The 115,343-nt window shown below is 67.8% G+C and carries 64 protein-coding genes (2 of these 64 running past the window's edge); 17 read left to right on the top strand and 47 right to left on the bottom strand.

All coding sequences use genetic code 11. The features are described 5' to 3' along the window. On the top strand, positions 1-1,114 hold the 3' portion of the coding sequence (locus tag AB0L82_RS25195) for a glycosyltransferase family 4 protein (RefSeq protein WP_364641040.1). It extends 149 nt beyond the left edge of the window; 1,114 of the gene's 1,263 nt are visible here — the last part of the coding sequence; the start codon falls outside the window, past its left edge; the stop codon is at positions 1,112-1,114. Then, a complete protein-coding gene (locus AB0L82_RS25200) occupies positions 1,077-3,203 on the top strand; it encodes a glycogen debranching N-terminal domain-containing protein (RefSeq protein ID WP_364641043.1) in 2,127 nt (708 codons plus the stop codon). The genes AB0L82_RS25195 and AB0L82_RS25200 overlap by 38 nt, the downstream gene beginning before the upstream one ends. Positions 3,204-3,222: 19 nt before the next feature. Here the strand turns inward: AB0L82_RS25200 and AB0L82_RS25205 are convergent, their stop codons facing one another. From AB0L82_RS25205 to AB0L82_RS25270, 14 genes are all read right to left on the bottom strand, one after another. Continuing rightward, positions 3,223-4,032 carry an ABC transporter permease gene (locus AB0L82_RS25205; RefSeq protein WP_364641046.1) on the bottom strand — a complete coding sequence of 270 codons (810 nt, stop codon included), beginning with the start codon at positions 4,030-4,032 and terminating at the stop codon, positions 3,223-3,225. Then, a complete protein-coding gene (locus AB0L82_RS25210) occupies positions 4,029-4,799 on the bottom strand; it encodes an ABC transporter permease (RefSeq protein ID WP_364641049.1) in 771 nt (256 codons plus the stop codon). Before AB0L82_RS25210 ends, AB0L82_RS25205 begins: the two co-directional genes overlap by 4 nt. After that, positions 4,796-5,752 carry an ATP-binding cassette domain-containing protein gene (locus tag AB0L82_RS25215; protein ID WP_364641769.1) on the bottom strand — a complete coding sequence of 319 codons (957 nt, stop codon included), beginning with the start codon at positions 5,750-5,752 and terminating at the stop codon, positions 4,796-4,798. Before AB0L82_RS25215 ends, AB0L82_RS25210 begins: the two co-directional genes overlap by 4 nt. Positions 5,753-5,815: 63 nt before the next feature. Continuing rightward, positions 5,816-9,178, bottom strand: coding sequence for an SDR family NAD(P)-dependent oxidoreductase (locus AB0L82_RS25220; RefSeq protein WP_364641052.1), 3,363 nt, complete (start codon positions 9,176-9,178; stop codon positions 5,816-5,818). Beyond that, positions 9,171-10,496 carry a polyketide synthase gene (locus AB0L82_RS25225; RefSeq protein WP_364641772.1) on the bottom strand — a complete coding sequence of 442 codons (1,326 nt, stop codon included), beginning with the start codon at positions 10,494-10,496 and terminating at the stop codon, positions 9,171-9,173. Before AB0L82_RS25225 ends, AB0L82_RS25220 begins: the two co-directional genes overlap by 8 nt. A 65-nt stretch (positions 10,497-10,561) precedes the next feature. Beyond that, positions 10,562-11,326 carry an alpha/beta fold hydrolase gene (locus AB0L82_RS25230; protein WP_364641055.1) on the bottom strand — a complete coding sequence of 255 codons (765 nt, stop codon included), beginning with the start codon at positions 11,324-11,326 and terminating at the stop codon, positions 10,562-10,564. Positions 11,327-11,366: 40 nt separating this feature from the next. Continuing rightward, positions 11,367-17,648, bottom strand: a complete 6,282-nt coding sequence (locus AB0L82_RS25235; protein WP_364641058.1) for an amino acid adenylation domain-containing protein — start codon at positions 17,646-17,648, stop codon at positions 11,367-11,369. Positions 17,649-17,741: 93 nt separating this feature from the next. Next, positions 17,742-21,335 carry an amino acid adenylation domain-containing protein gene (locus AB0L82_RS25240; protein ID WP_364641062.1) on the bottom strand — a complete coding sequence of 1,198 codons (3,594 nt, stop codon included), beginning with the start codon at positions 21,333-21,335 and terminating at the stop codon, positions 17,742-17,744. Between the two features lie 227 nt (positions 21,336-21,562). Beyond that, on the bottom strand, positions 21,563-26,038 hold the full coding sequence (locus tag AB0L82_RS25245; protein ID WP_364641065.1) for an AMP-binding protein: 4,476 nt from the start codon (positions 26,036-26,038) through the stop codon (positions 21,563-21,565). Continuing rightward, the gene (locus tag AB0L82_RS25250; protein ID WP_364641068.1) at positions 26,035-27,696 is read right to left on the bottom strand and encodes a condensation domain-containing protein; all 1,662 of its coding nucleotides are present in this window, start codon (positions 27,694-27,696) and stop codon (positions 26,035-26,037) included. The genes AB0L82_RS25245 and AB0L82_RS25250 overlap by 4 nt, the downstream gene beginning before the upstream one ends. A gap of 30 nt (positions 27,697-27,726) precedes the next feature. After that, on the bottom strand, positions 27,727-28,692 hold the full coding sequence (locus AB0L82_RS25255) for an ABC transporter substrate-binding protein (protein ID WP_364641071.1): 966 nt from the start codon (positions 28,690-28,692) through the stop codon (positions 27,727-27,729). Beyond that, the gene (locus AB0L82_RS25260) at positions 28,689-32,114 is read right to left on the bottom strand and encodes an amino acid adenylation domain-containing protein (protein WP_364641074.1); all 3,426 of its coding nucleotides are present in this window, start codon (positions 32,112-32,114) and stop codon (positions 28,689-28,691) included. Before AB0L82_RS25260 ends, AB0L82_RS25255 begins: the two co-directional genes overlap by 4 nt. Positions 32,115-32,125: 11 nt before the next feature. Beyond that, positions 32,126-33,067, bottom strand: a complete 942-nt coding sequence (locus AB0L82_RS25265; protein ID WP_364641077.1) for a methionyl-tRNA formyltransferase — start codon at positions 33,065-33,067, stop codon at positions 32,126-32,128. A 41-nt stretch (positions 33,068-33,108) separates the two neighbouring features. After that, a complete protein-coding gene (locus AB0L82_RS25270) occupies positions 33,109-34,410 on the bottom strand; it encodes a SidA/IucD/PvdA family monooxygenase (RefSeq protein WP_364641080.1) in 1,302 nt (433 codons plus the stop codon). A gap of 151 nt (positions 34,411-34,561) precedes the next feature. Here AB0L82_RS25270 and AB0L82_RS25275 point away from each other — a divergent pair, with 151 nt between their 5' ends. Further along, positions 34,562-35,035, top strand: a complete 474-nt coding sequence (locus AB0L82_RS25275; RefSeq protein ID WP_364641082.1) for a hypothetical protein — start codon at positions 34,562-34,564, stop codon at positions 35,033-35,035. Between the two features lie 86 nt (positions 35,036-35,121). Here AB0L82_RS25275 and AB0L82_RS25280 read toward each other — a convergent pair whose 3' ends face one another. Together AB0L82_RS25280 and AB0L82_RS25285 are read right to left on the bottom strand one after the other, a co-directional pair. Next, the gene (locus AB0L82_RS25280; protein ID WP_364641085.1) at positions 35,122-36,852 is read right to left on the bottom strand and encodes an ABC transporter ATP-binding protein; all 1,731 of its coding nucleotides are present in this window, start codon (positions 36,850-36,852) and stop codon (positions 35,122-35,124) included. Further along, complete coding sequence (locus AB0L82_RS25285) at positions 36,849-38,678, bottom strand: ABC transporter ATP-binding protein (RefSeq protein ID WP_364641088.1); 1,830 nt, start codon at positions 38,676-38,678, stop codon at positions 36,849-36,851. Before AB0L82_RS25285 ends, AB0L82_RS25280 begins: the two co-directional genes overlap by 4 nt. A gap of 137 nt (positions 38,679-38,815) precedes the next feature. Here AB0L82_RS25285 and AB0L82_RS25290 point away from each other — a divergent pair, with 137 nt between their 5' ends. The 4 genes from AB0L82_RS25290 (at position 38,816) to tnpB (ending at position 42,487) form a co-directional block, all read left to right on the top strand. Beyond that, positions 38,816-39,244, top strand: coding sequence for a TIGR03667 family PPOX class F420-dependent oxidoreductase (locus AB0L82_RS25290; protein WP_364641091.1), 429 nt, complete (start codon positions 38,816-38,818; stop codon positions 39,242-39,244). A gap of 75 nt (positions 39,245-39,319) precedes the next feature. Further along, positions 39,320-40,276, top strand: coding sequence for an RluA family pseudouridine synthase (locus AB0L82_RS25295; RefSeq protein WP_364641094.1), 957 nt, complete (start codon positions 39,320-39,322; stop codon positions 40,274-40,276). Positions 40,277-40,322: 46 nt separating this feature from the next. Continuing rightward, positions 40,323-41,087: a CPBP family intramembrane glutamic endopeptidase gene (locus AB0L82_RS25300; RefSeq protein WP_364641097.1), complete on the top strand. Its 765-nt coding sequence runs from the start codon at positions 40,323-40,325 to the stop codon at positions 41,085-41,087. Positions 41,088-41,230: 143 nt separating this feature from the next. Continuing rightward, the gene (gene tnpB, locus AB0L82_RS25305) at positions 41,231-42,487 is read left to right on the top strand and encodes an IS607 family element RNA-guided endonuclease TnpB (protein ID WP_364641100.1); all 1,257 of its coding nucleotides are present in this window, start codon (positions 41,231-41,233) and stop codon (positions 42,485-42,487) included. Positions 42,488-42,717: 230 nt separating this feature from the next. Here the strand turns inward: tnpB and AB0L82_RS25310 are convergent, their stop codons facing one another. The 4 genes from AB0L82_RS25310 to AB0L82_RS25325 form a co-directional block, all read right to left on the bottom strand. Continuing rightward, complete coding sequence (locus tag AB0L82_RS25310) at positions 42,718-43,128, bottom strand: hypothetical protein (protein WP_364641103.1); 411 nt, start codon at positions 43,126-43,128, stop codon at positions 42,718-42,720. 191 nt (positions 43,129-43,319) lie between these two features. Then, the gene (locus tag AB0L82_RS25315; RefSeq protein WP_364641105.1) at positions 43,320-45,476 is read right to left on the bottom strand and encodes an MMPL family transporter; all 2,157 of its coding nucleotides are present in this window, start codon (positions 45,474-45,476) and stop codon (positions 43,320-43,322) included. Positions 45,477-45,511: 35 nt separating this feature from the next. Further along, positions 45,512-46,039: an EXLDI protein gene (locus AB0L82_RS25320; RefSeq protein ID WP_364641108.1), complete on the bottom strand. Its 528-nt coding sequence runs from the start codon at positions 46,037-46,039 to the stop codon at positions 45,512-45,514. Between the two features lie 262 nt (positions 46,040-46,301). Continuing rightward, positions 46,302-47,252, bottom strand: a complete 951-nt coding sequence (locus AB0L82_RS25325; protein ID WP_364641111.1) for a LysR family transcriptional regulator — start codon at positions 47,250-47,252, stop codon at positions 46,302-46,304. Between the two features lie 81 nt (positions 47,253-47,333). Here AB0L82_RS25325 and AB0L82_RS25330 point away from each other — a divergent pair, with 81 nt between their 5' ends. Beyond that, a complete protein-coding gene (locus AB0L82_RS25330) occupies positions 47,334-47,744 on the top strand; it encodes a DUF5997 family protein (RefSeq protein WP_364641114.1) in 411 nt (136 codons plus the stop codon). 12 nt (positions 47,745-47,756) lie between these two features. Here AB0L82_RS25330 and AB0L82_RS25335 read toward each other — a convergent pair whose 3' ends face one another. Together AB0L82_RS25335 and AB0L82_RS25340 are read right to left on the bottom strand one after the other, a co-directional pair. Next, positions 47,757-51,083: a 3-carboxy-cis,cis-muconate cycloisomerase family FAD/NAD(P)-binding protein gene (locus AB0L82_RS25335; protein WP_364641117.1), complete on the bottom strand. Its 3,327-nt coding sequence runs from the start codon at positions 51,081-51,083 to the stop codon at positions 47,757-47,759. A gap of 186 nt (positions 51,084-51,269) precedes the next feature. Continuing rightward, a complete protein-coding gene (locus tag AB0L82_RS25340) occupies positions 51,270-52,466 on the bottom strand; it encodes an MFS transporter (protein ID WP_364641120.1) in 1,197 nt (398 codons plus the stop codon). 109 nt (positions 52,467-52,575) lie between these two features. On the opposite strand from AB0L82_RS25340, the gene AB0L82_RS25345 reads away from it, so the two are divergent. Then, positions 52,576-53,034 carry a MarR family transcriptional regulator gene (locus AB0L82_RS25345; protein ID WP_364641123.1) on the top strand — a complete coding sequence of 153 codons (459 nt, stop codon included), beginning with the start codon at positions 52,576-52,578 and terminating at the stop codon, positions 53,032-53,034. Between the two features lie 79 nt (positions 53,035-53,113). Here the strand turns inward: AB0L82_RS25345 and AB0L82_RS25350 are convergent, their stop codons facing one another. Continuing rightward, positions 53,114-55,171 carry a CocE/NonD family hydrolase gene (locus tag AB0L82_RS25350; RefSeq protein ID WP_364641126.1) on the bottom strand — a complete coding sequence of 686 codons (2,058 nt, stop codon included), beginning with the start codon at positions 55,169-55,171 and terminating at the stop codon, positions 53,114-53,116. Positions 55,172-55,315: 144 nt separating this feature from the next. On the opposite strand from AB0L82_RS25350, the gene AB0L82_RS25355 reads away from it, so the two are divergent. Both AB0L82_RS25355 and AB0L82_RS25360 read left to right on the top strand, forming a co-directional pair. After that, positions 55,316-56,005, top strand: coding sequence for a TetR/AcrR family transcriptional regulator (locus AB0L82_RS25355; RefSeq protein ID WP_364641129.1), 690 nt, complete (start codon positions 55,316-55,318; stop codon positions 56,003-56,005). Positions 56,006-56,014: 9 nt separating this feature from the next. Beyond that, positions 56,015-56,443: a pyridoxamine 5'-phosphate oxidase family protein gene (locus tag AB0L82_RS25360; RefSeq protein ID WP_364641133.1), complete on the top strand. Its 429-nt coding sequence runs from the start codon at positions 56,015-56,017 to the stop codon at positions 56,441-56,443. A gap of 87 nt (positions 56,444-56,530) precedes the next feature. On the opposite strand, the gene rpsQ is transcribed toward AB0L82_RS25360, so the two are convergent. From rpsQ to rpsJ, 11 genes are read right to left on the bottom strand one after another with little or no spacing between them, the layout of a single operon-like run. After that, the gene (rpsQ, locus tag AB0L82_RS25365; RefSeq protein WP_067571127.1) at positions 56,531-56,827 is read right to left on the bottom strand and encodes a 30S ribosomal protein S17; all 297 of its coding nucleotides are present in this window, start codon (positions 56,825-56,827) and stop codon (positions 56,531-56,533) included. Beyond that, positions 56,824-57,063: a 50S ribosomal protein L29 gene (gene rpmC, locus AB0L82_RS25370; RefSeq protein WP_364641136.1), complete on the bottom strand. Its 240-nt coding sequence runs from the start codon at positions 57,061-57,063 to the stop codon at positions 56,824-56,826. The genes rpsQ and rpmC overlap by 4 nt, the downstream gene beginning before the upstream one ends. After that, the gene (rplP, locus tag AB0L82_RS25375) at positions 57,063-57,479 is read right to left on the bottom strand and encodes a 50S ribosomal protein L16 (RefSeq protein ID WP_067571123.1); all 417 of its coding nucleotides are present in this window, start codon (positions 57,477-57,479) and stop codon (positions 57,063-57,065) included. Before rplP ends, rpmC begins: the two co-directional genes overlap by 1 nt. A gap of 3 nt (positions 57,480-57,482) precedes the next feature. Beyond that, complete coding sequence (gene rpsC, locus AB0L82_RS25380; protein WP_067571121.1) at positions 57,483-58,289, bottom strand: 30S ribosomal protein S3; 807 nt, start codon at positions 58,287-58,289, stop codon at positions 57,483-57,485. Beyond that, the gene (rplV, locus tag AB0L82_RS25385) at positions 58,290-58,691 is read right to left on the bottom strand and encodes a 50S ribosomal protein L22 (RefSeq protein ID WP_067519526.1); all 402 of its coding nucleotides are present in this window, start codon (positions 58,689-58,691) and stop codon (positions 58,290-58,292) included. It lies immediately after the preceding gene. Beyond that, a complete protein-coding gene (rpsS, locus tag AB0L82_RS25390; protein ID WP_364641140.1) occupies positions 58,688-58,969 on the bottom strand; it encodes a 30S ribosomal protein S19 in 282 nt (93 codons plus the stop codon). Before rpsS ends, rplV begins: the two co-directional genes overlap by 4 nt. Before the next feature lie 14 nt (positions 58,970-58,983). Beyond that, a complete protein-coding gene (gene rplB, locus AB0L82_RS25395; protein ID WP_364641143.1) occupies positions 58,984-59,814 on the bottom strand; it encodes a 50S ribosomal protein L2 in 831 nt (276 codons plus the stop codon). A gap of 33 nt (positions 59,815-59,847) precedes the next feature. Further along, positions 59,848-60,153 carry a 50S ribosomal protein L23 gene (rplW, locus tag AB0L82_RS25400; protein ID WP_309231514.1) on the bottom strand — a complete coding sequence of 102 codons (306 nt, stop codon included), beginning with the start codon at positions 60,151-60,153 and terminating at the stop codon, positions 59,848-59,850. Then, positions 60,150-60,821 carry a 50S ribosomal protein L4 gene (rplD, locus tag AB0L82_RS25405; RefSeq protein ID WP_364641147.1) on the bottom strand — a complete coding sequence of 224 codons (672 nt, stop codon included), beginning with the start codon at positions 60,819-60,821 and terminating at the stop codon, positions 60,150-60,152. The genes rplW and rplD overlap by 4 nt, the downstream gene beginning before the upstream one ends. Beyond that, a complete protein-coding gene (gene rplC, locus AB0L82_RS25410; RefSeq protein ID WP_364641150.1) occupies positions 60,818-61,483 on the bottom strand; it encodes a 50S ribosomal protein L3 in 666 nt (221 codons plus the stop codon). The genes rplD and rplC overlap by 4 nt, the downstream gene beginning before the upstream one ends. Positions 61,484-61,497: 14 nt before the next feature. Then, complete coding sequence (gene rpsJ, locus AB0L82_RS25415; protein ID WP_003938093.1) at positions 61,498-61,803, bottom strand: 30S ribosomal protein S10; 306 nt, start codon at positions 61,801-61,803, stop codon at positions 61,498-61,500. A 543-nt stretch (positions 61,804-62,346) separates the two neighbouring features. Between rpsJ and AB0L82_RS25420 the strand changes: the two genes are divergently transcribed. Beyond that, positions 62,347-62,823: a hotdog fold domain-containing protein gene (locus AB0L82_RS25420; protein WP_364641153.1), complete on the top strand. Its 477-nt coding sequence runs from the start codon at positions 62,347-62,349 to the stop codon at positions 62,821-62,823. Positions 62,824-62,892: 69 nt separating this feature from the next. Continuing rightward, positions 62,893-64,110: a lycopene cyclase family protein gene (locus tag AB0L82_RS25425; protein WP_364641156.1), complete on the top strand. Its 1,218-nt coding sequence runs from the start codon at positions 62,893-62,895 to the stop codon at positions 64,108-64,110. Positions 64,111-64,121: 11 nt separating this feature from the next. Here the strand turns inward: AB0L82_RS25425 and AB0L82_RS25430 are convergent, their stop codons facing one another. The 4 genes from AB0L82_RS25430 to AB0L82_RS25445 all read right to left on the bottom strand — a co-directional run bounded on the left by AB0L82_RS25430 (position 64,122) and on the right by AB0L82_RS25445 (position 68,003). Next, on the bottom strand, positions 64,122-65,150 hold the full coding sequence (locus AB0L82_RS25430) for an SDR family oxidoreductase (RefSeq protein WP_364641159.1): 1,029 nt from the start codon (positions 65,148-65,150) through the stop codon (positions 64,122-64,124). A gap of 158 nt (positions 65,151-65,308) precedes the next feature. Then, complete coding sequence (locus tag AB0L82_RS25435) at positions 65,309-66,193, bottom strand: ABC transporter permease (protein ID WP_364641162.1); 885 nt, start codon at positions 66,191-66,193, stop codon at positions 65,309-65,311. Next, complete coding sequence (locus AB0L82_RS25440; protein ID WP_364641165.1) at positions 66,190-66,999, bottom strand: ABC transporter permease; 810 nt, start codon at positions 66,997-66,999, stop codon at positions 66,190-66,192. The genes AB0L82_RS25435 and AB0L82_RS25440 overlap by 4 nt, the downstream gene beginning before the upstream one ends. Continuing rightward, positions 66,996-68,003, bottom strand: coding sequence for an ATP-binding cassette domain-containing protein (locus tag AB0L82_RS25445; protein ID WP_364641168.1), 1,008 nt, complete (start codon positions 68,001-68,003; stop codon positions 66,996-66,998). Before AB0L82_RS25445 ends, AB0L82_RS25440 begins: the two co-directional genes overlap by 4 nt. Positions 68,004-68,308: 305 nt before the next feature. Between AB0L82_RS25445 and AB0L82_RS25450 the strand changes: the two genes are divergently transcribed. Beyond that, entirely contained in the window at positions 68,309-69,787 is a 1,479-nt protein-coding gene (locus tag AB0L82_RS25450; RefSeq protein WP_364641171.1) for an aldehyde dehydrogenase family protein, read from the top strand. On the opposite strand, the gene AB0L82_RS25455 is transcribed toward AB0L82_RS25450, so the two are convergent. Next, positions 69,761-71,005 (bottom strand): helix-turn-helix domain-containing protein, encoded by a 1,245-nt coding sequence (locus AB0L82_RS25455; protein ID WP_364641174.1) that lies wholly within the window; start codon positions 71,003-71,005, stop codon positions 69,761-69,763. The two genes, AB0L82_RS25450 and AB0L82_RS25455, sit on opposite strands and share 27 nt — an antisense overlap. A gap of 126 nt (positions 71,006-71,131) precedes the next feature. Here AB0L82_RS25455 and AB0L82_RS25460 point away from each other — a divergent pair, with 126 nt between their 5' ends. Further along, the gene (locus AB0L82_RS25460; RefSeq protein WP_364641177.1) at positions 71,132-71,926 is read left to right on the top strand and encodes an enoyl-CoA hydratase-related protein; all 795 of its coding nucleotides are present in this window, start codon (positions 71,132-71,134) and stop codon (positions 71,924-71,926) included. Between the two features lie 31 nt (positions 71,927-71,957). Here AB0L82_RS25460 and AB0L82_RS25465 read toward each other — a convergent pair whose 3' ends face one another. The 7 genes from AB0L82_RS25465 to AB0L82_RS25495 all read right to left on the bottom strand — a co-directional run bounded on the left by AB0L82_RS25465 (position 71,958) and on the right by AB0L82_RS25495 (position 112,341). Further along, the gene (locus AB0L82_RS25465; protein ID WP_364641180.1) at positions 71,958-73,205 is read right to left on the bottom strand and encodes an Nramp family divalent metal transporter; all 1,248 of its coding nucleotides are present in this window, start codon (positions 73,203-73,205) and stop codon (positions 71,958-71,960) included. A gap of 202 nt (positions 73,206-73,407) precedes the next feature. Continuing rightward, the gene (locus tag AB0L82_RS25470) at positions 73,408-74,400 is read right to left on the bottom strand and encodes an alpha/beta hydrolase family protein (RefSeq protein ID WP_364641775.1); all 993 of its coding nucleotides are present in this window, start codon (positions 74,398-74,400) and stop codon (positions 73,408-73,410) included. A gap of 267 nt (positions 74,401-74,667) precedes the next feature. Further along, positions 74,668-88,830, bottom strand: a complete 14,163-nt coding sequence (locus AB0L82_RS25475; RefSeq protein WP_364641183.1) for an amino acid adenylation domain-containing protein — start codon at positions 88,828-88,830, stop codon at positions 74,668-74,670. 291 nt (positions 88,831-89,121) lie between these two features. Beyond that, a complete protein-coding gene (locus AB0L82_RS25480; RefSeq protein ID WP_364641186.1) occupies positions 89,122-102,744 on the bottom strand; it encodes an amino acid adenylation domain-containing protein in 13,623 nt (4,540 codons plus the stop codon). A 280-nt stretch (positions 102,745-103,024) separates the two neighbouring features. Further along, positions 103,025-110,344 carry an amino acid adenylation domain-containing protein gene (locus tag AB0L82_RS25485; protein ID WP_364641189.1) on the bottom strand — a complete coding sequence of 2,440 codons (7,320 nt, stop codon included), beginning with the start codon at positions 110,342-110,344 and terminating at the stop codon, positions 103,025-103,027. A 198-nt stretch (positions 110,345-110,542) separates the two neighbouring features. After that, positions 110,543-111,523, bottom strand: a complete 981-nt coding sequence (locus tag AB0L82_RS25490; RefSeq protein ID WP_364641192.1) for a helix-turn-helix transcriptional regulator — start codon at positions 111,521-111,523, stop codon at positions 110,543-110,545. Between the two features lie 59 nt (positions 111,524-111,582). After that, positions 111,583-112,341, bottom strand: coding sequence for a M23 family metallopeptidase (locus tag AB0L82_RS25495; RefSeq protein ID WP_364641196.1), 759 nt, complete (start codon positions 112,339-112,341; stop codon positions 111,583-111,585). Positions 112,342-112,620: 279 nt separating this feature from the next. Between AB0L82_RS25495 and AB0L82_RS25500 the strand changes: the two genes are divergently transcribed. Beyond that, entirely contained in the window at positions 112,621-113,670 is a 1,050-nt protein-coding gene (locus tag AB0L82_RS25500) for a nitronate monooxygenase (protein ID WP_364641199.1), read from the top strand. Between the two features lie 57 nt (positions 113,671-113,727). Beyond that, positions 113,728-114,120 (top strand): SCO5389 family protein, encoded by a 393-nt coding sequence (locus AB0L82_RS25505; RefSeq protein ID WP_364641202.1) that lies wholly within the window; start codon positions 113,728-113,730, stop codon positions 114,118-114,120. A 54-nt stretch (positions 114,121-114,174) separates the two neighbouring features. Here the strand turns inward: AB0L82_RS25505 and AB0L82_RS25510 are convergent, their stop codons facing one another. Further along, on the bottom strand, positions 114,175-115,343 hold the 3' portion of the coding sequence (locus tag AB0L82_RS25510) for a protein kinase (RefSeq protein ID WP_364641205.1). 190 nt of this gene lie beyond the right edge of the window; the window shows 1,169 of its 1,359 coding nt (coding positions 191-1,359); the start codon falls outside the window, past its right edge; the stop codon is at positions 114,175-114,177.

Raw genomic sequence — 115,343 nt, forward strand, 5'->3', positions numbered from 1 at the left:
GCATGAGGTCACACTGCTGGGCGCGGGTGTGAACGGCACCGATGGGCGCATGGTCTCGCTATGGGATCGGGCGCAATCGGACCGGCTCGGCGATCCGTTTCCGGAGGTATTGCACGCCTTGAAGGTCCGGCGCGCGCTGGAGCGGCTCTCGGCGCTGGGGGGTTTCGATCTGGTCCACGACCACACCTTCGCCGGACCGCTGAATATGCCGATGTACCGCGAGCTCGGTATGCCGACCGTGATCACCGTGCACGGTCCGGTGAACGGCGAACCGTACCTGTACTACAGCGAACTCGGTGAGGACGCGCAGTTGGTGGCCATCAGCGATCGGCAGCGCTCGCTCGCCCCGGATCTGAATTGGGTTGGCCGCGTGCACAATGCGCTCCGTGTCGACGATTGGCCCTTCCGGGCGGAGAAGGACGACTACGCTCTGTTCCTGGGCCGGTTCACCGAGGACAAGGCGCCGCATCTGGCGCTGGAGGCCGCGCATGCCGCGGATATTCCGCTGGTGCTCGCCGGGAAGTGCGCCGAACCGCCCGAATTGCGGTATTTCGAGAGTGCGGTACGGCCATTGCTCACCGAACGCGATCACATGTTCGGTATGGCCGATGCCGTGGCCAAACGTGAATTGCTGGCCGGGGCACGCGCTTTGCTGTTCCCGGTGCGGTGGGAGGAACCGTTCGGCATGGTGATGATCGAGGCGATGGTGTGCGGCACGCCCGTGGTGGCGTTGCGCGGCGGCGCCGTGGCCGAGGTGATCGTGGACGGTGTCACCGGTCGCATTTGCGACGATCCGGCCGAATTGGCAACGGCCATCAAGGAAGTGCAGACCTACGATCCACACGCCATGCGCGCGCATGTGGTCGAGCATTTCGGCGCGGACACTCTCGGCCGCGGTTATGAGGAGATCTATCGCCGTGTGGTGCGCGCGCATCGGCCGCGCCGCGCGGCGGCCCTGCACGCCAGGTCCGCGAATTCCGTGCACCAGTCCGCGACCGCATCGCCGCGTCCGGCGAGTGTCGGCGCCGCGGTCGGGGCGGGACTCGGCGTCGACATCATCGAACGGGAGAGTGTGAGTGAGCGAAGAGGTTCCGGTCGCGTTGAACGCCGGTGAGCCGTCGGCCCTGGGCAGTAGCGGAGGGGCGGTGACGCTGGTGGAGGGAAGTACGTTCTGCCTGTCGGATCGCGTCGGCGATGTCGAACCGGGGACGCCATATGGATTGTTCTTCCGGGACGCGCGGGTGCTGTCCCGCTGGGAGCTGCGGGTGGACGGGAATCGGCCGGAGGCACTGTCGGTGCTGACGCCGGAGGCGTTCACCGCGCGGTTCATCCTGCGCCGCCCGCCCCGTGCGGGGGTCGCGGACAGCACGGTTCTCATTGTGCGCGAACGCCTTGTCGCGGACGGGCTGCGCGAGACCATCACGGTGGAGAACATGGGCCGCGAGACCACGGCCGTGGATCTGCAATTGCTGATCGACGCGGATTTCGTGGATCTGTTCGCGGTCAAGGAGGGCCGCACCGCCAGTACGCGAGCCGAGATCATCGTGTCCGATCAGGAGCTGCTACTAAACGACCGGTCGGATCGGTCCCGGGGTCTGACGGTCTCGTCCTCGGAGCCACCGGTGGTACTGCCGGGTTCGCTGTCCTGGCGGGCCGTGGTGCCCGCCGGGGGCAGCTGGCAGACCGAGGTGCTGGCCCAGCCCACCATGGGCAGTCAGCCGGTGCGGTCACCGCTGGGTCCGGGTGAGCATTACGAATTCAGTGAGCCGAGCCGCAAGATCGCGGCCTGGCGCGATACCGCCACCAATATCACCGCCGCGGATCCACAGCTGGCGCTGGTGCTGACCCGCACCGAAAGTGATCTGGGCGCCTTGCAGATTCATGACGAGAGCCGTGGCGGCCGTCCCTTCGTGGCGGCCGGCGCACCCTGGTTCATGACGCTGTTCGGCCGTGATTCGCTGCTCACCGCGTGGATGGCGCTGCCGCTGGATGTCGGCCTGGCGGTCGGCACCATGGAGCAGCTGGCCGAGATGCAGGGGCAGCGGGTCGATCCGATGACCGAGGAGGAGCCGGGTCGCATCATGCACGAGATGCGGCGCGGCCCGGCCAGCGGTGCGGTGCTGGGCGGTGAGACGTACTACGGAACCATCGACGCCACACCGCTTTTCGTCATGTTGCTGGCGCAGGCGCGGCGCTGGGGCGCGGATGCGGAATCGGTGCGGGCGCTGCTGCCCGCGGCGGACGCGGCGCTGGCGTGGGTCGCCGACTACGGGGACCGCGACGGTGACGGGTTCGTGGAGTATCGGCGCGCCACCGATCGCGGTCTGATCAATCAGGGCTGGAAGGACAGTTTCGACGGCGTCAATGACGCGATCGGGCATTTGGCGGAGCCGCCGATCGCGCTGTGCGAGGTGCAGGGCTACGTGTACGCGGCGCTGCTGGCGCGGGCGGAACTGGCCGACGAGTTCGGTGACCCGATGACAGCGGCACATCTGCGCGATCGCGCGGCCGAGTTGCGCACCAAATTCGCCGAAGCGTTCTGGTTGCCCGAAAAGGGTTGGTTCGCGGTCGCTTTGGATGGGAACAAGCGCAAGCTCGACGCGCTCACCAGCAATATCGGGCATTGCCTGTGGTCGGGCATCATCTCGGACGAGCATGCCGCGGTGGTGATCGAACGACTGGCGTCCGAGGATATGGATACCGGATTCGGTTTGCGCACACTGTCTTCCAAGATGGGCGCGTTCAATCCGATGAGTTATCACAATGGTTCGGTATGGCCGCACGACACCGCGATCGGGGTGGCCGGGCTGCTGCGCTACCGGCATATTCCGGGAGCGATCGAGCTGGCGACGCGACTGGCCGAGGGATTGCTCGATGCCGCGGGGGCTTTCGGCGGGCGACTGCCGGAATTGTTCTGCGGTTTCCCGCGCGCCAAGTTCGCCGCACCGGTCCCCTATCCGACGTCCTGTTCACCGCAGGCGTGGGCCAGTGCCGCACCGCTGCTGCTGGTGCGGTCGTTCCTGGGGCTGGATCCGGATATTCCGCGGCGCACGCTCACCGTGCTGCCGCATCTGCCCGCGCGCTGGGGGCGGGTGGAGCTCACCGATCTGCGGCTGGGCGGTGCGGTGATCGATCTGGCGGTGGAGGGCGAGAAGGTGACGGCCGCCAATCTCCCCGAGGATTGGCGGCTCATCACGCACTAGCGAATCACCGACCAGCGGTTCAGCTTTCGGCGGCGGCGCGGTAGCCGCGCACGGCCAGGGCGCCGAAGACGGCGGCCAGGCCCAGCGACCACGCCGCCGTCTGAAGCATCGGGGTGGCGACGGGGCCGCCCAGGATGAAACCGCGCATGGCTTCGATGGCGCAGCTCATGGGCTGGGCGCGGACGATCGGTTGAATCAGCTCCGGGTAGTTGTCCAGCGGGACGAAACCGGAGTTGAAGAACATGCCGATGAGCACGACGATGGCGGCGAGCTGGACGACCTTATCGCCGATTCGGCTGACGCCCACCAGGATTACCACCGGGGTGAATCCGGCGATGACCAGCACCGGGACCGCCAGCGCGCCGAAGAAACCGGGCCAGCCCTGCTGGAAGCGCAGCCCCAGCGCCATGCCGATCAGCACCACCACCAGGGTGACCACGGCGGCGCGCACGCATTCGGCGAGCAGGCGGCCGAGCATGCCCGCCGACCGGTGGATCGGCAGTACCCAGAAGCGGCGCAGCAGGCCGCTCCGGCGTTCGCCGTACAGGGACAGGCCGGTGCCCATCGCGCCGTACATGGCTCCGGCGATGGCGATCATGGGGACGAAGCCGTAGATGGGGTCGGCGTCCGAGGACAGGCCCAGGGATCGGTCCAGCACCAGGTCGAACATGAGCAGCAGCAGTACGGGCAGCACCAGGGTGCTGGTCATCACCTCCTGCTGACGGGACCAGCGGCGCAGCAGGCGGCCGGTTTCGATCAGCAGTTGGCCGGGCAGCGAACCCGAGCCGATCGGGTTCGGCTGTGCGACAGTGGGTTCGGTGGTTGTCATGCGCGCCGTCCTTCCGCACGGGTCGCGAGGAACGCGCCCACGATGAGCAGGCCCGCGATCCACAGCGCGGCCACGCCGAGTTCCGAGGGGTAGCGGCCCTCGGCCAGACCGCGCAGGGCCGAAGTCACCTGCGAGACCGGCTGATTGCGCGCCCAGCCCTGAATCCAGCCCGGGAATCCTTCGGCCGGAACGAATCCGGTGGAGGTCATGATGAGCAGCAGCTGGGGGACGAACAGCACGGTGCCGCCGAGTTCGGGATTGCGGGTGGCGGTGCCCAGCGCGTCGGCCGCGATCACAACGGCGGCTCCGAAGGCCAGCGTCACCGCGATGAACACCAGAGCCGTTGCCGGATCGTGGAATCGGAAGCCGAAGGCGATGCCCACCACCAGCGCGCTGGTCAGCGCGGCGCAGCCGCGCAACAGATTCGCGGACATGCGCGCGGCCACCGGCACCCACGGGCGCACCGGCAGGGAACGCAGCCGCGTGGCCATACCGCCCGCGACCTCGCGCCCGGCGCGGTCGGCGGCGAACATGGCGGTGAAGAACATGGCGTACACCGCGACCAGCGGCAACAGATACTGCGCGAAGTCGATGCCGGTGGCGGACATGGATTTACGCAGCGGAATGTAGAAGCAGATGTAGATGGCCACCGGCGCGAACAGCGCCAGCACCACATCACCTTCGCGGAGGGCGGCGCGAATACCGCGCTCGCTCAAGGCCGACCATTGCACTCCGGCCGGAACCCGCACGATGGGAACCTGATTCATGCGCTCACCTGTGCCGCGCTCGGCTTGGTGAGTTCGATGAAGACCTCGTCGAGGGAGGGGCGGCGCAGCGCGATATCGATCAATTCGATGCCGCCGCCGGTGATTCGCGCCAGCGCCTCGGTGAGGGTGGCCGCACCGTCGGGTGCGGGCAGTGAGACCCGGTCGGCGGAGTCGGCCACCGTGACCTCGCCCAGCCCGGACAGCGCGGTGACCAGGCGCGGTACATCGGCGGCGTCGACCGGGACGACCTCGCAGTAGCTCGAACCCGAGCGGGCCTTGAGTTGATCGGCGGTCCCCTCGGCGATGACGGTGCCCTTGTCCACGACAATGATGTTGTCGCTCAGCGCATCCGCCTCTTCCAGATATTGCGTGGTGAGCAGCACCGTGACGCCCTGCGCCTTGAGTTCGCGCACCAGCGCCCACAGGCTCTGGCGGCTCACCGGGTCCAGGCCGGTGGTGGGTTCGTCCAGGAAGACCACGCGCGGCGGGCGCACCAGACCGCAGGCGATATCGATGCGGCGGCGCATACCGCCGGAGTACTGGCCGACCCGCCGATCCCCCGCCTCGGTGAGCGAGAACTGTTCCAGCAGTTCCTCCGCGCGCGCCCGGGCCTGTTTGCGGCGCAGGCCGAGCAGGCGCGCGAAGAGCACCAGATTCTCACGGCCGGTGAGCATTTCGTCGAGTGCGGCGTACTGGCCGGTGAGCATGATCGAGGAGCGCACCTCGGTGGGCTGGCGCACCACGTCGTAACCGGCGACCACCGCCCGCCCGGCGTCCGGGCGCACCAGGGTGGAGAGCACCGACACCGTGGTCGTCTTGCCCGCGCCGTTGGGGCCGAGCACCCCCAGCACACTGCCCGCGGGCGCGGTGAAGCTGATGCCGCGCAACGCTTTCACCTCGCCGAAGGACTTCTGCACGGACTCGACGATGATCGCGTCCTCGGGTTCCGGCACCGTATTCTCCATCCTGGTCATGACGCTATTCCCCCTGCTGCGTTGCTATTTCGGACGTGCTGACTAGTCGAGCAGTGACACCACTTCGTCCAGTGACGCACCGCCGAGGATGGCGGTGACCGGCAGATCGCGCTGAAGTTCGGCTTCGATGCGCTTGCGCAGGTCCAGGGCCTGAAGGGAATCCAGGCCGAGCGCCACCAGCGGCATGGAGCCGTCGATGGGTTCGGTGTTGTCCATGCCCATCACGAAGCGCAGGGCATCGCGGACCTGTCCGGCGATGTCCTGGACGATGGGCGCGGATTGTGCGGGCGCGGGCCCCGACGGAGCGGCGGGTGCGACCGGGGCTGCGGCTGCCGGGGCGACCGGCGGTTGCGCGACCGGCGGGGGCGCGTCCGGGATCTCGGCGAACAGCGGCTCCTGGCCGAAGAGCGCGAAAATCGCACGCAGCTTGTACCATTCGGCCGCGACCACGATGCTGTTACCCGCGGCCGCAAATCCGGCGGCGATGGCGGTGGCCGGATCCATGGGCAGCAGGCCGGTGCCGCTGATGCGGGCGACCGCATCGGCATTGTCGGCTCCGACGGCCCGCCACAGTCCCCACTGCACGGAGGTGACGCCGATGCCGTCGCGGCGGTAGCCGGTGGCGGCGGCGTCCAGCATGCGGTTCACGGCGGCGTAGACGGCGTGGCCGCGCCCGCCGATGGTGGCCGAGAGCGAGGAGCACAGCACCACGCGCGCGTCCGGGGCCAGCGGCAGTTCGCGAATCAGCCGGTCCAGCGCGACGACCTTGGATTCCGCTGCGGCGAGCACGGTTTCGGGGCTCACCTCGGCAGCGGCGGCGTTGTAGTCCACCGCCGCGTGCACCAGCAGCGTGACCGGGGTGGCCGCGAAACCATCGCCGAGCGAGCGCACGGCCTCGTCATCGGTGACATCGCAGGTGCGAATCTTGATGACCGTGCCGTGCGCGCTCAATTCCGCGACCCGCTTCGCGGTTTCGGCGGAGCCGCCCGATCGGCTGATGAGTGTGATGCGGCGGGCTCCGGTGCGAGCGAAGTCCGCGGCGCAATCGAGGCCGAGTTTGCCGGTGCCGCCGATGATCACGACCTCGGCGAGGTCCGCCGCGCTGAGCGCGCAATCGCCGGGAGCGTCGTCCACGACCAGGCGCTTGCCGTACCAGGCTCCGGCGCGCGCGGCCAGCTCCGGCTCACCCGAGGTGTGGATCGCGCCGAGCACAGCCTTGGCCGCATCCGGAATCTCCTGTCCGGCAGCCAGATCCAGATGCCGGAAGCCGACGCCCGGGTATTCCGCCGCCAGGCAGCGGAATCCGGCCTGCGCGGCGGCATGCGCGATAGCGGGCGTCTCGCCCTCGAGCACCTGCTCGCCGCCGAAGGTCACCAGCCAGACGTCCCGGACGCCGGTGAGATCGGGCAGCCAGCTCCGATCCCCAACGAAGTCAGCGGATTCACGGACCGCCGCGGCGATATCGGCAGCCGCCGACGGCGGCAGCAGAAGGACGGCCGTGTCATAGGCGACGACAACCGCGCCGGTCGTACCGGACGTGGCGGGTGCAGCACGCACGGCACCCGCTCCCCCACCCGTGCTCGCAGCGGTCGCGGAGGCGGTGGTTCCGGCCGCGCCGTTCGATGCTGCGGGCGCAGCGCCGGTTCCCGCAGCCGACGCAGCGGTCCCGTCTGCCATACCCCGCTTGCCGGTAACCACTTTCGCGCCGTGGCGGGGGGCTGCCTGCTCGATGGCGGCGGCGAGGTCGGCGGCGCGGCCGGTGTGGTCGATCATGCTCAGGGTGCGGGGTGGGACCAACTTGCGGCGGTCCAGGCGGACCCAGCGTTCGGCGAGGCGCTGCGGTGCGACGGTGCCCTCTACGGTCGAAATAGACTGTGCGACAGCTGATTCACCGTTACCGAAGGTGGCGGAACCGGAACTCGTGGCACCGGAGACACTTTCGACACCGCGCGCGTCGACCGATGCCGATCCGGTGCCGGTCGATCCAATTCCGCCCTGCGCCGCTTCGGGGCGGTAGTTGAAGGGAGCCCAGAGCTGTTTCGGGGTGGTCTGGGTGTTGGGGAAGTCCAGGAGCGGCAGGCGGCGCACGTCGGATGCGGTGTCGCGCAGGGTGTCCCAGGCGAAGGCGGTGTCCAGAACCGCTACCTGGGCCAGGTTCTTGGTGAATTCGGCGAGGTCGACGGCGGTGCGTCGAGAGGTGCCGATGGTGCGGAAGTCGCGGTCCTCGCCCGCGCCGGAGAGGGTGTCCTGCATGGCGAGCATGAGGGCCGGATGATCGGCGATCTCGAGGAAGATGTCGACGCCCTGGGCGGCGGCCGCAGCGATGGCGAGGTCGAAGCGGACGCGGTTGCGCAGGTTCCAGTACCAGTATTCGGCGGCGCTCAGGTCGGGGGTGATCGCCTCGCCGAGTGTCGCTCCGAGGCAGGGGATCTCGGTGGGCGCGAAGAGCGGCGAGTCGAGGGTGTCGCGCAAGGTGACCTCGAGGTCCCCGCGGAATTTGCTGACGAAGGAGGTGTGCGCCGGGTATTCGACGCGGATCTCCTTGGCGAATTTGCCCTGTGCGGTGAGCGTCGCCACCAGCTCCGAGACGGCCGGGCGCTCACCGGAGATGGCGAGCACGTTCGCGGAATTGACCACCGCGAGTTCGGCCCAGCCGGAATTGCGGGCCAGCAGCGCCTCGCATTCATCGCGATTGACCCCGACCACGGCCATGGCCCACTGACCGTTCCACTCGTGTTCGCGTTCGAGCGAGCCGACCAGGTTGGCGCGCAGCGTGACCACGCGGATGCCGTCCGCGAGCGAGATGATGCCCGAGACCACGGCGGCGGCGATCTCACCCTGCGAATGCCCGACGGTGACATGCGGTTCCACCCCGGCGGCGCGCCAGATGGCGGCCAGGCCCAGCATCTGCATGAACAGTGCGGGCTGAACCATTTCGACGCCGTAGTCGGCACCGGACTCGTCGAGCAGGTAGGTCAGCGGCGAGATGCCGTGCTGTGCCTGAAAGATCGCGTCGCATTCGTCGACGGTGGCGCGGAAGACCGGTGAATGCGCGTAGTAGAGCACGCCCATACCGGGCCGTTGAGAGCCCTGGCCGGGGAAGACGTATGCGATGCGGCGTGCGCTCGCGGCGCGGTTACCGGCCGTCACGGCCGGATGCGGCTTCCCCGCGACGATCGCGTGCAGTGCCTCGATCAGCCGGTCGCGATCGGTGACGGCGATGAGCGCCCGGTACCGCCGGGCCGCGCGGGTGCGGAAGAGCATGTCCGCCACGGCGTCCGGGGTGACCGAGGGTCGTTCTTCCAGGTAGGCGACCAGGGCGGCGGCCTCACGTCCGAGCGCGTCGGCGGTGTCGGCGGACAGCAGGATCGGGGTGCTGCCGTCCGGAAGGCGGTAGTCAGGCATGGGTTTCCTCTTCCAGGACGGGCATGGCGAGCACGGCGTGTGCGTTGGTGCCGCTGACGCCGAAGGACGACACCGCGCCGTAGCGAACGCCGTCGCGCGGTTCCCAGTCGGTGAGTTTCGCTGCCAGGCGCAGGTTTCCGGCTTCCCAGTCGAAGCGGGAGTTGGGGCTGTCCGCGTGCCGGGTGGGGGCGATCTGCCCGTGCAGACCGCTGAGCAGCACCTTGATCAGGCCGAGCAGGCCCGCGGCGGCTTGCGCGTGGCCGAGATTGGATTTCACCGAGCCGAGCAGCGGGCTGCTGCCATCGGCCCGGGGAATGCCGTAAACCTGTTGCAGCGCGGTCAATTCCAGTGGATCGCCGACGGCGGTGCCGGTGCCGTGGCCCTCGATCATGTCGATCAGGTTCGGATCGATTCCGGCGGCGGTCACGGTCGCGCGGACCAGGCGTTCCTGTGCGGCGGAGCTGGGCACCGCGATGGGCGCGCCCTTACCGTTGTGGTTGATGCGGGAGCCGAGCAGGCGGCCGTAGACGCGGTGCCCGAGTTCGCGGGCTCGCGCTTCCCTTTCCAGCACAACGACTCCGACGCCCTCGCCCCAGAGTGTGCCGAGGGCGTTGTCGGAGTACGGCTTGCACTGGCCGTCGGCGGCGAGCGCGTTGTTCTTGGAGAATTCGAAGAACGCGCCGGGTGAGCCCATGACGCAGGCCGCGCCCGCGAGCGCCCATTCGCATTCGCCAGTGCGAATCGCGTTGGCGGCCAGGTGAACTGCGGCAAGGGATGATGCGCAGGCCACATCCACGACCACGGACGGTCCGCCCAGGCCCAGCACATTGGAGATGCGCCCGGCGACCGCGCCCATGGCGGCTCCGCCCGCGCGATATCCGGTGAAGTCGTTGACTTCCGCGCCGTGCGGGCCGTATTCGGTATTGGAAGCGCCCATATAGCAACCGATGTCATCACCGTCGCCGAGTGCGGCGGGGTTGATGCCCGCGTTCTCCAGCGCGCGCCAGGCGACGCGCAGCGCCACCCGCTGTTGCGGGTCCATGGCGACCGCTTCGCGCGGGGTGATGCCGAAGAACATGGGATCGAAATCGGCCGCGGTGTCGAGGAATCCGCCCGCGTCGCGGACTTCGCCCCAGCCTTCGGTGTCGGCGAGTGCGAACAGCTTCTCCAGCGGCCAGCCGCGATCACGCGGGAAGGGTCCGATCAGATCGCGCGATTCGGCCAGCGCTTCCCAGTACTGGGCCAGCGTCTCGATACCACCGGGCGCTTCGATCGCCATCCCGGTGATGACGATCGGATCCTCCGCACCGCCCCTCATGCCGGTTCCCGCCGTGCCATTGTCCGCCGTTCCATTGTCCGAGCCGATCGGATCGCCGCCGTTGCTCATCGGGCCACCGCCGTCCGGATCGGCTCGGCGGCGAGGGTTTCCGCGATGGCGGCGACGTGGTCGTGCAGGTAGAAGTGCCCGCCGTCGAACATGCTCACCTGGAGTTCGTGCGGGGTGTGCGACTGCCAGCCGTACAGGTCGCCGATGGAGACGAATTCGTCCTCGCTGCCGCCCATGACGTGCAGCGGGGTGTTCAGCTGGACATCCTGCGCGCAGACATAGGCGTCGAAGGCGGCGTAGTCGGCCTTGAGCGCGGGCAGCGCCATGCGCATGAGGTCACGGTTGCCCAGCACGTCCGCGCCGGTGCCCTGGAGCCCGCCGACGTGGTCGAGGAGTTCCTCATCCCCGGTGGGGTGGTTGGGCATATCGACCACCCGATACGGGGCGACCGCACCGGAGACGGCGAGCAGCCGCACCGGGAGGCCCTCGTTCTCGGCCAGCCGGGCGAATTCGAACGCCACGACCGAACCCATGCTGTGCCCGAACACGGTGATCGGCTCGCCGTTATTACTCGGGGAGCGCACGAATTCGGCGAACGCGCCCGCGGCGATATCGGGCACGCTGGTCAGCGCGGCCTCGCGGGCCCGGTCCTGGCGGCCCGGGTACTGGAAGATCGAGACGTCGAAGTGTTCGCTCAGCGCCTTGGAGAACGGGCGGTAGGTGGACGCGCCGCCGCCCGCGTGCGGGCAGATGACCAGTGGCGCGCTGCCCGCCGTGCGCGGGCGATGGAATTTGCGGATCCAGCCGAGGGTAGTGCTCATAGTCCTTGCTCCTGTTTCTCCGCGCGCGGATGTCCGGCGCTCACTGCCACATCCGGCGCATCACCAGCAGGCCGTGGTCTTCGTCGCCGATGACCGCGGCATCGTCGATCCGGGTGTCCGGGGCGGCGGCGATGGCGCGCAGGGTGTCGTGGAAGGCGGCCTCGATGATCTCGGCCTCGGTGTCGTCGAAGGAGTCCTCCGCGTAGAAGACCACCGCCCGCACGCCGTCGCCGGGCAGCAGTTCATTGGCCGGGAAGATCATGACCAGCAGGGCGTTATCGGTCGCGCCGCCGCCCTCGAAGGTCACCAGTTCCAGGTTCGCCTGTGCCAGCAGGCTTTCCAGTTCGGCCCGGCCGGGCGGGTAGGACTGGAAGACGAACATGGAGTCGAATAGTTTGCGCACACCGGTGGCCCGGATGGCCGAGGTGAGGCGGTACTGGTGGAATTCCATGAGTTCGACCCGGCGGCGCTGGATTTCGGTCAGCTGTTCGCGCCAGGTGGAATCGCCGCGCAGGCCGACCGCGACCGGAATGGTGTTGGCGAAGCAGCCGACCGCATTGTCGACCTCGTCCAGGTCGGCGGGGCGTCCGGAGACGACCTCACCGAATACCGCTGTCTCCGAACCGGTTACGTAGCGCAGCACATTCGCCCAGGCGAGCTGGCAGATGACGCTGAAGGTGGTGCCGAGTTCGGTGGCCAGCTCGGTGAGCCGGTCCACCACCCGCGCGTCGATCTCGGCGGAGCGGCCGGTGGGCACGCCGCCGCCCTCGGGCACCCGGTTGGGCGCGACCAGGCAGGGCTGCACGCCGTCCAGATAGCCGGACCAGGCGGCCTCGGTCGCCTCCTCCCGATCCTGGGTCAGGGCCAGGAATTCGGCGAAGGTGTCCGGGTTGCCGAGCGGTGCGGCGGTGCCGTCGCTGAGGTAGGCGGCGAAGATCTCCTGCGGCAGCAACTGGCCGGACCAGCCGTCGGTGAGCAGATGATGCGAGGTGAGCACCAGCATGTGCACCGCTTCGGGCAGGTGCACAACGGTGACGCGGGTGAGCGGGCCGCGCGCGAGGTCGAACTGTTCGCCCTGATCGGCGAGCAGGAAATCGCGCAGTCGCTCATCGGAATCGGTCCGGTCCGCGAAGTCGACCTCGCGCACCGGGAAGTCCATATGCTCGTTGACCAGTGCGTACGGCTGGCCGGCGTGCGAGACCGAAATCGCCACGCGCAGATTGGGATAGCGGTTCAGGACAGTGTCCAGCGCGGCGGTCAGGCGCGGCAGTTCCAGGTCGCCGCGCACGGCGATCATGGTCTGCACATTGTAGAAATCCTTACCGCCGGAACCGAGTGCGGTGAAGTACAGCCCGGCCTGCATGGGCGCGAGCGGATGCACATCGGCGAACGCGCCGTACAGGGTCTGCCAGCGGTCCAGGTCCAGCTGGGTGACACCGCGCGCCAGCACATCGCTGGGGGTGGGCTGGCGAACCGGGTTGTCGCGCACCGTCTTCGACAGATCGCGCAGTGCGCCGGTCCACAGGTCGGCGAGTTCGTGCACATCGGCGTCGGTGAGCACGCCCGCCGGGAAGCGGAAGGAGGCGCGCAGGCCGGTGCGGTCGCCGTCGGCGATGCTCACGGTGTTGACGTCCAGTACGGCCGGGACCGGCATGGCAGGGTCGGCGTGGCCGCCCAGGTAGCCGAATTCCGGTGCGGCATCCCAAGGTTCGACGGTGTCGGCGTCATCGGCGACGGTGAATCGGCCCATGTAGTTGAAGCTGATCTGCGGGGCCGCGTGAACTTCCAGCTCGGCCTTGGCGGCGGGGTTCAGCCAGCGCAGCAGACCCCAGCCGATACCGGAGTCCGGCACCGCGAGCAGCTGTTCCTTGACCGCCTTGACCGCGTCCACGATATCGGCCTCGCCGCCGCGCAGCACGTTCAGCGCGACCGGGTAGGCGCTGGTGAACCAGCCCACGGTATTGGCCAGATCGGCTCCGGCGAACAGGGTTTCGACGCGGCCGTGCCGCTCCATGGTGAGCGCGACGGTATCGGCGTCATTGTCGTGTGAACGCCGGAACCGGTGTACGGCCACGGCCAGCGCGGCGACCTGGATATCCAGGAAGTCGCAACCGAACACCTGCGCGCCGAGCGTGCTCAGCAGTTGGGTGTCATCGGCGTCGAGCTCGGCGGTGACCTCGTGCAGGGTGGCGACGGTGTCCACGACCGGATCGATGCGACGGGTGCCTAGCAACGGATCGGCGGCGGCGGCGATCTCCCGCCAGCGCGGCAATTCCGCTGCCAGAGCATCGCTTTGGGCGTAGTGCACCAGGTTGGTGTTCCAGGTGTGCACCGAGGTGCCGGTCTCCGGCTCCAGCGCGCCGTCCTGCCACAAACCGCGCAGATCGTCATGCAGGATGCGCCAGGAGACGCCGTCCACCACCAGGTGATGGATCACCAGCAGCAGGCGTCCGGTGGCGAAGTCCGGGGTACGCGCCCATACCGCGCCGACCATGCGACCGGCGACCGGATCGAGTGCGGCTCCGACCTCGCGCAGATGCGCCTGAAGCGTTTCGCCCGCGGTGAGTTCCCAATCCTCGCCGTCGATCACGACTTCGATCAGCTCGACGGCCGGGTACTCCTCGCCGACGACGGGGACGTAGTAGGCGAGACCTCCCCCCGGCATCCCGGCATGCTCTCGGCCGGGATCCACAGCCTCCGCACCGCTTCCGGCCGAGAGCGCGGCGGAATGACGCGGGGAGGTGTCCACACCGAGGCGGGCACGGAGCATGGGGTGGCGGTCGAGCAAGGCGGCGAGGGTGGTACTGAGCTGTGCCGCGGTCGCTCCCGCCGGGGTCACCACGGCGGTGGCCTGGCTGTATCCGGTGTATTCGCCGACCTTTTCGACGAGCATGGCGGCGATCGGGTTGAGCGGGATCCAGCCGGTGTCCGCGCCCGCGCCGATGAGCGCGGGCGCTCCGGTGTCGAGGATCGGGGTGGTCGCGGCGGCGATGGCGGCGATGGTGCGGGCGTCGAACAGGGCGCCGGTGGTGATGGCCAGGCCGCGCTTCTTCAGGGCCGAGGCCATGCGGATGGCGGTGATGGAATCGCCGCCCAGGGCCAGGAAGTCGTCATCGGCGGCCAGGGCGAGATCGTCGCCGAGGTTGAGCACCTGGCGGACCGCTTCGGCGACAAGGGTTTCCGGGCCGTCACCGAGTTCGCGGCCGTGGCCGCTACTGCCGCCGAGATCCGGTTCGGGCAGGGCGCGCCGGTCCAGCTTGCCGTTGGCGGTGAGCGGGAGCGCGGCCATGCGCACCAGGGCCGACGGAATCATGTACTCGGGCAGGCGTTCCGAGAGGTAGGCGCGAATCGCACCCGCCACAGCGGTCTCGGAATCGTTGGCGTACACCGAATCCGGCTCCGCCACGTAGTAGGCGACCAGCACCGAGTCATTGCCGCGCGGCAGTGCGATGGCGGCGGCCGAGCCGATACCCGGCATGCGGCGCAATGTGGTGCCGATTTCGCCGAGTTCGATGCGGTGGCCGCGAATCTTGACCTGATCGTCCACGCGGCCCAGGTATTCCAGGCGGCCGCGGGAGTTCCAGCGCACGATATCGCCGGTGCGGTACATCCGCGCCCCGGGCTCTCCGGCGAACGGGCAGGCCATGAAGGTGGCGGCGCTCAGACCGGGCCGCCGGTGGTAGCCCTGCGCCAGCTGTACGCCGCCCAGATACAGCTCACCGGTGACGCCCGGGGGCACCTGCCGCAGCTGCTCATCGAGAACGTACACCGACGAATTCGATTCGGGACGGCCGATGAGCGCCGAACGGATCTCATCGCTGCCCTGGGTTCCCGCGAAATCCTCGTGGGTGAGGTCCATAGCGGCCTCGGTCGGGCCGTACAGGCCCAGCACGGTGCCGCCGAACACCCGGCTGGCCTCTTCCACCAGCGCGGGCGGCACGGATTCGCCACCGAGGTAGACGTAGCGCATGGACTGCAAGCGCTTCGGGTCCGGGCCCGCGTCGAGGAAGGCGCGGGTCACGCTGGGCACCAGGGACAGCTGAGTCACGCGGTGCCGCTCGATGATTCCGGCGAGCGCCTCCACATCCGCCTGCCACCATTCCGGATGCGGGAGCACGGTCGCCGAACCGGTGCCGAGCGCATTCACCAGTTCGAACACCGAAACGTCGAATCCGATCGGCGCCTTCTGCAGAATGCGCTCCTGCCCGAAGCCGAGGTAGTCGCGCATCCACTGCACATGGTTCGCGATGGCGCGGTGATGGATGACCACGCCCTTCGGACGGCCGGTGGTGCCCGAGGTGTACAGCAGGTACGCGGCGTCCAGCGGATGAACGGGCCGGGCCAGTTCCTGGGCACGAACCGGTGAGCCGTCGGTGGCGGCCAGCTCGGCGCGGACATCCGGGGCGGCCAGGTCCAGGAGCGGCAGACCCGCCGCTGTCATTTCGGCGTGCTCTCGGCCGGAATCCACACCGGTGGAAGATGATTCGAGGCCGTGGATCCCGGCCAGACAAACGCCCGGATGACGGGGGGAATCAGCGCCAACCGTATTGATCAGCAGGGACAGCTCCGCGTCGCCGAGCATGTATTCGATGCGGTCGAGCGGGTAGCTCGGGTCGGCGGGGACGTAGACCGCGCCCGCGCGCAGGATGGCGGCGAAGACGACGGGGAGCCATTCGCTGCGTTCGGCGTAGACGCCGACGCGGTCGCCGTTGCGGACACCGCGCGCGAGCAACATGCGGGTGAGTCCGTTGACGCGCGAATCGAATTCGGCGTAGTCGAGTTCGATGTCCTCGAAGATCACCGCGACCCGGTCCGGATGCTCCTGTGCGGAGGCCCGGATCATGGCGTCGATGGTGTCGGGGGTGATGGCGGGGCGGTCACCGTGCGACCAGTCGTCCAGCCGGGCGCGGTCGGAGGCGGAGAGGGTTTCCAGCGCGGTCAGGGTCGCGCCGGGGGTGGCGGCGGCGAGCACCTGTTCGATGTACTCGTGCAGGCGCTCGATGGTGCCGTGGTCGAAAAGGTCGGTGCGGTAGGTGATCTGGACGTCGGTGCGATCGGCGTGCATGAAGGTCTCGACCACCAGCGGCAGCAGTGCGCCGCCATTGTCGATCAGTTCCCAGCTGGTGACCGCGCCGGGCAGTTGCGGGCCGTCGATCTTCTGGTGCAGGAACAGCACCATGGTGTCGAACAGTTTGGAACCGATATGCCCGGTGGCGCTATTGGCCGCCCGGATGATGCCCTCCTGCGGAAAGTGCTTGTGCCGGAAGGCTTCGGTGGTGGTGGCGCGCACCTGGTTCACCAGTTCGGCGAAGGTGTGCGCGCCCGCGCCGGTGAAGCGCAGCGGAATCATATTGGACAGGTTGCCGATCAGCAGTTCCTGACCGGATTCCTCGCGATTGGCGACGGTGGTGCCGACCACGATGTCGCGCTGACCGGTGGTCTGGCGCAGCGCCAGATAGTAGGCGGCCAGGAAGACCGAGAACGGGGTGCTGCGCAGATCGGCGGAGAGCCTGCGCAGGTTGGCGTCCGCCTGCGCGCCCAGCAGTCGGTCGAAGCGGTCACCGCGTTCGGTGACGGTGACCGGGCGGCGGTCGTACGGCAGCTGGAGTTCGGGGACCTCACCGTCGAATTGGCCTGCCCAGAAATCCATTTCGGCGCTGTGGTCGCCATCGCGGTAGCGGTCCTGCTCCCATTCGGCGAAGTCGGCGACCTGGCGGCGCAGCGGTTCCACCGTGATGTCACCGGTGCACGCCTGCCGATAGAAGTTCTCGATATCGGGCGAGAGCGCGGGCAGGGTCATACCGTCCCAGGCGATGTGCTGGATGACCAGCAGCGCCACCAGGCGATCGGGGCGGGTGCGGGCGAAGGTCACGCGCAGGGAGGATTCCGACGACAGGTCGAAAGTCTCGTACGCGGCGGCCCTGGTCAGCTCGGCCAATCGCCGGTCCGCCTCGGCCGGATCGTGTGCGGTGAGGTCGATCTCGGTGATGCGGGGCGGCAGGCCGTCGTGGATGAGTTGGTACGGGTCGCCGTGTTCGTCATTGTGATAGGTGGTGCGCAGCACCTCGTGCTTGCGCACCAGGGCCAGGAAGGCGCGGTGCAGGGCCGGACCGTCCACCTCACCGTCGAAAGTCAGTGCCAGACAGAGGTTGTAGGCGGCGCTGTCAGGAGCGATCTGCTGATGCGCCCACACATTGCGCTGCCCGAAGGACAGGGGCGCGCGCGTCGGATCGCGGCGCACCGGTATCGCGGGGGCGGCGGCCAGGCCCGCGCTCGCGAGCCGGGCCGCCATTGCTGCCTGTAGGTCTTCCAGCGACTTCATCAGGTGAAACCAATCCTTGTTCTTTCGAGAAACCCTGCACCGCAACGGTTTCCGGTGCACGACACCGATCAGTGCGCTATCGGATGGAACCGATCAGAGCGCGGCGACCGGTTCCGGATTCGGGATCTCGGCGAGCTCGAGCAGAATGCGGGACACCTGGTCCAGCCGGTCCGGGGTGGGCTCGGCGGCCAGCAGCGCGGCGCAGATGCCCCGCACGGTGCGGCCCTCGAGCACCGCGGTGACGCCGAAGCGCTCCACCGCCAGTAGGCCGCGCAGTTTCGCGGTGAGGGTGGTGGCGAGAATCGAATTACCGCCGATATCGAAGAAATCGGTTGTCACGCCGAACTTCTCGATGCCGAGCACCATGGCTGCGATGTATTCGACGGCCGCCTCGAGCGCGGTCTCGGGGGCGAGGTAGCTGTCGGCGGCGGCATCGTCACCGGCGGCGACCATGCGGCGGATGGCGGCGCGATCCAGTTTGCCGTTGCCGGTCAAAGGGATCGCGGGGACCAGTTCCAGGATTTCCGGAATCATGTGCGCGGGCAGCAGTTCCCGGAGTCCCGCCGTGACGGACTCGATGGATGGGGCGTGCCCCGGGGCGGCATGCTTACCGCCCGCGGTGACGGCGGCGATAGCGGCCAGGCGGCCCGAATCCGTCACCAGCGCAACGGCTTCCCTGATACCAGGCTGGGCGGCCAGCGCGGACTCGACCTCGCCGAGCTCGACGCGGAAACCGCGGATCTTCACCTGGTGGTCGGCGCGGCCCAGGAAATCCAGGGTGCCGTCCGGCAGGTAGCGGGCCATATCGCCGGTGCGGTACCAGCGGACGCCGTCCACGGTGACGAAGCGGTCGGCGGTGCGCTCCGGATCGCCGCGGTAGCCGTCGGCCACGCTGACGCCGCCGATCCACAGTTCACCCGGGACGTGGTCGGGGCAGTCCTCGCCGCGCGAATTGACCACGCGGCAGCGAACATTCGCCATCGGCGTGCCGTAGGGGACATTCGCCCAGTCGGCCGGGTAGAGGTCGGTGACCTCGCAGATGGTGGAGTGGATGGCCGTCTCGGTGGTGCCGCCCAGGCCCGCGAAACGCACGCCCGGTACCAGCTCCCGGAAGCGGTGGCCCTGCTGGGATTTCACCCGGTCACCGCCGGTGATGACCACGCGCACGGTGCGCAATTGCTCGGGTGCGGCGGTATCGAGCAGCATGGTGATCAGGCCGGGCGCGGCATTCACCACCGTCACACCGGTTTCCGCGATGAGCGCGGACCAGGCCACGGCATCGCGTTCGATGCTCGCCTCGACCGCGACGACCGCGCCGCCCAGGGAGAGCGGGGCGAAGATGTCGAATACCGACAGGTCGAACTCCAGGGCGGACAGGCCGACGGTGTGATCGTCCGCGCCCAGGTCGAAGTGCGTGATGATGGCGTCGATGGTGTTGGCCGCCGCGCGGTGGCTCACCTCTACACCCTTGGGCTCACCGGTCGAACCGGATGTGAACAGCACGTACGCGATCGAATCGGGATCCGCGACATGCGCGGCCTCCAGTCGCGGACCCGCGATGGCATCGGCCAGCAGCAGCGGGCTCACCTCGGCGGGCAAGTCGGCCGGGGTGTCCAGCAGGATCACCCGCGCGCCACCGCGCGCCAGGATCCGGTCCCGACGCGCCTGCGGCTGCGCGGTGCTGATCGGCAGGTACGTCGCACCCGCGGCGAGCACGCCGAGCACGGCGGGAATCTGCCTGTGCCCCTTGGGAATCATGACGGCGACGGTGTCACCGGGGCGCACCCCGGCCTCGGTCAGCGCGTGCGCGACGGCCAGTGCTTCACCGGCCAGCTCGCCGTAGGTGAGGGCACCGGTGCTCACCGCGTCGTGCACACCCGCACCTGCCGAATCCCGCACGGCGAGCTCATCGGGAGAGCCGACGGCCTGTGCGTCCCAGCGCAGGGCGGGGCGGTCGGGATCGCGCTCGGCGAGGGTGAAGAAGGCTTCGTGCAGGGTGCGCGGGCCGCCGAGTTCGAGGTCGGTGGCATTGACGTGATCGCGGATATCGCGCTGAGTCTGCGGCAGGGCGATGGACAGGTCCGCGGTCCAGTCCGCGTCGTCGGCCACCAAACCGTCCAGCAGGGCGCGGAATTCGGTGAACATGGCATCGGCCACGCCCTCGGGGAGGGCGTCGCGGCGCAGATCCCAGTTCACCAGCAGGCCGCCGTTGAGTTCCACGACCTGGGCGTCCAGATCGACCTGCGGGCCCTGGGAGATGATCCACACCGGCGCGCCGAAGACGCGCAGCACCCGGTCGGAGAAGAGTTCGCCCAGGTCCAGGCCGGAGGTGAAGACCACCGACGGGGTGACCGGCGCACCGTGCAGACGGCCCAGATCACGCAGGACGTCCAGGCCCTCGTACTCCGAATGCGCCGCGCAGGTGTGCAATTCGCGCTGTAGTCGCTTGGCGCGATCCACCATGGATTCGGCGCGCGTGGCGTCCACGTCCACCAGTACCGAATTGGTGAAGTCGCCGACCACGCGGTCGATATCGTCGCGCAGCGGTTCGCGGTTGAACAGCGGCACATTGAGCAGGAAGCGCTGCCGCGCCGACCAGCGGGCGATGGCCTCGGAGAAGACGGTGGCCAGTGCGACGGCGGGCGTCACGCCGTGGCCGTGCGCGTTCTTGTTCAGGCGCCGGCGCGCGGCCGGATCGAACCAGTGGTGCAGGCGCACACTGCGGCTCGGGTCCCGGCGCTCGGCCTCGGGCAGCACGGGCAGGGCCGGAATGCCGGGCAGCTCGCCCAGGCGGCTCGCCCACCAGTCGCGATCGGCCGAGTTATCCGGGGCGGCCTGCTCTTTCGCGGCCAGATAGGCGCGGAAGGTGTAGTCCAGCGATTCGGTGAGGTCGGCGTCCGTCTCGTACAGGGTGGCCAGATCCTCCAGGATGCGGCGGTAGCTCTGCGCGTCGGCGGCGAGCATATCCACATCCACGTGCAGGCGGTGACCGCCGCCGGACAGCAGCGACAGCGCGATATCGATGACCTGTCCGGCCTCGACGTCCATGCGCTGATGACTCTTGGCCTGGCGCAGGCGTTCCAGCTCATCTGCCTCGGAATCGGCGCTCAGGGTGAGGGCTTCGAAGACCGGGCGCAGCGGTTCGGGCAGGGTCTGCTGGGTGCCGCTGTCGGTGAAGCGGGCGCGCAGTTGTTCGTGCCGGTGCACCAGGCGGGTCACGGCGCGGCGCAGGCGTTCGGGATCGAGGCCGTCACCGTCGAATTCGACGTACAGGTGCGCGGCAACGCCGCCGAGGGCCTGACCCTGGCGGCGGCCCATCCAGTAGGCGTGCTGCATGGTGGCCAGGGGGAATTCACTGCCGGGGGCCGGGGCGTCGGCGGAGCCGTTCGCGGCCGGGGCCACGGAGCCGTTCGCGGTGCGGGCCGTCGCGGATTCGGCTGCGGCCGAGGCTGATTCGGCGGCGACCTGGCCCGCGCCGAGCAGGGCGGTCCACGCGGCGAGCGTCGGTTCCAGGGCGAGGGCGGAGCTGCGCACCTCATAGCCCTGCTTACGCCATTTGGCGGACAGGTGCATGAGCTTCATGGAGTGCATGCCCAGGCTGACGAGATCGTCGTCATCGCCGATCGATTCGGGGGCGACGTCCAGCGCAGCCGCCACGATTGCGCGAATCCCAGCCTTGTCGAGCATCGAACTCCTCATCCTGCGAATGTTCCGCCTCGGGCCTGACACCAAAGGTAGGCTTGCCTAACTTCTTAGGGATGGTAGCCCATGGCCGCAGGCGCGGTGAAGGGGTGTGGTTTGGCTAACCTAAATAGCTGATTACAGGGCTCTGACAAGCGAATACGCCGATGGGGCCCATCGGATAACTTCCGATGGGCCCCATTTACGAACCATTCAGTTATGCGTTTGCGCTCTCACTCCTGGACGAAACCCGACAGCACTTCGGCCCAGCGCTCGGCGCGCGCGTCGACCGCCAGGCCGTCGAGCACGGCGGTGTTCACATCGAATTGCGCGACCAGGGACGGGCGGCCGTCCCGGGGCACCACGGCGGTGGTGATGTCCACGCTGAAACGCAGCGGCAGATCCGGATGCGCGGCCACGCCGAATTCGCCGGTGAACTCCGCCAGCGGCGCGGGTGACCAAGGGCCGGTGCCGAATTGGAGTACGTCGAAACGGCCCAGGTGGTTGATGCGCAACTGGCCGCGGGCGGCGAAGGTGCGATCGGACAGGTCCGGGACGGGTGCGCCCGGGGTCCAGTCCGCGGCTGCGACCGGGACCAGGACGGTCTCCTCGACGGTGAACCAGCCGACGCGACGGGAATCGTCATCGTCCGGGCGGCCGTGGGATTCGCGGGTGACGGCGATGCGGCCGCCCGCGTCCGCGATATCCGGGAAGGTGCCGGCGCAGGCCAGGATCAGGGCGTCTTCCAGCGGAACGCCCGCCGTGGAGCACGCCGCCAGTAGCTGTTCGGTACGGTCCGCGCCCAGCTCCACCACTCGCTGGGTGACCTTGCCCGCGCGATCGCGCGCCGGATCGGTGAGCTGACCCGCCAGCGGCGTGCCGAGGATCTCGATACCGGAAGTCACCGTCGCGGAATCGGTTTCGCCGTAGGGGTCCTCGTTCAACGGCAGATCGCCCTGTTCGAGGCGGCGCAGGTCATCCACCAGGATCAGCCAGGAGACCACGTCCACGGCCAGATGATGGATGGACAGCAGCAGGCGGCGTTGCGGACCGGCCAGGATGGTGGCGGCCAGCATGCGACCCGCTTCCGGATCGAGGCGAGCCACCGTCTCGGTGAGATACGTTGCGGGCGTGCCGGTTCCATCGGCTTCGGTCAGCCACGCCGAGGCGGGGGCGAGCTCCTCGACCAGCAGGGCCGGACCCGTCGCGGCGGTGATGAGGCGGGAACGCAAGGTCGGGTGCGCGGTGGCCAGTGCGGACAGGCGTTCGGCGACGGCGGCCGTGGTCGCGTCGTCGGGCAGCGAAATCACCTGGGACTGAGCCAGATAGCGATAGTCGCCATTGGTGATGATCTCGTTCGCCAATGCCGTCAGCGGGAGCACGGTACCGGCGGGGGTGACCGCCGCGGCCGCGCGATCCTCCCCCGCTGCCGTGAGTTCGTCCAGGCGCGCCGCGAGCTCGCGGAGATCACCGGCCGCCATCACATCCCGGGCCGCGACGCGGAAACCCGCACCGCGCAAACGGGATACGAGATCGATGACGCCGATGCTGTCGATACCGAGATCGACCAGGCTGTCGGTGATGCCCGGACCGGTGCCCGCCGCGCCCAGCGCGGAGACCACGCCGAGCAATGTGCGCTCGGTATCGGTGCCGGGCTCGCTGCCGCCGGATCCGGCCACCTGTGCGGTGAGCAGGGCCGTCGCGGCGTGCACATCCAGTTTGTCGTTGCTGTTCAACGGAATCTCGGGGACCGCAACGATGCGCGTGGGCACCAGGAAGCGGGGCAGGCGCTGTGCCAGACCCGCGCGCAATTGCGGCACCGGCACCGCGCTCACCACGAGTGCGCCGAGCCGGGTGCGGCCGTTATCGGTGTACGCCAGCACCGCCGCGTTCTCGACGCCGTCGAGTTCGCGCAGTACCACCGCGGCCTCATCGGGCTCCACCCGATAGCCGTTGATCTTGACCTGTTTATCGGCGCGGCCCTCGTAGATGACGGTGCCGTCATCGGCGCGGCGCACCAGATCGCCGGTGCGATAACGCTTTCCGTTCGGGCCCGCCACGAACGCGGCGGCTGTGGTCGCCGGGCGATCCAGGTAGCCCAGCGCCAATTGCGGACCGGACAGATACAGCTCACCCAGTCCACCCGGCGGCACCGGACGCAGCCGGTGATCGAGCACCTCGGCGGTCATCCGGTCGAAGGTGCGGCCGATGGTCGGCGAAATATGTTCGTGCACATCGGCCATCAGCGCTTCGACGGTCGCCTCGGTCGGACCGTAGAAATTGATGACCCGGGTATCGGGCAAGCCCTGCAACCGCTTCCAGGTATCCGGGTTGATCGCCTCACCGCCGAGCGCGAGCACCGCCAGCGGGCAATGCTCCACACCGTCCCGCTCGGTGAACAACCCGAAAGCGATGAGTCGCGGCAACATCGACGGGGAGGTGTCGAAGATATCGATCCCGTGCCGCGCGATGGCCGCCGCGATCTGCTCGGCATCGGTGCGCGCCTGCTCCCCCAGCATCACCACGGTATGCCCGCTCAACAGCGCAACCGTCGGCTGCCACGCGGCATCGAACCCCGTCGACCAGCCGTGCCCGATGCGCAGTTGCCTGCCGAGCCGTTCGGCGGCGGGTGCGAAGATCCGCCGCTCATGATTGGCCCAGTGGCTCAGCAGCGCACCGTGCGGCACCACAACGCCTTTCGGGCGTCCGGTGGTGCCGGAGGTGAAGATGACATAGAACGGCACGGCGGTGTTCGTGACCGGCGCTGCGGCCCGCACGGCCACGGCGCGCTCCGACTCCGGCACACTGATCGGGTGCTGTCGCGGGATCGCGCTCATCTCTCCGGGAGCCGAGTCCCCTGCGGTGAGATCGGAGTTATCCACACCGGTCCCCAGGTCGTCCGCGGCACGACCGGGGTGGTTCATCACAGCACCCGAGCCACTCAGGGCTCCGCCCAGGAGTCGCAGGTCGCCCGTCCCGGAGGTGACGCCGTGTACGCAATCCACGCCCTGTGCGCGGACCTGCACCAGCACATCCACCAGCGCCTCATCGCCGAGCGCCAGCTTCGCGCCGGAGGTTTCCAGCAGATACGCCAGGCGGTCGGCAGGGGTGCCGGGATCGACGTGCACGCAGACACCGCCCGCGTGAGCAATGGCGAAGGGCGCGTGCAGGACTCGGCGATCGCGGGGCAGCACCACCGCCACCGCATCCCCCGGGCGCACACCACTCGCCTGTAGCGCGGCCGCGAGAGTGCGCACCGCAGCACCGAATTCGGCGAATGTGTGCTCACCGTCGGCATCGATTACCGCGACCGCCGCGGCGGAGCGGTCTGCGGCGGCCAGGAGTACATCGGAGACCAGCGCATCAGGTGACACGGCCTCGAACACATCCGCGACCGTCGCTGCGGTGAGGGCTGCGGGTTCGTCGTCGAGCAGGAGACTCACCGCGGCGGCCGAATCTGCTTCCACCAGGCGGGATACGACCGCGAGCATGCGCTGGGCGAGGCGGTCGGGGTGGAAGCGGGTGGTCAGGTCGGGGCGGATTTCGACGCGGGTGATGAGTTCGCCGTTCTCGACCACCGGGACCACCGCGATCGGGTAATGGCTGGGGGAATCGACGCGACGGGGCTTCAGACGTGCGCCGTGGCCCATGGGCATGTCGGCGGTTACCGCGCCCAGGGGGGTGTTCTCGAAGACCAGGAGGGTGTCGAAGAGTTGGCTGCCGCCGGTGTGGCGGGTGATTTCGGCGATGCCGAGGTATTCGTGGGCGCGGAGTTGCGCTACCTCACGTTGCAGGGCCACGCCGATGTCCGCGGGGGAACGGTCGTCGATGCGGACTCGGACCGGGATGGTGGTGACGAGTGCGCCTACCAGGCGTTCGGCGTTGGGGAGGGAGGCATCACGGCCGGAAGTGGTTTGGCCGAAGACCACGTCGTCGCGGCCGGTGAGGCCGGAAAGCACTCGGGCCCAAGCCATTTGCAGGACCGTGTTGAGGGTCAGACCCTTGCTGCGCGCCCAGGCGCTAACACGGTCGGTGTCTTCGCGGGTGAAGCGGGCCTCGCCCAGCACCGGGATATCGGCGGGGGCCGGGGCCGCGAGCATGGACATCGGGGCCAAGTCGGACAGCGCGCGCTGCCACACCTCGATGGAAGCGGCGGTATCGCGGCTCGCCAGCCAGGCGGCGTGCTCGCGCAGCGGCGGAGCGGGCGGCAGGCTCGCGCCCATGCCGCTGTGCAGTGCGATCAGGTCCGCGAACAGCAGCGGGATGGACCAGCCGTCGATGATGATGTGGTGTGCGGTGCACACGAATTCGTAGTCGTGCTCACCCACCCGCGCGGCGACCACGCGGAACAGCGGCCCGGCATCGAGATCGATGCGGCGGCGGCCCTCATCCCAATACAGCTGGTGTGCAGCGGCTTCCGGATCGGCGGCCGCGCGCAGATCCAGCTCGCGCCAGCCGATGCGCCCGGCATCGGTGGTGACCAGTACCGGATGCGGCAGACCGTCGGTCAGCACCGCGCCGCCCAGATGCGGGTAGCGATCCAGCAATTGATCGAAAGCCGCACGCAGCGTTGACAGTTCGGTCAGGCCCTCGACCCGCACCGCGAAGGTGACCAGGTACGGATCGACCGCGCCGGAGGCGACGCTGACCGAATACAGGCCGCGCTGTAGCGGGGACAGTGCGACGACATCGAGAATCCGCACGCTCACCGGGCAGCGAGCTTTCCGGCCAGCGCGCTCAGTGCGGCGGCGTCGAGACCGGAGGCGGCCATCGGTGCGACCTCGGCCACCGGCTCGGGCTGCGCGGAAACGCCTTCGGCGGTGAGGTTCTCGGCCATCTCGTACACGGCCGGGAACTCGAACACCTTCTGCACGTCGAGAATATGACCCTGCTCGGCCAGTACGGTGACGAAGCGCAGCGCGGCCACACTGTCACCGCCGAGCGCGAAGAAATTGTCCTCGCGACCGACCTCGTCCTCGTCATCCAGGTCGAGGATCTCGCGCAGCGCGTCGGCGATGGCCCGCTCGGCATCGTTCCGCGGCGGACCGCCCAAGCCGGAGATGGCCAGCGGGTCCAGATCGAGGGAATCGTCATCCGCCACGAACCAGGCGCTCGGCTGCACCTCCCCCGCCTCCATCGCGGTATCCGGTGCGGCCGACCAGGATTCGGCGGTGCGCGCCAGCAGGCGAGCGAACTCACCGGCCGAATGACGGCGGGACAGCTCCTCGGCCAAATCGACCGTCACGGTCCAACCGGACGCGGTCTCGATCGCGTCCACGATCAGATCCACACCGTGCGGACGAGCCATCGCGCGAGCGATCTCACGAGCGACACCGTGACCGGTGGCGACCTCGAGCACACCCGCGCGCACCCCGGCCAGCACCTGGAACAGTCCACCCTGCGCCGCCGCACCCGGGCCGCGCAGCTGATGGGTCAGCCGCTCGATTCGAGTCCCGGCATTGGCATACGCCTCAGCCAGCAAGCGCGACGCCGCGCCCACCAGCTCACGAGGTGCGCCACCGCGCGGCGAATCCACCGGCAGCACCAAGTAGTTGGCGAAGTTGCCGAGCACATTCGCGGTGTCTTCCGACCGTGCCGCCGACGCGATGCCGACGGGAATGTCGGTGCTCGCACCGAGCTCACGCAACGCGGCACCGATGAGCGCGGTCAATACGGCAAGGGAATCGACGTCCGAGGCCAGTGCCGCAACCGTGGCGGACGGAATCTCCACCACGGCACGCGCGCTACGCGGAATGGCCGGGCGTTTGCCGGTCAGCAGCAGCTGTTCCGGGAGGTTGGCCAGACGCTCGGTCCAGAAGGCGAGCGAATCATCCTTGGCTGTCAGGGTTTTCACCTGTTCTGCCGTGAAATCGCGGTACTGCGCCGTGGCCGGGATCGGGTCGGTCGCCAGGAGCTGGGTGGCCAGCAGGTCCAGGGTGCGGTCGTCCGCGGCGACCGGGTGCGCGGTCAGGGCGAGGACGGCGCGTTCGGGGAGGCGGTACAGCCGGATGCGGACGGGGAATTCGGTTGCCAGGTCGAAGGCGTGACCGGCGTCGGTCAGCAATGCGGGAGTCAGTGCGGCATCGCCGATTTCGATGATGTCGGCGGGACCGGACGGGGTGGACTCCACCCGCTGGTACGGGACCCGGCGGTCATCCGGGTAGACCGTGCGCAGGATCTCGTGCGCGGCAAGGACTTCGGCCGTGCGCGCCGCCACGCCGTCGGCGAGGGTGGCCGGAATCTCCAGTGCCAGGAACACATTCGCGGCGGTGATGCGGGCCAGCCGCTCCGGCAGCAGGGCGGCCTGCTGCGCCGGGGACAGCGGTACGCCGCGATCGGAACGGGCGGCGGGGGTTTCGAGCGTCATGGGGTGAAGTCCTTCCTGGCGACCGGCGGTCTAGCTACCGGCGATATTCGCGAACGCGGGCTCCAGTTTTTCGAGCACGTACGGCACCGACAGCGCGGTCGGCTGATTGATGGCATTGATGGCGACCACGTCGACGAAGGCGATACCGCCGCGCTTGACCGACGGCAACTCGTTGTAGCCGGGCAGATCCTTGAACTTTGCCTCCAGCGCGGGCATCGCGCCGCACACCAGCAGGTCCGAGGTCAGATCGCCGAGACGTTCCGGGGACAGCGCCAGGCGACCGCCGGACGGGGCCTCGCGAACGATGTTCTCCGGCATGGTCATACCCAGGCGGGTGAAGAGTTCGGCGGAACCGTCCTTCGGATCGGCCAGCACCATCAGCTGCGCCGGACCGGTCAGCATGCAGGTCAGGAAGGTCTTACCCTTCACACCCGGATGCTTCACCCCGACCGCGTCGATCTTGCCGTCCACATCGGCGATGACCTTGGCGGCCTCGGTCTCCTTGCGCAGCACCTTGCCCAGCATGGTCACCTGGTCCTGCCAGGAGTCGATCTGCGCGCTGGACAGCGAATCGATGGTCGGGGCGAGCTTGGACAGCTTGTCGTACATGGTGCGATCGGCCATGAAGGCCGGGGCCAGAATCAGATCCGGCTCCAGCGCGGCGATCTGCTCCACGTAGTCGCCGGTGGCCTCGATGCGCTTGGCCGAATCCGGGATCGCGGGCTCCCACGGCACCTTGGTGGTCGCGGTCAGCCCGGGCACCAGATAGCCGACCGGGGTCACCCCGAGGACGAGCGCGGCATCGAACCACTGCGGGCCGAGGGTGACCACGCGCTTGGGGGTGCCGTCGATCTTGGTCTCGCCCATCACGTGCTCGACCGTCACCGAGCCCGCGCCGGAATCGCCGTCATCGGATCCGCAGGCGGCCACACCGGCCACCAAACCCAGTGCCAGCAGACCTATTCCGGCGCGACGCCACAGTCCTCGGGTATTCACTCGTGTTGCTCCTTGTCTCGGGCGGTCGCCTCCAGCACCGCGGCCAAACCGTGTACCACCGGGGTGTCGAACACCGCGCGCACATCGATCTCGAATCCGAACTCGGCGCGAATCCGCGCCACCAGTTGATTGGCCAGCAGCGAGTGGCCGCCGAGTTCGAAGAATGAGTCGTCCGCGCCGATGCGATCGGTGCCGAACAGTTGACCGAACACCGCGGCCAGCCGAATCTCCGCCGCCGTCACCGGATCCCGGTACGGGCGGGTGGTCAGGCGGACCGGTTCGGGCAGGGCGCGGTGATCCAGTTTGCCGTGCTGGGTCAGCGGAATGGCGTCGATGAGCGCGTACGCGGTGGGCACCATGTACTCCGGCAGCGTCTTCGCCGCGTGCGCGCGCACCGAATCCGGTTCCAGCGCATTCGATTCCGGAACCACATAGGCGGCCAGCATGGGGCCGGTGACGGCATTGCCCACCACCGTGACCACGCAATCGCGGATCTCCGGATGCGTGGTGAGCGCGGCCTGCACCTCACCGGGTTCGATGCGGTAGCCGCGCACCTTCACCTGGTCATCGGCGCGACCGGCGAATTCGATCGCGCCCGCGAGATTACGGCGGGCCAGATCACCGGTGCGGTACAGGCGCGCGCCCGGGGTGAACGGATCGGCGATGAAACGCGCCGCCGTGGCCGGGGTGCGGTTCAGATAGCCACGCGCCAATTGCGGTCCACCCAAATAGATTTCACCGATCACGCCCGGGGGCACCAGGCGCAGGTGGTCATCGAGCAGGTAGAGATCGACATTGCGGTTCGGATGGCCGATCGGCACGATGCGATTGCCCTGCGGGCCCTCCACCGGCATATGCGTGGCACTGACCACGGCCTCGGTCGGGCCGTAGTGATTGCGCAGTTCGGCATCGAGGGATTTGGTGAAGCGGTCCGCGATCTCACCGGGCAGCGCCTCACCGCCCACGGGCACGAAACGCAGTGTGCGCCAGTCGCTCACCTGCGGCAGCGAAAGGAAGGTACGCAGTAGCGACGGCACCATATGCAGCACCGTTACGCCGTGGCGGGTCACGAGATCCGCGATATACGCCAGATCGGAGAATCCGTCCGGGCGCGGAATGATCAGCCGCGCACCGAGGGTCAGCGTGACGAACACGTCCAGCAGTGAGGCGTCGAAGCTCACCGACGACGATTGCAGCAGTCGATCATTCGCGGTCATCCCCCACTGCGCCCGGAAGCCGATCAGATGATCGGCGATTGCGGCGTGCGCGACCGGAACACCCTTGGGGCGGCCGGTGGAACCGGAGGTGTAGATGACATAGGCCAGATTGCCCGGCAGCAGCGGCCGCACGCGATCCGCATCGCTCGGATCATGGTCGGGCGCGGCGGCAGCCACCGATTCGGCGGCCTCCAACTCGACGCTGCCCAGCACCAGGCGCGGGCGGGCGTCGGTAATCAGAAAGTCGATGCGCTCATCCGGGTAGGCCGGATCGATCGGCAGATAGGCCGCGCCGGACTTGAGCACCGCCAGCACCGCGACCACGAACTCCACCGAGTTCGACAGGCGCAGCGCCACCAGGTCCTCGGTGCCCAGGCCCTGACCGATCAACCAGTGCGCCAGGCGGTTCGCGCGGCGATTCAGCTCGCCATAGGTGATTTCCACGTCGGGCATGGCGCGGCGATCGGTCCGATCGCCGCCCGCCCCACCGAACTCGGGAGCGGAACCACCGAGGGCACCTGCGGGCTCATCACCGGGAGCTACCAGCGCGATCGCCTCGGGGGCGGTCAGCACGCGCTCCTCGAACAGCGCCACCATGGTGGTCGGTTCCGCAGGAACCCGCTCCCCGCGCGAAAGCTCCAGCAGCCGAACCTGTTCGGCCGCACCGAGCAACGCGAGCTCACCGGTGCGACGCTCCGGCACGGCGGTGCCCTCGGCCAGCAGTCGCACATAGTGCGACAGCAGCTGTTCGATCAGGTCACCCGAGAACCGGTCCGCCGGATACTCGGCCTCCAGATACGCGCCCAATTCATCGCGAACCACGGTGAGCCGCAGCGGAACTCGCGGGGACGGGCTACCGATGTCCAAGCGCGCAGAAGTGACATCCGTCAGCGCGGGACCGGCGGCCACCCGGCGCACGCCGAATCCCAGCCGAACCAGCTGATCGAGTCCGTCCCGATCACCGCTGCGCTCGGGATTGACCGCCGCCACCACCTGATCGATCCCGATCGCGCGATGCTCATGCGCGCGCTCCCAGGAATCCCGCACGGCGGCAGCGAATTCCGCGAACGTGCGCCGATCATCGATCGCGGCGCGCAACAGCACGGTGTTACCGAAGTAGCCGATGGGCGCACTCGGCAACTCCGGCAGCGATTCCCCGGAACGCGTGGTGACCGGCACCGACACCAGGAAATCGGGCGCGGCGGTGTAGCGATGCACCAGCAGCTCGAACGCGGCGAGCAGCACCGGCTCCGCCGTCGTGCCCAGCTCCCGCGCGAATTCATCCACACCCGAGAGCAATTCGCCGGGCACCTCACGCACAACGCGCACAGCGGCGGCAGTCTGCTGCGCCACCGATGCGGTACGAGCAGGCAGATCCAAAGGCTCGGGCAGCGGAGTCAATTCCGCGCGCCAGAAGTCGATCCCGGCGGGGACGGCGCTCGCTCCCGCCGAAGCCGACGCAGTGCCCTCCCTCTGCACAGCAGATACCGCGCCCTCTTCCGAAACGGCCAGGGCGGAACCCTCCCCCGTCATCCCGGCATGTTTTTGGCCGGGATCCATCGCGGGAGACGGTTGCACTGAGGCGTGTGGATCCCGGTCAAATGCGCGCCGGGATGACGCGGCTTGGGACGGGGATTCAGCGGCCGGACCGGCGACAGCCAAGTCCGCGTACTGCAGTGCCGGGCCCGCGGGGAGGGCGCCGTTGTAGGCGGCGGATAGGTCGCGGGAGAAGACGGTCCAGGATTCGTCGTCCCAGCAGAGGGCGTGGGCCACCAGAACGAAGGCGAATTCGGCTGCGCCGGTGCGGATCAGGGCGAAGCGGATGGGGGCGGCCTCGGCCGGGGTGAAGGGTTCGGCGAGGACGCGGCGGATCAGGACTTCGGCGCGGCGGGTGCGGCTCAGTGGTGAGAGAGCGGAGAGGTCTTCGTCCTGCCAGGTCGGATCGGCCTCGGCCAGGGCGGCTTGGAAGGGCTCGCCGTCGGGGTCGACGCCGTAGACCGTGCGCAGGATGTCGTGTCGTGCCAGCACTTCACCGACGGCGGCGCGCAGCAGCGCGGGGTCCAGATCTCCGGTCAGGCGGTAGGTGATGCCGACATTGAGGTCGGTGTTCCCCGGTTCGCGCTGCTGTAGGAACCAGGCGCGCCGCTGGCCCGGGGACAGGGGGCGGCGGATATCCGCCGCGGTCCCGTCGGCGACGGTCGACATGACACCGGACCTCATTCGGGCGAATCGGTGAGATAGCCACCGCGCGCGAAGAATTCACTGCCGTCGCGCTCGACGCCGTCGGCGGTGCGCACCTTGGTGATCACCACGGCGTGATTGCCGCCGCGCTGCGGATTCGGGCCGCACACCACCGCGCCGCCGCCCTCCTGCACGATGACTCGGCCCTGGGTGCCGCCGTAGCGGGCCTCGGAGATATGCGCGGCCAGGATCTCCACGCGCTCACCGCGGTAGTGCGAGAACGCGCGCGGGTACGGCTCGGACAGCGCGCGCACGAAACGCTCCAGATCGACCGCGTCCCAGGAGAAGTCGATGCGGCTGTCGCGATCCGAACGCTTGTGGAAATAGGTGCGCTCGGCCTTGTTCTGCGGCTTCCATTCGGCGGTGCCGCTGGTCAGCGCGGCGAGTGCCTCGTGCACCGCGCCCGGGATCAATTCCATTCCGGCCAGCACCAGTTCGGTGCCGGTCGCGCCCTCGGGAATGGCCAGGCGGTGCTGGACCAGGATGTCGCCGGTGTCCAGCTGCTCGTCCATGCGGTGCACGGTGAGCCCGAATTCCTCACTGCCGCTGATCAGCGCCCACAGCACCGGCGAGAAGCCGGTGAACTTGGGCAGCAGCGAATCATGCAGGTTCAGCGTGCCGTACGGCGGCAGCTTGTACAGCTCCGGCGGCATCCAGGTGTACCAACTGTTCACCACGATCACATCGGGTTCGGCGCGCTTGACCAGATCGATGGTCTCTTCGTCGGCGCGCTCGGTGAGGTGCACCGGAATGCCGTGCTCGCGGGCCAGCTCCTCGACCGAATCGTTCCAGATCGCCTTGTAGGACGACTCGCTGGCGGGGTGGGTGACCGAGAGCACCACCTCGTGTTCCGAATCGATCAGGGCCGCAAGGGTTTTGCGGCCCCACGTCTGGAAGCCGAACGACACGATACGCATTGAACCGAACCTCATCTCCTCTAAAGTAAGGCTAGCCTAGCCTATGAACCGACCCGCGCGGGTGCGACCCTCGCGCCAACGGCCCGACCGGCAACCTCCTGGCCATCGACCGCCGGACGCAGTACGCGATCCGAAAGCTCGCCGAGGCAGCTGAGATTCGGGAAGCCCGGACCCTGCGTCAGCGCGGACATATTCGGCAGGTAGAGCTTGGCCTCGAGGTTCGCCACGGCCAGGTCATAGCCCATCGCCGCCTCGATGCGGGGCTGAGTAAGCGGACCGCCGACCGCCAGCTCCAGCAGATCCGTGGCATCACCGTCGAACAGGTCCAGGAACCACAGCGGCTGACCACCGGTCGCGTCCACCACCAGATCGAAGACATGCTGTTCATCCGGGCGCGGGGCATTGCGCAGCGTCAGCGTCACACCCTCACCGCTGTCCCGCACCCGCGTGACGCGACCTTGCAGGTGATGAACCCGGTTGTCGCCCAACAGGCTTTCCTGCACGCGCACCGAGAACACCCCGCGATCGGTGCGGCGAATCACATCGCGGCGCTGCTCCAGACTCAATCCGGCCCATTTGCCCGGATCGCTGTACAGCGCGTTCTCGAAATAGCTCTCACCGCGGGTGTAGAGCGTGGCCATCGGCGAGATCACCGAGACCGTCAGCATTTCGTGGCAGACCAGCTCGTCCAGCGCCGAACCCGCGGTCTCACCGCCGCCGATCACCGCCACCCGCGAGGACACCGGCAGTGCGCGCCGCCCGGCCAGCTCCCAGAAGTCCGAGATGCTCAGCACTTTCGGATGATCGGCCAGAGCGCGCGAACTGCGGCCGGGACCGGTGATCATCAGCTCATCGGCGTCCAACTGGGTGACCACGCCGTCGGCGTCGGTGACCGACACCAGCCAGCCGTCCGCCGCCGGGGCGATGGAATGCACGCGCCCCTGCACCAATTCGAGGTCGATGCGATGCCCGACCCACTGCAGGTACTTGGCCCACACGTGATGCTGCGGACTGGGCCGCCCGCGATCGATCCATTCGGCGTAACCGCCCTGATCCACCAGGAACGCGGTCCAGCTGAAATCGTGCATGGCCTCGTTGATCTCGCGATTGCGGCCACGCGCCCAGGTGGTGTGGTACGGGAAGCCCACATCCTTCTCGGGGCTGGTGCCGAGCCGGTGCCGGCCGTCGGTCCAGCCACCGCTGGGCAGCCAGTTCCCGCCCACCGCGTGCGGCTCCACCACCACGACACGGGGGGCGGGCAGGCCGAGTTCGCGCAGCACATGCGATTTCGTGGCCACCGCAAGGGCTTTGGGCCCCGCACCTACAACCAGCAGAGTCTTCACCGGGTTCACACTCACTTCCTCTCGCGAACGACTGGCGATCGCGTCACAGCAACCGGGTCCCCTCCCATGTTTGCATAGGCTTACCTTATATTGCTTGGGTACCGTCTGGGCACCGCCCGCGGCTCACCGAAGTGAACGATTGGATGAATACATGATCAGCACCACCCGAAAGAAGCTGGGAGCAGCGGTTTTCGCGGCCGCCGCCGTTATCGCCGGGTTCAACGTGGCGACTGTCGCACCGGCCCAGGCCGCCCCCATCGTCTCCCCGGTTCGCACCGCGCAGCCCGGCCTGGGCGACCTGAACTCCAAGTTGCGGCTGGCCCTGAACCCGGGCGCGGACCGCTCGGCGCGCGCCAACGAGCTCGAGGCGGGCGCGGCCGGTCTGCCGCTGCTCGATCAGGTCGGCAGCGTCATCAACACCGTCCCGAGCCTGCGCTGGACCGTGGCCGGTCCGGTCGGCCAGAACGGTGACACCCTCACCGCCAACCTCCAGGTCACCGTCGACGGCTACGGCACCTTCCCGAACATCGAACTGGCGTGGCGCGAGATCGACGGCACCTGGAAGCTCACCCGCGAGTCGGAGTGCTCCGTGGCGTACTACGCCGGACAGTCCTGCAACCTGTAATCGGTTACACGGCAGGTGAAAACCCCGGGCATTCGCTGGAATGCCCGGGGTTTTCCCATCTCCCGACCCGGCAGTCGTGAGATGCGTTAGACCGGAACCGCTTCCAGACGCCAGCCGGTCGCCCGGGTGCGCTCATTCCAGAAGGCGGCATAGCGGCCGTCCAGGGTCAGCAGTTCGGCATGCGTACCGCGCTCGACAATGCGGCCCGCCTCCATGAACAGAATCTGATCCGCGTGCGCGATGGTGGCCAGGCGATGCGCCACCACGATGACCGTGCGGTCCCGGGTGAGCTCGTGCACGCCGCGCACCACCACGGCCTCGCTCTGCGGATCCAGCGCGCTGGTGGCCTCGTCGAGCAGCACCACGGGAGCATCCTTCAACAGTGCGCGGGCGATCGAAACACGCTGACGCTCACCGCCGGACAGGGATGCGCCGCCCTCGCCGACCGGACTGTCCCAGCCCGCGGGCAGGCGTTCGGCGATCTCGTCCACGCGCGCCGCGCGCCCGGCCTCGCGCACCTGATCATCGGTGGCGTCCGGGCGTCCGGCCCGAATGTTCTCCAGCACCGAACGATTGAACAGATACACGTTCTGGAACACCAGGGAGATACGGCTCAGCAGCGCCGGCTGATCGCGAACATCATTGCCGCTCACCAGGACCCGGCCCGAATCCACATCGTGGAAACGCGCGGCCAGGCGCAGCACCGTCGACTTGCCCGCGCCGCTGGGGCCGACGATCGCGGTGGTGGTGCCGGGCTCGACGGTGAACGACACCTCCGAGAGCACCTGCGCACCGGTGCGGTAGCCGAAGCTCACATTGTCGAACACCACACTCGGCGCGCCCGGCTCCGGATCTGAATCCGCCTGCGGCAGTGCGGGTTCGGCCAGCAGCGTGGTCACCCGCTCGGCCGCCGACGCCGCCGAACGCAGGGCGGTACCCAGCTGCGCGGCCTGATTCAGCGGTTCGATGAAACGGGCGCTCACCGCGATCAACGCGATGGCGGCGGCCGCGGAGATACTGCCGCCGGTCACCTGACCCACGACCAGGTACACCAGCACCAGGAACACCGCCTGCACGCACAGCGCGAACACGATCAGACCCGGCACACTCGCGGACAACAGACCCGAAGCGGCCTTGCGCTGGCGCGCCAGCGCCGCGTTCAACGCCTTGTTGCCCGCGCCCACCGCGCCGAAGGAACGCAGCACCGGCTGCGCCTGCGCGAATTCCAGCACCCGCGCGTTCGCCTCCGACGACGCCTCGTGCAACTGCTCATCCGAGGCGGTGTACGAGCGATTCGCCCACAGATTCACCAGATACAGCACCGGCGCGGCCAGCAGCATGGCCAGCGAGATCCGCCAATCCACGAACAGCATGCCGATCGCCACACCCAGCGGCACAATCACACCGGTCAGCATTTTCGCCAGCAGATACGCGATCAGGCCCTGCACCTCGCGCACGTTCTCCACCACCAGGCGGGACAGCGCACCCGCGTGCTGGGTCTCGAACCAGCCCAGCGGCAACGAATTCAGGTGATCACCGAGCCTGGTCTGCAAACCCTGCTGCATGCCGACGCCGATTCGCAAGCCGAGCACCGCCTGGACGAAACCGAAGCCGATCACACCGGCGACCGCGATGGCCAGGCCGATGGTCCAGCGCCAGGCGCTCGCGGTATCGCCGTCGAACAGCGCTTCGAGCACCGGCACCAGCAGCACGTACGCGGCGGCCTGGGACAGCGCCTGCGCGGCGATGGCGGCCAGCAATCTCGGTGTCAGCGAGGCGAACTCGCGCGGCACCAATGCGAAGACATTGCGAATCATCGTGTTCCCTCCAGCACCACGTCCAGCGCCGCCTCGTTGATGTCCCACAGCCGCTGATAGAGGCCGTTCGCCGCGCGCAGGCTCTCGTGATCGCCCTGCTCGACCAGAACGCCGTTCTCCAGCACCAGGATTCGATTCACACCCGTGATGGTGTGCAGACGGTGCGCGATCACCAGCACGGTACGGCCTGCCACCAGGGCGGCCAGCGCGTCCTGCACCGCCGCCTCCGATTCCGGATCGGCGAAGGCGGTGGCCTCGTCCAGCACCAACACCGGGGTGTCCGCCAGCAGTGCGCGAGCGATCGAAAGACGTTGCGCCTCACCACCGGAAAGCGTGGCGTCGACGCCGATCTCGGAGTCGTAGCCGCGGGGCAGCGTGCTGATCCGATCGTGGATCTGCGCTGCGCGGGCCGCGCGCTCCAGCGCCGCGTCATCGGCGTCCGGGCGGGCCAGCAGCAGATTGTCGCGGACGCTGCCGCGGATAAGGCGCACATCCTGGAAGACGAAACCGACGGTGCGATACAGCTCTTCGGTGGTGAACTCGCGAATATCGCGGCCGCCGATGCTGATTCGGCCTTCTTGCACGTCGTAGAAGCGCGGTAGCAGTTTGGCCAGCGTGGACTTGCCCGAACCGCTCGGGCCGACCAGCGCGGTCAGCGTGCCCGGTGCGAGCTCCAGATCGATACCGCGCAGCACCTGATGGTCATCGCGGTAGCCGAAACTCACGCCCTCGAAACGCACCAGCCCGGCGGGGGCCTCGATCTGCTCGCCGGAAGCATCCGCGCCGGAAGCCAATTCGGGGGTCTGCATAAGTTCGTGCAGGCGCAGCGCCGCGTCACCCGCGGTGCGCAATGCCTGCGCGCCATAGCCCAGACCCATGAGCGAACTGCCCAGGCCGAGCCCGATCATCAAGAACGGCAGCACATCCAGCGGCTGCACCCAGCCCGCGCCCACCCCGGTCAGGCCCGCGAGCACCACCAGCAGCATGACGAACACCGGTGAGACCACCGCGTCCGAGAGCGACTGCACCGAGACGATCGGCATCTTCAATTTGCGCAGGCTGTCGGTCTGATGATCGACCGCGTCCTGGAATACGCTGTGCGCCTTACCCGTCCGGCCGAACGCCCGCACCACCTGGATACCGTCCACGAATTCGACGGTCGCCTCCCGGGTGCGCTGTTCGGCGGCGTTGTAGACCAGCATGCGCTCGCGGCCGGGCTCATCGAGCATCTTCTTCATGCACAGCGCGTAGAGCACCAGCGGCAGCAGCAGCACCAGGGTGAGCCGGATGTCCACGGTGGCAAGGTAGATCAGCGTCACCAGCGGAATGGTCACCGAGCCGATGAAGTCCAGGCGGGCGTGCGCGACCAGATAGTGCAGCGCCTCCACATCGTCCTGGAGATACTTCTTCACCTCCGCCGAGGTGCGATCGCCGAACCAGCCCAGCGGAACCCGGGTGAGCTTGTCCGCCAGCAGACGGCGCAGGCTCAACTGATATCCGGCGTCCACCAGATGCGACCAGGTCAGCGCCACCGCCTGCAATACCGCCCGCGCCACCAGCACCAGCACCGCGATCAGCAGCAGCCGCCACACCCGATCGGTGTCGACCTGCGTGCGCAGCAGTTCGCGGCAGGCCTCGACGATCAGCAGGAACGGGACCACCGCGCAGACCGAGGCCACCGCCACGATCAGGCTCGCCAGCGAGAGCGTGCCCGCGACCGGGGCCAGAATCTCCTTGCGTGCCCGCGCTTCCCGCTGTTTGCGTGCCTTGGCTTCGGTTTTCTCCAGTGCCCGCGCCGCCTTGTCCGGCGCGACCTCCACCGTCATCAGTTGCCCCTCACCCTTTGTTCGGTTGGCCCGATCCTCACACAAGAACCATCAGAAAGATAGGGTAGGCTAACTTTGGTGAGCGAATTACAGGTGCCATCCGGAATCGACCGGCGCACCCGCGCGTTGTCGCGAACATGACAACCTCGGTCGTAGACACCAGCACCGATCACGGCACCCACGTCGCCGAACGCCTGCGGCGCGACACCGTCATCTGGTTGACCACCGTCGGGCCCAGCGGTACACCGCAGCCAAATCCCGTCTGGTTCCAGTGGGACGGCAGCGAAATCCTGCTCTTCAGCGAGCCGGGACAGGCCAAGGTCCGCAATATCGAGCGCAATCCGCGTGTGGCACTACACCTGAACAGCACTTCCGACGGCGGTGACGTCGTCATTCTCACCGGCTCCGCACGCGTCGACGACCGGCGGCCAAGTCCGGACGAAATCGCTTCGTACACAGAGAAATACGCGACAGGACTGGTCGATATCGGCATGACCGCCGAGGCCTTCTACGACAAGTACAACGCCGTCGTGCGCGTCACCCCGGACCGGCTGCGCGGCTTCTGATCCGGACGTGATGCCGTCCACACCCGCTGACCTGCGCCAGCGGGCCGTGTCGGCGCGCCCGATAGGGTTCACCCGGTGAGACGCAGGCAGCAGCCGCCGCTACCCAAGCGGCACGGGTTGGACCCGGCGCGGCTGCGGCTGCCCGAGGACGGTGACTGGGCGACCATTCGCGATCATCTCGTGGAACGGCTACCCCGCGTCGATCCGGCGCGCATCGACGCACTGCTGCGCGAAGGCGGGATCGTCGATCTGGACGGGCCCATCGCGCCCGACGCCGCGTATGTGCCCGGTGGGGCGGTGTGGTTCCACCGCGATCTGCCCGATGAGACCGAGGTGCCGTTCGAGATCGGCATCGTGCATCGCGACGAGAACATCCTCGTTATCGACAAACCGCACTTTCTGTCGACCATTCCGCGCGGACAGCACATCCTGCAGACCGCGCTGGTGCGACTGCGGCGCGAACTCGAACTACCCGATCTGGTGCCCGCGCATCGACTCGACCGGGTCACCGCGGGACTCATCCTCTTCATCGTGAATCCGGCCGTGCGCGGGGCGTATCAGACCATGTTCCACAAACGGACCGTGCACAAGGAATACGAGGCCATCGCGCGCTTCGATCCCGAGCTCGAACTACCGCGCACGGTGATCAGCCGGATCATCAAGGAACGGCAGGTGCTGCGGGCATTCGAGGAGCCGGGCGAACCCAATGCCGAAACCCATATCGAACTGCTCGAACAGCGCGACGGGCTGGGGCGATACCGGCTGCGACCCAAGACCGGGCGCACGCATCAACTACGGCTGCACATGAACTCGCTCGGCATTCCGATCCTGGGTGACGACTTCTATCCCGACCTCACCGACAAACCGGTCGAAGACTTCACCCGGCCACTGCAATTGCTCGCCGCTGCGCTCGAATTCACGGACCCGATTTCCCGGCAGCCGCGCCGCTTCGAAACCGGCCGCACGCTGCAGGCTTGGCATGACCCCGAAGGCTGGGCCGCGGGCCCCACGCCCGGCGGTGATCAGCTTTAACAACTTTTCGAGTGCATTCTAAGAATCCCTACGTACACTGGCCGGGATGTCTCAGAACGATAACGGTGCGATCGCCGTGCTCTCCCCGGCACCCGCGCCCCTCCGCCACCGCCTGCACGCCTACATAGACGTGGCAGTCGTCGTAGCCGTTCTGATCTGCACGAATCTGATAGCCCACTTCACCAACGCCCTGGCCAGCATTATCACGGTCCCGATTGCCGCGATCGTGTTGCTGGCCATGGTCCGCCGCCGCGGCCTGGGCTGGGCCGAACTGGGCCTGTCCCCGCGCCAATGGCGCAGCGGCACACTGTGGGCGGTCGCCGCCGTAGGCGTGGTCCTGCTCGCCGTGGCCATCGGAGCCCTACTCCCCATCACCCGCCCGTTCTTCCTGGCGGACCGCTACGCCACCATCTCCGGCGCACTGATCGCATCGATGATCGTGATCCCCCTGCAAACGGCCATCCCCGAAGAGCTGGCCTTCCGCGGCGTCCTGCACGGCACCCTCGACCGCGCCTACGGCGCACGCGGCGTATTCGCGGCCGGCTCAATGCTTTTCGGCCTCTGGCACGTGGCCTCATCCCTCGGCCTCACCAACGGCAACAAGGGCCTGTCCAGCTTCCTCGGCACCGGCATCCCCGGCCAGATAATGGGCATCGCCCTGGCCGTCCTGGCCACCGCCGCCGCCGGAGCCGTCTTCACCTGGCTCCGCCGCCGCAGCGGCAGCCTCCTGGCCCCCATCGCCCTGCACTGGTCCGTCAACGGCGCAGGCGCCTTGGCCGCCGCCCTCGTCTGGCATACGACACTCCGCTGACTCGCGGGACAAACCCGACAACATCAGCAGCTTTCTTTCGACACGTATCGAACGTATGTTTGAATTCTCTCGCTGGTTTTCTGATGACACAGACGACTGCGGGGGTACGAATGGCTCGATTCACAGTCCCGGACGGCTGCAGGATGCGGGCCTATCGATTCGCCTTGGACCCGACGTCGAGACAAATACGAGCGCTTGAATCACACTGCGGGGCGGCACGCTTCGCCTTCAATCACATGCTCGAGTTCGTGATCGCCGTCCGGGATCAACGTGCGGCCGAACGCTCCTATGACATCCCCGAGGACGAGCTGACGCCCGCGCAGGGCTGGTCGCTGCCCGCCCTGCGCAAAGTATGGAACCAGCGCAAGGAAATACATGCGCCCTGGTGGCGCGAGAACAGCAAAGAGGCTTACAACAGTGGGATCGACGCGCTGTCCCGAGCCCTGGAGTCCTGGTGGAAGTCGAAGTGTGGCAGCCGAGCCGGGGCCGCGATCGGATTCCCCAACTACAAATCCAAGCACCGCTCACCACAATCGGTGCGGTTCACCACCGGCACCATTCGAGTGGAAGGCGATCGTCACCACATCACCCTCCCCGTGCTCGGCCGGATTCACACATACGAGTCAACCCGAAAGCTTGTCCACCATCTCGACAGTGGAACAGCGCGAGTCCTGTCAGCCACCGTCCAGTTCGAAGGTGGCCGCTGGCTCTGCTCGCTGCACACCATCGTCGAAGTTCAAGAGCAGCCCACGACAACCCGGCGCAATGGGCATCCGGTCGTTGGCGTAGATCTGGGGATCAAGAATCTTCTGGTAGCGGCCACACCCGATGGAACCGAGGTGTTACGTGTCGCAGCACCGAAACCATTGAACGCAGCGCTGCGCAGGCTGCGCATCCTGCAACGACGAGCCGCTCGCCGATGTGGGCGATGGGATCCGGTCAACAAGTCGTCATGCCGACCATCACGAAGATGGACTCGGAACCACAGACAACTGACGAAGGCCCATGCGCGAGTGCGGAATATCCGTCGGCACGAGCTGCATCGAGCGACTTCCACATTGACCTCCGAGCACGATGTGATCGTGATCGAAGATTTGAATGTCGCCGGGATGTTCAGAAATCGAAAAGCCTGCTTGAAAGGTTTCAATCGCAGTGTCGGCGATGCCGCGCTCGGGGCGTTGCGAACACAGTTGAGCTACAAGGCGGAGCGACATCACATCACGCTGCGGATCGCCGACCGGTGGTTCCCATCCACTCAAATTTGCTCCGGATGCGGCGCGAGAACCAAGCTGCCGCTCAAAGAACGTGAATATCGCTGCGGGATATGCGGTCTGGTGATCGATCGAGACCTGAACGCGGCTGTCAACCTCGCGCGCCTCGGCGAGAGGCAGGGGCGATGAAGCGCCTACCCCGCACAACCATTTCAGTGTGGTAGCTAAGACGGGGACTGCCACGGCGTAAGCAGTGGCTGCGTGAAACATGCTTTACAGCAGCATGTTTCACGCAACGGAACAGAGGAATGCGCCCCACACACAACAGAAGGGGTGGGTCGGCCAACTTTGGGAACAGAGGATTTTCAGTTGGCCGACCCGGGACGGTTCGGTGTGGTCGGGCCAGCACCGAACCGGGATCAGGAGCCCAGGAAGCCCAGGGGGCCGGCGCCGCAGGTGGCGCTGCCGGTGAGGGTGGGCTGCAGGACGTTGACCTTGAGTTCCCAGACCGAGCCCTGGAGGGTGGACAGGGTGTGGGTACCCGCGCCCTTGGGGGTCCACTGGATGGTGGCCTTGCCATTGCTGGGGTTGATCGGGCTGCCGCCGATGACCAGGCCATTGTCGTAGAACCAGACCTGGATCCAGTGGTCGTAGGTCGCGGTGACCTCGTAGGTGCAGGCGGCGTAGACATTGCGGGCGTTCACCGAGAGGCCGGTGGGGACGGCCGACGCGTAGGGGGCGGTCAGGGCCGCGGAACAGGCCACCGCGGCCAGTGCGGTGACGCCGAACCCGGCCCGCTGGGCGATGCGCTTGTTCACGGTCTTGGACATGTGGAAACTCCTCGGGTGCAGGCCGCATCGAGTGCGGTCCGGCGAACCATATCGGTTGTCCAGTTCGAGCGGTGGCGGTTTCCGGAAAAAACTGAAACGTGTTTCTGTCAGATGCGCATCGGTGCTGGACAGCGAGCCGGGCCCGCCTCCCGAAGGAGACGAGCCCGGCTGTGCTGGAGCCTGATTCGCGGCTAGCGCTTGGCGGAATCCGGTACCGGCTCCGCCCACTGGCGATTGTCGAACTCCGCCTGCGGATCGGCGTCACCACCGTGACCCGGCCACCACGCCAGCTTGCCGATCAGCGCGGTCACCGACGGGGTGAAGTACATCGCCATCACCGACGCCGAGATGAAGATGCCCACCGAGATCGCGAAGCCCATCTGCGACAGCGCGGTATTGCCCGCCAGCATCATCGAGGCGAAGGTGCCCGACAGGATCGCACCGGCGGCGGCGATGGTCGGACCCGTGTGCTTGAACGCCTCGGCCGCGGCCTTGCGCGGACTGTGACCCTCGCGGGCCTCCTCCCGCAATCGGGCCACCATGAGGATGTTGTAGTCCGTTCCCAGCGCGACCACGAACAGATACATGATCAGCGGCAGCGTGAAGATCAGACCCGAATTACCTTGCAGATGCTGGAAAACCAGCACCGCAGCACCGAGCGTGGCGGCGAACCCGAGGAACACCGACGCGATCAGATACCAGGGCGCCACCAGACTGCGCAGCAACAGACCCAGGACCAGCATGATGAGCAACGCCGCCACCGGGAACACCACCGCGTAGTCACGGTTCATCGCGGCCTTGAAGTCGACGAAGATCGAGGTCATACCGCCGACCACCGCCTTGGTGCCGTCCGGTGCGGCCGCATGCGCGGCATCACGCAGCGGACCCTGCACCGTCTTCAGCGCCGCGTCGGATTCCGGTGCGTCATTGAGCGTCACCTGATACTCGGCGATCGACTTGCTCTCCGACAGCTTCGGCTCCGACACCTGGCCGACACCCGTGACACCGATCAGCGCCTCGCGGTAGCTCTTCAACTGATCCGTGGTCAGCGCTGCCCCCTCGGTGCTCAGGTACACCTGCGAAGGCTGCGTGGTGCCCGCGGGCATGCCCTTGAGCAATTCCTTGCTATAGACCGAGGATTCGGAGGTATCCGAGGTCGAACTCGAACTCAGATCGAAGGTCGGATTGAAGCCGAGCGCGACCACGCCCAGCGCGACCAGGATTCCACCCGAGACCAACGCGTACACCCCGGGCCGCTTACCCAGCGACGCACCGACCGCAGCGAACCGCGCCGCATCCGGATCGTGCTTCCACGCCTTCGAAGGCCAGAACACCTTGGTGCCCAACAGCGAAACGATCGCCGGAACCAGCGTCAGACCCGCGAGCAGCGCCACCGCGACCGCGATCGCCAGCGCCGGGCCGAGCGAACGGAACATGCCCAGCGTCGACAGCATCAGCGCGCCGAAGGCGATAATCACCGCGGCCGCGGCCGAACTGATCGCCTCACCGACCCGGGTGACCGCGCTGACCATGGCCGTCTTGGGATCCTCACCCGCACGCAGGCGTTCCCGATAGCGGAACATCAGGAACAGGATGTAGTCGGTGCCGACACCGAACAGCACCACGACCAGCAGTGACTGCACCGAGTTGTCGACCTTGAGATCGAAGGCCTTGCTCACCATTGCGATCAGACCGTTGACGGCCACCGAGATCGCGCCGATCACGATGATCGGCAACAGCGCGATCACCGGGCTGCGGAAGATCACCAGCAGCAGCACCAGAATCAGCACGATGGTGGCGATGCCGATAATGGCCAGCGCCTTATTGCCCGAATCCTGCTGATCCAGGGTCTGCGCCGCCTGACCGGTGACACCGGCCTTCAGATCGGACCCGGAAACCGTGTCCTGCAACGCGGTTCGGATCTCCTTCACCGCATCGGTCTGCCGCTTGTCGTTCGGGCTGGTGACCTTGGTCATCTGCACCGCGACGACATCGACCAGCTTGTTGTCCGAGGCGGGCATCGGCGCGATCGCCGTGACGTCCTTGATGTTCCGCTCGGTGAGCTTGGCCGCCGCCGCCTGCACGGTGGCGGTATCGGTCGCGCTCAGGGGTTGGCCGTCGGCGCGCTCGAAGACGATCAGCGCGGACGGGGCGGCACTATTGGGAAAAGCCTTCTGCTGCACGTCCATCGCCTGGATGGATTCGTAATGCGAGGGCAGGAAGTCGGCCTGCTCGGTGGTGGCCGTGAGTTTCGGCGCCGTCATGGCGATGGCGACGATAGCGATCAGCCAAGCGCCGATCACCAGCCACGGCTGTTTGACGACGAAGCGTCCCAGTCGGGAGAACATGCGGGAGAAGTCCTTTCGGGGTTCGGCCGCGTTATTCAGATATCGAGGTCTTGCGAGGCGGGGTTCGCCACTACATCCGAGGCGATACGAAACGCCTTGGCGGGAATGCGATCACGCAGCTCCTCGAGCGACTCCACGATGTCCAGGGTGAAGTCGCCATAGCCATCCTCACCCAGGCCGAGCATCTCGCGCCAGTTCTTAAATTCCTTGGCCCAGTTGGTGAGTGGCGTGAAGTCGGACTGATCCGAGTTGCGCCGGGCGACGACGAAATCGTCCTTGGCATTGCGGTACGCCTGCTTGGTGGCCTGCTGGAAGTCCGCCCACTCGATGTAGTGACGGTGCACCACGAACTTGCCCTTGCGGCTCTGATAGACCTTCACCACTTCGGTGCCGGCCTTGGTGACCTGCTGCGATTCCGCCAGCAGGCGGCCGACGAAGCTCTGTGTGCGCCCGCCGCCGGGGCCGACGCGCAGTTCGATGCGGCTCATGCCCTCGGGGAAGTTCTGGGCGATGAGCGCGGTCTGCGATTCGTCGCCGGCGGGTTTCTGCATATCGATGTCCATGACGTTCTCCAGATTTCAGGTGCGACAATGCGCATATAGGCATGAATCTACAAGCCGCTGCCACGGAATGAGATGCACTGTGCCGCAATAACTTCGGTCGCCGAGTGAGCTCGGCAGACGGCCGCTTCGGCGTCTGAAATCACTATAAGTAGACGTATACGTATAGCGCAACCCTGAATTGACCCTGATATATCTCCAGGGTCTCCCCGAGAACGGGAACGGCCCGCCTCCCGGACGGGAGGCGGGCCGGAACAAGCAGCGGTCAGCGCCCGCGCCGCTTACCCGGCTTCTGCGCTGCCCCACCACGTTTCGCCGCGGTCGGCTTCTTCCCGGCGGGCGGCTTCTTGCCGGCGCGCGGTTGCGCCTTCGGCTGCTGCTTCTTCTCCTGCCCGGACGGCGACCGGGTACTGCGCTCCGAACGCCCGCGCACCACGCCCACGAACTCCTCCACCAGATCCGTGGTGCGCTCGGCGGGCCAGGCCAGCGCGATCTCGGTCGGCGGCACATCGGTGACGGTCCGATAGACCAGATCCTTGCGGGCGTGCAGGCGGGCGATGGAATGCGGCACGATCGCCGCACCGCTGACCGCCGCCACCAACTCCAGGGTCATGGCCGCCTCGTCCAGGTCGGCGGCGTCCTGCATCCGCTCATCGGCCAGCTCGAGCGTGCTCACCTGCTCGAATACCGAGATCGGATGATCCTTGGGCACCACCACCACCGCGATCTCGCGATACAGCGGAATCGCGCTCATACCCTCGCGATCGATCGGCAGGCGCACGAACGCCATATCGACCCGGCCCTCGCGCAGCGCCGCTTCCTGTTCGCGCATGGGCACGGCCAGCATCTCCAGGACGATCTCCGGATACCGCTCCCGCCAGATGCGCTCCCATTTGGTGACCGTCACCCCGGGCACGAACCCGACCCGCAGACGCTCGGCATCGTCATCGGGGGTCGCCGGAGCCTGCTCGACGACATTGGCGAGAATCTCGAGCGCGGCCGCCAGCAGCTCCTCGCCCTCGGCCGTGAGCTGGGTCGGCGACGCCCCCGGGACGAACAGTTTCGTCCCGAGCTCTTCCTCCAGATCGATGACCGTATGACTCAACCGCTGCCGGGAAATCCCCAATGCCTGCGCGGCGCGGGCGAAGTGCAACTCCTGCGCAACCCCGGCGAACCAGCGCAGACGCGTGACATCGATCGACTCGAACCGGCTCATTCCACCCAGGTTATTGCACCGCTCCAGGGATAACCGCACCGCGCGGCCGGTTCCCCCGACCCCGCCCGATACCCTGAGCAGGTGAGCCCGGACAAGAAACCCCAGACCATGAAGCCGCTGACCGCGGCCGACAAACTCGGCATCTACCTCCCCGCAACCCCCGAGGAGTTCCGGAACTCACCGCTCACCCGCGCCCAGCTGGACGAGCTGCGCGCCAACCCGCCGCAGTGGCTGCAGGATCTGCACCGGGACGGCCCGTTCCCGCGCGATGTGACGGCCCGCAAACTCGGCATCTCCAACTCCGGGCTCGGCCGCGCGGGCGTCGAGGACGCCATGACCAGCGCGCAGATCGCGGCCCTGATCGCCGATCCGCCGGAATGGCTGATCGCCGAGCGCAAGAACTACGTCGCGGTGCAGGCCGAGGCCGAACGCGTCAAGATCAAGGACGCCGAACGCCGCGCGGCCACCAATCGCCCGCGCAAGAACTGGTAGTCCGCACTCACCTCACATTCGGCGCAGCACCCGATCCACCAGATCGGGGGCCGCGCCGAGATAGTTCTCCGGGCGCAGCAGATCATCGAGTTCAGGTCCGCTCAAATGCAGTGCGATATCCGGGGATTCGGCCAGCACCTCGGCCAAAGGCCGTGCGCTGGACTGCGATTCGTACGACGCCGATTGCAGCGTCTTCTTCGCCACCGGCTTACCCAGCAGCGGCCCCAGCCGAATGGACAGGCGTTCGGACACGATCTGCCCCTCGGTGAGCGTCAGATTCGCGGTCATCCGATCGGCGTCGGCGGTCAGCCCCTCGGCCAATTCCACCGCGGTATGCGCCGCGCCGCCCGCCAGCAGCAGACATTCGCGCAGCGGCTGCCATTCGGCATGCCAGGAACCCGCGGGGCGCTCATCCTCGGCCAGCAGCGCGCCGAACAGTGTCGAGGCCAGCGCCGGGACCTGTAGGGCCGCCGCCCGAATCATGGTGCTCAGCACCGGATTCCGCTTCTGCGGCATGGCGGAGGATTCACCGCGCCCCTCGGCCGCGGGCTCGTAGACCTCCGCGATCTCGGTGCGGGACTGCGAGATCACGTCCACCGCCATTTTGCCCAGCACCCCCGAGGTGAGCGCCAGTGACGACGCCAGATCCGCGATCGGGGTGCGCACCGTATGCCAGGGGGTCGCGCTCACCGCGAGCGAGAGTTCCGCGGCGAATTCCGCGCTCAACTTCTCCATGATCTCGCCACTGGTGGCCACCGACAGCTCCGATTCACCGCAGCGCGCGCATTCGATATACGACGCCAAAGTGCCCGCCGCACCACCCAATTGCACCGGCAGCCCGGTGCGCACCTGGCACAGTCGCTCGCGGGCATCCAGAATGCCCTGCATCCACACCGCCACCTTCGCGCCGAATGTGGTCGGCACCGCCTGCATGGCCAGGGTGCGACCGGCGATCGGCGTACTGCGGTGCCGCCGCGCAAGTTCCGCCAGTCCGGCCAGAATGCCGTTCAGGTCGGCGATCATCACCGACAGCACGCGCGCCGCGATCAACATGGTCGCGGTATCGAGAATGTCCTGACTGGTCGACCCGTAGTGCACATAGTTCGCGCTCACCGGATCGATATCGGCGACCGCCCGATGCAGCCGCTCCACGAAGCACACCACCGGATTCGCCGCTCCCCGTGCGGCTTCGGCGATCTCGCGGGCGTCGAACGTATGGCCGCGCACCGCGAGGGCCATATGTTCGGGCACCACCTCGGGCACCATGCCCAGGCGCGCCTGCGCCCGCGAGAGCGCCAGCTCCACCTCCAGCATGGCCTCGATCCAGGCATCGTCGCCGAGCAGGGATTCCACCGGGGCGCCCACCCCCACCGGGGACAGCAGACCGTATTCGATCGCCATATCGCCTTGCCTTTCAGAGGAATTCGCGGAGCGCTCATAGCGGTGCGTGGTGAGGATCTCGCGGGCGATCCCGTCGCCGTCCGCCAGCGTCATCGAATTCACGCCGGGCCGCGGACCGGCCGCGGTCACCCAGCGCACGGATTCGGTGGGCACCCCGAAGGCGTAGCGGCGGCGCTGGATTCGGCCCTCACCGTCCACCAGATGATGGGTGTTCGGGGCCAGCGCCAGACCGCCGGTGCGGTAGCTGCTGCCGTCCGGTGAACCCATGCTGAAACCGCTGACATCCTTGCGGCCCAGCAGATTACGCAGCAGCGGATCGGCGGTGCGGCGCAGATCCGGTGCGGGCATCCAGGCGTCGATGAGATGCCGCCCGCGCACCTGTGAGCCAGCCACCTGCGGGGACTCCGCGAAGAACAGCCGCCGCCCGGTATCGACCCGCAGTCGCATACCCGGGCCGATGACCCGCACCACGCCCGCCCGGATCAGCGCGGACAGTTCGGCGATGCGACTGGCGGGCGGGCCGATGGACAGGAAGGCGTTCATGGGCGTGTACCAGCGATCCAGATCATCGCGGTAGGACGATCCGGCGATACCGCCGTGATCGACCACCAGCCGGACCTCATTGCGCAGGTCCCGCAGCACATCCAGGGCCGCCTTCACCGGACCGCGCACATTACCCAGCCGGGCCGCGCGCACATCGGCGTCCAGATAGCCGAGCAGCCAATCGTGGAATTCGGCGGGATCGCCGAAACTGCGGCCGCCGGTGGGATCGACCAGCGTGGACCAATCCCACTGCTCGTCCTGTCCGATGTGGAAGCGCTGCAACAGTTCCGCGGAATCGGCGGCGGGCGCGCCCAGATAGGCGTCCCGGAACGCCTCCAGCCGTTGCGGACTCAGCCGCTCGGCCAGCAGCGCCGCGTAGTACACCGATTCGACCTCGCGGGCGATGAGCGGCCACACATCGTGCCGGAACGACACATCGCCGAATTTGCGTGAGCGACTGCGCAATCGGGCAATACGCTCGGGATTCAACAGGATCGGCGCGTAGCGGCCGTCCACACCCTTCTGATTCTCACCGCGCGCGTGATGCGGTACGCCCCGGCGGCAGCCCGCCATGATCAGCGGCTCATGTCCGGAGGCCACGTACTCCAGTCCGGCGTCGGACTCCTTGAAACAGCCGCCGCGACCGACCGTGAGCAGCGCCAGATAGTCGAAGAAGGTGAGGCCGAGGCCGCGAATGAGCACCGGTTCCCGCTCGGGGATGGCGTGCACGTCGATATCGGCGGCATTGGCGGGGGCGGTATAGCCCAGGCCCAGCGTGCGCGCCGAATCATGCAGGGAGCCGGGCTCTTCCGGCGGCTCCTCGCCCAGATGACCCTGGGCCAGGACCACCGCGTGCAGTCCGCGAATGCGTTCGCCGGTGCTCAGTTCGAGTTCCTGCAATCCGCCCGGGCCGTCCCACAAATCGGTTGCGGTAGCCACAATTTCGCGCGTATGCACCCATTCGGAATAGCGATCCCGGGTGCGCTCGAATGCCCAGCGCAGATAATGGCCGTAGAAGTAACGTGGCGGATAGGTATCGGCGCGGATGCGCAGCGCTTCCCGATAAGCGCCGGAGGGCAATCCGGCGAAATTGCCGATCTTGGCGAGGAAATTGGACCATTCGTACAAACTCGGCCCTCTATCCACCGGCCCGGCCATCTCCACCGTGTCATCGGTGAAGATGGTGACCTGCTCGGCGACCGTGTTCATCAGCAGCTGAGCAGGCTGATCGGTCCGCCAGACCGCGCCCGTGCCAACCCTTTTCGAGTCGATCAGGATCAGCTCGACGCCCGCGCAATTACCGAGCTGTCGAGCATTGGCACAAATCCGTTCGAATACATTCAGACCGCGAGGTCCCATTCCGACTATCGCGACCCGAACCACATTGTCGAGCATTCACACACCGATCGCGCCCGAGGATCCGTACCCGGTAGCGGGCACGTCGCCGAGACTAGCAATGCGACAAACGCCATACAAGAACGCGCGGTACGGAATACGGCTCAGCTCGCGAAACGCCGAACGCACAATTGCGAAACGCCGAATGCCCGCCACCGCGCGGAAACCGCGGCGACGGGCACGACGTCACCGCGCCGCCGAGACGAGAACGGGCTCGGAAACCGCGGCAGCGGCACCGGTTTCGCGGCGCTCCAGCGCGGCGGACACCAGCGCCAGCACCAATGCCGAGGCGGCCAGCCCCGCACCCACCCAATTCGGCGCGGTGTAGGCCAGCCCCGCCGAGAGCGTCAGCCCACCGAGCCACGCGGCCAAGGCATTTCCGAGATTGAACGCGCCGATATTCACCGCCGACGCCAGGGTCGGGGCCTCGGGAGCCTGATCCAGCACGCGCTTCTGCAGCGAGGGCACCGACGCGAAGCCGAGCGCGCCGATGACGAAGATGGTGATCGCGGCCGGCACCTTCACCTGCGCGGTGACCGTGAACAGCGCCAGCGCGATCGTCAACGCGGACAACGAGATATACAGCATCGGCATGAGCGCGCGATCGGCGAATTTGCCGCCCACCAGATTGCCCACAACCATCCCCAGGCCGAGCAGCACCAGCAGCCAGGTGATGGAACCGTCCGCGAAACCGCCGATCTCGGTCATCATCGGGGCGATATAGGTGATCGCCGCGAACACCGCGCCGAAGCCCAGCACGGTCATGCCGTTGGCCAGCCACACCTGAATGTTCTTGAAAGCGGCCAACTCCCGGCGCAGGTTCACATGCTCCGGGGTGGGCAGATTCGGAACCAGCTTGGCGATTCCGGCCAGACCCGCCACACCCAGCAGCGCCACGATGGCGAAGGTGACGCGCCAGCCGATCTGCTGACCGACGAAGGTGCCCAGCGGTACGCCGACCACATTGGCGACCGTCAGCCCGGTGAACATCATGGCGATGGCACCGGCCTTGCGATCCGGGGCGACCAGATCCGCGGCGACCACCGCGCCGATACCGAAGAACGCGCCGTGCGCCAGTGAGGCGACCACGCGGCCGATCAGCATGACGCCGAAGACCGGGGCGATGGCGGAGATGAGATTCCCGGCGATGAAGAACCCCATCAGCAGCATGAGCATGCGCTTGCGGGGGACGCGGGTGCCCAGCGCGGTCATGATCGGCGCACCCAGCATGACGCCGAGCGCATAGCCGGTGACCAGCCAGCCGGCGGTCGGAATGGACACCCCGAAGTCACCGGCGACCTCGGGCAGCAAGCCCATGATGACGAACTCGGTGGTGCCGATTCCGAAGGCCCCGATTGCCAGGGCCAGCAGTGCGAGCGGCATGACTACACCTTCCAGACGATTGCAAGAGCGCGTTATTGCAAACACAATAGTTGCATACGCGTGTTACTTGCAAGCGCGGGCATTCGCGGAAGTGGTCTATCCTGGTCACATGACTGCCACCGATCCCGCACTCACCGGTCTCGCCCAGGGCTGGTGCGCGCTCACCGTGCTGCACGGGCGGATCGAAGCGCACATCGAACGCGCGCTCCAGGCGAAACACGAACTCAGCGTGCGCGAGTACTCCCTGCTCGACGTACTGAGCCGCCAGCACGACGGCACCGGCGGCATGCTCCAGATGAAACAGGTCGCCGACGCCATCGTGCTGTCCCAGAGCGCCACCACCCGGCTGGTCACCCGGCTCGAAGACCGCGGACTGCTCGCGCGGTACCTCTGCCCCACCGATCGCCGCGGCATCTACACCAAGGTCAGCGACACCGGGCGCGAGCTCTTGGAAGCCGCACGGCCCACCAACGACGCCGCCCTGCGCGAAGCCCTCGACGATGCCGCGGGCAATCCCGAACTGGCACCGCTGGTCCGCACCGTCGAATCCCTGCACACCCCCGCTTGAACCGGCGGCGCACAGCACGAAGGCCCGCTCCCCCAACCGGAAGCGGGCCTTCTCCCCTCCTGACTATGCGATCGCCGGGCTATGCGATCGAGCGGCTCAACGGCAGATTGACGTAGCTCGGCTCCGAAGGGTCGAGCAGCACATGCTGATTCGCGAGACGGCTCTCGACCAGCAACGGCGGCAGCAGTACCCCGCGCGGGAAATTGCTGGCGTACACATCGATTCGCACCCGATGACCCGGTTGCAGCACCGCGTCAACGGGATTCACCGCGATATCGATCGTCGTCGGCTGACCGGGCACCAGCGGCTGCCGGGAATCCAAGGTCAGCAGATACGCCGTCTCGGTGAGATCACCGGCCGCGTTCCGCTTGCTCTTGTCCTCATCCACCGCGCGCAATGACGCGGTGAGCTGACCGCTGGCCACCACGGTCGAACGACCATCGGGCGCAACGTCATTCACCGTGACGGACCAGTAGCCCTCGGAGGAGTCGTACGCGGTGTTCAGATGCACATTGATCGGCCCCGAGATGACCGTCGCCTCGGAAACCGGTGCGCTGGTGAAGGTCAGGCCACCGAGCTCGTGAATGCGGTCATCCTTGGTGCAGCCGTCGATCACCGAGGTTATCCCCAGTGATTCGACCGCCATATCGCGCGAGCAGAGTGCGGTGATCCCGGTCAGCGGCGAAACCGTCAGCTGCGCGGGGGCATCGGTGCCATCGCCGTTCAGCGACCCGTCGTACAGGCTGTTCGCGGTACCGCTGCGCGCGGGCGAGAGGTACATGCGCCGGTACTCCGACGTCGGCCGCGGCAGCCACGAGGTCGCGGTCCAACCGCCGCCCTGCTGCCACAGCACCACCGGGCCGTACTGATCGATGCCGTTGTCGATGCCCTTGAGCCACTTGTCGTACCAGGCCATCTGGAGCACGTCCAACCGCGGCGGCTTACCCGGATTGCCCAGGCCCGAACCGGGATTCGCGTGATAGGTGTCGCCCATGATCAGCTTCTTCCGCTCCGGCGGCAGCGGAATCCGATCGAACGACATGGCGCTGGACGGCGCGAAGATGTCCTGCCAGCCGCCGTACGCGAAGGTCGGCACCTTGATGCGCTCGGGATGACTGTCCGAGAAGGCTTCGCGCAGTTCACTTCCCGGCCGCAATGCCTGTTTCAGCGGCTCGGGTAGCAGATCCACCGAGGGCGTCAGCGCCATGATGATGTAGTCGAAGAACTCGAAAGGCGTTGTGACACGGTCCATCAGCCATTTCGCGTCCAAGTGACCGAGTACGACGCCGACCGGATCGGGGAAGTTCTGGATCACATCGATGAACGCGATGTACAGCGGCGCGAACAGACCCAGCCCGCCACCGGGCGCGGCCACGTCACCGATCTTGTCGGTACTGCCCTCCACCGGGAAGATCGCCTTCAACGCGGGCGGATTCTGCGCGGCCACCATGTACTGGTTGATGCCCGAGTACGAGATGCCGTTCATCCCGATATTGCCGTCCGACCAGGGCTGTTTCGACGCCCAGTCGATCACCTCGACCGAATCCTGGGTCTCGCGGCTCTGGAAGAACTGCCACGCGCCCTGCGAATAACCGGTGCCGCGGGTGTCCACCACGATCTGGGTGTAACCGTGCTGGATGAGCCTGCGGTCCGCGCCGAAGGTCCGGGCAGCGCCGCCGCTGAGCACCCGGGTCAGATCCGTGACCGAGGACAGCGGTGTCCCGGTCAGATCCACACTGTTCACCAGCTGGATCAGGGCATCGGACAGCCATGGCACCGACAGCGCCACATCGGCCAGCCAGGACGCGAACTTGGTATAGGGCGTCAGATTGACAATGGTCGGCAGCGGATCGGTGACCGGTACGCCATTGGCGTCGACGGGCCGATACACATTGGCCTTCAACACCGTTCCGTCGCTCATGGTGATCGGCACGTCGAAATCTATGTGCACCTCGCCGGGATAGCGGCCCGGATATTTCGCCGGTCCGTCGTGCGCGGCCAGCCAGGATTGCCCGAGTTCACCGCCGTCCGGCGGGGTTTCGGCCGCGGCGGTCGGCGTCACAGACAGCGAGGTCATGGTGATGGCTACGGCGGCTATGGCTAATCGGATCAGGTGGCTGCGGGCTCTCCCGATCATGCGTGCTCCCCTCCATCCGGGCATCCGACACGATCCCGGCTTATAAACTGTGGCGTACCTATGATGGCCACGAATGGTGTCTGGGTCACAGCTTCGCCGCAACTGTGGCGCGCCTCACAGCTCGCGCGACTCTATGCTCTGGAGATGGCTCTGGAATCCGGCTTCGATCGCCGCCGCCTGCCGCCCGGCACCCACGGCATCAATCCGGAGGACGTCGTGCACTCACAGCGCATGCGCATCTTCTTCGGCGTGCTCGAGTCCGTCTCCGAACGCGGCTACAACGCCACCACGGTGGCGGATATCGTTGCGCGCGCCGGGGTTTCGCGGCGCACCTTCTATCAGCTGTTCCGGGATCGGGACGAATGCTTCCTCGCCGCCTTCGAGGCCGCGGTCGACCTCGTCATCGAACAGCTCGACCGAAGTATCGCCAGCACACCGCATTCCGATTGGCGCACACTCATCCACACCACGCTCGGCGAATACCTGCGCGCGCTCAGCGACAATGCCGACTGCGCCCGCGCCCTGCACGTGGAATGCCTCGCCGCCGGACCCGTGGTGGCGGAACAGCGGCGGCATATGAAAAACCGTCTGGCACAGCGCATGCGGGCGGCTTTCCGCATCGGTTACGCCGCCGGGGACATCCCCGCCGAGATTCCCGACGACTTCTTCGACGCCCTCATCGGGGCCATCGACGATCGCATTCGCGACTGCATCCAGGGCCCTGGACCGCGCGCGCTGCCGACCCTCACCACGCACGTCTATCAGGTGACGATGGCCCTGTTCGGCGTCCCCGATCTGTCCCGCCGGCCCGAACCGGTCGCACCCCCGCGCTAGCGTGGAGGCATGGCACTGACGTTGGAAGAACGACAGAGTTTCCTGGCCCAACCACACATCGGCGCATTGGCCGTGAACAACAAGCCCGGTCGCGCGCCCCTGAACGTACCCATCTGGTACCAGTACACCCCCGGCGGCGAACTGTGGATCATCACCGGGCCCGAGTCACAGAAGATGCGCCTGCTGAAGGAGTCCGGCCGCTTCAGCATCATGGCGCAGGTGGTGGAACCCACCGTCCGCTATGTGACGGCCGAGGGCCCGATCGACCGCATCACCGTCATGACCGACGAGATGCACCATGAGATGGCCTCGCGCTATCTCACTCCCCCGCAGGTCGACAAGTATCTGAAGTCCACCGAGGAACTCGGCATCGGCGAACAGGTCGCGGTTTACATGCGTCCCGAGCACTGGCTATCCGCCGATATGGGCGCGCTCTGATCACCTGACCCGTGATACGACGAAGGCCCGCCTCCACAGGGGAAGCGGGCCTTCGTATTTCGACTGTCGTCGAGGATGAAGCAGACCTTACTTGGCCTTCTCCAGCACCTCGACCAGACGCCAGCGCTTGGTGGCGGACAGCGGACGGGTCTCCATCAGCTGCACGCGGTCACCGATACCGGCGATCTCGTTCTCGTCGTGCGCCTTGACCTTCGAGGTGGTGCGGATGATCTTGCCGTAAAGCTTGTGCTTCACGCGATCTTCCAGCTCGACCACGATGGTCTTGGTCATCTTGTCGGACACAACGTAACCGATGCGAACCTTGCGCTGGCCACGCTCTTCTGCCTTGGCCGGCGTCTTGGCCGGGCCCTTTACGTCGCTCATGCGGCGTCTCCCTTGCCTTGCGGACCGGAGGCCAGGCCGAGCTCGCGCTCACGCATGACCGTGTAGATGCGGGCGATCTCGTGACGGACCACACGCAGGCGACGATTGTTGGTCAGCTGACCGGTCGCCATCTGGAAGCGCAGGTTGAACAGCTCTTCCTTGCCTTCGCGAAGCTTCGCGACGAGCTCTTCCTCGGTCAGCTCACGCAGCTCTGCTGCCGGATTAGCGGTAGCCATCAGAACTGCTCCTCTCGCGTCACGATCCTGCACTTCATGGGGAGCTTGTGCATCGCGCGGCGCAGGGCCTCACGAGCGGTCTCCTCGTTCGGGTAAGACATCTCGAACATGACCCGTCCGGGCTTCACGTTCGCGATCCACCACTCCGGCGAACCCTTACCGGAACCCATGCGGGTTTCGGCCGGCTTCTTGGTGAGCGGGCGATCGGGGTAGATGTTGATCCAGATCTTGCCGCCACGCTTGATGTGGCGGGTCATCGCGATACGCGCCGACTCGATCTGACGGTTGGTCACGTAAGCCGGCTCCAGAGCCTGGATGCCGTACTCACCGAAGGAAACCGCCGTGCCGCCCTTGGACATGCCCGAACGGCTCGGGTGGTGCTGCTTACGGTGCTTGACCTTGCGAGGCATCAACATAGGTCAGCCCTCCTGGGTCGTCTCAGCCGGAGCCTCCGCGACAGCAGTCGCGGCACGCCCGGCCTCAGTGCTGGTCGCGGTTGTGCCCTGGGCACCCGAACGACGCGGGCGGCTCGGCCGCTCACGACGCGGGCGATCACGGTCGCCGGCCGGCGCTGCGGTCGCGGTGACCTCACGCTTGCCACCGACGATGTCGCCCTTGTAGATCCACACCTTCACGCCGATGCGGCCGAAGGTGGTGCGGGCCTCGTACAGGCCGTAGTCGATGTCCGCACGAAGGGTGTGCAGCGGCACACGGCCTTCGCGGTAGAACTCCGAGCGCGACATTTCGGCGCCACCGAGGCGGCCCGAGCACTGCACGCGGATGCCCTTGACGTTCGGCGAACGCATGGCCGACTGAATGGCCTTACGCATCGCACGACGGAACGCCACACGGTTCGACAGCTGCTCGGCCACACCCTGGGCAACGAGCTGCGCATCCGACTCGGGGTTCTTGACCTCGAGGATGTTCAGCTGCACCTGCTTGCCGGTGAGCTTCTCCAGCTCGGCACGGATGCGGTCGGCTTCGGCGCCACGACGGCCGATCACGATGCCCGGACGCGCGGTGTGGATATCCACACGGACGCGATCGCGGGTGCGCTCGATCTCGACCTTCGAGATGCCCGCGCGCTCCATACCGGTGGAGAGGAGCTTGCGGATCTTGACGTCTTCGCCGACGTATTCCTTGTACTGCTTATCGGCGTACCAACGCGACTTCCAGTCGGTGGTGATACCGAGGCGGAAGCCATGGGGGTTGATTTTCTGTCCCATTTACTTTGCCCCTCCCTTCCGGCGGCTACGAGTGGCAGCGCCGGCAGTGGGCACGCTCTCGACCTCGATGGTGATGTGGCTGGTGCGCTTGCGAATCCGGAACGCACGGCCCTGGGCACGCGGCTGGAAACGCTTCATGGTCGCGCCCTCGTCGACAAACGCCGTCGAGATGACCAGGGTCGCCGGGTTCAAGCCGAGGTTGTTCTCGGCGTTGGCGGCCGCCGAAGCGACAACCTTGGCGACCGGCTCGCTGGCAGCCTGCGGGGCGAACCGCAGGATGTTCAGCGCATCCTCGACACGCTTGCCGCGGACCAGGTCCACGACACGACGAGCCTTCATGGGCGTCACGCGCACGTGCTTGGCGGTTGCGCGCGCGGTCTGATTCTGAGTTTCAGTGCTCATCGCCGCTTGCTCTTCCGATCTTCCTTGACGTGGCTGCGGAACGTCCGCGTCGGCGCGAATTCACCGAGCTTGTGTCCAACCATGTTCTCGGACACGAACACCGGCACGTGCTTACGGCCGTCGTGGACCGAGAAGGTGTGACCGATGAAATCGGGAATGATGGTGGAACGACGCGACCAGGTCTTGATGACCTGCTTCGTGCCCTTCTCGTTCTGAACGTCCACCTTCTTCAGGAGGTGGCCGTCGACGAACGGGCCCTTCTTCAGGCTACGTGGCATGTCTAACCTCCTCCTTAACGCTTCTTGCCGCGGCGGCGGACGATGAGCTTGTCACTGGGACGGTTGGGCTTGCGGGTGCGGCCTTCCGGCTTACCCCACGGCGAGACCGGGTGGCGACCACCGGAGGTCTTACCTTCACCACCACCGTGCGGGTGGTCGACCGGGTTCATGACGACACCACGGACGGTCGGGCGGACGCCCTTCCAGCGCATACGGCCGGCCTTGCCCCAGTTGATGTTCGACTGCTCGGCGTTGCCGACCTCGCCGATGGTGGCGCGGCAGCGCACATCGACGCGACGGATTTCACCGGAAGGCATACGCAGGACGGCGTAGGCGCCTTCCTTACCCAGCAGCTGAATGCTCATACCGGCGGCGCGAGCCATCTTGGCGCCGCCACCCGGACGCAGCTCCACCGCGTGAATGGTGGTACCGGTCGGGATCGAGCGCAGCGGCAGGTTGTTGCCGGGCTTGATGTCGGCGCCGGTGCCGGACTCGATCTTCGTGCCCTGGGCAATGCCCTTGGGCGCGATGATGTACCGCTTCTCGCCGTCGGCGAAGTGCAGCAGCGCGATGTTGGCGGTGCGGTTCGGGTCGTACTCGATGTGAGCGACCTTGGCCGGGATACCGTCCTTGTCGAGGCGGCGGAAGTCGATGACGCGGTAGGCGCGCTTGTGGCCACCACCCTTGTGACGGGTGGTGATGCGGCCCTGAGCGTTACGGCCACCGGTCTTGGTGAGCGGACGCAGCAGCGACTTCTCGGGGGTCGAGCGGGTGATTTCGGCGAAGTCCGAAACCGAAGCGCCACGACGACCCGGGGTAGTCGGCTTGTATTTACGAATTGCCATGAGTTCTTCTCTACTTTCTGGATTCCCAGGCGCTTACGCGACCGGGCCTCCGAAGATCTCGATGGGCTTGCTGTCGGCCGAGAGGGTCACGAGCGCGCGCTTGGTGTTCTTGCGCTTGCCGTAACCGGCGCGGGTCCGCTTGCGCTTGCCCTGACGGTTAGCGGTGTTGACGCTGGTCACCGTGACGCCGAAGACCTTCTCGACGGCAATCTTGATCTGCGTCTTGTTGGAGTCCGGGTGCACGATGAAGGTGTACGTACCCTCTTCGATCAGTCCGTAGGACTTCTCGGAGATGACCGGCGCCAGCAGAATGTCGCGGGGGTCGGCGATCGTGGTCACTTGCTCTCCTCCTGTGCAGCTTCGGCAGGGCCGTGCACGAAGGCGTTGAGCGCCTCGACGGAGAAGATGACCTCATCGGCCTTCAGCACGTCATAGGTGTTCAGCTGATCGGGAGCGATCGGGTGCACGTTCTGCAGGTTCGCAACGCTCTTCCACGTGGCGATGTCCTCGCGGCCGACGACGACCAGGAGCTGCTTGCGGCTCGAAAGCTCGGCGAGGAAGCTCTTGGCGACCTTGGTCGACGGGGTCTGACCCGGGACCAGTTCGGTGATCACGTGGATGCGTTCGTTGCGCGCCCGGTCCGACAGAGCACCGCGCAGTGCGGCGACCTTCATCTTCTTGGGCAGACGCTGGCTGTAATCGCGCGGCTGCGGGCCGTGGACGGTGCCACCACCGGCGAACTGCGGCGCACGGGTCGAACCCTGGCGGGCGCGGCCGGTGCCCTTCTGGCGGTAAGGCTTGCGGCCACCACCGCGGACTTCACCGCGGGTCTTGGTGGCGTGCGTGCCCTGGCGAGCCGCGGCACGCTGGGCCACGACGACCTGGTGCATCAGCGCGATGTTGGCGGTCACGTCGAAGATCTCCGCGGGGAGCTCGACGGTGCCTTCGGTCTTGCCGCCTGCGGCCTTGACCGGAAGCGTCAGGTTGGTCTTGGTCTCGGTGCTCATGCCCGGGCACCACCCTTCACTGCACTCTTGACGATCACAATGCCGCCGGTGCGGCCCGGGATCGCGCCCTTGATCAGCAGCAGACCGTTCTCGGCGTCCACCTTGTGGACCGAGAGGTTCTGCGTGGTGACGCGGTCGTTACCCATCCGGCCGGACATGCGCATGCCCTTGAACACGCGGCCCGGGGTGGAGCAACCACCGATGGAACCCGGACGACGGTGCACAGCCTGCGCACCGTGCGAGGCGCCCTGACCGGCGAAGCCGTGACGCTTCATGGTGCCGGCGAAGCCCTTGCCCTTGGAGGTTCCGGTCACGTCGACGTAGGTGCCCTCTTCGAAGGCGTCCGCGCCGATTTCCTGGCCGACCGCGAAGGAATCGACGTCAGCGACGCGGATCTCCGTGATGTGGCGGCGAGGGGTGACACCGGCCTTGGCGAACTGGCCGGAAACCGGCTTGTTCACCTTGCGCGGATCGATTGCGCCGTAAGCGATCTGGATGGCGGCGTAGCCATCGCGCTCGGCGGTGCGGATCTGGGTCACGACGTTCGGACCGGCCTTGACGACGGTCACCGGAACAACGCGGTTCTTCTCGTCGAAGACCTGGGTCATACCGAGCTTGGTTCCCAGGATGCCGGCAGCCGGCCTGCTCTTGTTGTCAGTCATATCTGGAATCCCCGTCACTGAATGTTGACGTCGACGCTGGCCGGGAGGTCGATACGCATGAGAGCGTCGACCGTCTTCGGCGTGGGGTCGAGAATGTCAATCAGCCGCTTGTGCGTACGCATCTCGAAGTGCTCGCGCGAGTCCTTGTACTTGTGCGGCGAACGGATGACGCAGTACACGTTCTTTTCGGTGGGCAACGGCACCGGGCCGACGACACGGGCACCGGTACGGGTCACCGTCTCGACGATCTTGCGCGCAGACGCGTCGATCGCCTCATGGTCGTAGGCCTTGAGCCTGATGCGGATCTTCTGTCCCGCCACGCTGAGTGTCCTTTTCTCCGCTTAACGTTTGTGCCCCAGGAGCTTTCGCTCCCGAAACACCCTCATTTGCACAGCCCGAACACACGAAGACGCATCAGCCACCACACGACCGGCCCACCTGGGGCCCGATCCATCGCCGCTGTTCATCTGTCATGGTTCCGTCCGGTCCACGCGGTCGGGCGTGTCGCCCATCCGCTCATTCTTCGGCCCGAGTGATCTCTGAGCCTTGGAACCTTGTCCCGGAAGCACCCGCGCCTAAACGGCGAGGTACAAGAGTGGGTCTTGCTTCCCCGTCACCACCTGCGACTTTCCCGTAGGAAGGCACAACCCGGTGCGGGCAACCTGAACAGTATGCCCCACGGCTATGGGGGACTTCAAATCGACCCCCCACCGGACCGAAAACGCGATGGGGCAGGTCACAACCGGCGTTCCGAGCGACCCGTGACCTACGGGGTGTCGCAGCCCGGGCGCGTCGCGGTGATCCGCGATGAACTCGGCGGCACCCGGCTTCCGGATAACTTACTTTTGAGTAAGATACCCGATATGACGAAAGAGACCGCCACCTACCGCGGCTGGAAGAAGCTGCCGGACAATCGGCTCGGCCACACCCTTTTCTCCCTCGGCATGGTCGCGCGCGTCCCCTACTTCGGCACCGTGCTCCCGACCGTGATCCGCCTCGAACCCGGACTGTGCGAGGTCACCGCGCCGAAATGGTTCGGTATCCACAACCACCTGAGCACCTTCCACGCCATCGCGGCCTGCAATCTCGCCGAGGTCGCCATGGGCATGCTGTCCGAGGCCACCGTCCCGGACACGCACCGCTGGATTCCCAAGGCCATGAACGTGCAGTACCTGGCCAAGGCCAACTCCAGCCTGCGCGCGGTGGCCAAGCTCCCCGAACTGCCCGACTTCCCGTCGATCACCGAGGGCCAGAACCTCGTGGTCCCCGTGTCGATCTACGACAAGTCCGGCCTCGAGGTGGTGCACGCGGATATCACCACCTGGGTGACGCCGAAGTAGCGCGGGACATTCGAAACCACTCCGCCCCGGACCTATCGGTTCCGGGGCGGGGCTGTTTGAATGCGAAGTATGAGTGGCCTGGCGGTAAATGGGGTGGCGGATATCTGCGTCGTCGGGCTGGGGCCCGCGGGGCAGGCGCTGGCCCATCGGGCCATGGCCGCCGGATTGAAAGTCGTCGCGGTGGATCCGCGGCCGGAGCGATTGTGGCCGCCGACCTACTCGTGCTGGATCGACGAACTGCCGGAGTGGTTGCCGCAGAGCGTGATCGCCAGCCGGGTGGAGCGGCCGGTGGTGTGGACCAAGGCCGAGCATCGGATCGATCGGCCGTACTGCGTGCTGTCGAAGCCGGGGTTGAAGGCCGCGCTGCCGCTGGATGACGCCACGGTCCGCACGGGACGGGCCACGGTGGTCGACGCGCATCGCGTGGAATTGGCCGACGGCACCGAGATTCGGGCCGATGTGGTCGTCGACACCCGCGGGCAGGCCGCGCCCGGACAGCGGAGAACCGCTGCGGCACACGGCATTTTCGTGCGTGAAGAGATCGCCGCACCCATGGTCACCCCCGGCGAGGGCCTGCTGCTGGATTGGCGGGATGAGAACGGCGCGGGCGCGGACGAGCCGCCCTCCTTCCTCTACGCCATGCCGCTGGGCGACGGGACCGTGGTTTTCGAGGAGACCAGTCTCGGATTGCAGGGCGGAATGCCGCAGCACGAGTTGCGCAAGCGGACGCTGCATCGGCTGGAGCGGCACGGGATTCGGCTCACCGGCGATGAACCCACCGAGGCCGCGCACTACCCGCTGGATGACGCTCCGCCGAAAGCCGGTGCGGGGCAGGTGGTTCCGTTCGGTTCGCGGGGCGGGATGATGCATCCCTGCACCGGATACAGCGTGGCGGATTCGCTGGCGCTGGCCGATACCGCCGTCGAAGCCGTTCGCCGGGGCGAGGATCCGATCGCGGCGCTGTGGTCGCGGCAGGCGCGGCTGGTCTATTGGATGCGCATGCGCGGGGTGTACGGCCTGGGGCGGCTCACCACCGAGCAGTCGGTCTCCATGTTCGACGCGTTCTTCACCGCATCGCCGCGCCAGCAGCGGGCGCTGCTGTCCGCGCATGACGATTACGCCGCGCTGGGCGGGGTGCTGTTCCTGACGGTCGCCCGCACCTGGCCATTCAACTGGCGCTTCGACCTGGTCGGCTGGCGCAACCGAAACCGCTGGGTGGGTTGGGATTACGGTCGTGCGGAGCCGCGCGCCGAGCTATCCGATCACGAACAGACGTCCACGCCCTGACGGACGCGCGCTCACACCCAGTTCTCGATCCAGTACTTCCAAATGATGGGCGCGTACCCGACCAGCGGCGGCACCTTGATATCGGTTCCGGCGAGTGCGGCCTGTGCCTGCCGGGAGTCGAAGTGGCAGCTGAATTCGCTGTGTTCGATGACCTCGGCGGGTACGCCGACCTGGCGCAGCGCCCACCCCATCCCGGGGACGCGCAGGCTCACGTCGAGGGTCTGCTTGGGCAGCACCTCCATCAGGTGCGGTGCGCCCGCCTCGTCGGCGAAGAGGTTGAAGACCTCGGCGACGCTCTGTTCACGCGGGTCGGACAGGTGATAGGTGGCTCCCCCGCCGCCGGGCCGGTGCGCGAGGTGATCGAGCGCGCGCACCACGTAGTCGACCGGAACCATATTGGTGGTCCCCAGTTTCGGTGACACCACGGGCAGGATGCGTGGCAGTTGCGCCGCCATGCGCAGCAGCCGGAAGAAGTAGTAGGGCCCGTCGATGCGGTCGATCTCGCCGGTGTGCGAATCGCCGATGACGATGGAGGGCCGGTAGATCCGCCACGGCACCCCGTCCTGATCGCGGACCGCTTTCTCGGCCTCGAGCATGGCGCGCTGGTACGGCGAGCCGAGGACCTGGCCGACGTCGAACATGTCCTCGGTGAACACCCCGTCCCAGCCGCCGGCGATCTGCACGGTCGAAACATGGTGCAGCAGGCCCGCTTCCAGTCGCGCGGCGAGTTCGGCGATGCGCCGGGTGCCGCCGCCGGGTGCGACGGAGTCGAGTCCGGCGGCGAGGTGGAAGACGTGGTCGATCGAACCCCGGTGCGCGGCAATCCAGTCCGGGTCGATGCCGACGCCGGGCGCGCTGAGGTCGCCGCGGACGGCGCGGACCCGGTCCCCCGCGTCCCAGCCGCGCAGGCAGCGGTTGAAGCGCAGGATCGAGTCTTCGCCGGGGCGCACCAGCACGTGGACGTCGGCACCGCGCTTGATGAGTTGAGGAACCAGGAACCGACCGATGAACCCGGTTGCCCCGGTTACCAGGTAAGCCATGCGCATACCCTAGCGTGACGCGCGCCACACTCTCACTGCGCCTCCGCAATCGGCTCAAAGCTCGCATGCGAGACGCATTTTCACACTCTGACCACCGGTGGAACGACAACGGGGCGGCACCCGGTGTGCACCGAGTACCGCCCCGAGTCAGCGAACGATCAGGCTCCGGTCTCGGCTGCCCGGCGGTAGCCGCGGATCGCCGGATACCCGAATACCAGCACCATGCCGATGGCCCACGCGACCGTCTTCATGAGCGGCATGGCGATCGGCCCGTCGTAGGCCAGGCCGCGCATGGCGTCGATGGCGGTACTCATGGGCTGGTTCTCCACCGTCTTCTGCAACCAGGTCGGGTACGCGAAGACCGGCACGAAACCGGTGTTGAAGAACATCAGCAGGGTATTGATGACGCCGATGACCTGCACCAGCATCACGCCCTCGGTGATGGTGGCGAGCGCGGTCACCAGCACCGCGAAGCCGATGCCGAACAGCACCGGGATCAGCAGCATGGCGATGGAAGCGGCTGGGCCGAACCAGAATCGGAAGCCCAGGCACAGTCCGACCGCGAGCACGATCAGCGAGGTGGCCAGGACGCGGATGGCCTCGGCGAGCAGTCGCCCGGTGAGTCCGGCCGCGCGGTGCACGGGCATGGTCCAGAACCGCCCGAGCAGTCCGGTGACCTTCTCGACCTTGAAGCCGAGCGCGGACACCACCGATCCGGACATGGCCGCGACCAGCATGACCATCGGCACGGTGCCGTAGATGCTGGGTTCACCGGTGGCCGAGGTGATGGAGTCACCGAGCACGATACGGAACATGATCAGCGTCGCGGCCGGGTACACGATGGTCTGAATGGTGGTCGCGGGGTCGCGCGCCCAGCCGATCAGCAGTCGCTTGCATTGGATTAGGCTCTGTTCCAGCCACACCAGTACGGCCCGCTCATTGCGCGGGCGCACCTTCGGCAGCGGCTGATGCCCCGCCCAGGAATCCTTTTCGACCGTTTCCACATCGCCCTCGAGCGTGCCGGCCTCGACTACGGAACTCATGACCGCCTCATACTCGCCCAGACCGCGGCCGGGGTGAACAGCACCGCGGCGCCGACCACCCACAGCAGCGGCACCCAAAACACGTCCCAGGTCACGCCGTTCGCGGCCATATCGCGCATGGCGAACGAGAACTGTGAGATGGGCTGATTGCGCACGAACGGCCGAACCCATTCCGGGAAGCCGGATTCCGGCACGAACCCGCAGGACAGCATGCCGAAGATGAGCGTCGGCAGGGTCAATGCCTGACTGAGCGATTCGGGGCTCTTGGTGAGTGAGCCGAGCGCGTCCGCGCCGATGCCGAGCACGGTGCCGACCGCGAGGGAGAAGGCGCAGAACAATACGGTCTGGCCCCAGCCCGCCACGAAGTGGAAGCCGATCATATGGCCCCAGCCGATGGCGGCGGCCAGCGAGACGATGGACCGCACCATGCCCGCGCTGATGCGCGAGAGCAGCGGCACCATCTTGCCGACCGGCATGGTCTGCAAGCGGGTGTTGAATCCGGTCATGGCCTCGAACGCGGCCATCTGCGCATTGGACATCATGGTCACGGACATGGTCTGCAGCACGATGATCGGCATGACAAACTGCGCGTAGTCGATGCCGCGGAAGTTCATGACGTATTTGAGCGGCAGGTAGAAGCCGAGGGTCAGCACCAGCGGGGTGACGCAGGCGAAGGCGAGTTCACCCTTGGTGGCCATCACCCACAGGATGCGGCCGGTGAGCGCGCGCCACTGGCCGAAGCTGTTCGGCTTGGACCTGGGCAGTCCCGCGAATAGGTCGCTGCGCTCGACGGCGGGAGCGCTCATTGGGTGCCGCCCGAATGTCCGGTGAGCGAGAGGAAGACATCGTCGAGCGAGGGGCGGCGCAGTCCGATATCGGCGAGTTCGATTCCGGCGCTGTCGAGTCGGCGCAGCGCCTCGGCCAGCGTCGCGGCGCCTTCCGGGGCCGGAATCGACAGCCGGTCGCTGCCATTGACCTCGGCGCGCACACTGGCGGGCACGAGATCGCCGAGCGCGTCGGCGGCCTGGCTCAGGTGGGTCGGATCGAGCGGCACGACCTCGCAGTAGCTGCCGCCGGTCTTCTCCTTGAGCGCGTCCGCGGTGCCCTCGGCGATGACGGTGCCCTTGTCGATGACGATGATGTTGTCGCTCAGCACATCGGCTTCCTCGAGATACTGCGTGGTCAGCAGTACCGTGATGCCCTGCGTCTTGAGCGCGTTGACCAGATCCCAGACGCCCTGGCGGCTGCGCGGGTCGAGGCCGGTGGTGGGTTCGTCGAGGAACACCACTTCGGGTCGCACCACGAGTCCGCAGGCGATGTCGACGCGCCGGCGCATACCGCCGGAGTAGTGCCGGACCGCGCGGCGGCCCGCGCTGGTGAGGTCGAATTCCTCGAGCAGGGCGTCGGCGCGCTGGCGGGCGGCCTTGCGCGGCAGGCCCATGAGCCGTCCGAAGAGTTCGAGGTTCTCGCGACCGGAGAGGTTCTCGTCGAGGGCGGCGTACTGCCCGGTCATCATGATGGACCGGCGTACCGCGGCGGCGTCCTTGCGCACATCGTGTCCGGCGACCTTGGCGATGCCGGAATCGGGGCGCAGCAGGGTGGACAGGATCTTGACGCAGGTGGTCTTGCCCGCACCGTTGGGTCCGAGGATGCCGAGCACCTGGCCGCGGGCTGCGGTGAAACTGATGCCCCGCAGGGCGTGCACGTCGCCGAACGATTTGCGTACGTCTTCGACGTATACGGCCGGTTCGCTCCCGTCGCGTACTGCTGTCACGGTTTGCGGCGAATCCGGTTTGTCCAAGCTCGGCATCAACTCTCCACTATCGGCTGGGCGGGCAATTCGAGTCGCCCCGGGCGGCGGGTCCCCACATCCCCTCGGAGATGATCCACTCCGTCGCGCGCGATGTTACCGGCCGTCCGGAAACTGGGTCGTTGCTTTGCCTCAGCAGCTGCCGGACAAACGTGACCTTGGCCACAAACCAATGGGTTTCCGAATAGCCGCTGATCCAGAGCCAGACCGGGCGGTCTGATGGAATTTCCGCACCTTGTCCGGGGTGCGCGCGGAACCATAGTCTGACGAGGAGGGGAGTGTTCGATGGCCACGAGAGGGTAACCATGGCCGAGTCTGCGCAGCAGCCACGGGCGGCGCGCACGGGAACGGGCCGCGCCAAGGTCCTTACTTCGTACGACCCGCGAACCGGGGAGGTCGTGGGTGATTTCGCGATTATGGGCGCCGGTGAGCTGACGCGCGCCGTCCGCGCCGCCCGCACCACCGAACAATGGTGGGCGGCACTGGATTTCGCCGGGCGCAAACGCTGGCTGCTGGATTGGAAGCGCGCCCTCGCGCGCGGCACCCGGGATCTGGTCGAAATGATCAGCAATGAGACCGGCAAACCACGGCTGGACGCCGCCGTCGAGGTGACCTTGGCGGTCGAACATCTGGATTGGGTTGCGCGCCATGCCGAGCGGACGCTGAGCCGCACCACCCGCACCGCCACCCGATTCCGCCGCGATCGGCCCGGCTCCATCGGGCAGCTGCCGCTGGGCGCGGTCGGTGTGCTCGGTCCCTGGCACAATCCCGTTCTCGCGCCGATGAATTCGATCGCGAGCGCGATGGCCGCGGGTAACACCGTGGTGTTCAAACCCAGTGAGCTCACCCCGGGTGTCGGCGCCTGGCTGGCGGACAGCTGGAATCGGCTCTCCCCCAGTCAGCCTGTGCTGCAGGTGGTTACCGGTGACAGCGGCACCGCCGCCGCACTGTGCAAAGCCCATCTGGACAAGATCGCCTACACCGGTTCGCTCGCCGGAGCCCGCGAGGTGACCGCGCTGTGCGCCCAGTCCGGCACTCCCCTGGTCGTCGAACAGGGCGGCCGCGGCGCGATGATCGTGCAGGTCGACGCCCGGCTCGATACGGCCGCCGCGGCGGCGATCCACGGCGCCATGGCGCATTCCGGACAGCATCCGGCCGGGGTGCACGTGGTCTACGTAGCCGATTCGGTGTACGAGCCGTTCCTGGAACTCGTGGCCGAACAGGCGCGCGCCCTGCGGCCCGCCGCCGACCGCCGCGCCTCCTACGGGCCGATGGTGCTGGACGCACAATTGGATGTGGTGCGCCGCCAGATCCGGGACGCGCTCACCCGAGGCGGCCGGGCGGTAGTGGGCAGCCTGGAATCGATTCGCGAGCCCTATATCGAACCCGTCGTGCTGACCGAGGTCCCCGAAACCAGCATCGCCATCACCGGCGAAGCGGTGGGCCCGGTACTCGTGGTCAATCGTGTGGCCGATATGGATGAGGCCGTGGAGCGGGTCAATGCGCCCGAAAGAGCGCTGCCCGTAGCGGTTTTCACCCGCGATGTGCGCAGTGTCCCGGAATTCGCGGACCGGTTGCGCACCGGATTGGTGACGGTCAACGCCACCCCGGTGTACGGCGTGAACGGTCCGGGCCGCATTCGCGATCCGCATTCGCTGCTGGAATTCTCACGCGCACAGTTGATTACCGAACAGCGGCACCGAGATCCGCTGGGCACCTTCGATAATCATCCACAGCGGCTGCGCATGGCGCGAGCGCTATTCCGGCTGCGCCACCGCGTCTGATTCGGTCCCCAGCAGCACCGCGCTCATCAGCGCGCGCACCCGTGCGAGCTGCTGGGGGCGGGCGTCGAAGCGCAGGCGGCGGCCGACGTCGATGACCTGGCCGATGGCGGCGTGCACCCGGAAGCGCGCCTCGACCTGATCGCCGTCCAGCAGGTTCGCCCACTCCAGCACGTTCTGCCGCTGGATCGAGCGCAGCCGATGTTGTTCGGACGCGGGCAGATTGGAGAATTCGGCGAAGTACACCGGCAGGATCTCCGGCATGGCGAAGGTCATGCGGGCGAAGCGTTCGGCGATCCGGACCGAGGCGTCGGCGCGGCCGGTGGCCTCGGAGAGCGCTTCGGCATTGGCGATGGCCACGCGTTCGCCGGTGCGGTGGAAGGCGGCGGCGAGCAGATCGGCCTTACTGCTGAAGTAGCGGTAGACGCTGGAGGCGTTGATGCCCGCGGCCGCGCCGATCTCCTCGATGCTGGATTCGTGATAGCCCTGCCTGCCGAAGATCCGAATCGCCTCGGTGAGCAGTTGTTCGCGTTTGGAGATGACGGGCAGCCCGCGCACGATCGCGTCGCCGGTGACGGGCGGGGGCGGCGGGGGTAGCTCGGCGCGCAGGATATCCCAGCAGATGTCGTTGAGCAGGGCCACGATTCGCGTGTTGGACAGTGCGGTGCGATGCCCGGTGACGCTGCCGATGGCGGACAGCACCGCGGCGGACCGCAGCATGACATCGGCGGGATCGGCGTCGGGGTACAGCTCGGCGATGGCGGCGGCGACGGTTTCGTGCAGTTCGGCGTAGATGACGCGAATGCGGGCGCGGTCATCGCGCTCCAGGTAGCGCCGCTCCCAGCGGTAGAGACCGCCCTCGCGCCGCACCTCGATGGTGTACTCGGTGATGCCGCGGATCAGTGCGGTGAGTCGCGGTTCCGCTTCCAGCTTCGGATTGTCGGCGGCCTTGGCGGCGTCGAGGAGTTGCTGTGCGCCCATTTCGGCGGCGGCGACGAGCATGGCGTATTTATTGCTGAAGTGCCGGTACAGCGCGGGCCCGGAAATGCCGACCTCGGCGGCGATCTCGTCCACGCCGACCGGGTGATAGCCCCGCTCAGCGAAGGCGCGGGCGGCCACGCCGACAATCTGGGCCTTGCGATTCTTGGGCCGTCGCCGGGGGCCGGGGTCGCCGGAAGGTCGCGCGGAAGCGAGTCCTGCTTCGCTGCGATCGGCGACCATGCACTTTCTCCTTCTCAACGGCACCGGCTGTTGACAGTGCCGGACGGATCCACCTAAGTTAACCACAATTCGCACAGTTGAACACATTGCGCCGCGATTCGCACCGCACGCAGAGCAGGAGCAGACATGAGCAACACTGCGACGACCCCGGGCTACACCGCTGTGCTGGACGACCGGGTGCTGCGTGTCACCATCACCAATCCCAAGCGCAAGAACGCCCTGGACTACGACACCATGGTCGGGCTCGCCGGGACGGTGCTTTCGGCATATGAGAACCCCGCAGTCCGGGTGATCGTACTCACCGGCGCGGGCGGCGATTTCTGCACCGGCGCGGATCTGGCGGCGGCACCGGGCGAGAAGACCCGCGGCATTACGCCGGAAATGACCATGGACGCGGCGAACTCCATGATCAAGGCCATCGTGGACGCGCCGATCCCGGTGATCGCCCGGGTGCGCGGCGCGGCCGCCGGTGTCGGCGTCGCATTCGCGCTCGCGGCGGACCTCACCTATGCCTCCGAGGACGCGTACCTACTGCTGGCCTTCATCAATATCGGCCTCATGCCCGATGGCGGCGCGGCCGCGATGGTCGCCGCCGCGGCCGGTCGCCCGCTGGCCGCCGAAATGGCATTGCTGGGCGATCGCCTGCCGGTCACCGAGGCGGTCCGCCGCGGCCTGATCACCGGCGTCTACACCGAAGCCGACCTCGACGCGAAGGTCGAAGCCGCCGCGGCCAAGCTCGCGCACGGCCCCCGCCGCGCCCTCGAACTCACCAAGCGCGCCCTCAACACGGCGACCCTGACGTCCCTCGACGCCGCCTTGGCAGCCGAGAAGACCGGCCAGACAGAGCTTTTGCAGGCCCCCGACTTCGCCGAGGGCGCGGCCGCCATGCTCGGCAAGCGCAAGGCCGTCTTCGCCGAATAGCGAAAACGACTCGCGCCGTGCGAATTCCGAACTATTTACCGGTGACGGTCAGATAGATCAGGGCCACGTTCAAGGCCGAGATGATCAGGGCGACCAGCCAGGCCAGGGCGGTGGTGAGACGCGGGTTGACGTCATCGCCCATGAGGTTGCGGTCGGCGGTGAAGTGGACCAGGGGTATCAGGGCGAAGGGGATGCCGAAGGACAGCACCACCTGCGAAATGATCAGGGCCTGAGTGGGATCCACGCCGATGGCGAGGATGACCAGGGCCGGGATCAGTGTGATGAGGCGGCGGACCAGTAGCGGAATGGTGCGATTCAGCAGGCCCTCCATGATCATCGCGCCCGCGTACGCGCCGACCGAGGTGGAGGCTAGACCGGAGGCGAGCAGGCCGATGGCGAGCAGCAGTCCGGCGGCGGGACCGAGGGTGTCCCGCACCGCGGCGTGCGCGGATTCGAGCGAATCCACATCCTCGCGGCCGCGCAGGGTTCCGGCGGCCATGAGCAGCATGGCCAGGTTGACCGTGCCCGCGAGCAGCATGGCCAGGCCGACGTCATAGCGGGTGATCCGCAGCAGCCGGGCGCGCGCCGGTCCCGGTTCCGGACTGCCGTGCCGGTCGCGGGCCAGCGCCGAATGCAGGTAGACCGCGTGCGGCATGACGGTCGCGCCGATCATGGCGGCGGCCAGCAGCACGCTCTCGCTGCCGTCGAAGCGCGGCACCAGCCCGCCGATGGTCCCCGATGCCGAGGGCGGTGAAATCACCACCGAGGCAAGGAATCCGATGGCGATGACCGCGAGCATGCCGGTGATGACGCGTTCGAACGGTTTCTGCCCACGCTTGTTCTGCACCAGCAGCAGGCCGAGCGAGACGATGCCGGTGATGACGCCGCCGAGCAGCAGCGGCAGGTTGAACAGCAGTTTCAATGCGATGGCCCCACCGACCACCTCGGCGAGATCGGTTGCCATGGCGACGGTTTCGGCCTGCGCCCAGTAGGCGAGCCGGGTTTTGCGGCCGGCCTTGTCGCGCACCGCCTCCGGTAGCGACATGCCGGTGACGAGGCCGAGTTTGGCCGACAGGAATTGCACCAGTCCCGCCATCACATTGGCCATGACGATGACCCAGACGAGCAGGTAGCCGAATTTTGCTCCGGCGCTGATATTGGATGCCACATTGCCGGGGTCGACGTAGGCGATGGCGGCGACGAAGGCCGGGCCGAGCAGGACCGTGGCCGATCTCGCTCGCTGGAACGTCGAGCGCGGTTCGGTCAGGCTGGTACTCACAACAATAGTTTAAGGGTTACCGAACTTTTTGTTGAGAGCTACCCCAGAAAAAAGACCGCAGCTGTTACCGGACACACAGAAAGAGACCGACCCGGCGGTTTCGCCGCAATCCGGCCACCCCGTCAACGCCGAATGCCCCGGCGCGTTCGCCGGGGCATTCGTCTCGAATCGTTCAGCGGCTCACGGCCACCGGGTGTGGAGCTCAGACACCGAGCCCGCGGGCCAGCACCGGCCACGAGTTGAGGAACTCGTCATTCCAGTACCCCCACGAGTGGGTGCCGGTGGCGCGGAAGTTGTAGGTCGCCGGGATGCCCAGCGAATCCAGCTTCGCCTGCAGGTTGTGCGTGCAGTAGTTGGTGCCCGCCTCGATGGCGCCGCCGATGATCAGCTGGTTGGCCAGACCGTAGGCGCCGGGCAGCGCGTACGGGCCGTTGAGCGCGTCGTACTGGCCGGGCAGGCCGCTGCCCGAGGAGATGTAAAGGTCGGTGCCGCGCAGCTTTTCGGCGTGGATGACCGGATCGTTCTCGGCCCAGGCCGGGGAATCCTCGGGGCCGTGCATGTTCTCGAGTTTGCCGCCGCCCCAGGTCTCGACGGTGAGGCGCATGAACTCGCGGCCGACCGGATCGGCGAACTGTGCGCAACCGCTGTAGGCGGCGGCCGCGCGGAACAGGCCGGGCTTGGCTTCGGGCAGCGACAGCACGGTGGTGCCGGAGGTGGAGATGCCGGCGATGGCGTTGACGCCGTTGGTGCCGAGCGCGCCGTCGATCAGCGGGGGCAGTTCCTCGGTGAAGAAGGTCTGCCACTTGTTGCGGCCCAGGGTCGGGTCGTCGTCCTGCCAGTCCTGGTAGTAGCTCCACTTACCGCCGATGGGCTGCACCACGTTGACGTTCTTGTCCGCGAGGAAGCCGTTGACGATATTGGTCTTCTTCTGCCAGGAGGCGTCATCCTGTCCGCCGCCCGCGCCGTTGAGCAGGTACAGCGTGGGGCGCGCCTCGGAGGCGTCGGCCGGTCGCTGCACGTCGACGGGGTAGGTGGCGTCCATGGCGGCGGAGTAGACGTACAGCCGAATATTGCGGCCGTCCTTCATCTCCGCCTTGGTGATCTTCGATCCGTCCGGTGCGACGGGATCGGCGAGCAGCTTCTTGCTGTCGATGATCGGGTCGGCCGAGGCGCTCGGGCCGCCGACGCCGGCCACCAGGCCGGTCAGCACTGCCGTTGCGGCGAGCAGGGCAGCGGTTCGAGCACCGCGCCGACGACCGCCAAGCCCGTTCCGGACAGTTCGACGAATCAATGTTCACACCTTCGCGTTGGTTCGTTAGTGCCGGTCCTACCACCGTGCGGCGCACTGCCGCCCGAGTACCCAACCTTGGTCTCCGGGCAGGGTTCATCCCCCGAGAGACCATACGGCTAATGCCATCGCCGCGATAGCGGACAATATTACGGATTGGTCGCGCGTGGCGTATCAGCCGGTGGTCCGTCCGTGTTCGGCGAGTCCGCCGAGCGCCTGTACCCAGCCCTCCACCAGCCGCTTGATCTGCTCCAGATCCAGTACCGCGCCCGCGAAGTCGAAGCGGGCGACCAGACCGTCCTGGGTGGTGTCCACGGTGACATCGAGGTACAGATCGTCGGTGACGGGTTCCGGATACACCCGGGCGGGTCGCAGGTCCCGATAGCGGAATCCGATGCGCCCCACCGGGAGTCCGGCGATGGCGGCGGCGGTGTCGGGGTTCAGGTGTTGCAGCAGGCCGTAGCCGACGCCCCGGGCGGGCACCTCGCGGCAGCGGTCGCGGATCTGTTCCAGCACCGATCCGGCGGCCGGACCGCCCTGACGCACCTCCTCGAAGTCCACGCCCTCCACGCGCAGCGGGAACGGGTACGGCGTACTGAACGCCCCGACGGTGCGGTGTCCGGCGGGATCGCCGGGCACCCGGCCGTCCGCGACCAGCTGCACCACCGAACCCAGTGCGGCGCGGATGTTTTCGTCCGCGTCGCCGAGCAGGGTGACCGCGAGCGCGGCCAGCAGCACATCGTCGATGCTGGCCCGGTAGCGGCGCGCCACCGCGTCGACGGCGGCCGCGCCCTCACCGGTGATGGAGACCGAGACCCGGCCGCGCCCGGCGCTGTCCCGGCCGCCGTCGAATACCTCGGCCGGATCGCGACCGGCGGTGGCCGAGGCCAATGCCGTACGCCACCAGTCCAATTCGGTGACGGTGCTGGGGGCGGCGGCGCGTTCGGCGAGGTCGCGCGCGATGCCGACCGGATGCGCGTCCGCACTGGGCGGGGTGGCGTGGCCACCGGACCAGGAGGCGGTCAGATCCTCGATGATGGTGCGCCACGAGGTGTCGTCCACGACCAGTCCGTTGGCGACCGCGACGAGCACCGCCGCGGGCTGATCGACCGGTTCCAGATTCGGGTCCGCGTCCGCGCCCGCCATGAGCACGAAGCGGATATTGCGGCCCTTCTCCGGATCGAGTTCCGCCGCGGCGGCATGGATGACGGCCTCGATGGGGTCACCGACGGCCTCGACCGAAGGATCGATCTGCCACACCACGGCATCGCGCGAATTCGCCTGCACCGGAATGTCCATGACGGCGATATCGCCGTCGCGCCGCAGCCGCGACCACAGCGCCGGATGCCGATCCAGCAGCGTCCGCACCGAACGCCGCACCCGGCTGCCGGACACATCGGCCGCGATATCGAGCGTGATCGCCCGCACCCACAGCCCGGACGGCTCCACCTCGAGCAGGCTCACCGCGCCCGCGGGCAGCGGGGACACCTTGCCGACGGCGGTGAGTCGCGGCCCCATGACCGGCGGCGCGGCCGAATCAGCCACGGCGGCAGCGTGATCGTCGACCGCATCGGCGGCGGTTCCGCTGTCGGCTGCGACATCGGCCCCGGCCGTCTCATCCAAAGCAGCGCTGTCCGGACGGCTGTCGGACGCGGCGCTTTCGGCATCGGCATCGGTAATCGTGGAATCAGCGACCACGTCCGGGATGGACCCGGTGCCGGTGACAGCTGACGGGCCGTGCACGCCAAAATCCCCGGACTCAGCCGGACCGGTGACCTCATCGGGTCGGTGGCTCGCATCGACGACGGAACCGGCGTCCGAGACATCCTCGTGCTCAGAGCTGTTCGGGTCCGTCTCGCCCGGCGTCGGTACGAATTCGGCGTCGAATCCGGCGAATGCCTTGTCCACGAATTCGACCGGATCGGCGAGCAGCCGGTCATCCGGGTGGATGTGGTCCGAATCCTCGTCGCGGGCGAACAGTTTCATACCGCCGGTGAGCGCGGCATCGCTGACGACGGGCAGCACGGCCGTGATGGTCCAGTCGCCCTCGACCTCGTCCTCGCCGACGGCGGGCTCGGCCGGGGTGTGCGCCGGTTGGATTGCGCCCGCACCGTTTCCGCCTTCGAGCAGGGCCGCGAGCCGCGGTCCGATGACGGCGTAGGACTCGGCGGTGGTCATCAGCTGATGCTTGACCGGCACCACGTGTTCGGTGATCGGCCCGGTGACGAAGGGGCGCCAGTCCGCCGCGGAATGCTGATGGTCGTCGCCGCGGCCGAGTTCGGCGGCGAACAGTTCCATGCGCCCGTCGAATGCGGTTGGGCGGTAGCGCGATCCGAGTTCGACCGTGCGCACCGCGCCCCGGTAGATGCGGCGCAGCCGGTCCACGGTGAGCACGGCCAGATCGGCCGGGATGGCGGCGTGCAGCGCCGCCAGCGCCTCATCGCTGAGGTCGGTCATATCCCCGTCGGGGAACGCTTCCTCGCCGACGCCGAGTGCCGCGAACTCATCGCGGACGGCGGCGGTGAAGTCGGTGAATTCCGCGTCCGGGTAGGCGTCCAGGTTGGCGAGCAATTCGACCTGTTCGCCGGCGGTCTGGAGTTCGGTGGCGATGGCGTGCGCCAGGATGCCGCCGAGCGAATAGCCGAGCACCCGATACGGCCCGTGCGGTTGCACCTCGCGGATGGCGGTGACGTACCGCCGCGCGACCTCCTCGAGTGATTCGGGGGCGTAGTCGGTCTCGGTGAGCGCCGGGGATTGCAGTCCGTAGAGCGGCTGGTCGGCGGGCAGATGCCCGGCCAATCCGGCGTAGCACCAGGACATTCCGACCATGGGCGGTGCGCAGAACAGCGGGGTGCGGTCGCCGGTGGCCCGGATGGGTAGCACCACGGCCAGCGCCGCGTCGGCGGCCGAGTCGTAGTCGTGCCTGCTCTCCAGGTCCGCGCCGATGCGAGCGGCGAGCCCGGTGACGGTCGGATCGGTGAAGAACCAGGCGACCATCACCTTGGCTCCGGAGAGCGTGCGCAGTTTGCTCACGATGCCGGTGGCCAGCAGTGAGTTTCCGCCGAGCGCGAAGAAGTCGTCGTCCACACTGACCTGCTCCACGCCGAGCACCTCGGCGAAGGCGGCCGCGATGGTGTGCTCCAGCGGTGTGGACGGTGCGCGGTATTCGCGTTGTCGCAGTACGGGTTCCGGCAGAGCCTTGCGATCCAGTTTGCCGACGGGTGTCAGCGGGATCTCGTCGAGCACCACGATGGCGGCGGGCACCATATGCGGCGGCAGGCTCTGCCCCGCGTACTCGGTGAGCGCGTCCGGATCGAGGTTGGTGCCGAGCACGTACGACACCAGAACCGTTGTGCCGGTGTGATTCTTGCGCCCGACCGTGAGGGCGAAGTCGACGTCGGGGTGCGCGCCGAGCACCGCGTCGATCTCACCGAGTTCGATGCGGAAGCCGCGAATCTTGACCTGGAAGTCCGAGCGCCCGACATAGTCGAGTTCCCACGGGGTGTCCGGCAGTGCGGTGTTGCCGCCGCGCTCGTCGGCATCGGCGTACCAGCGCACCACGTCACCGGTGCGGTACATGCGCGATCCCGGTGCGCCCCAGGGGTTCGCGACGAATCGCTCCGAGGACAGGCCCGCGCGATTGCGGTACCCGCGCGCCAGTGCGCCACCGGCCAGGTACAGCTCACCCGCGACACCCGGCGGCACCGGGTTCAGCCGCGCGTCCAGCACCAGCGCCGACATGCCGTGCACCGGTTTGCCGATGGTGATGTGGCGACCGGGCGTCAACTGCGCGTACGTGGAGATGATAGTGGTCTCGGTGGGGCCGTAGGCGTTGTGATACACCCGCCCGGCGGCCTTCCACCGTGTCACCAGTTCCGGCGGCGTCACATCGCCGCCGACCGAAAGCACCTCGAGCTGCGGCTGACTCGTCGCGTCGAGGGTGCCGAGCACGGCCGGGGTGATGAGCGCGTGCGAGACCCGCTCGGTGCGCATGAGCTCGTTGAGCTCGGCTCCGCCCAGGATCTCCGAGGGCACGATGACCAGCGTCGCGCCGGTGTAGAACGCGCAGATCCATTCCAGCACCGAGGGATCGAAGCTGGGTGAGCAGTTGTGCATGAGCCGGTGCTCGGGGTCGAGGTCGTACAGCGCGATGGCGTAGTCGGCGAGCCCGCCGAGACCGGCGTGGGTGACGGTGACGCCCTTGGGCATTCCCGTCGAGCCCGAGGTGTAGATGACGTACGCCGGATGCTGCATACGCAGCGGTGCGCGGCGATCGGCGTCGGTGATCGGCGCGGGCGACTGTGCCATGCAGGCCGCGTCGGTGGCGGCGTCGTCCAGGCACAGCCATTCGACCTCGCCGGGCAGTCCGGCCTGATGCGCGCGCCCGGTAATGCCCAGTACCGCACCGGAATCGGTGACCATATGCCGCACCCGGTCGGCCGGATAGGTCGGATCGACGGGTACGTGCGCGCCGCCCGCCTTGGCGATGGCCAATACGGCGGCGACCATTTCGAACGAGCGCGGGAAGGCAACGGCGACAAGCTTTTCCGGTCCCACACCGCGTTCGATGAGCACCCGCGCCAATTGCGAGGAGTAGTCGTCGAGTTCGCCGTAGGTGATGGAGTGCCCGCGGTACCGCACCGCGATCCGGTCCCGGCCCAGTGCCACGCCCCGGGTGAGCAGGTCCGGCAGCAGTCCGGTGGCCATCACGTCATCGCCGTGCACGTGGGTGAGCAGCTCGTATTCGCTGTCACCGAGCAGCGGCAGATCGCCGACGGGGGTGCCGGGCCGTTCCACGATGGCGGCCAGCAGGCGCTGGAATCGATCCGCGAAAACGCCGACGGTGGCGTAGTCGAACAGGTCCTTGGCGAAGGTGAAAGCGCCTTGCAATCCGTTGCCGCCGCCGTCGCTCACGGTCAGCGACAGGTCGAACTGTGAGGTCTCGACCTCCGATTCCAGTGCGGCGATCCGCAATTCGGGCAGTTCGGCATCGTTGTCCGGCAGGTTCTGGAAGGCCAGCATGACCTGGAACAGCGGATTGCGCGCGGTGGACCGCTCCGGGTTGAGCAGATCCACCAGCCGCTCGAACGGCACCTCGGCGTGCGCGAAGGCGCGCAGATCGGCGTCCTTGGTGTGGGCGAGCAGCTGATCGAAGCGCAACTCCCCCGGCACCCGGGTGCGCAGTACCAGCGTGTTCACGAACATGCCGATGACATCGTCGAGTTCGGCGGCGCCGCGCCCGGCGACCGGTGTGCCGATGGCGATGTCATCGGTGCCGGACAGCCGCGCCAGGAATACCGCGAGCGCGGTGTGCACAACCATGAACAGGGTCGCGTGCTGTTCGCGCGCGATGCGTTGCAGTCCGGCGTGGATCTCGTCGTCGATGCCGAATTGCACACTGCCGCCGCGGAAGGACTGCACCGGCGGGCGCGGGCGATCGGCGGGCAGATTCAATTCATCGGGCAGTCCGGCGAGTTCGGCGCGCCAGTGCGCGGTCTGCCGGGAGATCAGGCTCTCGGGATCGTCCTCGGAGCCGAGCACCTCACGCTGCCACAGGCTGTAGTCGGCGTACTGCACCGGCAGCGGGGCCCATTCGGGCGCGGTGTCGGCCGAGCGGGCGATGTAGGCCAGCACCAGATCGCGCGACAGCGGTCCCATGGACCAGCCGTCGGAGCTGATGTGGTGGGTGACCAGCACCAGCACGTGTTCGATCTCGTCGGCGACGTCGAGCCGGAACAGCTTGACCCGCAACGGAATCTCGCCGGTGACATCGAATCCGGCGGTGAGCAGCGCCGTCACCCGGTCGGCGACCGCGTCCACCCCGATGCGCTCGGGCGTGAGCTCGGGAACGACCTGCGCGGCGGGCAGCACCACCTGATGCGCCCCGCTCGCGTCCTCGGGATAGATGGTCCGCAGCGTCTCGTGCCGTTCCAGCAGATCGGCCACCGCGAGCCGCAGCGCCTCGGTGTCGAGCGCGCCGGTGAGCCGCAGCGCGATCGGCAGGTTGTACGCCGAGGAGCTCGGATCGAACTGGTTCAGGAACCACATGCGCTGCTGTGCGAGCGACAGCGGAATCCGTTCCGGCCGTACGCCCGCCACCAGGCGCGGCCGCGCCGCGACCGTTTCCGCGCCCGAAACCCGTTGTGCGAGAGCCTCGACCGTGGACACCTCGAACAGATCCCGGACCCCGAGATCGGTGTCGAGCGCGGCGTTCACCCGGGCGATGACGCGGGTGGCGACCAGCGAATTGCCGCCGAGCGCGAAGAAGTCGTCATCGAGCCCGACCTGTTCCAGGCCCAGCACATCGGAGAAGACCTGCGCCACCGCCTGTTCGGTCTCGGATTCCGGAGCCCGGAATTCGTGTCCGGCCGCGAAATCCGGTGCGGGCAGCGCCCGCCGGTCCAGCTTGCCGGACGGATTGACCGGGAACTCGTCCAGCACCACGAATGCCGCGGGCACCATGTAGCCCGGAACCCGTTCGGCCACGCCGGCTTTCACGTCCGCGATATCGACCGCGCGTCCGGCGGCGGGCACCACGTACCCGACCAGCTGATCGCCCAGTCGTTCGTCATGGCGCAGCACCACCACGGCGCGCGCGATGGATTCCTGTGCGGTGAGCGCGGATTCGATCTCGCCGAGTTCGATGCGCAGACCGCGCAGCTTGACCTGGAAATCGGTGCGGCCCAGGTACACCAGCTGACCGCGATCGGTCCAGCGCACCAGGTCACCGGTGCGGTACATGCGCGCCCCGGCCGCGTCGAACGGGTTGGCCACGAAGCGATCCGCCGTCAGATCGGCCCGCCCGTGGTATCCGCGCGCCAGCTGATCACCGGCCAGGTACAGCTCACCGGCCATACCGGGCGCGACCGGGTGCAGTCGCGCGTCCAGCACATAGGTTTTCGCGTTCCAGACCGGTGCGCCGATCGGCACCGCGCCCGAAACCTGTTCCGGCACGGCCGCATACGTGGCGTGCACGGTGAATTCGGTGGGCCCGTAGAGATTGTGCAGCTCCGCGGTGCCGATGCGCCGGAACGCCGCGACCGCGTCACCGGTGAACGCCTCACCCGCGATGAGCAGGGTACGCAGCGAGGTGAGCGCCGCCGGGGCCGCGCTGTCGGTGAACGCGCTCAGCATGGACGGCACGAACGAGGTCATGGTGATCTGTTCGGCGGCGATGACATCGGCCAGATACGCCGGATCGCGATGGCCGTCCGCGCTCGCCACCACCAGGCGCGCGCCGACGGCGAGCGGCCCGAACAGTTCCCAGACCGAGACGTCGAAGGTGGCCGGTGTCTTGAGCAGTACGACATCGTCGGCGCCGATGCCGTATTCGGTGGTGATCCAGCGAATCTGGTTGACGGCCGCGGCATGGGACACCGCGACGCCCTTGGGCCGTCCGGTGGATCCGGAGGTGAAGATGACGTACGCCGGATGCGCGGTGTACAGCGGTGCGCGCCGCTCATCGTGCCGGATCGGCTCATCGGAGTATCCGGACAGATCGAGCGCGTCGATGGTCAGCACCCGGTCACCGGATGCGAAACCGTCACGGCGCGTGGTGAGTACGCAGACCGGGCGGGCCGTCTCCAGCACATGGTCGATGCGGTCGGCGGGCTGATCCAGATCCAGCGGCACATAGCCGCCGCCCGCCTCGAGCACGGCGTAGATGGCGACGACGAGATCCACCGAGCGCCGAATGCCCAGCGCCACCAGTGTTTCCGGTCCGACACCAGCCGCGATGAGCAGCCGGGCCAGCCGGTGCACGCGCGCCGCCAGTTCGGCGTAGGTCAGTTCCTCGCCCTCGGCGCGCAGCGCGATCGCGTCCGGATTGCGAGCCGCCTGCGATTCGAACAGCGAGAACAGCTGTCCCGCGGGCAGATCGATGCCGGTCTCATTCCATTCGGTGAGCACCCGCCGGCGCTCATCGAAGCCGAGCACGTCGATATCCCCGACCGCGCGCGCCGGATCGGCGGTGACCGCGACCAGGATGCGCCGGAACCGCTCCGCGAATCCCTGAACCGTGCTCGCGTCGAAAAGATCTGTGGCATAGGTGAACAGCGCGGTCAGACCCTGCGGCGCGTTCTGCGCGTCGGTGCGCTCGCTGACGGTGAGCTGCAGATCGAACTTCGCCAGCGGCACATCCAGTTCCACCGCCGATACCGAGACCCCGGGCAGCGACAGCGCGGACTCACCGACGTTCTGGAAGGTGAGCATGGTCTGGAACAGCGGATGCCGGGCCTGCGAGCGCGCCGGATCGAGCACCTCGACCAGCCGCTCGAACGGCACATCGGCATGTCCGAAGGCCGCGATATCGCCGGTGCGCACCGCGTTCAGCAGATCACCGAAGGACTGCGCCGGATCGACCTGGGCCCGCAATACGAGGGTGTTAACGAACATGCCGATGAGATCGTCGAGTTCGGCCTCACCGCGTCCGGCGACGGGCGCGCCCACGGCGATATCCCCGGTGCCGGACAGTCGCGCCAGCAGCGCCGCGAAGGCCGCGTGCACGGCCATGAACAGCGTGGCATTGTGCTCCGAGGCCACCCGCAGCAGCGCCGCGTGCACGATCGGATCGATCTCGAACGCCAGCGTCGCACCGCGCCCGGAGGCCACCGCGGGCCGGGGGCGGTCGCCGGGCAGCTCCAGCTGATCGGGCAGCCCCGCGAGGCTGTTGCGCCAGAAGTCCAGCTGTCGGGCCAGCAGTGATCCGGAATCGGTTTCGTCGCCGAGGATTTCGCGCTGCCACAGCGCGTAGTCGGCGTACTGCACCGCGAGCGGGGTCCATTCGGGCTCGCGCCCGGCGATCCGGCTCAGGTACGCGGTCATGAGATCGCGGGTGAGCGGTCCGGCCGAGAAGCCGTCACCGGCGATGTGGTGCACCACGCACACCAGCACGTGATCGTCGGCGGCCACGCGCAACAGGCGTACCCGCAGCGGCGGGGCCGCGGTGACATCGAATCCGGCGATGGCGACCTCGGCCACCGCGGCGATGATGCCGTCCTCGCGCACGTCCACCATCGGCATGGACGGCATGGCGTCGGGATCGTCGGCGGCCAGCACCAATTGCTGTCCGACACCGTCGTATTCGGGGTAGATGGTGCGCAGCACCTCGTGCCGCTCCACCAGATCGCGCACCGCGGCCCGCAGCGCGGGCACGTCCAGGGGTCCGGTGATGCGCAGCGCGGTGGGCAGGTTGTAGGTGGCCGACTCGGTATCGAACCGGTTCAGGAACCACATGCGCTGCTGCGCGTAGGACAGTGGAATCCGTTCCGGCCGCTCCATTACCCGCAGCGGTGTGCTGAACGAATCGGCTTGCTCGCCGAGGCTTGCCGCGAGTTCGGCGACGGTGGGCGCTTCGAAGATCGCGCGCACCGGCACCCGCGCGCCCACGGCCGCGCCGAGTCGCGCCACCACCTGGGTGGCATTGAGCGAGTTGCCACCCAGTTCGAAGAAGTCGTCGTCCACGCCGACGGTCTCGACGCCGAGCACGGCGGCGAAGACCTCGGCGACCATGCGCTCGCCCGGGGTGGACGGCGCGCGATAGGCCCGGGCCTGGAATTCCGGCTCCGGCAGCGCCTTACGGTCGAGTTTGCCGCTGGCATTGAGCGGCATGGCGGCCAAACGCACCACGGCCGAGGGCACCATGTACGACGGCAGTGCCGCCCGCGCGTGCGCCAGCAGCTCCGAATCATTCAGCGCCACATCGGCTTCCGGCACCACATAGGCGACCAGCCGATCCCCGGTCGCGGCGCGCACCAGTGTCACCGCGGCCCGATGCACGGCCGGATGGCTCAGCAGCACCGTCTCGATCTCGCCGAGTTCGATGCGCTGTCCGCGCAGCTTCACCTGGAAGTCACTGCGCCCCAGGTATTCCAGCGCGTACCCGTTGCCGCCCGGTTCCGCGATCCACCGCACCACATCGCCGGTGCGGTACAACCGCGCCCCGCCCTCGTGTGCGACGAACCGTTCCGCCGTGAGCGCGGGCGCGCCCAGGTAGCCGCGCGCCAGCTGCACTCCGGCCACGTACAGCTCACCGGCCGCGCCGAACGGCACGGGCCGCAGCTGCCGATCCAGTACGTGCACCTTGGTATTGGCCACCGGGCTGCCGATCGGCACCGCGGTGCCCGCGGACTGCTCCGCCGGTTGTGCGGTGACCACGGTCGCCTCGGCCGGGCCGTACCAGTTCACCAGTGCGGTATCCGGCAGTGCGGCGGCGAATTTCACGGCGGTTTCGGCGGACAGCGCCTCACCGGCGGCGAACACCCAGCGCAGCTGCCCCGAGGGCGTCGCGGCCTGCTGAGCCAGCCCGTCGAGGTACGCCTCCAGCATGGAGGGCACGAAATGCACCGAGGTGACGCCGTATTCGCCGATCATCCGGGCGATGTAGGCGGGATCGCGATGCCCGTCCGGTTCCGCGATGACGACTGCGGCACCGGTCTGCAACGGCCAGAACAACTCCCACGTGGAGATGTCGAAGGTGATGGGCGTCTTGTGCAGCACCACATCACCCGCACCGTGCGGGTAGGTCCTTTGCGCCCAGCGGAACTGGTTCGCCATCTGCCGATGCGTGATGGCCACGCCCTTGGGGCGGCCGGTCGATCCGGAGGTGTAGATGACGTAGGCGGCATTGTCCGGCCGCACCGCGGCGGATCCGACGAATTCGATCTCGCCCGCGCCCGCCAGCGCGTCCACCAGGAAAAGCGGTACCCCGGAAGCGGTTTCGAAACCGTCCTCGGTACGCGTCAGCACGCACACCGGAGCGGCGCTGCCCAGTACGTATTCATTGCGCTCGGCCGGATGATCCGGATCGACGGGCACATACGCACCGCCCGCGCGCAGCACCGCGTAGATGCCCACGACCAGGTCGATTCCGCGCCGCATGGCAACGGCCACCCGCGATTCCGGCCCCACCCCGCGCAGCGTGAGTTCCCGAGCCAGCCGTCGCGAGCGCGCGTCGAGCTCGGCGTAGGTGAGCGTGACATCCCCGAAGATGACCGCGAGCGCCTCGGGCGTACGCGCCGCCTGCGCGTCGAACAGCGTCAGCAGCGTCGAATCATCCAGCAGTTCAGCGACTTCGGTGGCATTGACCGCGTCGAGGGCGGCGCGCTCGCTGTCGATGAGCGCGTCCACCTCGGCGATCCGCGCCCGCGGATCGGCCCCGAAACGCCCGAGCAGCAACGCGAGTCGCCGCGACAGCGCCTCGGCGGCATCCTCGTCGAAGAGATCGCGCAGGTATTTCAGGTTCACCCGCAGCTGCTTGCCCGGGGTGACCATGACCGTGATCGGGTAGTGCGTGCCGTTCGCGGCGGAGGTGCCGAGCAGGCCAACACCGCCGATGGGGGCGGCCGCCTCGTCGAGCGCCGCGTCATCCACCGGGAAGGACGCGAACACCACGAGCGAATCGAAAATCCCGTCTATACCGGTGACTTCCTGAATCTCGCCGAGCCCGAGGTAGTGGTGATCCAGCAGCGCGGCCTGTTCATCCTGCAATTGCCGCAGCAGTCCGGCGAGGGTGCCGTTCGCATCCAGCTTCACCCGGACCGGAATGGCGTTGAGGAACAGTCCGACCATGGTTTCGATACCGGTCAACTGCGGCGGGCGACCCGAGACGGTGGCACCGAACACCACATCGTCGCGATCGGTGGTCCGCCCGATCAGCAGACCCCACGCGGCCTGCACGATGGTGTTCACCGTGATTCCGGCGTCGGCGGCGACCCGCCCCAGCGCGGCGGTCTCCTCGGCGGACAGTTCGAAGCCCAACTCGCCGATACCGGCGGAGATTTCGCGCGATCGGTCGACGGGCGCGAGCGGTGAGGGTTCGGTGAACCCGGCCAGGGCCTGCGCCCACGCCTCGCGGGCGGTCGCACGATCCTGTGCGGCCAGCCATGCCAGGTAATCGCGGTACGACCGCACCGGCGGCAGCAGCGCCGGATCCCCGCCGAGCGCGTAGAACGCCAGCATGTCCTGCATGAGCAGCGGCAGCGACCAGCCGTCGAGCAGAATGTGATGGCTGGTGACGAACAACTGGAAGCGTTCGGGCGCGGTGCGCACCAGGGTGAAGCGCAGCAGCGGCGCGGACCGCATATCGAAATGCCCGCTCATTTCCGCGGCCATCAGCCAATCGGTGCGCGCGGGTGCCTCATCGGCCTCGCGATCGCCCAGATCCAGGTAGCGCCAGGGCACTTCGAGATCGTCGAGCACGATCTGCAGCGGATTGCCGTTCGAATCCTCGACGAACGCGGCACGCAGGTTCACATGCCGGTCCAGCATGGCCTGTGCGGCGGCGCGCAGGCGCGGAATGTCCAGTGCGCCGGACAGTTCGACGGTGAACTGGGTCATGTACGCGTCGACGGAATCCTCCGCCAGCAGCGCGTGGAAGAGCATGCCGGACTGCAATGGCGTGAGCGGCCAGATATCGGACATGGTCGGGTACAGCTCTTGCAGCCGTGCGCGATCGGCGTCACTGACCTCGACCAGCGGCCCCGTGGCCAGCTCGACCTCGGCCTCGCCCGGCGTCACCGATTCGGCGAGCGCGGCGAGCCCTTCGACGGTGCGCGCGGCGAACACGTCCTTGGCCTTGAACGCCAAACCCTGTGCGCGCGCTCGCGAAACGATCTGAATCGAAGTGATGCTGTCGACGCCGAGGGAGAAGAAGTCGTCGTCCAGGCCGACCCGCTCGACCTTGAGCACCTCGGCGATGACCTCGGAAACCGTCTGCTGCGCAGGCGTTTCCGGTGCCCGGTACTCCTGCGCCTTGATGATCGGTGCGGGCAGCGCGGCGCGGTCCAGCTTGCCGACGGGCGTCAGCGGGATCTCGTCCAGCACCATGATCGCGCCGGGGACCATATGCGGCGGCAGCGCGCGCTCGGCCAGCGCCGACAGCTCCGCCACAGCCACGGTAGCCCCGGGTGCCGGATGCACGTACGACACCAGAACCGTTGCGCGGTCCTGTACCTGATGCCCGACGGTCACCGCGAAATCGACGGTCTCGTGCCCGGCGAGTACTGCGTCGATCTCCTCCAGCTCGATGCGCAGGCCGCGAATCTTGACCTGGAAGTCATTGCGCCCCAGGTATTCCAGTTCCGCTCCGCCACCCCGCGCTGCACCGGAGGTCCAGCGCACCAGGTCGCCGGTGCGGTACAGCCGGGAACCGTTGTCCTCGAAGGGATTCGCCACGAATCGCGATGCCGTCAGCTCGGCGCGCCCGTGATAGCCGCGCGCCAGCAACGCACCGGCGATGTACAGCTCCCCGGGCACCCCGGGCGCGACCGGACGCAGCCGCTCGTCGAGCACGTGTGCGACCGCGCCGCGAATGGCGGCACCGATGGTCACCGGCCGATCCGGCAGCAGCTCAGCGCAATTGGTCCAAATGGTGGTCTCGGTGGGGCCGTAGCCGTTGAGCAGTCGCCGCTCGCCGTCGGCGATCGGAGCCACCCAGCGCCGCACCAGTTCCGGCGGGCACGCCTCACCGGCGGCCAGCACTACGCGAAGTTCATCCAGCCCAACGGGATCGATGGAGGCCAGCACCGACGGCGTGATCACCGCGTGGCTCACCGCCTCGCGCGCCAGCAGCGCACCCAGATCCTCACCGCCGTAGACCTCCGGCGCGGCGACGACGAGCGCCGCCCCCGATCCGATGGCCATGAGCATTTCGAATACCGAGGCGTCGAACGACGGCGAGGCCACATGCAGCACACGGGACTCCGGCGTGATCCGGAATCGCTCCCGCTGCTCCTCGCTCAGTCCGGCGAGCCCGGTGTGCGTGACCACGACACCCTTGGGCAACCCGGTCGAGCCCGAGGTGTAGATGGTGTAGGCCGGATGTTCCGCGCGCAGCGGCCGCACCCGATCCGAATTGGTGACCGGCTCCGCCGGAAAACCCTGGGCAACATCGGCGAACTCGGCACTGTCGAGCTCGAGCCAGGTGACCGTATCGGGCAGGGCATCGCGCTTGGCGGAGACGGTCAATCCGAGCACGGCCCGCGAATCCGACACCATGTGCAGGACGCGATCGACCGGGTAGTTCGGGTCCACCGGAACGAATCCGGCCCCGGATTTGGCGACCGCCCACACCGCGACCACGGATTCCACCGAGCGCGGAATGGCGATCGCGACCAGATCCTCCGGCCCGACCCCGCGTTCGATCAGCAGATGCGCCAGCCGCGTCGAGCGCTCATCCAGTTCGGCATAGCTGAGCTGCGCCAGCGTCGCCGAGGCGTCTGCCAGCACCAAGGCGATCCCCGCCGGATTGGCCTCGACGGCGGTGGACATCAGCTGCGGCAGGGTGGGGACGCGGGGCCGCCGGGTACGAGTGGGCCGGACGCGCGCTGTGCGGGTCATTTGATTACCGCCCGACGCTCGATACACCGGTGCCCGACCACCCGAATCATGAAGATGTCCCTCATCCTGTCCGTCGTTGCTCCAACCTCCCCGCGCATCCCGAGGGAAATCGGGAGGGCACGGGTCGTGTTACTCGCCCCAGCTAGACCGGCCGGGGCCCGCAACACCAAGCGCCACGACAGAGGGAGTGGTCACGACCTGCGCCTCGACGCGGGCACCGCGTCGTCAGGGTACCTTCCGGCACACCGAAGACAGGTGTCCACGTCGAAACGGGGTGGTAAGCAGGCAATGCTACGGATGGATCCCCTCTCCGTGCTCGGCGAGCCCGCCCAAAGCCTGTACCCACCCCTCGACAAGCCCCTTGACCTGATCGAGTTCGAGCACCGCGCCCGCGAAGTCGAAGCGGGCCAGCAGCCCATCCGCGCTGGTGTCGACGGTGATATCGAGGTAGAGGTCATCGGCGACCGGTTCGGGCAGCACCCGGGCCGGGCGCAGATCGCGGTAGCGGAAACCGATGCGGCCCTGCGGAAGTCCGGTGAGCACCGCGGCCGCGGCCGGATTCAGCTGCCGCAGCAGACCGAATCCCACACCGTGGGAGGGGACCGCGCGCACGCTGTCCCGCAATTGCGCGATGGCGTATCCGGCGGCCGGTCCGCCGCGCCGCACCTGATCGAAATCCACCCCGGTCAGCGCGGGCACGAACGGGTAGCCGGTGCTGAACGCGCCGACCACCGGATCGCCGGGCGGCCGCGGGTCGGCGACCAGTCGCACCACCGAACCGAGGGTGGCGCGCGCCGAAGCGCCCGCGTCATCCCAGAGCGCGACCGCGAACGCCGTGAGCAGGACCTCCTCGAGCGTGGCCCCGTACTGCCGGGCCACCGCGTCCACCGCGGTCGCGCCCGCTCCGGTGATCTGCACCGATACCCGCCCGCGTGACTCGTCGGCCACCCGGTCGGGTGCGAGCCCGGCCGGTATCGCCGCCAATGCCGCACGCCACCAGCCCAATTCGGCGACCGTCGCCGGTTCGCCCGCCCGTTCCGCGGCATCGTGCGCGAACTCGGCGGGATCGGTGCCCGGCGCACCGCCGCCGCCGGAGTGCCCGCCCGACCAGGAATCGGTGAGATCGTCGATGATGACGCGCCACGAGGCGTCATCGACCACCAGGCCATTGGCCACCACGATGAGCACGGCCACCGGCTGCTCGCCCGTATCCGGATCCACGGGCGCGTCCGGCGCCGGGCCCTCGAGCAGGACGAACCGAATATTGCGGCCCTGTTCGGGGTCCAGTTCGGCCGCGGCCGCGTGCACCACGGCCCCGATCGGATCGCCGACTGCCTGCACCGCCGGATCGACCCGCCAGACCGCCGCGTCCGAGGGATCGGACCGCAGCGGGATATCCAGCAGCGGGGTGTCCCCGTCGAAGCGCAGTCGCGCCCACAGCGCCGGATGCCGTTCGCGCAGGCTCGCGACCGAGCGCCGCACCCGGGAGCCCGAGACGCCCTCCGCGATATCGAGGGCGATGGCTCGCACATGCAGTCCGGCCGGCTCCACCTCGAGCAGACTCACCGCACCGGCGGGCAACGGTGACACCGTGCTGGTCGCGGTGCGCCGCACGGCGATGGCGCTGGCCAGCGGCGCCTGTGGCGGTTCCGGCGCGAAGACCGGTAGCACCGTGGTCGCGGTCGGATCGCCCTGGAAGCCCGGTAGCGAGGTGACCACCGGAAGCACCTGGGTGATGGCCCAGTCCGAGACCTCGTCCTCGATCGGCAGCGGTTCCGGCGCGGGTGCGGGTGCGGGACCCCGATCGGCGGCATCGATGAGGGCCGCCAGCTCCGGCCCGATGATCGCGAACGCCTCGGTGCCGACCATCAGCTGATGGGTGACCGGCACCGGCCGATCGGTGATCGCGCCGCCGGTGAACGGCCGCCAGTGCCCCGGCCCGTAGACCGTCTCGCCCGGTCCCCGGAACTCGGCCCGGAACAGTTCGATATCGCCGTCGAAATAGGCGGGCTGATAGGCGGATCCGAGTTCGATGGTGCGCACCGCGCCGCTGTAGATCCGGCGAATCCGCTCCAGCGTCAGCACCGCGAGATCGGCCGGAATCGCGGCCTGCAGGGCGCGCAGCGCGTCATCGCCGAGCTCCTGCAGATCGCCTTCCGGGAAATCCGTCACGCCGAGCGCGACGAATTCGTCCCGCAGCGCGTCCCGGAAGTCGGACATATCCGCATCCGGGTACGCGTCGAGGATGGCGAGCACATCGGTGCGCTCCCCCAGCGCGGCCAGTTCAGTAGCGATGGCCTGCGCCAGCGTGCCGCCGAGCGAATAGCCGAGCAGCCGGTATGGCCCGTGTGGCTGGATCTCCCGCATCTCGCGCACGTATCGCCGGGCCACCTCGGTCAGCGATTCGGGCCAGTAGCCGAGCTCGGTGAGTGCCGGGGATTGCAGCCCCAGAATTGGCTGATCCTCGGGCAGGTACTGCGCCAATCCCGCATAGCACCAGGACATTCCGGCCATGGGCGGGGCGCAGAACAGCGGCGTGCGGGTACCCGTGGCACGAATCGGCAGCACCACGCCCAGCGCGGCGTCGGCACCGTCCGCGCCGCCGTCGAATTCGGCCGCGATGCGCGCGGCCAGTCCTGCCACGGTCGAATCGGTGAAGAACCACGCGACCATGACCTGTGCGCCGGTCACCTTGCGCAACCGGCTCACCACCTGGCTGGCCAGCAGCGAGGTGCCGCCGAGCGAGAAGAAGTCGTCATCGCGCCCGGCCCGGTCCACGCCGAGCACCTCGGTGAAGACCACGGCGACGGACTCCTCGAGCGCCCCGGCGGGCGCCCGGTATTCCCGCTGTGCCAGTTCGGGTTCCGGCAGCGCCTTGCGATCGAGCTTGCCGACCGGCGTCAATGGAATCTCGTCCAGTATCACGATGGCGGACGGGACCATATGCGCGGGCAGGCTGGCCGCCGCGAACTCGGTGAGGTCCTGCGGCTTGGGTGAACTGCCGGGGACGCCGAGCACATAGGACACCAGAACCGTTGCCCCGGCGGCATTATCCCGGCCCAGCGTGATGACGAACTCGACCTCCGGATGCCGCCCGAGGACCGCGTCGATCTCACCGAGTTCGATGCGGAAGCCGCGAATCTTGACCTGGAAGTCCGAGCGCCCGACATAGTCGAGCTCCCAGTTCCCCTGCGCCCCATCCCGATCTGCCGGATCGGCGTACCAGCGCACCACGTCGCCGGTGCGATACATGCGCGCACCCGGCTTTCCCCACGGATTGGCGACGAACCGCTCCGAGGTCAGCCCGGCGCGGTTGCGGTAGCCGCGCGCCAGCGCGCCTCCGGCCAGGTACAGCTCACCCGCGACGCCCGGCGGCACCGGATTCAGCCGTGCGTCCAGTACCAGCGCCGACATGCCGTGCACCGGTTTACCGATGGTGATGTGCCGGCCCGGCGTCAACTGCGCGTAGGTGGAGATGATGGTGGTCTCGGTCGGCCCGTACGCATTGTGGAATACGCGGCCCGGCTCCCATTTGGCCAGCAGTTCCGGCGTGGTCACATCGCCGCCGATGGACAGCATGCGCAGCCGATCCTGATCGGCCGGATCCAGGGTGCCGAGCACCGCCGGGGTGAGCAGCACGTGATCCACCCGTTCGGTACGGATCAGCTCGCCGAGTTCGGGACCGCCCATGATCTCCGAGGGTGCGATCACCAGCGTCGCGCCGGTGTAGAACGCGCAGATCCATTCCAGCACCGAGGGATCGAAACTCGGTGAGCAGTTGTGCAGCATCCGGTCGTCCGAGTGCATGCCGTACCGGTTCACCGCGTACTCGGTGAGCCCGCCGAGTCCGGCGTGGGTCACGGTGACGCCCTTGGGCATACCCGTGGATCCCGAGGTGTAGATGACGTACGCCGGATGTCGCATCCGCAGCGGCGTGAGCCGATCCGCGTCGGTCACCGCTTCCGCTGACTGCGCCAGGCAGCGCGCGTCCACCGTCGCGTCGTCCAGGCACAGCCAGTGCACGCCGTCCGGCAGCGCATCGCGGTACGAGTACCCGGTAATGCCAAGTACCGCACCGGAATCGGTGATCATATGCCGCACCCGGTCCGCCGGATAGGCCGGATCCACCGGCACGTGCGCGCCACCGGCCTTGGCGATGGCCAGCACCGCTGCCACCGTTTCGAACGAGCGCGGGAAGGCGACGGCCACCAGCTTTTCCGGCCCCACGCCGCATTCGATGAGCACCCGCGCCAGCTGCGAGGTGTAATCGTCGAGTTCGCCGTAGCTGATGGAATGACCGCGATAACGGATCGCCGTGCGCTCACGCCCGAGGGCGACGCCCGCGGTGAGCAGATCCGGCAGTAGCGCGGTCGCCATCACCTCGTCATGGTGGACATGGGTGAGCAGTTCGTGCTCGGCACCGGACAGCAGTGGCAGATCCCCGACCGCGGTGTCACCGCCGTGCGTGACCGCCTCGAGCAACCGCACGAACCGATCCGCGAATCCCTGCACCGTATTCCGGTCGAAAAGGTCACGCGCATAGGTGAATACGGCGTCCATCCCGGATTCGTCCGGACTCTCCCGCACGGTCAGCGAGAGATCGAACTGCGAGGTCTCGACACCGGAATCCAGTGCGCTGATCCGCAATTCGGGTAGCTCGAAGGTGTTGTCCTGCAGATTCTCGAACGCCAGCATGACCTGGAACAGCGGATTACGCGCGGTCGAGCGCTCCGGGTTCAGCAGTTCCACCAGGCGCTCGAACGGCACGTCCGCGTGCGCGAACGCCGCCAGATCGGTTTCCCTGGTCTGCGCCAGCAATTCGGCGAAACCGAGCCCCGGCGCTACCCGGGTGCGCAGCACCAGGGTGTTGACGAACATGCCGATCACATTGTCCAGCTCGGCCGCGCCGCGCCCGGCCACCGGCGTTCCGATGGCGATGTCCTCGGTACCCGACATACGCGCAAGGAAGATCGCCAGCGCGGTGTGCACGACCATGAACGGCGTCGCGTGCCGGGCCCGCGCCAAGGTGCGCAGCCGCCGCTGCAGATCGGCGTCGATCCGGAAGGCCACCTGTCCGCCCGCGAACGACTGACGCGGTGGCCGCGGCCGATCCGCGGGCAGCGTCAGCTCATCGGGCAGCCCGGCCAGCGCGTCGCGCCAATAGTCGCCCTGCGCGGAGATCAGACTCTCCGGATCGGCTTCGGTGCCCAGCACCTCCCGCTGCCACAGCGTGTAATCGATGTACTGCACCGGCAGCGGCTGCCACAGCGGCTCCCGCCCCTGTGTCCGCGCGAGATACGCGGTCATCACATCGCGGGCCAGCGGTCCCATCGACCAGCCGTCCGCACTGATGTGATGCGCCACGAACAGCACCACGTGCTCGGGCTCCCGCGATACCGAATCGACCCGGAACAGCTTGGCCCGCAAAGGAACTTCGGTGGTGACGTCGAATCCGGCGGTCAGCTCCGCGGTCACCCGCGCCAGCAGCGCGGCGGCGTCGACCAGCTCGGGCGTCAGATCCGGGGCGGCCTGCTCGACCGGCAGCACCACCTGGTGCGCGATTCCGTCCGACTCCGGGTACACCGTCCGCAGCGTTTCGTGCCGCGCCACCACATCGCGCACGGCAAGCGCCAGCGCGCCGGTATCGAGATCGCCGTGCAGCCGCAGTGCGATCGGCACGTTGTACGCCGAGTTCGCGGTGTCCAGCTGGTTCACGAACCACATGCGCTGCTGTGCCAGGGACAGCGGAATCGACTCCGGCCGCGGCCGCTGCATCAGCGCGATGCGCCCGCCCGCGCCCTCCTGGGTCGCCAGGAACGCGGCCAGTGTCAGCACCGTGGTGGTCTCGAAGACCGCGCGCACGGGCACCCGGGTGTCCAGGGCCACGCCGAGTCGCGCGACCAACTGGGTGGCGATCAGCGAATTGCCGCCCAGCTCGAAGAAGTCGTCATCGCGGCCGACCTGTGCCACGCCGAGCAATTCGGCGAACACCCCGGCCACCGTCTCTTCGAGAGGTGTTGCGGGCGCGCGGTATTCGCGCTGTCCCAGCTCGGGTTCCGGCAGCGCCGCGCGATCGAGTTTACCGACCGGCGTCAGCGGAATCTCATCGAGCAGCACGATGGCCGAGGGCACCATATGCGCGGGCAGATACCGGCTCGCGTACTCGCGCAGTCCGGCCTCGTCGACCGAGCGCGCGAGCACGTATGACACCAATATCGTTGCGCCCGCGGCATTCCGCCGTCCGAGTGTGACGGCGAAATCGACGTCGTCGTGTCCGCCGAGCACCGCGTCGATCTCGCCGAGTTCGATCCGGTAGCCGCGGATCTTCACCTGGAAATCGGTGCGCCCCAGGTACTCCAGTTCCCAGCCGTCGCCGACCGGCACCCAGCGCACCAGATCGCCGCTGCGGTACATCCGCGTCCCCGGACCGCCCCACGGGCAGGCCACGAAACGCTCACTCGTGAGTCCCGCCCGCCCGCGATAGCCGCGCGCCAGTGCCGCACCGGCGAGGTAGAGCTCACCCGCGACACCCGGCGGCACCGGCCGCAACCGCTCGTCGAGCACCAGCGCGGAGACACCGGGAATCGGTGCGCCGATGGTGATTCGGCTACCGGCGTCGAGTTCCACGTACGATGAGCCGATGGTGACCTCGGTCGGCCCGTAACTGTTCAGGTACCGGCGGCCGGTCGACCACTTCGCGATCAGTTCCGCACTGGTCGACTCGCCGCCGGTGCCGACCAGCACCAGATCGTCGAGTCCGATCGGATCGATGGTGCCCAGCATGCCCGGCGTCACCATGATGTGCGTGACCCGTTCGGCGCGCAGCAGTTCACTCAGCTCCGCACCGCCCAGCACGCCCGGCGGCACGATGACCAGGGTCGCCCCGGTGGAGAACGGGTACAGCCACTCCTCCACGGACTGGTCGAAACTCGGTGAGCAGACGTGCAGGAAGCGGTGCTCCGCCCGCACACCGCAGAGTTCGACACCGTGCTCGACGAACGCGCCGAGACCGGCGTGGGTGACGCTGACGCCCTTGGGCAGACCAGTCGAACCCGAGGTGTAGATCAGATAGGCGATATGCCCCGGCCGCAGTGCCGCGACCCGGTCCGCGTCGATGACCGGCGCGGCCGATTCCGCCGCGTACTCGGCCACCACCGCGGGATCGTCCAGTGCCAGCCAGTCCAGATCCCCGGGTAGCTCGGCCGCGAACTCACCGAGCGTGAAGCCGACCACCGCACCGGAATCGGTGACCATATGCCGGATGCGGTCGATCGGGTAGCCCGGATCCACCGGCACATAGGCCGCACCCGACTTCGCCACCGCCCAGACCGCGGCGATCATGTCGAACGACCGGCCCATGGCAAGCGCCACAACGGCTTCCGGTCCGACCCCGCGCGCGATCAGCACGCGCGCCAGGCGCGACGAATAATCGTCCAGTTCACCGTAGGTGTACGACTGCCCCGCCGAGCGCACCGCGATCCGGTCCCGGCCCAGCGCCACGCCCTTGGTCAGCAGGTCCGGCAGCAGCGCCGAGGTGCCCGCGGCCGCCTCGGAACTCCTTGTCAGCCACTCGTATTCGCCGTCGTCGAGCATCGGCAGCTCGCCCACCGGCAGCTCCGGTGTCCGGGTCACGGCGGCCAGCAGTCGCGTGAACCGCCGCGCGAACATGCGCACCGTCTCGGCGTCGAACAGATCCGTGGCATAGCTGAACGAGGCCGAAATCCCCTGCGGCACTCCGTCTTCGACCACCTCCACCAGGGTCAGATCGAGGTCGAACTTGGTGACCGGCAGATCCATCTCGACCGCCGCCACCGACATCCCCGGCAGCGACAGTTCCGCCCGCGCCAGATTCTGCAAGGTGAGCGAGACCTGGAACAGCGGATGCCGGGCCTGTGAGCGCGGCGGATCCAGCAGTTCCACAATCCGTTCGAACGGCACGTCGGCGTGCTCGAAGGCCGCCAGATCGGTGCGCCGCACGGCCGCGAGCAACTCGGCGAATCCGGCGGCCAGGTCCACCTCGGCGCGCAGCACCAGCGTATTGACGAACATGCCGATAAGATCGTCCAGTTCGGCCGCGCCACGGCCCGCGATCGGTGCGCCGATGGCGATATCGCGGGTACCCGAGAGCCGGGCCAGCAGCACGGCCAGCGCCGCGTGCAACACCATGAACAGGGTCGCGTTGCGCTCCTGCGTCATTCGATGCAGACCGGCGTGCACCTCGGCGTCGATCTCGAAGGTCACCAGGCCGCCCGCGCTGCTCGCCACGGCGGGCCGGGGACGATCGGCGGGCAGCTCCAGCTGATCCGGCAATCCGGCCAGGCTCTTGCGCCAGAACTCCAGCTGCCGGGCCAGCAGCGATCCGGAATCGTGTTCGTCACCGAGGATTTCGCGCTGCCACAGCGCGTAATCGGCGTACTGCACCGCCAGCGGCGTCCATTCCGGCGCGTACCCCTGAATCCGGCTCAGATACGCCGTCATCAGATCCCGGGTCAGCGGTCCGGCCGAGAAGCCGTCGCCCGCGATGTGGTGCACCACGCACACCAGCACGTGATCGTCGGTTCCCAAGCGCAGCAGGCGCACTCGCAGCGGCGGCGCGATCGTCACATCGAAACCCGCCATCGCGGTCTCGGCCACGGCCGCCACCACGGTCTCCGCGCGCACGTCCACCATCGGAATGGCGGGTACGGCCTCGGGATCATCGACATCGAGCACCACCTGATGCCCGACGCCGTCGTGTTCGGGATACACGGTCCGCAGCACTTCGTGGCGCTGCACCAGATCCCGGACCGCCGCGCGCAGGGCCGTCACATCCAGCGGTCCGGTGATGCGCAACGCCGAGGGCAGATTGTAGGTGCCCGCGGCGGTGTCGAAGCGGTTCAGGAACCACATGCGCTGCTGCGCGTACGACAGCGGAATCGAGTCCGGCCGCTCCATCGGGCGCAATGGCGCGTACGACGAATCACCCTGTGCGGCAATCAGTTCCGCCAGACCGGCGACGGTCGGCGCATCGAACAGCGCGCGCAGCGGCACCCGTGCGCCCAGCACTCCGCCGAGGCGCGCCACCACCTGCGTGGCGCTGAGCGAATTGCCGCCGAGCTCGAAGAAGTCGTCATCCGCGCCGACGGTCGGCGTTCCCAGCACGGTGGAGAACACCTCCGCCACCGCGCGTTCGGCGCGAGAGCCGGGCGCACGATACGCGCGACCCTGGAGCTCGGGCTCCGGCAGCGCCTTGCGATCCAGCTTGCCGCTGGCATTGAGCGGCATGGCGGCCAATCGCACCACCGCCGACGGCACCATGTACGACGGCAGCGTGCCCCGTACATGTGCGAGCAATTCCGAATCCGCCACCGCGGCAGCGTCTTCCAGCACGATGTAGGCGACCAGCCGATCACCGGCAGCCCCGCGCACCAGGGCGACCGCGGCCCGGTGCACGCCCGGATACCCCAGCAGCACCGTCTCGATCTCACCGAGTTCGATACGCTGTCCACGCAGCTTCACCTGGAAATCACTGCGCCCCAGGTACTCCAGCGCATGCCCGTCCGCGGCCGGGTCCACGATCCACCGCACCACATCACCGGTGCGGTACAGCCGCTGCCCGCCGTCGTGCGCGACGAACCGCTCCGCCGTGAGCCCCGGCGCACCCGCGTAGCCGCGCGCCAACTGCACCCCGGCCACGTACAACTCACCGGCCGCGCCGAACGGCACCGGTCGCAACTGCCTATCCAGCACGTGCACGCGGGTGTTCGCGACCGGGGCGCCGATCGGAACGGCCACGCCCGCAACATCTTCGGCATGGAACGCGGTGACCACGGTGGCTTCCGCCGGGCCGTACCAGTTGACGAGCTCGGTGCCCGGCAGCGCGCTCGCGAAATTGCGCGCGGTCTGCGCGGACAGCGCTTCACCGGCGGCGAACACCCAGCGCAGCGAGGTCTGCTCGGCGGCGGGGCCGTCGAGGTAGGCATCGAGCATCGACGGCACGAAATGCACCGAGGTGACGCCGTATTCACGAATCGTCCGGGCGATGTATGCCGGATCCCGATGCCCGTCCGGTGCGGCGATGACCACCGCCGCACCGGTCTGCAACGGCCAGAACAGTTCCCACGTGGAGATGTCGAAGGTGATGGGCGTCTTGTGCAGCACCACATCACCCGCACCGTGCGGATAGTTCCGCTGCGCCCAGCGGAACTGATTCGCCATCTGCCGATGCGTGATCACCACGCCCTTGGGACGACCGGTCGATCCGGAGGTGTAGATGACGTAGGCCGCGTTGTCCGGCCGCACCGGCGCACTGCCGAAGTACTCGATCGCACCCGCGCCGGCCAGCGCGTCCACCAGGAAAAGCGGTACCCCGGAAGCGGTTTCGAACCCGTCCTCGGTGCGGGTCAGCACACACACCGGTGCCGCGCTCCCGAGCACGTACTCATTGCGCTCGGCCGGATGATCCGGATCGACGGGCACGTACGCGCCACCGGCGCGCAGCACCGCGTAGATCGCCACCACCAGATCGATACCGCGCCGCATGGCCACCGCCACCCGCGATTCCGGCCCCACACCGCGCAGCGCCAGCTCCCGAGCCAGCCGCCGTGAACGTGCATCCAGCTCGGTATACGTCAATGTGGTTTGCTCGGATATCACCGCGATGGCGTCGGGGGTCCGCGCGGCCTGCGCGTCGAACAGCGTCAGCAGCGTCGAATCATCCAGCAGCTCAGCCACTTCGGTGGCATTGACCGCGTCGAGGGCGGCGCGCTCCCGGTCGATGAGCGCGTCCACGTCGGCGACCCGCGCCCGCGGCATGGTCCCGAATCGCTCCAGCAGCAGTGCGAAGCGCTGCGCCAGCACTCGGATCTCGTTCTCGTCGAACAGATCCCGCAGATATTTGAGGTTCACCCGCAGCGCACTACCCGGTGTCACCATGACGGTGATCGGATAGTGTGTGCCATTGGCCGCCTCGGTGCCGAGCAATCCCACCTCGTCGATGGGCCGGGCGGCGGCGTCCAGCGCCTCAGCGTCGACCGGGAAGGACGCGAAGACGATGAGCGAATCGAAAATCCCGTCGACACCGGTGATTTCCTGAATCTCGCCCAGCGCCAGATAGTGGTGATCCAGCAGTGCGGCCTGTTCATCCTGCAACCGGCGCAGCACCTCGATCAGGGTGTCCCCGGCGGCCAGCCGCACCCGGACCGGAATGGCGTTGAGGAACAGTCCGACCATGGTTTCGATACCGGTCAACTGCGGCGGGCGACCCGAGACGGTCGCACCGAACACCACATCGTCGCGATCGGTGGTCCGCCCGATCAGCAAACCCCACGCGGCCTGCACGATGGTGTTCACCGTGACCCCGGCCTCGGCGGCGACCCGAGCCAGCGCGGCGGTCTCCTCGGCCTCCAGCTCGAATCCGAGTTCGCCTATACCCGAGGTGATCTCGCGCGATCGATCGACGGCCGCCAGCGGCGTCGGCTCGTCGAATCCCGCCAGCGCCACCCGCCAGGCGGCCCGCGCGGCCTCCTGATCCTGCGCCGCCAGCCAGGCCAGATAGTCGCGATAGGAGCGCGGCGGCGGCAACTCCCCGGTATCCCCGCCGAACGCGTAGAGCGCGAACATATCCTGCATGAGCAGCGGCATCGACCAGCCGTCCAGCAGAATGTGGTGACTGGTGACCCACACCCGGAAGCGCTCTGGCCCGGTGCGCACCAGCGTGAACCGCAGCAGCGGCCCGGCCGTCATATCGAAATGCCCGGCCAGATCGGCGGCCATCATCCAATCGGTCTTGGCGCCGGGCTCGTACGGCTCGCTATCGCCGAGATCCAAGTAGTGCCAAGGCACTTCGACGTCGTCGAGCACGACCTGAATCGGCTCCCCGCTCGCGTCCTCGGCGAAGACCACGCGCAAATTCACATGCCGGTCCAGCAGCGCCTGCGCGACGGTGTGCAGTCGCTCGATATCGATCGCGCCGCCGAGATCCACGCTGAACTGCGTCATGTACGCGTCCACCGACGATTCGGCCAGTTGCGCGTGGAACAGCATGCCCGACTGCAGCGGTGTCAGCGGCCAGACATCCGACATGGTCGGATACCGCTGCCGTAGTCGTTCCAGCTCACCCTCGCCGAGCCGCACCAGCGGTCCGGTCACCGGTTCCGGAATCACCGCGGATTCCGCTGCGACGGTCGCGATTTCGGAAAGCGCCGCGATCGTGCGCGCGGCGAACAGATCCTTGGCCTTGAAGAGCACCCCGAGCGCCCGCGCCCGCGACACGATCTGAATGGAGGTGATGCTGTCCAGGCCGAGGGCGAAGAAATCGTCGTCCAGGCCGACCCGCGCCACCGGCAGCACCTGCGCCAGCACCTCGGCGATGGTCCGCTGCACGGCGGTTTCCGGCGCGCGATACGCGTTGGCCTCGAATACCGGCGGCGGCAGCGCCGCCCGATCCAGTTTGCCCACCGGTGTCAGCGGAATCCGGTCCAGCACCGTGATGGCGCCCGGCACCATATGGGCGGGCAACCGGCTCTCCGCCAGCGCGGTCAGCTCGTCCGCCTGCCCGGCGGTGAGCGCGGGGCCGTGTGCGTAGGACACCAGAACCGTTGCCCCGCTGGGCAATTCATGACCCACCGTGACCGCGAAATCGACGTCCGGATGCTCGGCGAGCACCGCGTCGATCTCCTCCAGCTCGATCCGCAGGCCGCGGATCTTCACCTGGAAATCATTGCGCCCCAGATACTCCAGTTCACCATCGGCGTCCCACCGCACCAGGTCCCCGGTGCGGTACAGCCGCGACCCGCCGCCCTCGAACGGATTGGCCACGAACCGCGCGGCCGTCAGCTCCGGACGGCGTAGGTATCCGCGCGCCAGCAACGCTCCGGCTACGTACAGCTCACCGGCCTCCCCCGGTGCGACTTCGCGCAATCGCTCATCGAGCACGTGCGCGGCGGCACCCCGGATGGCCGCACCGATGGTCACCGGTCGATCCGGTAGCAGCTCAGCGCAGTTGGACCAGATGGTGGTCTCGGTGGGGCCGTAGCCGTTCAGCAGACGCCGCTCGCCGTCCGCGATCGGAGCCACCCAGCGCCGCACCAATTCCGGCGGGCACGCCTCACCCGCGGCCAGTACAACGCGCAGCTCGCCGAGCCCGCTCGGATCGATCGAGGCCAGCACCGACGGCGTGATCACCGCATGGCTCACCGACTCACGCGCCAGCAGCGCACCCAGATCCGCACCGCCGTAGACCTCCGGCGCGGCCACCACCAGCGTGGCCGCGGATCCGATGGCCATGAGCAATTCGAACACCGAGGCGTCGAAGGACGGCGAAGCCACCTGCAGCACCCGTGATTCCGGCGTGAGGCCGAATCGTTCGCGCTGTTCGGCGCAGAGCCCCGCCAGTCCGGCGTGCGTCACCACGACGCCCTTGGGCAGGCCGGTGGACCCCGAGGTGTAGATCGCATAGGCCGGATGCTCCCCCCGAAGCGGCCGGACTCGATCGGAATTGATCACCATATCGGCTGGGAAACCGTGTGCCCGATCGGCGAATTCGGGATCATCCAGGGCCAGCCAGCGCACCGAGTCCGGCAGCGCCGGGCGCTTCTCGGCGATCGTCAGCCCGAGCACCGCCCGCGAATCGCGGACCATGTGCAGCACCCGATCGGCCGGATAGTTCGGATCCACCGGCACGAATCCCGCACCGGCCTTCGCCACCGCCCAGATCGCGATCACCGCCTGCACCGATCGCGGAATGGCGATCGCGACCAGGCTTTCCGGTCCGACGCCGCGGTCGATCAGCAAGCGCGCCAGCCGGTTCGAACGCTCATCGAGCTCGGCATAGCTGAGCTGCGCGTACGTCTGCTCGGCCGCGCCGAATACCAGCGCCGTCCCGTGCGGGTTCATCTCCACGGCCGCGGTGATGAGCTGCGGGAGAGTGGTCATGCGCGACCGCCGATGTCGGCTGGGCCGTGTACGAAGCGTATGGGTCATGCCAGCTCCAGCCGAAAATCGCTGCGCTGTTCCCCGCCCACCCGAATCATTGAATTGTTCCGACCTATCCAGTTCCCCAAAGCCTCCGCGCGCCGACAAGCGTCGGGGGTGCGCGGGCCGGCTCGCCTATCGTTGCCAGCTCTCGGAGAGTAACCCCACTGGGCGAACAACCCGGAAAAATTATGTGGATAGCGGACGCGGGCCGTCTGGGACGACGGCCCGCGCGGTCATATCAGAGGCCGTGACCTGCGGGGATCTCTTCAAGGGTGGTGAAAATCACGTTTTCCACTTCCTTCGAATGGGAAGCCCCCTCGACAATCACGGCCCGCAGGTCATCCGGCGCAACCGAATTCAGAGCGAGCACACCCGCGGCATCGGTGAACAGGTGCGTGACCCATTCGTCCGCCAATGCCTCAGACAGACCGTCCAGTTCTTCGATCAGCACGATCGACGCGCCCACGACACCCGCCGAAACCAGCTCCACCAGCGCCAGCGCCGCATCGGCGGGCCCGCGGTGGAACGTCCTGGACTCGAAAGTCAACTCGGTCGCGGTGCGCACCCGCTCGACCGCGGCGGCCAGCCCGTTATAACTCAGCACACCCGTGCCCGAGATGTACGCCGCGTCATCCCCGCGCAGCGCCCGGGTGCGGCTGGCATAGGTCACCGGCCGCTTCGACTCGGCGGCGATCTGCGCGACCACCTCCGGATCATCGAGCACCAGCCAGTCGATCCCGGCGGCGGTGACCGGTGCGGAACCGCCTGTCACACCGACCTTCACATCCAGTCCCGCCGCATCGGCGGCGGCCAGCGGCACCAGCATCGCGCCCGCCTTGAGCACCGCCCACGCGGCGACCACCTGTTCCACGCCGCGCTCGAGATGCACCACCACACCCGCGCCCGGCCCGCTGCCGTGCGCGATCAGCACCCGCGCCAGCCGCGACGACCGCGCGTCGAGCTCCTGGTAGCTGACCACCTCATCGCCCCAGACCAGCGCGGGGCCGTCGGGATCGTCCTCGACCGCGGTGGTCAGCACCTGGGTCAGCGCCGCACCGCGGGTGACCGCCGCCACCGGTTCCGGAGTCTCCGCAATCTGCTGTGCCACACCGGTTTCCGGAGCATCCAGCAGTGCGATATCGCCGACCGCGATATGCGGATCGGCAGCCACCGCGATCAGGATGCGCTCCAGCACCCGCCCGAACGATTCGACCGTCGCCTCGTCGAAAAGGTCTGTGGCGTAAGCGAAGATCACATCCAGATCGCCCAGCCCGCCGTCCGTGCCCGCGCGCGGCTCCATGCTGATCTGCAGATCGAACTTCGCCGCCGCCAGATCGGTATCGATGGCGGACACCCGAAGACCGGGCAGCTCCAGCACCGGCGTCTCGGTGTTCTGCAGCGAAAGCACCACCTGCAGTAGCGGATTCGCCGCCGACCGGCCCGGCGCCGCCACCTCGGACATCCGCTCGAACGGGACGTCGGCGTTGGCGAACGCGTTCAGATCGGTCTCGCGCGCCCGGGCTACCAGCGCGTCGAACGGCGCGGCCACATCGACCGCGGTGCGCAGCGTCAGCGTATTGACGAACATGCCGACCAGATCGTCAAGCGCCCGCTCACCACGGCCCGCGACCGCGGTGCCGATCACCACATCGCCGGTGCCGGACAACCGCGCCAGCCAGGCCGCGACCGCCGCGTGCACCACCATGAACAGCGATGCGTTGTGCCGGCGCGCAATACGATTCAGTCCGGCGTGCACCTCGGCGGGCAGGCTGAAGTCCAGGAACGCGCCCGCCATGGTCGACGTCGCGGTCCGCGCCCGGTCGACCGGCAGACCCGGTCCCGCGGGCAGATCCGCCAGCTGCTCCCGCCAGAACGCCAATTGCGCCGCGGCGGTGGAGTCTTCGTCCGATTCCACGCCCACGACCGCGCGCTGCCACACCGCGAAATCGGCGTACTGCACCGCCAGCGGCGTCCAGTTCAGATCCTGTCCGGCGGCGCGCGCCAGGTAGGCGGTCATCAGGTCCCGCGCCAGCGGAGCCATCGACGCGCCGTCCGCGGAGATGTGATGCGCCACCAGCACCAGCAGATAATCGTCCGGATCGTCGCCGGTGATCAACCGCACCCGGACCGGAACCCGTTCCGCCACATCGAATCCGGTGAAAACCAGCTCGGAGACGCGCGCGCCGATATCCGCCGCCCGCTCGACTTCGAGCCCGTTCGGCAGCACCTCGGCCACCGACAGGATCTCCTGATAGGCCGCCGCCCCCGGGGCCGACTCCGGATACCGGGTGCGCAGCACCTCGTGCCGGGTCAGCACATCCTCCACGGCCTGCCGCAGCGCGGGCACGTCCAGCGCGCCCTGCAGGCGAATGGCCATCGGGATGTTGTACGCGGGCGAATCCGGATCGAACTGATTCAGCACCCACATGCGCTGCTGTGCCAGTGACAGCGGCACCCGCGCAGGACGCTCCCCCGCCACCAGCGGCGGCCGCGCCCCGGTGCCCGCACCCGGCACAATGCGCGCCGCGAGCCCGGAAACCGTTGAGGTCTCGAACAATTCGCGCACGCCGACATTGGTGTCCAGCGCCTCGTTCACCCGGGCCACGGCCCGGGTGGCGATCAGCGAATTACCGCCCAGCTCGAAGAAGTCGTCATCCGCGCCCACCCGGTCGGTGCCGAGCAGATCCGCGAACACCCCCGCCACGATCTCCTCGATCGGGGTCGCGGGCGCGCGGAACACCTTGGCCTCGAACACCGGCGCGGGTAGCGCCTTGCGATCCAGCTTGCCCGAGGCGTTGAGCGGGAACTCGTCCAGCACCAGCACCGCCGGGGGCACCATGTACGACGGTAGGGACTGCGCCAGTGCGGCTTTCAGCTCCTCCGGCTCGGCGGCACCCACCACGTAACCGATGAGCTGATCCCCGGCGTGCGCGTCCGCGCGCACCACCACGACCGCCTGCGTGACACCCGGCCGCGCCAGCAGCGCCGCCTCGATCTCGCCCAGTTCGATGCGCAGACCGCGCAGCTTCACCTGGAAGTCGGTGCGCCCCAGGTATTCCAGCTCCCCGGCAGCGCTCCACTTCACCAGGTCGCCGGTGCGGTACATGCGCTCGCCGTGCCCGAACGGATCGGCGACGAACCGATCCGCGGTCAGATCCGGTCGCGCCACATACCCGCGCGCCAGCTGCACGCCGGCCAGATACAGCTCACCCGCGACACCCACCGGCACCGGATTCAATCGCGAATCCAGCACGTACACCTGGGTATTGAAGACCGGTGCACCGATCGGCACCGAGCTGCCGTCCAGATCGGTCACCTCGTGATAGGTGACGTCGACCGCGGCCTCGGTGGGGCCGTACAGGTTGTGCAGCCGGGCACCGGTCAGCTCGCGCAGCTGCTGCGCGGTACCGCCGGGCAGCGCCTCACCGGAGGCGAACACCTGCCGCAACCGCAGCCCGGCGGCCTCGGACCGACCGAGCGTGCCAACGAACACCGAAAGCATCGACGGCACGAAATGCGCTGTGGTAATACCTTGTTCGGCAATTACCTGCGCCAAATACACAGGATCGCGATGCCCATCCGGCTTGGCAACCACCAGTCGCGCCCCGGCCTGCAACGGCCAGAAGAACTCCCAGACCGACACGTCGAACGTCGCCGGAGTCTTCTGCAGCACAGCGTCTTCGGCGGTCAGCCGGTATTCCGCCTGCATCCAGACCAGCCGATTCACGATGGCGCGGTGGCTCACCGCCACACCCTTGGGCTTACCCGTGGAACCGGACGTGAAGATCACATAGGCCGTATGGTCCGTCGCCAGCGGCTGATTGCGCTCGCGGTCGGCGATGGGCGACCCATCGAGTCCCTGCGCGGCCCGCTCCAGCTCCTCCACCTGCAAGGTGGTGATGGCTTGCCCGGACTCGAAACCATCCGCGTGCGTGGTCAGAATCATCCGGGGCTGCGCGGTATCGAGAATATGCCCGATGCGGTCCAGCGGCTGATCCGGATCAATCGGCACATAGGCCGCGCCCGCCTGCACCACCGCGTACATGGCGACGACGAGTTCGGTGGAGCGCCGGATGGCAAGCGCCACCAGCGCTTCCGGCTCCAGCGCGTACTGCCCCATCATGAGCCGCCGCGCGAGCCTGTTGGCCCGCTGCTGCAATTCCCGATAGGTGAGGCGCTCGTCCTCGAAGACCAGCGCGATGGCGTCCGGGGTGGCCGCCACCTGCGCGTCGAACATCGAAACCAGCGTCGGCGGAACGCCTTCCGGCAATCCGACCGCGGCTTCCAGATCGAATCCGGTGGCATTCCAGTCGCGCACCACCCGCTGCCGCTCGGCGGCATCGAAGATGGCGACATCGCCGACCGCGATACCCGGATCCGCGGCCACCACGCCCAGGATCCGTTCGAACCGCTCGGCGAACACCGCCACCGTGGCCTCGTCGAAAAGGTCCAGGGCGTAGGAGAATTCACCCGCAAGTCCACTGGCGTCGCCGCGCTCGTCATGCGATTCGGCCATGGTCAGCTGCAAATCGAACTTCGCGAACGGAATCTCGAGATCGGCACCCGCCACACTCAACCCGGGCAGCTCCAGCCGCGTCGGCGCCATGTTCTGGAACGCCAGCATCACCTGGAACAGCGGATTGCGCGCCTGCGACCGCGCCGGATCCAGCAGCTCCACCAGGCGCTCGAACGGCACGTCGGCGTGCCCGAAGGCGCGCACATCGTGCTCGCGCACGCTCTTGAGCAGGTCCTCGAAGCTGAGCGCCGGATCGACATCGCTGCGCAGCACCAGCGTATTGACGAACATGCCGATCAGATCGTCGAGTTCGGCCTCACCGCGCCCCGCCACCGGCGTGCCGATGGCGATGTCCCGGGTGCCCGACAACCGCGCCAGCAGCACCGCCAGCGCCGCGTGCACCACCATGAACAGCGTGGTGTTCCGGCTCTCGGCCAGCCGCCGCGCACCGGCGTACACCTCATCGCTGATCCGGAAACCGAATGTCCCGCCCTGATACGAGGCGACGGGGGGCCGCGGCCGATCCGACGGGAGCACCAGCTCATCCGGCAGATCGTCCAGGGTCGCCCGCCAGTACGCGATCTGCTGTGCCAGCAGCGATTCCGGATCGTCCTCGCTGCCCAGCGTCTCGCGCTGCCATACCGCGTAATCCGCGTAGTGCACATCCAGCGGCGTCCACTGCGGCTCGGCACCGCGCGCCCGCTCGGCATAGGCGGTGACCAGATCCCGCGCCAGCGGCCCCATGGACACGCCATCGGCGGAAATATGGTGCACGGTGGCGACCAGCACGAACTCTTCGGCGGCAATCCGCAACAGCCGCAGGCGAATCGGCGGGGCGGTCGTGACATCGAAACCGGCGCCGACGATTTCGGCCACCCGCTCCGGAATATCCGCCGCGTCGATATCGACCAGCGGCAGCTCCGGTACGGCCCGGGCGTCGGTCACCGGGAGCACCAGCTGGTAGCCCTCGCCATCCACCTCGGGGTAGATGGTCCGCAGAACCTCGTGCCGCGCAACGAGATCCCGAGCGGCCGCGCGCAGGGCCTCGACATCGACCGCACCGCTCAACCGCACCGCCAACGGGATATTGTCCACCGCGCTGTCGGGATCGAACCGGTTCAGGAACCACATGCGCTGCTGCGCGAACGACAGCGGTATCCGCTCCGGACGCGGCAGCGAGCCCAGCGCCGGACCGGCGGCCGGGGCGGTCTCACCCTCGAGCCGCTGCGCCAGCGCGGACACCGTGGAAGCCTCGAAAAGCACGTGTACCGGCACCCGCACATCGAGCGCGGTGCCGATCCGAGCCGCCGCCTGCGCGGCCAGCAGCGAGTTGCCGCCGAGTTCGAAGAAGTCGTCATCCGCGCCGACGCGGGCGTCCGGGTTATCCGGAATCAGCAGCGTCGCGAAGACCTGTGCCACCGCCTCTTCCGTCGGCGTGGCGGGCGCGCGGAATTCCCGGGCGGCGAATACCGGCTCCGGCAGCGCATTGCGATCCAGCTTGCCCACCGGGGTCAGCGGAATCTCGTCCAGCAGCACGATGGCGGCGGGCACCATGTACGCGGGCAAGGACTCGCCGACGAATACCGCCAGCTCATCGGCATCGAGGGTGGTTCCCGGGCGTGGCAATACATACGAAACCAGCGCTACCGCGCCCGACGGTAGCGTCTTGCCAAGTGTCGCAGCGTAATCCACATCCGTATGTGCGGTGAGAGCATTGTCGATCTCGCCGAGTTCGATGCGCAGACCGCGAATCTTCACCTGGAAATCGGAGCGGCCCAGGTACTCGATCACGCCGGATTCGGTCCGCTTCACCAGGTCACCGGTGCGGTACAGCCGCGCCCCCGGCGCCTCGGTCGCCTCGCCGAATGGACTGGCCACGAACCGTTCCGCCGTCAACCCCGGTCGACGGTTGTATCCCTGCGCCAACGCCGGACCCGACAGATACAGCTCACCGACGACGCCGTCCGGCACCGGCCGCAGTCGTGCGTCGAGTACGAACGCGCCCACACCGGGCACGGCCGACCCGATGGTCACCGCCTCGCCCGGCAGCAGCGGTGCACTGCTGGTGGCCAGAATCGTTGCCTCGGTGGGCCCGTAGCCGTTGTAGAACGACCGCTCCGCGGTGGCCCAGCGGCTCACGAGCTCCGGCCCGAACTTGTCGCCCGCCACCACGACGGTCGTAAGTTCGCTCAGCCCAGTCGAATCCACCGACTCCAGCGCACCGGGCGTGATCAGCACATGCGAAACCCGTTCGCGCCCCAGCAGTTCCGCGAGCTCGACACCGCCGAACACCCCGGCCGGCGCGATCACCAGGGTCGCGCCGGCGGTGAACGCCAGCATCAACTCCAGGACCGACACATCGAAACTCGGCGAACACACGTGCAGCACTCGCGAATCCGCGGTGACGTCGTAATGCTCGCGCTCGGCGGCGACCAGTCCGGCCAGCCCGGTGTGCGTGACCACCACACCCTTGGGCTTACCGGTGGATCCCGAGGTATAGATGACATAGGCCGGATGCTGCTCGGTGAGCGCGCGCACCCGGTCCGCGTAGGAGATCGGGTGCGAAGGCTGCGAAGCGATCCGCTCCGCGCGCACCGGATCATCCAATTCGATCCAGTAGGTGGCGGTCCCCAGCGATCCCCGATGCTCCCGGGTGGTCAGTCCGAGCACCGCACTCGAATCGGTGAGCAGATGTTCGATTCGATCCGGCGGATAGGCCGGGTCGACCGGAACATAGGCCGCGCCGGTCTTGGCGATGGCCCATACCGCGAGCACCGATTCGATGGATCGGGTGATGCCGATGGCGACCATATCGCCCGGTCCGACACCGCGGCCGATCAGTTCCCGCGCCAGCTGGGACGACTGCGCGTCCAGGTCGCGATAGCTGATCTCGCGCTGGTCAGCGGGCTGACCGGTCGGGTTGTACCGGATGGCGATGGTATCGGCCGCGGATTCGACCGCGGCGGTGAGGAGCTGCCCGAAGAGAGGGCTGCCGGACCGACGCCGACGAGAACCGCGAGCTGTACGGCGGGCAGTATCCATTCGAGTGCATTCACCTCTCGGGTCAAACGGTCCCCACGCCGAAGACCTTCGGCCGACCCAAGTCGACGACGGCGGCGCCCGGGTAGGCGGACTGAGCAATCATATCGGGCTCACAGAGCCGCGATCACGGCCTCGAGCTCAGTGACTATCGGTACCCGTACCGGAGCGTTGCAACCATGTGACCTGAGCCACAGCCATTTACAGCCACCCTCTACGGGTGGCCTGCACGCCCGCCTGGAACCGGGTGCTGGCCCCGAGCCGCTCCAGCAGACTGGCGGTGCGCCGCACCACGGTTCGCCGCGACAGGCCCAGCCGTCGCGCGATGGTGTCATCGGTGGCGCCCATGCTCATCAAGGTCAGAATGGCCCGATCCCGCTCATCCAATGATTCCGAGGGATTCACCGAGATGGGCGTGGCCATGGACCACAGCGAGTCGAACGTCTTGACCAGCAGATCCAAGGTCGGTGACGGTCCGACCCGCACACCCATCGGATCCCCGCGCCGCTCATCGGTGTGCAGCACCAGCACGGCCCGGCGATCATCAGCCAAGATCAACTTCATGGGCGGATCGGGCAGCGTCCGCGCCTGCGCGCCCACCGCATTGGTGGCGAGCACATGCCGCAGCCGCTCCGCGTCCTGGTAGATCGTCTCCTGATAGAGCGTCCGATAGTCGATGCCGGCGGTGATCCGAGCCGACTTCAACTCGAACAGCCGCTCCTCGGTCTCGACATCGGATAGGAACGGACCACGCTCCACAACCTTCACAACCGAATGCGCCGTATGCTGCAGATCCTCGAAATCGGCCAGCAGCTGCCGTCGCTCGTAGACCGCGACCACCGCGCCGTCGGCATCGGTGGTGCGCCGCACCGAGCGGAACGTCTCACCCAGGCGGGCGGCGGCCGACTGCATGCGCAACATATCGCCGCTGCGACGTCGAGTCTCGGCCTCGGACAAGGCTTCCGGGGCATGCGCGTCCCAGCGCACGGTGCCGTTGTTCTCGGTCAGTCGCACCGCGGCCTCGAGATGGCACAGCGCTTCCAGCGCCGCCTCGGCTATGCGGGGCGGGCAGCCCAATCGCTCGGCCACCTCGAACGCAGTTGAGCGCGGATGCTGTACGAGCACCGCGTAGGCGCGGCCGTGCAGCGAGGCAGGGTCGAATAGGTCATCCAGTGTCGTCACCGCGCCCACCGGCATACGCCGGTCCGGGAAGCGCCCGTTCGCGTGGGCCGGTGAACGCTCTACTGGTCCGGGCCCCACTGCTGCTGCATGATTACGCCCTTGCTGGCCAGCCATGGCAGAGGATCCGTCTTCGTTCCGTTGGCATCCCAGATCTCGAGGTGCAGATGAGGTCCGGTGGAATTGCCGCGATTGCCGACAGTGGCGATCACATCGCCGGTATTGACCCGCTGTCCGGCGGATACGTACATGTCATTGACGTGCCCGTAGACAGCGGTGGTGCCATCGTCCTGCAGAACACGCACCCAGAGACCGAAACCGGAAGCCGGACCGGCCTCCACCACCGTGCCACCCATGACCGAGTGGATCGGAGTGCCGATGGCATCGGCGAAGTCGATCCCGTAATGCATTGCGCCCCAGCGCGCACCGAAGCCGGAGCTGATCACGCCCACATCGACCGGCCGCACCGCGGGAGCGGGAGCCAGCTTCTGCTGCAGATCCTTCAGCGTGGCTTCGGCCTGCGCGAGGGGGTTCGCGATCTCCGGCGGCAGATTCTGCAATCCGAAGGGCGCGGGCGCGGGAGCCGCGACAGGTTTGCCGCCATCCGCAACCGGTTCGGCTGTCGGAGCGGGAGCAGGCGCGGCGACGTCGGCGGCCTGCTTGACCGACTGCGCCACATCGCGCAGTGCGAGATCCTGTCCAGCCGACTTGTCCTCATGATTGGGGGCGATCGGCGCGGCGTGGGCCAGCGCGGGAACCATCTGCGTCGCGGTGCCGATCAGGGCACTCGCGGCGACCGCGGCTCCGGCGGCGACCTTCACGCGGTCAGCGGTGGAGGGTTCGGCCCGGTGCCGTTTACGTGCGACGGCGCCAGTACGACCGGCACCAGAATCACCAAGCAAGTCCATAACTGATACGGAGTTCGCGGTCTCTCGGTGGTGCGACAAAGCTCGTCCTAGCGTTCGATGGTCCGGTAACGATTCGGCATCGCTGTGACAGAAACAATACTCCCCCGTGACCATTCCGCAACCTTGCGTTCGAAGATTCCAGGTGGTAGCTGCCACCGGTTGATCACGTCCGGAAATCGGGAGCGCACACTGATGCGTGTGCTACTCGATGAGCTGAATACGCCGATCGTGCTGGCCCCCATGGCGGGCGGGCCGTCCACACCCGAACTGGCGGCCGCGGTATCCGATGCGGGCGGCTTGGGATTTCTCGGGGCCGGATATCTCGGCGCGGAAGATCTCGGCGGGCGAATAAAGCAGACGCGCACCCTCACCTCCGCGGCATTCGGCGTGAATCTGTTTTACCCCTCCGCACCTAGTCCTGTGACCAGTTTCGGTGACTATGTTGATCAGCTGGCACGCGAATTCCCTGTCGGCGAACCGAGATTCGATACCGATGCGTGGGCGGCCAAGCTCGAACTGCTGATCGCCGACCCCGTTCGCGTCGTCTCCAGCACCTTCGGCTGTCCCTCCCCCGAGGAGATCGCGCGACTGCACGCGGTCGGCACCGAGGTCTGGGTGACCGTCACCTCGGTGGCCGAAGCCCGTATCGCCGCCGAAGCCGGTGCGGACGCGCTCATCGCCCAGGGCGGTGAGGCGGGCGGCCATCGTGGCAGCTTCGCCGACCGCCCCGAAGACGACACCGCCGATCCGCTCGGCCTGCTCGCGCTATTGCAGCTGTTGACTGCCGCCGTGGATCTCCCGGTGATCGCCACCGGCGGCATCACCACCGGTGCGGCCCTGGCCGCGGTGCTGACCGCCGGAGCCGCGGCCGCCCAGATCGGCACCGCCTTCCTGCGCTGTCCCGAGGCGGGCACCGCACCCCTGATCCGCGATGCCATCACCCTCGACACCCCCACCATGCTCACCCGCGCCTTCACCGGCCGCCGGGCGCGCGGACTGCGCAACCAGTTCATGCTGGACCATCAGCAGGCCCCGGCCGCCTACCCCGAAATCCATTACGCCACCGGTCCTTTGCGGGCCGCCGCGCGTGCCGCGGGCAATGCCGACGAAGTGAATCTCTGGGCAGGTCAAGCGCATTCGCTCGCACCCGAGCTACCGGCGGGCGAGCTGGTCCGGCAGCTGTCGCGGGATGCGAAAGAGGCTCTGAATAGGGCGGTTTCGATCCGAATCCAGGGTTATTGACAACGCATGTCAACTAGAATCGGCTGACACCATCCGCCATCCCATGAGGAGAGCGATATGTCACTCGACGTACCCAGCGCACTACTCGAGCGCGCCGAACGCGGTGAAGTCAGCGATGACGAATTCGTGGAATGCGTCCGCAGCTCACTGCCCTACGCATATGAGGTCGTCAGCCGGGTGGCGGCCGATTTACATTCCGGCACACAGGAATACGCGGACAATGTGATCCCACCGCCGGACGAGGTGGCCCGGGGCCAGCTGCTGCGCGCCATGGCCTCGGACGCCATCCGCGGCGGTCTCGAACGTCACTTCGGCGTGAAGCTCGCCTTCCAGAACTGTCACCGCGTCGCGGCGTTCCCGCTCGCGGCGGTCGGCGGCGATACGTACAGCACCTTCATCTCGACCCGCGCACAGCTGCTCAACCAGAGCCCGGAGCTCCGTAACTGCTGAGCGCACAACGGTATCGGCGCGGCCGGAGCATTCCGGCCGCGCCGCTGCGCGCGCTCAGGGTTTCGGCCGCCGGAACAATTTGACCTGCCGATACGCCGCGTAAACGCATAGGGCGAATGACCCGTCGAACCAGGCGTGGGCGAATATCCCCGCACCCCACGATCCCCAGCCCGGCGAGAAGGTGATGCACACCGCCGCGATCGTCAGCATGCCGAAAAACACGCATCCAATGGCGATCGCCACCCACAGCACCACCCGCCAGAACGTGATCGGCGGCCGGATCGGATGCGGCCCGGACCCCCGCTGCGGAAACTGCTGCACCGTATGCGAATAAGCCTGCGCGGCGGGAGGAAAACTCGACGCGGCAGCCGGATGGCTCCGCGCTCCGGGCGGATAGCTCGGGGTGGCGGGCGAATAGTTCCGCGCCGCAGGCGGATAACTCGGCGCGGATGAATAGTGCTGAGCGACCGGCGGATAACTCGGCTGTGGATGACGCCGTGCCGCGGGAGCGTAATTGGGTGATATCGGGACGGGGCCGCGCACCGGTATGGGTTCGGACACGTGCACCGGGGCGGGCGCGTCGAGCGCCGTCCGCGCCGCGGCGGCCAGTTCGCCCGCACTTTCGTAACGCTGGTCCGGGGTCTTGGCCAGACCGCGCGCGATCACCCGATCCAATGCGACGGGCACCGCGGGTGCGAGCGCACTGGCACGGGGTGGCGGGGCGGTCATATGGGCGAGCATCTGCTGCGCCGCGTCCTTGTCGCCGAATGGTCTTTTGCCCGTGAGACATTCGAACAGCAGGCAGGCCAGCGAGTAGACGTCGGACCGGATGTCATCCACCCCGGAGAACCGTTCCGGAGCCATATAGGCCCAGGTGCCGACGGTGACGCCGGTGGAGGTCAATGCCGTCGATCCCGCTCCCCGCGCCAGTCCGAAGTCGATCAGATACGCGAATCCGCTGGGCAGCACAACGACATTCGACGGCTTCACATCCCGGTGGATCAGCCCCGCGTCATGCGCCATATCCAACGCCGAGGCGATCTGCTCCACCATGTCGACGGCGGCGGCGGGCGCGAAGGCCCCGCGGTGTTTGAGGACATCGTCGAGATCGGTGCCGTCGATCAATTCCATATCGATGAACAGGCGTCCGTCGAGTTCACCGAAGTTGTGGATGGGCACGATATGCGGTCCGCGCAGGCGCGCCGCCAGCTGTGCTTCCCGTT

It is taken from the genome of Nocardia sp. NPDC052001 (assembly GCF_040680615.1).
Taxonomy (GTDB): Bacteria; Actinomycetota; Actinomycetes; order Mycobacteriales; family Mycobacteriaceae; genus Nocardia.

Excerpts from the sequence above, each read along its gene's own strand:
- AB0L82_RS25205 (WP_364641046.1), bottom strand. The coding sequence starts at position 4,032 with ATGACAACCACCGAACCCACTGTCGCACAGCCGAACCCGATCGGCTCG.
- AB0L82_RS25210 (WP_364641049.1), bottom strand. The coding sequence starts at position 4,799 with ATGAATCAGGTTCCCATCGTGCGGGTTCCGGCCGGAGTGCAATGGTCG.
- AB0L82_RS25220 (WP_364641052.1), bottom strand. The coding sequence starts at position 9,178 with ATGCCTGACTACCGCCTTCCGGACGGCAGCACCCCGATCCTGCTGTCC.
- AB0L82_RS25225 (WP_364641772.1), bottom strand. The coding sequence starts at position 10,496 with ATGAGGGGCGGTGCGGAGGATCCGATCGTCATCACCGGGATGGCGATC.
- AB0L82_RS25230 (WP_364641055.1), bottom strand. The coding sequence starts at position 11,326 with ATGAGCACTACCCTCGGCTGGATCCGCAAATTCCATCGCCCGCGCACG.
- AB0L82_RS25235 (WP_364641058.1), bottom strand. The coding sequence starts at position 17,648 with ATGAAGTCGCTGGAAGACCTACAGGCAGCAATGGCGGCCCGGCTCGCG.
- AB0L82_RS25240 (WP_364641062.1), bottom strand. The coding sequence starts at position 21,335 with ATGCTCGACAAGGCTGGGATTCGCGCAATCGTGGCGGCTGCGCTGGAC.
- AB0L82_RS25250 (WP_364641068.1), bottom strand. The coding sequence starts at position 27,696 with ATGACGCTCGAAACCCCCGCCGCCCGTTCCGATCGCGGCGTACCGCTG.
- AB0L82_RS25260 (WP_364641074.1), bottom strand. The coding sequence starts at position 32,114 with ATGTCGACCGTCGCCGACGGGACCGCGGCGGATATCCGCCGCCCCCTG.
- AB0L82_RS25265 (WP_364641077.1), bottom strand. The coding sequence starts at position 33,067 with ATGCGTATCGTGTCGTTCGGCTTCCAGACGTGGGGCCGCAAAACCCTT.
- AB0L82_RS25275 (WP_364641082.1), top strand. The coding sequence starts at position 34,562 with ATGATCAGCACCACCCGAAAGAAGCTGGGAGCAGCGGTTTTCGCGGCC.
- AB0L82_RS25280 (WP_364641085.1), bottom strand. The coding sequence starts at position 36,852 with ATGATTCGCAATGTCTTCGCATTGGTGCCGCGCGAGTTCGCCTCGCTG.
- AB0L82_RS25285 (WP_364641088.1), bottom strand. The coding sequence starts at position 38,678 with ATGACGGTGGAGGTCGCGCCGGACAAGGCGGCGCGGGCACTGGAGAAA.
- AB0L82_RS25290 (WP_364641091.1), top strand. The coding sequence starts at position 38,816 with ATGACAACCTCGGTCGTAGACACCAGCACCGATCACGGCACCCACGTC.
- AB0L82_RS25300 (WP_364641097.1), top strand. The coding sequence starts at position 40,323 with ATGTCTCAGAACGATAACGGTGCGATCGCCGTGCTCTCCCCGGCACCC.
- tnpB (WP_364641100.1), top strand. The coding sequence starts at position 41,231 with ATGCGGGCCTATCGATTCGCCTTGGACCCGACGTCGAGACAAATACGA.
- AB0L82_RS25310 (WP_364641103.1), bottom strand. The coding sequence starts at position 43,128 with ATGTCCAAGACCGTGAACAAGCGCATCGCCCAGCGGGCCGGGTTCGGC.
- AB0L82_RS25315 (WP_364641105.1), bottom strand. The coding sequence starts at position 45,476 with ATGTTCTCCCGACTGGGACGCTTCGTCGTCAAACAGCCGTGGCTGGTG.
- AB0L82_RS25320 (WP_364641108.1), bottom strand. The coding sequence starts at position 46,039 with ATGGACATCGATATGCAGAAACCCGCCGGCGACGAATCGCAGACCGCG.
- AB0L82_RS25325 (WP_364641111.1), bottom strand. The coding sequence starts at position 47,252 with ATGAGCCGGTTCGAGTCGATCGATGTCACGCGTCTGCGCTGGTTCGCC.
- AB0L82_RS25335 (WP_364641117.1), bottom strand. The coding sequence starts at position 51,083 with ATGCTCGACAATGTGGTTCGGGTCGCGATAGTCGGAATGGGACCTCGC.
- AB0L82_RS25340 (WP_364641120.1), bottom strand. The coding sequence starts at position 52,466 with ATGCCGCTCGCACTGCTGGCCCTGGCAATCGGGGCCTTCGGAATCGGC.
- AB0L82_RS25345 (WP_364641123.1), top strand. The coding sequence starts at position 52,576 with ATGACTGCCACCGATCCCGCACTCACCGGTCTCGCCCAGGGCTGGTGC.
- AB0L82_RS25350 (WP_364641126.1), bottom strand. The coding sequence starts at position 55,171 with ATGATCGGGAGAGCCCGCAGCCACCTGATCCGATTAGCCATAGCCGCC.
- AB0L82_RS25355 (WP_364641129.1), top strand. The coding sequence starts at position 55,316 with ATGGCTCTGGAATCCGGCTTCGATCGCCGCCGCCTGCCGCCCGGCACC.
- AB0L82_RS25360 (WP_364641133.1), top strand. The coding sequence starts at position 56,015 with ATGGCACTGACGTTGGAAGAACGACAGAGTTTCCTGGCCCAACCACAC.
- rpsQ (WP_067571127.1), bottom strand. The coding sequence starts at position 56,827 with ATGAGCGACGTAAAGGGCCCGGCCAAGACGCCGGCCAAGGCAGAAGAG.
- rpmC (WP_364641136.1), bottom strand. The coding sequence starts at position 57,063 with ATGGCTACCGCTAATCCGGCAGCAGAGCTGCGTGAGCTGACCGAGGAA.
- rplP (WP_067571123.1), bottom strand. The coding sequence starts at position 57,479 with ATGTTGATGCCTCGCAAGGTCAAGCACCGTAAGCAGCACCACCCGAGC.
- rpsC (WP_067571121.1), bottom strand. The coding sequence starts at position 58,289 with ATGGGACAGAAAATCAACCCCCATGGCTTCCGCCTCGGTATCACCACC.
- rplV (WP_067519526.1), bottom strand. The coding sequence starts at position 58,691 with ATGAGCACTGAAACTCAGAATCAGACCGCGCGCGCAACCGCCAAGCAC.
- rpsS (WP_364641140.1), bottom strand. The coding sequence starts at position 58,969 with ATGCCACGTAGCCTGAAGAAGGGCCCGTTCGTCGACGGCCACCTCCTG.
- rplB (WP_364641143.1), bottom strand. The coding sequence starts at position 59,814 with ATGGCAATTCGTAAATACAAGCCGACTACCCCGGGTCGTCGTGGCGCT.
- rplD (WP_364641147.1), bottom strand. The coding sequence starts at position 60,821 with ATGAGCACCGAGACCAAGACCAACCTGACGCTTCCGGTCAAGGCCGCA.
- rplC (WP_364641150.1), bottom strand. The coding sequence starts at position 61,483 with ATGACTGACAACAAGAGCAGGCCGGCTGCCGGCATCCTGGGAACCAAG.
- AB0L82_RS25420 (WP_364641153.1), top strand. The coding sequence starts at position 62,347 with ATGACGAAAGAGACCGCCACCTACCGCGGCTGGAAGAAGCTGCCGGAC.
- AB0L82_RS25425 (WP_364641156.1), top strand. The coding sequence starts at position 62,893 with ATGAGTGGCCTGGCGGTAAATGGGGTGGCGGATATCTGCGTCGTCGGG.
- AB0L82_RS25430 (WP_364641159.1), bottom strand. The coding sequence starts at position 65,150 with ATGGCTTACCTGGTAACCGGGGCAACCGGGTTCATCGGTCGGTTCCTG.
- AB0L82_RS25435 (WP_364641162.1), bottom strand. The coding sequence starts at position 66,193 with ATGAGTTCCGTAGTCGAGGCCGGCACGCTCGAGGGCGATGTGGAAACG.
- AB0L82_RS25440 (WP_364641165.1), bottom strand. The coding sequence starts at position 66,999 with ATGAGCGCTCCCGCCGTCGAGCGCAGCGACCTATTCGCGGGACTGCCC.
- AB0L82_RS25445 (WP_364641168.1), bottom strand. The coding sequence starts at position 68,003 with ATGCCGAGCTTGGACAAACCGGATTCGCCGCAAACCGTGACAGCAGTA.
- AB0L82_RS25450 (WP_364641171.1), top strand. The coding sequence starts at position 68,309 with ATGGCCGAGTCTGCGCAGCAGCCACGGGCGGCGCGCACGGGAACGGGC.
- AB0L82_RS25455 (WP_364641174.1), bottom strand. The coding sequence starts at position 71,005 with ATGGTCGCCGATCGCAGCGAAGCAGGACTCGCTTCCGCGCGACCTTCC.
- AB0L82_RS25460 (WP_364641177.1), top strand. The coding sequence starts at position 71,132 with ATGAGCAACACTGCGACGACCCCGGGCTACACCGCTGTGCTGGACGAC.
- AB0L82_RS25475 (WP_364641183.1), bottom strand. The coding sequence starts at position 88,830 with ATGACCCGCACAGCGCGCGTCCGGCCCACTCGTACCCGGCGGCCCCGC.
- AB0L82_RS25480 (WP_364641186.1), bottom strand. The coding sequence starts at position 102,744 with ATGACCACTCTCCCGCAGCTCATCACCGCGGCCGTGGAGATGAACCCG.
- AB0L82_RS25485 (WP_364641189.1), bottom strand. The coding sequence starts at position 110,344 with ATGGATACTGCCCGCCGTACAGCTCGCGGTTCTCGTCGGCGTCGGTCC.
- AB0L82_RS25500 (WP_364641199.1), top strand. The coding sequence starts at position 112,621 with ATGCGTGTGCTACTCGATGAGCTGAATACGCCGATCGTGCTGGCCCCC.
- AB0L82_RS25505 (WP_364641202.1), top strand. The coding sequence starts at position 113,728 with ATGTCACTCGACGTACCCAGCGCACTACTCGAGCGCGCCGAACGCGGT.